Annotated in this window: 113 protein-coding genes, 3 tRNA genes and 1 pseudogene (2 of these 117 only partly in view); 56 read left to right on the top strand and 61 right to left on the bottom strand. The window is 33.0% G+C overall.

Going from position 1 to position 115,343, the window contains the following annotated elements:
- The 8 genes from PW52_RS08510 to ftsY form a co-directional block, all read left to right on the top strand.
- Positions 1–220, top strand: the 3' end of a protein-coding gene (locus PW52_RS08510; RefSeq protein ID WP_044632501.1) for a 3'-5' exonuclease. 554 nt of this gene lie to the left of the window's left edge; the window shows 220 of its 774 coding nt (coding positions 555–774); its start codon lies off the left edge, out of view; it ends in the stop codon at positions 218–220.
- Positions 221–485: 265 nt separating this feature from the next.
- A complete protein-coding gene (locus PW52_RS08505) occupies positions 486–1,097 on the top strand; it encodes a fumarylacetoacetate hydrolase family protein (RefSeq protein WP_044632500.1) in 612 nt (203 codons plus the stop codon).
- Positions 1,098–1,100: 3 nt separating this feature from the next.
- Entirely contained in the window at positions 1,101–1,442 is a 342-nt protein-coding gene (locus PW52_RS08500) for a hypothetical protein (protein WP_044632499.1), read from the top strand.
- Positions 1,443–2,693: a competence/damage-inducible protein A gene (locus tag PW52_RS08495; RefSeq protein ID WP_044632498.1), complete on the top strand. Its 1,251-nt coding sequence runs from the start codon at positions 1,443–1,445 to the stop codon at positions 2,691–2,693.
- Between the two features lie 81 nt (positions 2,694–2,774).
- Positions 2,775–3,011 (top strand): 50S ribosomal protein L28, encoded by a 237-nt coding sequence (rpmB, locus tag PW52_RS08490; RefSeq protein WP_044625958.1) that lies wholly within the window; start codon positions 2,775–2,777, stop codon positions 3,009–3,011.
- 23 nt (positions 3,012–3,034) lie between these two features.
- Positions 3,035–3,217, top strand: coding sequence for a 50S ribosomal protein L33 (rpmG, locus tag PW52_RS08485; RefSeq protein ID WP_044625959.1), 183 nt, complete (start codon positions 3,035–3,037; stop codon positions 3,215–3,217).
- A 6-nt stretch (positions 3,218–3,223) separates the two neighbouring features.
- The gene (locus tag PW52_RS17380; protein ID WP_082048539.1) at positions 3,224–3,376 is read left to right on the top strand and encodes a DUF4295 domain-containing protein; all 153 of its coding nucleotides are present in this window, start codon (positions 3,224–3,226) and stop codon (positions 3,374–3,376) included.
- Between the two features lie 158 nt (positions 3,377–3,534).
- Positions 3,535–4,488, top strand: a complete 954-nt coding sequence (gene ftsY / locus PW52_RS08480; protein WP_044632497.1) for a signal recognition particle-docking protein FtsY — start codon at positions 3,535–3,537, stop codon at positions 4,486–4,488.
- On the opposite strand, the gene PW52_RS08475 is transcribed toward ftsY, so the two are convergent.
- Positions 4,489–6,663: a T9SS type B sorting domain-containing protein gene (locus tag PW52_RS08475; protein WP_044632496.1), complete on the bottom strand. Its 2,175-nt coding sequence runs from the start codon at positions 6,661–6,663 to the stop codon at positions 4,489–4,491.
- Between the two features lie 129 nt (positions 6,664–6,792).
- On the opposite strand from PW52_RS08475, the gene PW52_RS08470 reads away from it, so the two are divergent.
- Both PW52_RS08470 and PW52_RS08465 read left to right on the top strand, forming a co-directional pair.
- Complete coding sequence (locus PW52_RS08470) at positions 6,793–7,248, top strand: DUF4442 domain-containing protein (RefSeq protein ID WP_044632495.1); 456 nt, start codon at positions 6,793–6,795, stop codon at positions 7,246–7,248.
- Positions 7,249–7,316: 68 nt separating this feature from the next.
- Positions 7,317–8,117, top strand: a complete 801-nt coding sequence (locus tag PW52_RS08465; protein ID WP_044632494.1) for a TIGR00266 family protein — start codon at positions 7,317–7,319, stop codon at positions 8,115–8,117.
- A 79-nt stretch (positions 8,118–8,196) separates the two neighbouring features.
- On the opposite strand, the gene PW52_RS08460 is transcribed toward PW52_RS08465, so the two are convergent.
- Positions 8,197–11,193 carry a T9SS type A sorting domain-containing protein gene (locus PW52_RS08460; RefSeq protein ID WP_044632493.1) on the bottom strand — a complete coding sequence of 999 codons (2,997 nt, stop codon included), beginning with the start codon at positions 11,191–11,193 and terminating at the stop codon, positions 8,197–8,199.
- 270 nt (positions 11,194–11,463) lie between these two features.
- On the opposite strand from PW52_RS08460, the gene PW52_RS08455 reads away from it, so the two are divergent.
- The 5 genes from PW52_RS08455 to PW52_RS08435 all read left to right on the top strand — a co-directional run bounded on the left by PW52_RS08455 (position 11,464) and on the right by PW52_RS08435 (position 15,138).
- The gene (locus PW52_RS08455; RefSeq protein ID WP_044632492.1) at positions 11,464–11,661 is read left to right on the top strand and encodes a hypothetical protein; all 198 of its coding nucleotides are present in this window, start codon (positions 11,464–11,466) and stop codon (positions 11,659–11,661) included.
- A 107-nt stretch (positions 11,662–11,768) separates the two neighbouring features.
- Positions 11,769–12,146, top strand: a complete 378-nt coding sequence (locus PW52_RS17120; RefSeq protein ID WP_052823434.1) for a hypothetical protein — start codon at positions 11,769–11,771, stop codon at positions 12,144–12,146.
- A 117-nt stretch (positions 12,147–12,263) separates the two neighbouring features.
- Positions 12,264–13,061: an MbnP family protein gene (locus PW52_RS08445; protein WP_044632710.1), complete on the top strand. Its 798-nt coding sequence runs from the start codon at positions 12,264–12,266 to the stop codon at positions 13,059–13,061.
- Positions 13,062–13,121: 60 nt separating this feature from the next.
- On the top strand, positions 13,122–14,168 hold the full coding sequence (locus PW52_RS08440; RefSeq protein WP_044632491.1) for a cytochrome-c peroxidase: 1,047 nt from the start codon (positions 13,122–13,124) through the stop codon (positions 14,166–14,168).
- Positions 14,146–15,138: a transporter family protein gene (locus tag PW52_RS08435; protein WP_044632490.1), complete on the top strand. Its 993-nt coding sequence runs from the start codon at positions 14,146–14,148 to the stop codon at positions 15,136–15,138. Before PW52_RS08440 ends, PW52_RS08435 begins: the two co-directional genes overlap by 23 nt.
- Before the next feature lie 78 nt (positions 15,139–15,216).
- Here PW52_RS08435 and PW52_RS08430 read toward each other — a convergent pair whose 3' ends face one another.
- On the bottom strand, positions 15,217–16,158 hold the full coding sequence (locus PW52_RS08430) for a hydrogen peroxide-inducible genes activator (RefSeq protein ID WP_044632489.1): 942 nt from the start codon (positions 16,156–16,158) through the stop codon (positions 15,217–15,219).
- A gap of 105 nt (positions 16,159–16,263) precedes the next feature.
- Between PW52_RS08430 and PW52_RS08425 the strand changes: the two genes are divergently transcribed.
- Entirely contained in the window at positions 16,264–16,734 is a 471-nt protein-coding gene (locus PW52_RS08425) for a Dps family protein (protein ID WP_044632488.1), read from the top strand.
- Positions 16,735–16,817: 83 nt separating this feature from the next.
- On the opposite strand, the gene PW52_RS08420 is transcribed toward PW52_RS08425, so the two are convergent.
- The 3 genes from PW52_RS08420 to PW52_RS08410 form a co-directional block, all read right to left on the bottom strand.
- Entirely contained in the window at positions 16,818–17,531 is a 714-nt protein-coding gene (locus PW52_RS08420; protein ID WP_316930135.1) for a LytR/AlgR family response regulator transcription factor, read from the bottom strand.
- Positions 17,528–18,583 (bottom strand): sensor histidine kinase, encoded by a 1,056-nt coding sequence (locus PW52_RS08415; RefSeq protein WP_052823433.1) that lies wholly within the window; start codon positions 18,581–18,583, stop codon positions 17,528–17,530. The genes PW52_RS08420 and PW52_RS08415 overlap by 4 nt, the downstream gene beginning before the upstream one ends.
- 148 nt (positions 18,584–18,731) lie before the next feature.
- Positions 18,732–19,715 (bottom strand): Kelch repeat-containing protein, encoded by a 984-nt coding sequence (locus PW52_RS08410; RefSeq protein ID WP_044632486.1) that lies wholly within the window; start codon positions 19,713–19,715, stop codon positions 18,732–18,734.
- Between the two features lie 264 nt (positions 19,716–19,979).
- Here PW52_RS08410 and PW52_RS08405 point away from each other — a divergent pair, with 264 nt between their 5' ends.
- Together PW52_RS08405 and PW52_RS08400 are read left to right on the top strand one after the other, a co-directional pair.
- On the top strand, positions 19,980–21,308 hold the full coding sequence (locus PW52_RS08405) for a DUF4270 family protein (protein ID WP_044632485.1): 1,329 nt from the start codon (positions 19,980–19,982) through the stop codon (positions 21,306–21,308).
- A 10-nt stretch (positions 21,309–21,318) separates the two neighbouring features.
- Positions 21,319–22,554 (top strand): OmpP1/FadL family transporter, encoded by a 1,236-nt coding sequence (locus PW52_RS08400; RefSeq protein ID WP_131453992.1) that lies wholly within the window; start codon positions 21,319–21,321, stop codon positions 22,552–22,554.
- On the opposite strand, the gene PW52_RS08395 is transcribed toward PW52_RS08400, so the two are convergent.
- The 8 genes from PW52_RS08395 to PW52_RS08360 form a co-directional block, all read right to left on the bottom strand.
- Positions 22,551–22,976, bottom strand: coding sequence for a DUF2141 domain-containing protein (locus PW52_RS08395; RefSeq protein WP_044632483.1), 426 nt, complete (start codon positions 22,974–22,976; stop codon positions 22,551–22,553). The two genes, PW52_RS08400 and PW52_RS08395, sit on opposite strands and share 4 nt — an antisense overlap.
- Positions 22,977–23,083: 107 nt before the next feature.
- Complete coding sequence (locus PW52_RS08390; protein WP_044632482.1) at positions 23,084–24,415, bottom strand: DUF58 domain-containing protein; 1,332 nt, start codon at positions 24,413–24,415, stop codon at positions 23,084–23,086.
- A 24-nt stretch (positions 24,416–24,439) separates the two neighbouring features.
- The gene (locus PW52_RS08385) at positions 24,440–24,802 is read right to left on the bottom strand and encodes a DUF805 domain-containing protein (RefSeq protein WP_044632481.1); all 363 of its coding nucleotides are present in this window, start codon (positions 24,800–24,802) and stop codon (positions 24,440–24,442) included.
- 98 nt (positions 24,803–24,900) lie between these two features.
- Positions 24,901–25,953 carry an AAA family ATPase gene (locus PW52_RS08380; protein ID WP_082050872.1) on the bottom strand — a complete coding sequence of 351 codons (1,053 nt, stop codon included), beginning with the start codon at positions 25,951–25,953 and terminating at the stop codon, positions 24,901–24,903.
- A 2-nt stretch (positions 25,954–25,955) separates the two neighbouring features.
- Positions 25,956–27,161 (bottom strand): DUF4350 domain-containing protein, encoded by a 1,206-nt coding sequence (locus PW52_RS08375; protein ID WP_044632480.1) that lies wholly within the window; start codon positions 27,159–27,161, stop codon positions 25,956–25,958.
- On the bottom strand, positions 27,158–27,886 hold the full coding sequence (locus PW52_RS17115) for a hypothetical protein (RefSeq protein WP_131453991.1): 729 nt from the start codon (positions 27,884–27,886) through the stop codon (positions 27,158–27,160). Before PW52_RS17115 ends, PW52_RS08375 begins: the two co-directional genes overlap by 4 nt.
- Positions 27,887–27,929: 43 nt before the next feature.
- Positions 27,930–28,898: a hypothetical protein gene (locus PW52_RS08365; protein ID WP_044632479.1), complete on the bottom strand. Its 969-nt coding sequence runs from the start codon at positions 28,896–28,898 to the stop codon at positions 27,930–27,932.
- A gap of 3 nt (positions 28,899–28,901) precedes the next feature.
- Complete coding sequence (locus PW52_RS08360; protein ID WP_044632478.1) at positions 28,902–29,891, bottom strand: stage II sporulation protein M; 990 nt, start codon at positions 29,889–29,891, stop codon at positions 28,902–28,904.
- A 24-nt stretch (positions 29,892–29,915) separates the two neighbouring features.
- Here PW52_RS08360 and PW52_RS08355 point away from each other — a divergent pair, with 24 nt between their 5' ends.
- From PW52_RS08355 to PW52_RS08345, 3 genes are all read left to right on the top strand, one after another.
- On the top strand, positions 29,916–30,635 hold the full coding sequence (locus PW52_RS08355) for an RDD family protein (RefSeq protein WP_044632706.1): 720 nt from the start codon (positions 29,916–29,918) through the stop codon (positions 30,633–30,635).
- Between the two features lie 305 nt (positions 30,636–30,940).
- Positions 30,941–31,546 (top strand): trimeric intracellular cation channel family protein, encoded by a 606-nt coding sequence (locus PW52_RS08350; protein WP_044632477.1) that lies wholly within the window; start codon positions 30,941–30,943, stop codon positions 31,544–31,546.
- Between the two features lie 120 nt (positions 31,547–31,666).
- Entirely contained in the window at positions 31,667–32,539 is an 873-nt protein-coding gene (locus tag PW52_RS08345) for an apurinic/apyrimidinic endonuclease family protein (RefSeq protein ID WP_044632476.1), read from the top strand.
- 4 nt (positions 32,540–32,543) lie between these two features.
- On the opposite strand, the gene PW52_RS08340 is transcribed toward PW52_RS08345, so the two are convergent.
- A complete protein-coding gene (locus PW52_RS08340) occupies positions 32,544–33,236 on the bottom strand; it encodes a peptidylprolyl isomerase (protein WP_044632475.1) in 693 nt (230 codons plus the stop codon).
- A gap of 2 nt (positions 33,237–33,238) precedes the next feature.
- Here PW52_RS08340 and PW52_RS08335 point away from each other — a divergent pair, with 2 nt between their 5' ends.
- The 5 genes from PW52_RS08335 (at position 33,239) to PW52_RS08315 (ending at position 38,850) form a co-directional block, all read left to right on the top strand.
- Complete coding sequence (locus PW52_RS08335) at positions 33,239–33,880, top strand: NUDIX hydrolase (RefSeq protein ID WP_044632474.1); 642 nt, start codon at positions 33,239–33,241, stop codon at positions 33,878–33,880.
- Positions 33,881–33,931: 51 nt separating this feature from the next.
- The gene (locus PW52_RS08330) at positions 33,932–34,729 is read left to right on the top strand and encodes a lysophospholipid acyltransferase family protein (RefSeq protein ID WP_044632473.1); all 798 of its coding nucleotides are present in this window, start codon (positions 33,932–33,934) and stop codon (positions 34,727–34,729) included.
- Positions 34,723–35,916: a DUF418 domain-containing protein gene (locus PW52_RS08325; protein ID WP_044632472.1), complete on the top strand. Its 1,194-nt coding sequence runs from the start codon at positions 34,723–34,725 to the stop codon at positions 35,914–35,916. Before PW52_RS08330 ends, PW52_RS08325 begins: the two co-directional genes overlap by 7 nt.
- A gap of 74 nt (positions 35,917–35,990) precedes the next feature.
- Entirely contained in the window at positions 35,991–38,279 is a 2,289-nt protein-coding gene (locus PW52_RS08320; protein WP_044632471.1) for a type IA DNA topoisomerase, read from the top strand.
- Entirely contained in the window at positions 38,272–38,850 is a 579-nt protein-coding gene (locus PW52_RS08315; RefSeq protein ID WP_044632470.1) for a pseudouridine synthase, read from the top strand. Before PW52_RS08320 ends, PW52_RS08315 begins: the two co-directional genes overlap by 8 nt.
- Positions 38,851–38,998: 148 nt before the next feature.
- On the opposite strand, the gene PW52_RS08310 is transcribed toward PW52_RS08315, so the two are convergent.
- The 11 genes from PW52_RS08310 to PW52_RS08260 all read right to left on the bottom strand — a co-directional run bounded on the left by PW52_RS08310 (position 38,999) and on the right by PW52_RS08260 (position 51,110).
- Entirely contained in the window at positions 38,999–39,634 is a 636-nt protein-coding gene (locus PW52_RS08310) for a hypothetical protein (RefSeq protein ID WP_044632469.1), read from the bottom strand.
- Positions 39,635–39,638: 4 nt separating this feature from the next.
- Complete coding sequence (locus PW52_RS08305) at positions 39,639–40,133, bottom strand: RNA polymerase sigma factor (protein WP_044632468.1); 495 nt, start codon at positions 40,131–40,133, stop codon at positions 39,639–39,641.
- A gap of 136 nt (positions 40,134–40,269) precedes the next feature.
- A complete protein-coding gene (gene crcB / locus PW52_RS08300) occupies positions 40,270–40,635 on the bottom strand; it encodes a fluoride efflux transporter CrcB (protein ID WP_044632467.1) in 366 nt (121 codons plus the stop codon).
- 23 nt (positions 40,636–40,658) lie between these two features.
- A complete protein-coding gene (locus PW52_RS08295; protein ID WP_044632466.1) occupies positions 40,659–41,681 on the bottom strand; it encodes an SRPBCC family protein in 1,023 nt (340 codons plus the stop codon).
- A 362-nt stretch (positions 41,682–42,043) separates the two neighbouring features.
- Positions 42,044–43,369, bottom strand: coding sequence for a DUF5723 family protein (locus PW52_RS08290; protein WP_044632465.1), 1,326 nt, complete (start codon positions 43,367–43,369; stop codon positions 42,044–42,046).
- 380 nt (positions 43,370–43,749) lie between these two features.
- Positions 43,750–46,719, bottom strand: coding sequence for a leucine-rich repeat domain-containing protein (locus PW52_RS17110; protein ID WP_052823431.1), 2,970 nt, complete (start codon positions 46,717–46,719; stop codon positions 43,750–43,752).
- Positions 46,720–46,820: 101 nt separating this feature from the next.
- Positions 46,821–47,444, bottom strand: a complete 624-nt coding sequence (locus tag PW52_RS08280) for a response regulator (protein ID WP_044632464.1) — start codon at positions 47,442–47,444, stop codon at positions 46,821–46,823.
- A complete protein-coding gene (locus tag PW52_RS17105) occupies positions 47,441–49,228 on the bottom strand; it encodes a tetratricopeptide repeat-containing sensor histidine kinase (protein WP_052823430.1) in 1,788 nt (595 codons plus the stop codon). The genes PW52_RS08280 and PW52_RS17105 overlap by 4 nt, the downstream gene beginning before the upstream one ends.
- Entirely contained in the window at positions 49,229–49,738 is a 510-nt protein-coding gene (locus PW52_RS08270) for a bromodomain-containing protein (protein ID WP_044632463.1), read from the bottom strand.
- Between the two features lie 15 nt (positions 49,739–49,753).
- Positions 49,754–50,767, bottom strand: a complete 1,014-nt coding sequence (locus tag PW52_RS08265; protein ID WP_044632462.1) for a serine protease family protein — start codon at positions 50,765–50,767, stop codon at positions 49,754–49,756.
- Position 50,768: 1 nt separating this feature from the next.
- On the bottom strand, positions 50,769–51,110 hold the full coding sequence (locus tag PW52_RS08260) for a hypothetical protein (protein ID WP_044632461.1): 342 nt from the start codon (positions 51,108–51,110) through the stop codon (positions 50,769–50,771).
- 460 nt (positions 51,111–51,570) lie between these two features.
- On the opposite strand from PW52_RS08260, the gene PW52_RS08250 reads away from it, so the two are divergent.
- Both PW52_RS08250 and PW52_RS08245 read left to right on the top strand, forming a co-directional pair.
- Positions 51,571–51,954 carry a pyrophosphohydrolase domain-containing protein gene (locus PW52_RS08250; protein ID WP_044632459.1) on the top strand — a complete coding sequence of 128 codons (384 nt, stop codon included), beginning with the start codon at positions 51,571–51,573 and terminating at the stop codon, positions 51,952–51,954.
- Between the two features lie 112 nt (positions 51,955–52,066).
- The gene (locus PW52_RS08245) at positions 52,067–52,735 is read left to right on the top strand and encodes a DUF5000 domain-containing lipoprotein (protein WP_044632458.1); all 669 of its coding nucleotides are present in this window, start codon (positions 52,067–52,069) and stop codon (positions 52,733–52,735) included.
- A gap of 43 nt (positions 52,736–52,778) precedes the next feature.
- Here PW52_RS08245 and PW52_RS08240 read toward each other — a convergent pair whose 3' ends face one another.
- Complete coding sequence (locus PW52_RS08240) at positions 52,779–53,834, bottom strand: branched-chain amino acid aminotransferase (RefSeq protein WP_044632457.1); 1,056 nt, start codon at positions 53,832–53,834, stop codon at positions 52,779–52,781.
- Positions 53,835–53,935: 101 nt separating this feature from the next.
- Here PW52_RS08240 and PW52_RS08235 point away from each other — a divergent pair, with 101 nt between their 5' ends.
- The 3 genes from PW52_RS08235 to PW52_RS08225 all read left to right on the top strand — a co-directional run bounded on the left by PW52_RS08235 (position 53,936) and on the right by PW52_RS08225 (position 56,311).
- Positions 53,936–54,439 (top strand): DUF4920 domain-containing protein, encoded by a 504-nt coding sequence (locus PW52_RS08235; protein ID WP_044632456.1) that lies wholly within the window; start codon positions 53,936–53,938, stop codon positions 54,437–54,439.
- Positions 54,440–54,442: 3 nt separating this feature from the next.
- Complete coding sequence (gene mnmD, locus PW52_RS08230) at positions 54,443–55,195, top strand: tRNA (5-methylaminomethyl-2-thiouridine)(34)-methyltransferase MnmD (protein ID WP_044632455.1); 753 nt, start codon at positions 54,443–54,445, stop codon at positions 55,193–55,195.
- Between the two features lie 210 nt (positions 55,196–55,405).
- A complete protein-coding gene (locus tag PW52_RS08225; RefSeq protein WP_044632454.1) occupies positions 55,406–56,311 on the top strand; it encodes a TIGR01777 family oxidoreductase in 906 nt (301 codons plus the stop codon).
- Positions 56,312–56,498: 187 nt separating this feature from the next.
- Here PW52_RS08225 and scpA read toward each other — a convergent pair whose 3' ends face one another.
- The 8 genes from scpA to PW52_RS08185 all read right to left on the bottom strand — a co-directional run bounded on the left by scpA (position 56,499) and on the right by PW52_RS08185 (position 65,462).
- On the bottom strand, positions 56,499–58,655 hold the full coding sequence (gene scpA / locus PW52_RS08220) for a methylmalonyl-CoA mutase (RefSeq protein WP_044632453.1): 2,157 nt from the start codon (positions 58,653–58,655) through the stop codon (positions 56,499–56,501).
- Between the two features lie 14 nt (positions 58,656–58,669).
- Positions 58,670–59,284: a hypothetical protein gene (locus tag PW52_RS08215; protein WP_044632452.1), complete on the bottom strand. Its 615-nt coding sequence runs from the start codon at positions 59,282–59,284 to the stop codon at positions 58,670–58,672.
- Entirely contained in the window at positions 59,274–60,641 is a 1,368-nt protein-coding gene (locus tag PW52_RS08210; RefSeq protein ID WP_044632451.1) for a methylmalonyl-CoA mutase subunit beta, read from the bottom strand. Before PW52_RS08210 ends, PW52_RS08215 begins: the two co-directional genes overlap by 11 nt.
- Before the next feature lie 2 nt (positions 60,642–60,643).
- Positions 60,644–60,958 (bottom strand): FtsB family cell division protein, encoded by a 315-nt coding sequence (locus tag PW52_RS08205; RefSeq protein ID WP_044632450.1) that lies wholly within the window; start codon positions 60,956–60,958, stop codon positions 60,644–60,646.
- Positions 60,959–60,965: 7 nt separating this feature from the next.
- Positions 60,966–61,571 (bottom strand): uridine kinase, encoded by a 606-nt coding sequence (gene udk, locus PW52_RS08200; protein ID WP_044632449.1) that lies wholly within the window; start codon positions 61,569–61,571, stop codon positions 60,966–60,968.
- A gap of 61 nt (positions 61,572–61,632) precedes the next feature.
- Positions 61,633–62,040 (bottom strand): c-type cytochrome, encoded by a 408-nt coding sequence (locus tag PW52_RS08195; protein ID WP_044632448.1) that lies wholly within the window; start codon positions 62,038–62,040, stop codon positions 61,633–61,635.
- 3 nt (positions 62,041–62,043) lie between these two features.
- A complete protein-coding gene (locus PW52_RS08190) occupies positions 62,044–63,165 on the bottom strand; it encodes a PQQ-dependent sugar dehydrogenase (RefSeq protein WP_044632447.1) in 1,122 nt (373 codons plus the stop codon).
- A 2-nt stretch (positions 63,166–63,167) separates the two neighbouring features.
- The gene (locus tag PW52_RS08185; protein ID WP_052823429.1) at positions 63,168–65,462 is read right to left on the bottom strand and encodes a TonB-dependent receptor domain-containing protein; all 2,295 of its coding nucleotides are present in this window, start codon (positions 65,460–65,462) and stop codon (positions 63,168–63,170) included.
- 235 nt (positions 65,463–65,697) lie between these two features.
- Here PW52_RS08185 and PW52_RS08180 point away from each other — a divergent pair.
- Both PW52_RS08180 and PW52_RS08175 read left to right on the top strand, forming a co-directional pair.
- A tRNA-Pro gene (locus PW52_RS08180) sits at positions 65,698–65,772 on the top strand.
- 287 nt (positions 65,773–66,059) lie between these two features.
- Entirely contained in the window at positions 66,060–66,542 is a 483-nt protein-coding gene (locus PW52_RS08175) for a DinB family protein (RefSeq protein WP_044632446.1), read from the top strand.
- Between the two features lie 22 nt (positions 66,543–66,564).
- Here PW52_RS08175 and PW52_RS08170 read toward each other — a convergent pair whose 3' ends face one another.
- The 6 genes from PW52_RS08170 to trmD form a co-directional block, all read right to left on the bottom strand.
- Positions 66,565–66,798 carry a DUF6095 family protein gene (locus PW52_RS08170; RefSeq protein ID WP_044632445.1) on the bottom strand — a complete coding sequence of 78 codons (234 nt, stop codon included), beginning with the start codon at positions 66,796–66,798 and terminating at the stop codon, positions 66,565–66,567.
- Positions 66,785–67,606: an N-acetylmuramic acid 6-phosphate etherase gene (murQ, locus tag PW52_RS08165; RefSeq protein WP_044632444.1), complete on the bottom strand. Its 822-nt coding sequence runs from the start codon at positions 67,604–67,606 to the stop codon at positions 66,785–66,787. Before murQ ends, PW52_RS08170 begins: the two co-directional genes overlap by 14 nt.
- A gap of 98 nt (positions 67,607–67,704) precedes the next feature.
- Positions 67,705–69,915, bottom strand: a complete 2,211-nt coding sequence (locus PW52_RS08160) for an NADP-dependent isocitrate dehydrogenase (RefSeq protein ID WP_044632443.1) — start codon at positions 69,913–69,915, stop codon at positions 67,705–67,707.
- Between the two features lie 834 nt (positions 69,916–70,749).
- Positions 70,750–71,100, bottom strand: a complete 351-nt coding sequence (rplS, locus tag PW52_RS08155) for a 50S ribosomal protein L19 (protein WP_044632442.1) — start codon at positions 71,098–71,100, stop codon at positions 70,750–70,752.
- Positions 71,101–71,328: 228 nt separating this feature from the next.
- Entirely contained in the window at positions 71,329–71,817 is a 489-nt protein-coding gene (locus PW52_RS08150) for a GyrI-like domain-containing protein (RefSeq protein ID WP_052823428.1), read from the bottom strand.
- A gap of 3 nt (positions 71,818–71,820) precedes the next feature.
- A complete protein-coding gene (gene trmD, locus PW52_RS08145; protein WP_044632441.1) occupies positions 71,821–72,498 on the bottom strand; it encodes a tRNA (guanosine(37)-N1)-methyltransferase TrmD in 678 nt (225 codons plus the stop codon).
- Positions 72,499–72,819: 321 nt separating this feature from the next.
- On the opposite strand from trmD, the gene PW52_RS08140 reads away from it, so the two are divergent.
- The 3 genes from PW52_RS08140 to PW52_RS08130 all read left to right on the top strand — a co-directional run bounded on the left by PW52_RS08140 (position 72,820) and on the right by PW52_RS08130 (position 77,271).
- Positions 72,820–74,460, top strand: coding sequence for a CTP synthase (locus PW52_RS08140; RefSeq protein ID WP_044632440.1), 1,641 nt, complete (start codon positions 72,820–72,822; stop codon positions 74,458–74,460).
- 79 nt (positions 74,461–74,539) lie between these two features.
- Complete coding sequence (gene yidC / locus PW52_RS08135) at positions 74,540–76,426, top strand: membrane protein insertase YidC (protein WP_044632439.1); 1,887 nt, start codon at positions 74,540–74,542, stop codon at positions 76,424–76,426.
- A 137-nt stretch (positions 76,427–76,563) separates the two neighbouring features.
- A complete protein-coding gene (locus tag PW52_RS08130; protein WP_044632438.1) occupies positions 76,564–77,271 on the top strand; it encodes a toxin-antitoxin system YwqK family antitoxin in 708 nt (235 codons plus the stop codon).
- A gap of 36 nt (positions 77,272–77,307) precedes the next feature.
- Here PW52_RS08130 and PW52_RS08125 read toward each other — a convergent pair whose 3' ends face one another.
- Positions 77,308–78,285 carry a fasciclin domain-containing protein gene (locus tag PW52_RS08125; protein WP_044632437.1) on the bottom strand — a complete coding sequence of 326 codons (978 nt, stop codon included), beginning with the start codon at positions 78,283–78,285 and terminating at the stop codon, positions 77,308–77,310.
- A 179-nt stretch (positions 78,286–78,464) separates the two neighbouring features.
- Between PW52_RS08125 and mnmA the strand changes: the two genes are divergently transcribed.
- The 6 genes from mnmA to PW52_RS08095 all read left to right on the top strand — a co-directional run bounded on the left by mnmA (position 78,465) and on the right by PW52_RS08095 (position 84,761).
- Positions 78,465–79,652: a tRNA 2-thiouridine(34) synthase MnmA gene (gene mnmA / locus PW52_RS08120; RefSeq protein WP_044632436.1), complete on the top strand. Its 1,188-nt coding sequence runs from the start codon at positions 78,465–78,467 to the stop codon at positions 79,650–79,652.
- A gap of 26 nt (positions 79,653–79,678) precedes the next feature.
- The gene (locus PW52_RS08115) at positions 79,679–81,274 is read left to right on the top strand and encodes a S8 family serine peptidase (RefSeq protein ID WP_044632435.1); all 1,596 of its coding nucleotides are present in this window, start codon (positions 79,679–79,681) and stop codon (positions 81,272–81,274) included.
- The gene (locus tag PW52_RS08110; protein WP_044632434.1) at positions 81,274–82,215 is read left to right on the top strand and encodes an NAD(P)H-dependent flavin oxidoreductase; all 942 of its coding nucleotides are present in this window, start codon (positions 81,274–81,276) and stop codon (positions 82,213–82,215) included. Before PW52_RS08115 ends, PW52_RS08110 begins: the two co-directional genes overlap by 1 nt.
- A 255-nt stretch (positions 82,216–82,470) precedes the next feature.
- Positions 82,471–83,853, top strand: coding sequence for an MATE family efflux transporter (locus PW52_RS08105; RefSeq protein ID WP_044632433.1), 1,383 nt, complete (start codon positions 82,471–82,473; stop codon positions 83,851–83,853).
- Between the two features lie 3 nt (positions 83,854–83,856).
- Complete coding sequence (locus tag PW52_RS08100) at positions 83,857–84,084, top strand: hypothetical protein (RefSeq protein ID WP_044632432.1); 228 nt, start codon at positions 83,857–83,859, stop codon at positions 84,082–84,084.
- A gap of 95 nt (positions 84,085–84,179) precedes the next feature.
- Complete coding sequence (locus PW52_RS08095) at positions 84,180–84,761, top strand: phosphatase PAP2 family protein (protein WP_044632431.1); 582 nt, start codon at positions 84,180–84,182, stop codon at positions 84,759–84,761.
- 312 nt (positions 84,762–85,073) lie between these two features.
- Here the strand turns inward: PW52_RS08095 and meaB are convergent, their stop codons facing one another.
- Positions 85,074–86,150: a methylmalonyl Co-A mutase-associated GTPase MeaB gene (gene meaB / locus PW52_RS08090; protein ID WP_240475166.1), complete on the bottom strand. Its 1,077-nt coding sequence runs from the start codon at positions 86,148–86,150 to the stop codon at positions 85,074–85,076.
- A gap of 96 nt (positions 86,151–86,246) precedes the next feature.
- Complete coding sequence (locus PW52_RS08085; protein WP_044632429.1) at positions 86,247–86,801, bottom strand: DUF2911 domain-containing protein; 555 nt, start codon at positions 86,799–86,801, stop codon at positions 86,247–86,249.
- A gap of 173 nt (positions 86,802–86,974) precedes the next feature.
- Here PW52_RS08085 and PW52_RS08080 point away from each other — a divergent pair, with 173 nt between their 5' ends.
- The 3 genes from PW52_RS08080 to PW52_RS08070 are packed head-to-tail and all read left to right on the top strand — an operon-like array spanning position 86,975 to position 89,621.
- Positions 86,975–87,526, top strand: a complete 552-nt coding sequence (locus tag PW52_RS08080) for an RNA polymerase sigma factor (RefSeq protein ID WP_044632428.1) — start codon at positions 86,975–86,977, stop codon at positions 87,524–87,526.
- Positions 87,510–88,088 (top strand): hypothetical protein, encoded by a 579-nt coding sequence (locus PW52_RS08075; protein ID WP_044632427.1) that lies wholly within the window; start codon positions 87,510–87,512, stop codon positions 88,086–88,088. Before PW52_RS08080 ends, PW52_RS08075 begins: the two co-directional genes overlap by 17 nt.
- A gap of 12 nt (positions 88,089–88,100) precedes the next feature.
- Positions 88,101–89,621 (top strand): hypothetical protein, encoded by a 1,521-nt coding sequence (locus tag PW52_RS08070; protein ID WP_131453990.1) that lies wholly within the window; start codon positions 88,101–88,103, stop codon positions 89,619–89,621.
- 11 nt (positions 89,622–89,632) lie between these two features.
- Here the strand turns inward: PW52_RS08070 and PW52_RS08065 are convergent, their stop codons facing one another.
- The 10 genes and pseudogenes from PW52_RS08065 to PW52_RS08025 form a co-directional block, all read right to left on the bottom strand.
- Complete coding sequence (locus PW52_RS08065) at positions 89,633–89,911, bottom strand: pyrimidine/purine nucleoside phosphorylase (protein WP_044632425.1); 279 nt, start codon at positions 89,909–89,911, stop codon at positions 89,633–89,635.
- Between the two features lie 2 nt (positions 89,912–89,913).
- Positions 89,914–90,828, bottom strand: coding sequence for a tRNA (adenosine(37)-N6)-dimethylallyltransferase MiaA (gene miaA / locus PW52_RS08060; protein ID WP_044632424.1), 915 nt, complete (start codon positions 90,826–90,828; stop codon positions 89,914–89,916).
- A 138-nt stretch (positions 90,829–90,966) separates the two neighbouring features.
- Positions 90,967–91,800: an ion transporter gene (locus tag PW52_RS08055; protein WP_044632423.1), complete on the bottom strand. Its 834-nt coding sequence runs from the start codon at positions 91,798–91,800 to the stop codon at positions 90,967–90,969.
- A 29-nt stretch (positions 91,801–91,829) separates the two neighbouring features.
- Positions 91,830–92,117: pseudogene (locus tag PW52_RS17840) on the bottom strand (DUF3858 domain-containing protein); the annotation flags it as partial.
- An 18-nt stretch (positions 92,118–92,135) separates the two neighbouring features.
- Positions 92,136–93,104 carry a hypothetical protein gene (locus PW52_RS08050; protein WP_044632422.1) on the bottom strand — a complete coding sequence of 323 codons (969 nt, stop codon included), beginning with the start codon at positions 93,102–93,104 and terminating at the stop codon, positions 92,136–92,138.
- A gap of 51 nt (positions 93,105–93,155) precedes the next feature.
- The gene (locus PW52_RS08045) at positions 93,156–93,794 is read right to left on the bottom strand and encodes a DUF3857 domain-containing protein (RefSeq protein WP_044632421.1); all 639 of its coding nucleotides are present in this window, start codon (positions 93,792–93,794) and stop codon (positions 93,156–93,158) included.
- A 16-nt stretch (positions 93,795–93,810) separates the two neighbouring features.
- Positions 93,811–95,172: an exonuclease domain-containing protein gene (locus PW52_RS08040; RefSeq protein ID WP_044632420.1), complete on the bottom strand. Its 1,362-nt coding sequence runs from the start codon at positions 95,170–95,172 to the stop codon at positions 93,811–93,813.
- Between the two features lie 64 nt (positions 95,173–95,236).
- Positions 95,237–95,905: a YggS family pyridoxal phosphate-dependent enzyme gene (locus PW52_RS08035; RefSeq protein WP_044632419.1), complete on the bottom strand. Its 669-nt coding sequence runs from the start codon at positions 95,903–95,905 to the stop codon at positions 95,237–95,239.
- On the bottom strand, positions 95,905–96,792 hold the full coding sequence (locus PW52_RS08030; protein ID WP_044632418.1) for a 3-hydroxyacyl-CoA dehydrogenase family protein: 888 nt from the start codon (positions 96,790–96,792) through the stop codon (positions 95,905–95,907). Before PW52_RS08030 ends, PW52_RS08035 begins: the two co-directional genes overlap by 1 nt.
- 3 nt (positions 96,793–96,795) lie before the next feature.
- Positions 96,796–97,755, bottom strand: a complete 960-nt coding sequence (locus tag PW52_RS08025; RefSeq protein ID WP_044632417.1) for a Gfo/Idh/MocA family protein — start codon at positions 97,753–97,755, stop codon at positions 96,796–96,798.
- 160 nt (positions 97,756–97,915) lie between these two features.
- Between PW52_RS08025 and PW52_RS08020 the strand changes: the two genes are divergently transcribed.
- Complete coding sequence (locus PW52_RS08020; RefSeq protein ID WP_044632416.1) at positions 97,916–98,557, top strand: protein-L-isoaspartate(D-aspartate) O-methyltransferase; 642 nt, start codon at positions 97,916–97,918, stop codon at positions 98,555–98,557.
- Positions 98,558–98,756: 199 nt separating this feature from the next.
- Here the strand turns inward: PW52_RS08020 and PW52_RS08015 are convergent, their stop codons facing one another.
- The 4 genes from PW52_RS08015 to smpB all read right to left on the bottom strand — a co-directional run bounded on the left by PW52_RS08015 (position 98,757) and on the right by smpB (position 102,237).
- Entirely contained in the window at positions 98,757–99,299 is a 543-nt protein-coding gene (locus PW52_RS08015) for a pyridoxamine 5'-phosphate oxidase family protein (RefSeq protein WP_044632415.1), read from the bottom strand.
- Positions 99,300–99,305: 6 nt separating this feature from the next.
- The gene (locus tag PW52_RS08010) at positions 99,306–101,138 is read right to left on the bottom strand and encodes a Xaa-Pro dipeptidyl-peptidase (RefSeq protein WP_044632414.1); all 1,833 of its coding nucleotides are present in this window, start codon (positions 101,136–101,138) and stop codon (positions 99,306–99,308) included.
- A gap of 13 nt (positions 101,139–101,151) precedes the next feature.
- Complete coding sequence (locus PW52_RS08005) at positions 101,152–101,703, bottom strand: hypothetical protein (RefSeq protein WP_044632413.1); 552 nt, start codon at positions 101,701–101,703, stop codon at positions 101,152–101,154.
- Positions 101,704–101,778: 75 nt separating this feature from the next.
- Entirely contained in the window at positions 101,779–102,237 is a 459-nt protein-coding gene (gene smpB / locus PW52_RS08000) for an SsrA-binding protein SmpB (RefSeq protein ID WP_044632412.1), read from the bottom strand.
- 85 nt (positions 102,238–102,322) lie between these two features.
- Between smpB and PW52_RS07995 the strand changes: the two genes are divergently transcribed.
- Positions 102,323–103,906: a S41 family peptidase gene (locus tag PW52_RS07995; protein WP_044632411.1), complete on the top strand. Its 1,584-nt coding sequence runs from the start codon at positions 102,323–102,325 to the stop codon at positions 103,904–103,906.
- Between the two features lie 126 nt (positions 103,907–104,032).
- Positions 104,033–105,433, top strand: coding sequence for a dihydrolipoyl dehydrogenase (lpdA, locus tag PW52_RS07990; RefSeq protein ID WP_044632410.1), 1,401 nt, complete (start codon positions 104,033–104,035; stop codon positions 105,431–105,433).
- Positions 105,434–105,580: 147 nt separating this feature from the next.
- Here the strand turns inward: lpdA and rho are convergent, their stop codons facing one another.
- Positions 105,581–107,233 carry a transcription termination factor Rho gene (rho, locus tag PW52_RS07985; protein WP_044632409.1) on the bottom strand — a complete coding sequence of 551 codons (1,653 nt, stop codon included), beginning with the start codon at positions 107,231–107,233 and terminating at the stop codon, positions 105,581–105,583.
- A 183-nt stretch (positions 107,234–107,416) separates the two neighbouring features.
- On the opposite strand from rho, the gene PW52_RS07980 reads away from it, so the two are divergent.
- The 4 genes from PW52_RS07980 to PW52_RS07965 all read left to right on the top strand — a co-directional run bounded on the left by PW52_RS07980 (position 107,417) and on the right by PW52_RS07965 (position 110,254).
- Positions 107,417–107,827, top strand: coding sequence for a DUF4293 domain-containing protein (locus tag PW52_RS07980; protein WP_044632408.1), 411 nt, complete (start codon positions 107,417–107,419; stop codon positions 107,825–107,827).
- A gap of 220 nt (positions 107,828–108,047) precedes the next feature.
- On the top strand, positions 108,048–108,998 hold the full coding sequence (locus PW52_RS07975) for a DUF2589 domain-containing protein (protein ID WP_044632407.1): 951 nt from the start codon (positions 108,048–108,050) through the stop codon (positions 108,996–108,998).
- A gap of 11 nt (positions 108,999–109,009) precedes the next feature.
- The gene (locus tag PW52_RS07970; protein ID WP_044632406.1) at positions 109,010–109,693 is read left to right on the top strand and encodes a hypothetical protein; all 684 of its coding nucleotides are present in this window, start codon (positions 109,010–109,012) and stop codon (positions 109,691–109,693) included.
- Positions 109,694–109,756: 63 nt separating this feature from the next.
- Positions 109,757–110,254, top strand: a complete 498-nt coding sequence (locus PW52_RS07965) for a hypothetical protein (RefSeq protein WP_044632405.1) — start codon at positions 109,757–109,759, stop codon at positions 110,252–110,254.
- A gap of 2 nt (positions 110,255–110,256) precedes the next feature.
- Here PW52_RS07965 and PW52_RS07960 read toward each other — a convergent pair whose 3' ends face one another.
- Together PW52_RS07960 and PW52_RS07955 are read right to left on the bottom strand one after the other, a co-directional pair.
- Complete coding sequence (locus PW52_RS07960) at positions 110,257–111,006, bottom strand: C40 family peptidase (RefSeq protein WP_044632404.1); 750 nt, start codon at positions 111,004–111,006, stop codon at positions 110,257–110,259.
- A gap of 5 nt (positions 111,007–111,011) precedes the next feature.
- The gene (locus PW52_RS07955) at positions 111,012–112,190 is read right to left on the bottom strand and encodes an acetyl-CoA C-acyltransferase (RefSeq protein ID WP_044632403.1); all 1,179 of its coding nucleotides are present in this window, start codon (positions 112,188–112,190) and stop codon (positions 111,012–111,014) included.
- 127 nt (positions 112,191–112,317) lie between these two features.
- On the opposite strand from PW52_RS07955, the gene PW52_RS07950 reads away from it, so the two are divergent.
- From PW52_RS07950 to PW52_RS17635, 4 genes are all read left to right on the top strand, one after another.
- On the top strand, positions 112,318–114,369 hold the full coding sequence (locus tag PW52_RS07950) for an HD family phosphohydrolase (protein ID WP_044632402.1): 2,052 nt from the start codon (positions 112,318–112,320) through the stop codon (positions 114,367–114,369).
- 93 nt (positions 114,370–114,462) lie between these two features.
- A tRNA-Ser gene (locus PW52_RS07945) sits at positions 114,463–114,546 on the top strand.
- Positions 114,547–114,566: 20 nt separating this feature from the next.
- Positions 114,567–114,641 (top strand) — tRNA-Pro (locus PW52_RS07940).
- 205 nt (positions 114,642–114,846) lie between these two features.
- Positions 114,847–115,343 carry the 5' portion of a phage integrase SAM-like domain and Arm DNA-binding domain-containing protein gene (locus tag PW52_RS17635; protein WP_205618128.1) on the top strand. It continues 124 nt past the right edge of the window, so only the first 497 of its 621 coding nucleotides appear in the window; the start codon lies at positions 114,847–114,849; its stop codon lies beyond the right edge, outside the window.

Raw genomic sequence — 115,343 nt, 5'->3', positions numbered from 1 at the left:
TAGCTCGCGTAAAAAGTTTGCCGATTTTGCTGGTTTTATTGTGTTTAATAAAGATAATAAGGAGTGTTTTTCGTTTGGAAAACATAAAGGTAAGTTGGTAACCGAAGTGTTAGAAAAAGAACCTGGATACTTTGGTTGGTTGCTTAATGCCGATTTTCCGTTGTACACAAAAAAGGTTTTAACAGCTATTAAATTACGCAGTTTTAATAATAAGCTTTAGTAGCCAGAAACTAGAAACTGGAAACAAGAAACTGGAAACAAGAGAAAACTCCAGAATTAAGTAATAAATTTGCAAATAGCCGTGTTAGGGATTGCAGTAGAAAGCCCACAGCCTGCACCATTTTTAAAGGTGTGAGCGCGGACTTGTAGTGTAAAGCCTGACCGCGAACTAAACACTTTTGGGGCGGGGTAACACCCTAAAAAGAGTAATTAAAAAAAATGAATTATTTTCGCGTTTCCATTTTAGAGATTTATAATAATTAAGCATGAAATTAATTTGTATTGGTAGAAATTATACCGAACATATTGAGGAACTAGAAAATGAAAGACCAACCGATCCTGTCATTTTTCAGAAGCCCGATACTGCCATTTTATTAAAAAAACAGCCGTTTTTTATTCCCGAGTTTTCTAACGACGTACATTATGAGGTTGAGGTTTTGGTTAAAATTAATCGAGTAGGGAAGTATATTGACAAAAAATTCGCCCATAAATATTATAATGAAATTGGTTTAGGTATCGATTTTACCGCGCGTGATTTGCAAACCAAATTAAAGGAAAAAGGATTGCCTTGGGAAAAAGCTAAGGCTTTTGATGGGTCGGCAGTGATTGGACAATGGATATCAAAAAGTGAATTAACAAATGTTGATGAGATTGCATTTTCTTTAAAAAAGAATGATATTTTTGTGCAAAATGGAAATACTAGCCATATGCTTTGGAAAATTGATGAAATAATAGAATATATCTCTAAATATTTTACTTTAAAGATTGGAGATATTATATTTACAGGTACACCAGCTGGAGTGGGCAAGGTATCTGCTAACGATAACTTAAAAGGATTTTTAGAAAACAGAGAAATGTTTTCTATTACAGTTAAATAAATTATGGAACAACATTACAAATTATATAGAGTACGTGAACTAGCCGATAATGATGAAGATTTTATTTTGGCCCTAGCTCAAACTTTTGTAGAAGAGGTTTCTGTAGATGCCGAACGCCTTAAAAATGCAGTTGCAGAAAAGAACTACCAAGAGGCTTACCAAGCCGCTCATAAAATGAAGCCTACAGTAGATTTATTTGAACTTGGTGTTCTAGATACCTTAATTGAAGTACAAGATTGGGGGAAATTTACTAAAACAGACCAAGATGTAACCGAGCAATTGGATATTGTTATTACAGCAGTTGATAATGCTTTGGCAGAATTGAAGTCGGATTTTAATCTATAAATGTTATCAGAAATAATTACTATTGGCGATGAATTATTAATTGGACAAGTTATTGATACCAATTCAGCTTTTATTGCTAAACAACTTAATAATATAGGCATATCGGTTTACCAAATTACTTCGGTACAAGACGATAAAAGTCATATTTTACAGGCGTTAAAAGATGCCGAAAATCGTGTAGACGTTATTATTTTAACAGGTGGTTTAGGACCAACCAAAGACGATATTACTAAAAAAACCATTGCCGAATATTTTAACGATTCACTGGTTCTTAATATTTCGGTGCTTGAAAATATTGAGTCTATTTGGAAAAAATATGCTCGACAAACCTTGCTTCAAGTAAATAAAGATCAAGCTTTGGTGCCATCACAATCTAAAGTGCTTATGAATACTTTAGGAACGGCTCCTGGTATGTGGATGGAGAAGGGGGATAAAACGTTTGTTTCACTTCCTGGCGTACCCTTTGAAATGAAATCTTTAATAACAAATTCTGTAATCCCTAATTTAAAAGAAAAGTATAAATGCCCATTTATTTTACACAAAACCTTACTAGTTTATGGTTTAGGTGAAAGTACATTGGCCGCACGAATTGAAGCTTGGGAAGATGCATTACCTCAACATATAAAGCTAGCCTATTTACCGAGTTTGGGTAAAATGCGATTGCGAATTTCGTCAAAAGGGTTTGATAAAATTAAAGTCGAGACAGAGGTGCAACAACAAATTGATCAAGTTATTCCTTTAATTAAAGATGAGTTTTTTGGTTATGAAGATGAAGATGGAAATGAAGAAGCCGTAATTGGTAATCGGTTGACTAAAATTAATAAAACACTTGCCATAGCAGAAAGTTGTACAGGAGGTAAATTGGCTGAATTATTTACAGCTAATGCAGGAGCATCAAAATATTTAAAGGGAGGTGTGGTTACCTACTCAACACAGTCAAAAATAGATGTTTTAGGTATAGATGAAGCTGTAATAATCAAACATTCGGTTGTAAGTGCCCAAGTAGCCGAAGCAATGGCTGTTAAGGTTAAAAAACTTTATAAAGCGGACTACGCATTAGCAACTACAGGAAATGCAGGCCCGAGTAAAGGCGATTCTACAGCCGAAATAGGTACAGTTTTTATTGCAATAGCGAACCAAAATGGTGTGTTTTCTCATGAATTTAATTTTGGAAGCCCACGTGCGCGAGTAATAAGTAAGGCTGTTAATAAGGCCTTAGAACTTCTTCAAAAAGAAATTTTTAAAAATTGATAAGTTTTTGGTTGTTAGCTATTAATTTATTTGTATATTTGCACCTCGATTTTAAGCAACAAGAATTTAAAGTTATAGATAATGTCAAGAGTTTGTGAACTTACAGGTAAGAAGGCAATGGTTGGGAATAACGTTTCTCACGCATTAAACAGAACTAAACGCAAATTTGGTGCGAATTTAGTTAAAAAACGTTTTTACATTCCAGAAGAAGATAAGTGGGTAACTTTAAAAGTATCAACTTCTGCTTTAAAAACCATTAATAAAATAGGTATATCTGCGGCAATTAAAGAAGCAAAATCTAAAGGATTTTTAAAATAATAGCTGCATAAAAAGTATATAAAATGGCAAAAAAAGGAAACAGAATACAGGTTATTTTAGAATGTACAGAGCACAAAGCAACTGGACAACCAGGAACGTCTCGTTACATTACTACTAAAAACAAAAAGAACACGCCAGATAGAATGGAGATTAAGAAATTTAATCCAATTCTTAAGCGTATGACTATTCATAAAGAGATAAAATAATTAGTTATGGCAAAGAAAGCAGTAGCATCATTACAAACAGGATCAAAAAGATTAACAAAAGCCATAAAAATGGTTAAATCTCCTAAAACTGGAGCTTATGTTTTTGTTGAATCAATTATGGCACCAGATTTAGTTAACGACTATTTCAAGAAAAATTAATAAACCTTTAAAAAGGTTTAGAAAAGCAGCTTTCTAGCTAAGAAAGCTGCTTTTTTTGTTTTATATTTATCTGACATTTTTGCATGCTATTAATTAAGGCAAGAATTTTGTTTGGTTTAGTCTGATATTAAATCAAATTTTATAAGAAATAATTACGAATGAGTTTTTTTAAAAAAATATTTTCATCAGAAAAAAAGGAAACTTTAGACAAAGGTTTAGAAAAAACTAAAAGCAGTTTTTTTGGTAAGCTTAGTAAAGCAGTAGCTGGAAAGTCTAAAGTAGATGATGAAGTTTTAGATAATTTAGAAGAGGTTTTGGTAACTAGTGATGTAGGCGTTGAAACCACATTAAAAGTTATAGACCGCATTGAGGCGCGCGTATCTAAAGATAAATATTTAGGAACTGCAGAACTCAACCAAATTCTTCGAGAAGAAATTGCTGGGTTGTTAAGCGAAACAAACATTGGTGAAGCCACAGAATTTACTATTCCACAAGATAAGAAACCTTATGTTATTATGGTTGTTGGTGTAAATGGTGTTGGTAAAACTACAACCATAGGTAAATTAGCTTATCAGTTTAAAAAACAAGGTTTAAAAGTTGTTTTAGGTGCAGCCGATACGTTTAGAGCTGCAGCTATCGATCAGTTACAAGTTTGGGCCGATCGAGTTGATGTGCCAATTGTAAAACAAAACATGGGAAGTGATCCGGCTTCTGTAGCTTTCGATACGTTACAAAGTGCCGTAAATCAAGATGCCGATGTGGTTATTGTTGATACAGCAGGACGTTTACACAATAAAGTAAACCTAATGAACGAGCTTACCAAAGTGAAGCGTGTAATGAAAAAAGTTGTAGACGATACTCCAAACGACGTGTTGTTAGTTTTAGATGGTTCTACAGGGCAAAATGCTTTCGAGCAAGCTAAACAATTTACAGCAGCGACCGAGGTTACAAGTTTGGCAGTTACAAAGCTTGACGGTACAGCAAAAGGAGGCGTTGTTATTGGTATTTCCGATCAGTTTAAAATTCCTGTAAAATACATTGGTGTAGGCGAAGGTATTGAAGATTTACAAGTGTTTAATAAGCACGAATTTGTCGATTCTTTTTTTAAATAACTAACGTTTTAAGGTAAAATGGCCTTTATATACAGTCTGATTATTTTTTGTAACAATAAACCAATAATCGCTTGTGGGTAATGGGTTTCCTTTAAAAAAGCCATCCCAAGAAGTTTCCGAATTTAAAACCGTTAGCAGTTTGCCATAGCGATTAAATATGGTGGTTGTAATCTCTGGGTAATTTTCTACGTGTTCTATATGCCAGGTGTCGTTAATTCCGTCGTTATTTGGTGTGAAAAATTTTGGTGGATTTAAAAGATAAACCGTTTCTTTAGTTATACCACAACCGTTTTTATCTCTTACTTGAACATTGTATTCTCCCGCAGGTAATCCGTGAAATGAATTTTCATCTTGGTAATTAATACCATCCAAAGAATATTCGTAATCTCCTAAACTAGTATTTTCAAGATAAATAGTTATACTATTATTAGTTTCTGTCCAATCTTCAATTTCTATTTCTGAAATTGTTGCTGCGTTGGAAAATAAAACTTCAAAATTTTTGGTCGATGTACAAGAAAAATTGTTGTGATTTTGAGTAACACTCACCCAGTTTGTGCCAATATGTTCTTCAGTAATATTTATGGTTTGTGTTGTTTCTCCGGTAGACCATAAATAACTGTCAAATCCTGAGCCAGCATCAATAGTAACATAATTGTCGCTTTCGCAAATACCAATACTGTTATTAATTGGAATTATAGGAGTGCTCTCTGGAATAAGATTTAATGTTGCTATTTGGTAGCAATTATCGGGAGAATCTATTCTTACATATAAGTTATTTGTTGTAGTTTCCCAAGAATAGTCTGTTGGTGTTAAAATAGAATTGCTGTCGTTTTCAGCATCAATAATTGTAGAGAAATAGCTAAAAACACAACTTGAACAACTAACAATTTCAGGCTCATAGAAGGTTAAATCTATTACTTCTGTGTCATCATTTAAATTGTCACATATGTAAGCATCAACATTATTTATGGCCAGGGTTGGATTATAAATTGTTACTTGGACAGCTAAAACTTCGTCGCTTTCGCATCCATTATTGAGTTGAGTGGCATAATAGGTGGTGTTGTTTGCTAGATTTGTGTTATCGTCAAGCACATTATCTTTTGAAATAGAATCGTACCAAACGGCATTTGCATTAACTTCAATATCACTTAAGGTCGCTTGTTCGGTAGAGCAGAAGCTTTGCTCTGTATCGCCAACTAACGGTTCTGGTTTTTCGGTTACTGTAATCTCAAATTCATCGGAGGTAATTCTGCAATTGCTAGAGTTAATATTGGTTCCATTGGCTATGGCAACACGAAATAAGTAAGTTCCAGGCGTACTGCTGTTGGTAAAGTTAAAGGTATTATTGTTTTCGGAATTTAAATCTACCCAAGAATTACCAATATCATTCGATGTTTGCCATTGAAATTGAGGATCATCATATCCTTGAGAAAGTTCGGTTTCTAAAGTTATATTTGTTGGTTCGTTTTCGCAAACAGCGGCATTTGTATTGCTATTTCCTTCAATATATGTCGTAATAGTTGGTCCGCAGGGTTTAAACGTAATATCATCTAAAGCAATATCGTTTCCTGGGTGTGCACTGGGTGCTGAGTTTAAAATGGTTATAATTACTTCCGATTGGTTTTCTAAGGTAAAAAAGAATCCGTATTGAACCCATTCTCCAGAAGTTGTTTGGTTGATATCGCCTGTATTGTAAAAACCTAAAATGTTTCCTGCGGTATCGCTTACGCGGAAGGTAACATCGGGATGGTATTCGTCGGTTCCAGCCGCTGGATTCATTACATTAATAAGCCAAGCGGAAAATTCGTAGGTAGTATTTGGGCATAATCCAGAAACACTTTTGGTATAGAAAACACCTTCGCTTGTAAGTACGGCACTGTTAATAACCATCATATAGCCGTTTTCATCGCCGGTATGGTCTGTAGTTGTATGCCAAGCGTTTCCTTTTAATCCAGTAGTAGAATTTACAATGGTATATTCCCCTTCATCAAGCTCGCCAGCGGCAACATAGGTAAATGCTGTTATGCCGTTGTCTAAAGCAGCACCTCGGTTTGAGCCGGCACCAAAGTTAATTTCTACAATAGGATCGCCTAAACTTCCTGTACAAAGTTGAGCAGAAAGTATTTTACAAAATAAAATTAAGATGATGGTTAGGTTTAAATTACGTTTCGTCAAAATATACAATGGCTTGTTATGTTATTTTATTTAGATGCAATGTGCGTTAAAAACTTGCTAGTATATTCTTGAAATGGTAATAAAAGAAAGTAAATAGTTATATTTAAGTCGACTTAATTATTTTATTGAATGACATTAACACCAAAAAAACTAAATACTTTTACCATGCTTAAACTGCCTTCGGCTTTTTTGTGTGGCGTTCGAACAAAATTTATTAATGCTGAAAAATGTGTTGTTACAGTAAAACATCGATGGATTAACCAAAATCCGTTTAAATCTATGTTTTGGGCTGTGCAAGGTATGGCGGCCGAATTTTCTACAGGAGCATTAATGATTTCAAAAATTAAAACTTCGGGTAAAAAAATATCTATGCTAGTTACAAGCAATAATGCTAGTTTTACTAAAAAAGCAACGGGTAGAATAACCTTTATTTGCAACGAAGGTAATTTAATTGATGATGCCATTACTAAAGCCATTGAAACAGGTGAAGGACAAACGCTATGGATGAAATCTGTTGGTATTAATGAAGAAGGCGCAGTGGTATCAACCTTTAATTTTGAGTGGAGCATAAAGGTTAAAGCTTAATTTTATTTAAAATTGTAACATTTTGTTGTAACGATCTACAAACAAGTGAATCAACAAAAAACAATAACATGACAGCACACGAAATTGATTATAGAATCTACGGCGAAGAAATGCAATACGTAGAAATAGAACTCGATCCGCAAGAAGGAGTAATTGCCGAAGCAGGTAGTTTTATGATGATGGACGACGGCATTAAAATGGAAACTATTTTTGGAGACGGTTCGCAAAAGGATACTGGGGTTTTAGGGAAAATTTTAGGCGCAGGAAAGCGCATATTAACAGGAGAAAGTTTGTTTATGACAGCTTTTTATAACACACTTATAGGAAAGCGAAACGTGTCGTTTGCATCGCCTTATCCTGGTAAAATTATACCTATTGATTTAACGCAGTTTGGTGGTAAGTTTATTTGTCAAAAAGACGCCTTTTTATGTGCCGCTAAAGGCGTAAGCGTTGGTATTGAGTTTTCAAAAAAACTAGGGCGCGGTTTATTTGGCGGCGAGGGTTTTATTATGCAAAAATTAGAAGGTGATGGAATGGCTTTTGTTCATGCAGGTGGTACTATGGCCAAAAAAGAATTGTTGGCAGGAGAAACATTACGAGTAGATACAGGTTGTATTGTTGGCTTCGACCAAACTGTAAATTACGATATAGAATTTGTTGGAGGTATAAAAAATACTGTTTTTGGTGGCGAAGGTTTATTTTTTGCAAAATTAGAAGGTCCTGGAACTGTTTTTATTCAATCTTTACCGTTTAGCCGTTTAGCCGGTAGAGTATTGGCTTCTGCACCCCGAACAGGAGGAAAAAGTAAAGGAGAAGGAAGTATATTGGGAGGATTAGGCGATTTACTTGATGGAGATAATAGGTTTTAGTTTAGCCTTGAATTAGCCTCCAGAACAATAAAAACCGCCTGTTTTAAGCCTTAGTTTTAAAACAGACGGTTTTGAGTTTTTATGGTTTTATAAATTTTATACTTTCCGTTTCAGGTTTGCTATTAAACCTAATTTTTAAAATATAGGCTCCGCTATAATATTTTGACAGATTAATCGATTTACTAACAGGGTTATTAATATGCATGATATTTTGCCCAATGGTATTAAAAATTTGTAAATCTTTTACGCTACTTATATCTTTATCCAAATGCAATTCCAAAGATTCGGTAAATTTGTTATAGCTTACAAATGCTTTTGGTGTATCAAGCTGGTTGTAGCTTAGCGTGTTTTCCTCTTTAAAAACAATAGCATATTGATTTTGATCGTTACCTGAGCTTAAATAGATTTCTGCAACAGCATCATTTATTTTTTGATAGGTATTGTTAAAGGTATCTACTAGGAAAACACTTAAATCTGCAGGCATGTTTTCAGAGTTACTAATTCGTACTTTATATAAACCAGAAGTTTCAATGTCGAGTCCTAAAGGCAATGTATCATCTCTATTAAGTTCTGGTAATGCCTGAATAATTAACTTTTCGTTGTCGTTAATCGACCAATACATAATATCATTAAAGTCGTCGTATACTTTTGTGTCGTAGCCATTATCGTAGTTGTACGAAGTGTTTTCATCGTAACCTAGACCAATTGTTTTTTCTATATTATTGGGTGTTTCTAGAGAAAACCATAGTTTAATTCGGCTATCGGTTTCAATTTTTTTATTTGCGGTTTTATAGAATACCGATTCACTTAACGATTCACGAGCAAATTGACGTTGTGCATTATTAAACGCAAAGGAGCCGCCGTATTCGCTTTTAATAAAAAAGCCTTGGCCTGGTGGAATATATTGAGTAGGAGCAGGTTTACTTGCTGTGCCAGAACCACTTGTTCGACCCGATACATCGGCTATTGCGGGTAATGATAAGGTTAAATTTAATGTAGCATAGCCACCTTGATAATTACTTAAGAAATGACTGCTATTTGTAGTGAACGATTCCCAGAAATACAACGTACCTTCAAGAGTAGATAAATTGTCTGTAATAAACGCATGCGCATCGATAGCCGAAGGGTATGGGTTTGATACTAAAATTTCTGTATTCGGGTTAATAGTAAAAGTGTAATCGCCACTATTTGGTGTTCCTTTAAAAATGTATTCTTGCTCTGGAGTAGCAGCACCCGAACCTTTCATGGAATATCCAATGCCTGGAAGTAAATTGGTATTTGTTGTTAATTTTTTCCAACCAAAATAATTATCTGAAATAAAATTAAAACTATACAGCCACCTACTACTTAAAGTTATTGGAGTTGTTGCAGGGTTTGGGTTATTAGCTGTTGTATAGTTGATAACACCGTTAGAATCCTCTAAATATCCAATTTGCCAAGTACCATTTCGATTTACTGGAGCGCCCCAATAATTATAGTTGTATTGGTTTGTAGCACCTTGTTGTCGAATTATTAAAGTCCCATCGCCCGAGTTACCACTTAATCCTGTATGGTTTTGAATCAGTTGTGCTTCGCCTAATAAATCTATAATACCATTAGTGTTAATTGCAACGTTGTTTTCTGTTTCCAGCAATAAGCCGTCGCTAACATTTAGTTGGGCATTATTTTCAACTTCAATTTCTCTAACATGGGCGTTTGCTGTTAAATTAGCAGTTGCACCCGCCATAATTGTAAGTTTTAAACAACTATCTGTTGAATCTGGAGCATTTAATGCACCGGAACCATTATAAAAAGTAGCGCCATCCCAAACAATTTGGTCGGTATATCGAATGGTAAAATAACGATTACCGCGAATTCTTACATTAGTTGCAGAAGCGATATTTCCAGTAATTGTTAGATCGTAAATATCGTCGGGTGAAGAGAAATCGCCATCGTTATCAATAACCAATTGCAGAGGAACACAGGTTTGTTTACCTGTTAAATCGAAGTTAGTTATATCGAAAGCAATGTCAACACGACCAGGAGCACTTCTTCTAGAAGTGTACCATCTAGAATTTAATTGTTCTGTGAAGTTAGCTGTATTTGTACTGAAATTGTAGGTTGGATTTGCCGATTCTTCTCCCCAAAATAAGAATTCATCATTATCTAAATTTGTTGGGTTATTTATTCTCACGATACCAGTACCTTGAGAATCGGTGTGATTACTTCCATCGGTTGCTTGCCCAATACCAGCAACATGATGGTCGAAATTTCCATTTCCGCCGTTATCTTTATTATAAATATCACTACTGGCTAAGTTTTTATTGAATTTTGCAGCTAGATAGTTGTTAATTATAATACGTTGCGCGGTATTCACTTTTTCTTTAAAAATAATGACTTCGGCGATGTCTCCAAGAAATCCATTCGATCCCGAGGTATAACCTCCAAGATTAAAACGTTGAGAACTATGGGATGTGTAATTTGAGGTATTGGGTCTGCTTTGTAATAAGTTTAAATCTTGATATAGTTGTTTTCCTGTTGTTGGGTTTGCATCATAAGACCAAATAGAATAGTCGGTGAAATTTAATCCATTTACATTTAATCGAGCGTTATTATTACAGCAAGTACCTATATCGAAATATACACTATTATTCCATGGAATATGAGTTGAAAATCGTGTGCTTCCTACCAAAGGGTCGGTTGTATAAACACAGGATTGTTGTGTTGTATTATCTGCTCTAGATACCACAAATGACGAAGCTTGGTTAGTTATAAAGTTTCCTGTAGTTAAGGTAAGTCCCGTGTACAGTTTATTTGTACCGCTAAAGCTAATTTCATTATAACCATTAACAACATTTGTTACTAATGTAGGACGTTCTGTTGTTGTACTTATTAGATTGAATGCTGCTAATCCAGCCGAGTTTTGCCAGCTATTTATACTAGTTCCAGAAACAGCTAATCCATTATCTGGCCTGTACCACATTATAAGACTAGAGCTGCCATCGTTCGAGCCAACACCACCGGGACCGGTTTGAGCGTAAGTAATAAATGATAGTAAAAGAAAAACACTTTTACCAAGGTATTTAACTATATTCATAATTCTTAAGGGCAATAAGTGGTAATTAATCTTAATTAATTTTTAGACACTTATTACTATTAAATTGTCACATTTTCCAATAAAATGTATTTATTTCTCAAATAAGTTGATAAAAATTACGAATATGATTTTATAATAGCTAAACAGTTATTAAAATGTTAATTGTGAACTTATTTAATTTAATTTACATAAAATTTCATAAATTAGAACATAATTTTAAATCAGATTAGTATAAAACAGATCTACTTATAAACCAAAACCATAAAGAAAATGCCGAGAGCAATGCTTGAGTACACAAAGGTTGTACTTAAAAAAGTTAGTTTTGATGCTACTTTATTTTGCAGGGAAGTACAAAAGGCGGCACAACGATTGTTGCCTTATGAATTAGAAGAACTAAAAGTTTATATAAATAAACTCGTTCAACAAAACCCTGAGCTAAATCAATGTCTAATTTATTTAAATCCATAGTAGAAGCGACCATTATTGGTCGCTTTTATTTTTAACATAATCTAATTTTCTTTTTACTTACTTATTTAAAATTACTTATGTAATTTTGCTGTTTTATTTTTATAAAATTGAAAAAACTTGTTTTAATAACACTTTTATTAGCTTTTATGGCTAAGCCATTATATAATTTAAGTTACTTGATGTATTATCAAGTAAACATTGATTATATAATCGAGAATTATTGTGTTAATAAAACTAAAGTTGAAATGGCTTGTAATGGTAAATGTCATTTAGCAAAACAATTACAACAGAATGACACTAAAGACGAACAAAATAATGGTGTAAAACTATTTTCAGAATTGTTTTCGGTGGTGTTTTATCAAAACAAAACATTATATAATTTTTCTAGCCTTATTTTTAATACAAAAGGCAAAATTAATTCTTTCTATAGCAAAAATTACAGTTACGCATATAGTGCTTCTTTTTTTAAACCTCCAATCGTTTAATTTTCATTTTAATAAATGAAAGCTAAATGTATTTAGCTTTCACAAATAATCTAATTTTTTTTGTAACCCTTTTAAACATTAAAGTGGGTTACAATGTATATATTCAAAAATTATAAAATGAAAATTTTAAAAATATCTTTTGCGCTTTTAATATGCGCTATTGTTTCTTCATGCTCAAACGACGACGATAATACGGAAGATTTATCTGGACAAACCGGAGAGTTAATCATAAAATTCGATAACGGTGTTGGTGATCAGGATTTTATATTCGACACCTCATATTCAAAATCGAATAATGAAACATATAAACTATCTACATTAAAATATTTAGTTAGTAACATTACTTTAACCGATACTGAAGGCAATGAATATATGTATCCTTCAGAAAAAAATGTTTTTATAATTAGCGAGGCTAATGCAAATAATGCTGGTGAAATTTACGTAACATTAGAAGATGTTGATGCCGCCGATTATACAAGTATTTCATTTGGCGTTGGTATAGATCAAGGACGTTATGCTTTAGGTGCCGACGGACAAGGTGATTTTTTAACTACAGCTGAAGCTGAAGGTATGATGTGGTCTTGGGCAACTGGTTACCGTTTTACTAGAATAGATGGAACGTATTCCTCTAGTACGGTTACCGATGAAGCTTTAAATATTCACATGGGAAGCGTTGGTACATCAATTGATAATTATCGCGAGGTAACTTTAAGTTTACCAAATACCGTTTTAATTCGTGAAGATAAATCTCCTCAAATTCATGTTGTTGCAGATATAGCCAAGTTGTTTGATGGTACAACGTCGGTTAGTTTCGACGATGGTTATGCGCAAGTGCATGTCGATGAAACCACTACTGGTGTCATTGCCAATAACGCAGCAGATATGTTTAGTGTACATCATGTACATAATGAGTAAAAATTTAAAACGTTGCCAGAATATGAACGTGTATTTTGGTAGCGTTTAAATTTCTTTTCAATGAAAATTAAATTCCTATTAGTTTTAGGAGGAATCTTATGTTTTAGTTGTACAAAAAATGATGCTGAAATAGCATACCAACCTGTATTTTTAACTGTAGAGCAACCTTCAAACTTTCCAGAAATAGTTTATAACCTCGAAAACAACCCGGTTACCGAAGCTGGTTTCCAGCTTGGTAAAAGTTTGTTTTACGAAGGTAAGCTTTCGGCAAACAATGCTATTCCTTGTGCCTTTTGCCACGAGCAAGCTTTTGCTTTTACACATCACGGACATACCGTAAGCCACGGTGTTAATGGTGGTATTGGCACTCGCAATGCGCAACCCATGCAAAATTTGGCATATCAAGGTGAGTTTATGTGGGATGGTGCTGCAACACACCTCGATTTTCAACCGGTAATTCCCATAACCAGCGAATTAGAAATGGGGGAAACGGTAAGCAATGTTGTTTCTAAATTACAAGCCGATAGCTATTATCAAAATCAGTTTAAAATGGCTTTTGAAGATGGCGAAATTAATAGCGAAAATCTGCTTAAAGCCTTGTCGCAATTTATGGTAATGATGGTGTCTTCAAATTCAACGTACGACAAATATGTAAGAGAAGAAGAGCAAGTTACTTTAACACAAGTTGAACTCGACGGATTGGCAACGTTTAATAATAAATGCGCTTCGTGCCATGCAACAGATTTGTTTACAGACCATAGTTTTCGAAATAATGGACTTTCAATAAATCCAAGATTAAACGATGTAGGACGCTTTGCAGTATTTGAGAACCCAGACGATATTTATAAGTTTAAAGTTCCAAGTTTGCGCAATATTGCTGTAACCGCACCATATATGCACGACGGCCGTTTTGCAACCCTTGAAGCTGTAATGGATTTTTACGATTCTGGGATGGTAGATAATGGTAATGTTGACGCTATTTTGCAGCGAGAAGATGGAACTCTAGGAATTACGCTTTCTAGCTACGAAAAAGAAAGCATCATTGCTTTTTTAAACACTTTAACCGATAACGAATTTTTAACCGATGAACGTTTTTCAGAATTTTAAACTTTTTGCCCCAATTTTACTTTTTATAAGTGTTTTTTGTAACGCTTCAACTATCGATCCACCAATTAAATCTGTTTCATTTTATGAGTATGATTACGACTACGATTGCGATTTGTGTGGTTGTACAACAGGAAGTGGAAGCTTTGGTTTTGGCACTTTAAACAATGCTAATTTTGTTGGTGTGCGTTATATAAATCAGCATTTCGAATCGAAAAATGGTATTTTTTCAAATTCTCCAGTTAGCGAAGAAACCTTTAATACTTATCAATTATGGGCTCAAATACCAATTAATAATTCGTTTTATTTTAGTGCTAATTTACCTTATCAAGATTTAAGTAGAAAAATTGATGGTACTAACGAAAACATTAATGGTATTGGTGATGCAAATATTATTGGGTGGTTTAAGTTACCATTTTATAAGAAACCTGCAAATGATGTTATGGAAAGTATGGAAAAGGAAAATTCTGGACATAGTTTACAATTTGGCTTGGGTATAAAATTGCCAACAGGTAAGTTTGAAGAAGCTTTGGTAGACCGAGTTAATCCTGGATTTCAAGTAGGAACAGGTAGTGTTGATGGTATTTTTTCGTTAGGCTATAGTTTTGCAGGTAATACATTTGGCGTTAATACACTATTATCGTATTACCTAAAAACTGAAAATAAAAATGAGTATAAGTTTGGAAATCAGTTTAGCTATTCAACTAAATTTTATACTGCGTTTCCTATTAAAAAAACAATGTTAATGCCATTTTTAGGTGTTTCGGGCGATGTTTTTAATAAAATTGAACAGTATGGAGAAACTATAAATGATACAGATGGATCCATATTAAATTCTAGTATAGGCACCGAACTTGTAGTAAACCGATGCATTTTTGGGGTAAATTATACTTTGCCAATTTCACAGAACTTATTTGGTGGCAATGTTACTTCAAAAAACCGACTGTCCCTTTACTTTAACTTTGCATTATAATAAGAATCAAATAAAAAAAAGCCACGAAAACAACTATAAAATACTGGTGTTTTCGCGGCTTTTTTTTTATCTCGTCCGTTACTTTTTATGAATAGGACTAATAATTTTTACATCTTGAAAAGCAATTGCTCCTCTTATAATACCAGCAATAACATCTTGTAGCGATTCAATTATTTGCATTTTAAGCTCGCTTTTGTGAAAAATAATACTCACTTCGCGTGCTGGCGATGGTTCTTTAAAATAATGCAGGTTTTTCTTTTCATTCTCACGCATATCTAAAGTGTGTAAATAGGGCAGAAGTGTCATGCCTAAGCCTTCGTTAGATAGCTTTATTAACGTTTCAATACTTCCGCTTTCTAACTGGAATTCATCATCTGTATGGTCTTTAAAAGCCTTACATAAATTTATAACACCTTCTCTAAAACAATGGCCGTCTTCAAGTAAAAGCATATCATCTATATCGAGGTGGGCAATATCAATATTATTTTTACCATGCAACCTGTGGCCTTGAGGAATGTAACATACAAATGGTTCGTAAAATAAGGCGCGTTCTTTTATAGTGTCTACTTCAAGTGGTGTTGCAGCAATGGCGGCATCTAAATGGCCATCGTTAATACGGGTAATTATTTCTTCGGTGGTAAGTTCTTCAATTTTAAGTTTTACTTTAGGATGTTTTTTTATAAAAGCTTTTAAAAACATGGGTAAAAGCGTGGGCATAACCGTTGGAATAATACCAAGTTTAAACTCGCCACCAATAAAACCTTTTTGTTGATCTACAATATCTTGAATTCTATACGATTCGTTTACTATATTTCTTGCCTGAATAACTATTTTTTTACCAACATCGGTAAGCTCAATAGGCTTTTTACTTCTATCAAATATTTGTACATCCAGCTCGTCTTCAAGTTTTTGTATTTGCATACTTAAAGTAGGTTGTGTTACAAAACATTTTTCAGCTGCTTTGGTGAAATTTTGGTTTTCGGCAACTGCTAAAACGTAATATAATTGTGTAATTGTCATGTTAATCAATTTAGGCTATAAAAATATAAAAACTATCAATAAAACTTATTGAATTCATAGTTTATTATAAGATAAATTTGTAATAAATTAAAACATAACATAAAGATGACACTAAATAGTATAGGATTAAATCCAGAAAAAGCAAAAGATTTAGCTAACGATTTAAATGATTTGTTAGCAAACTTTCAAATTTATTATCAAAATTTAAGAGGTATTCACTGGAACATAAAAGGAAAACGTTTTTTCGATTTACACGCAAAGTTTGAAGAGCTTTATACCGATGCAAACGTAAAAGTAGATGAAATTGCTGAGCGCATTTTAACCTTAGGAGAAACACCTTTACATACTTTTGAAGATTATACATCTCATGGAAAAGTACCTGTTGGAAAAAACATTTCACAAGATGAAAAGGCAGTGCAGTTAATTGTAGAATCATTAACCGAATTATTAAAAATTGAACGCGATATTTTAGATAAATCGGGTGATGCCAACGATGAAGGAACAAACTCTATGATGAGTGATTTTATTACCGAACAAGAAAAAACTGTTTGGATGATGAAAGCTTGGTTAAGCTAAAAAAAAAGAGCTAAGAAAAAGAGAACCTTGTTAATAGCAGAAAAACGCGGCCTTACTTACTTTAAGTTTGGCTGCGTTTTTATTTAAAAATCTATGCGTTTTAAAAATTCGGTTTTATAACTAACGCCAATAGGAATCCATTTTTCGTCTATTATAATACGATTTCGTTGTACAGAATGAATGTGATTTAACGACACGATATACGATTTGTGCACACGAATAAAATTATGGCTAAGTTTTTCTTCGAAGTTTTTAAGACTATTTAAGGTTAAAATGGGTTTATCTTTATTGGTATAAATCTTTATATAATCTTTTAAACCTTCAATATATTTAATATCGTTTATGTTTACTTTTAGGTTTTCGTATTCCGATTTTACAAAAATAAAATCTTGCTCTGTTGGTTGTTTTTCTATTTTTAAAACTGTTGGTTCTTGTTTCTCATTATCAATTATACTTTGAGCTCGTGTGGCCGATTTTAAAAATCTATGAAACGGTATAGGCTTAACTAAATAGTCTATGGCGTTTAAGTTAAAACCCTCAACAGCGTAATGAGAATATGCGGTTGTAAAAATAAAATGCGGATTATAATCGAGGGATTTTATAATATCGATTCCCGAAAAATTTGGCATTTCAATATCTGTAAAAATTAAATCTACTTTGTTGTTGCGTAAAATGTTGGTAGCTTCAAAACCGTTAGAGCAAGATGCAACTAAATCTAGAAATTCAATTTTAGATATAAAATCTTCTAAAAGTTCTAGAGCTAAAGGTTCATCATCTATTATTATACAAGAAATCATAGCGTTTTTAATTTTAAAGTGAGGTTTACTTCGTAACTATTTTTTTCGTTTTTTATATTTATGTTATGCTGATTTGGGTACAGTAATTTTAATCTGTTTTTTATGTTTTCTAAACCAACACCCGAATCTTTTGTTTTAGGTTGTTGATGGGTTACAGAATTAAACACGTTGAATGTTAACAATTCTTCGTCGATAGTAATTTTTATATTTACATTGGTTTTTCCCGTAAAATCTGTTCCGTATTTAAACGCATTTTCAATAAACGAAATAAGCAAAAGTGGCTCGATACTAAACTTTAAATTACCATGAATATTAAGTTTTACGTTGCTAGAATCCTTTAGACGTAGCAGTTGCAACGACACATAGTTTTTAATGTATTCTATCTCTTTTTCTAACGGAACAAGATCTTTATTGGTTTCATAAATCATGTATCGCATTAAATCGGATAAAATAACAATTGCATTGGTAGTGTCTTTTGATTGCTTATGAGCTAGCGAGTAAATACTATTTAACGAATTAAATAAGAAATGCGGGTTAAGTTGAGCCTTTAAGAATGATAATTCGGAGTTTACCTTTTCCGATTCTATGGCGACTCTTTTATTTTCAGATTTAAACCACTCCAAGCCTAGTTTTATACTTGTACTTAATGTGAAAATTAACAACAATAAACCTCCAGAAGGAAAAAATCCTCTAAAATTTAAAAATAAAGGCCCGTGATTTTCCGGTGGAGGTAGTTTTGGGAAATTACCGCCATTAAAGTTTGGTGGTGTATCGAATGGTCGTGGTAGAAATTCGTGTAATATAAAACTGAAAAAAAAACTGAATGCCAATAAAACCAAAAAGTATAGTGGTATTTTTTTGTTTAGTAACAAATAAGGCACGAGTAAATTAAAGTTAAGGTAAAAGGCCAGAATTAAAGTTAACGACCTAACAATAAAATCTTGAGGAATACTACCAATTCTGTAATATATTTGAGAAGCACTTATTATTAAAAAAAACGTCCATAATAAAACATGGATCACAATTGGCGGTATTTTTTTAAAATTATTCAAAATAAATTTAGTTAAAGCAAAAGTAAGAGTAACAATTTTAACTTGGACATAAAATAATGTTATTATGCATAAAAAATAAGGCCGAGTAAGGTAATTATTTAATAGTTACCAATACTCAGCCTCTTGCTAAAAAAACTCTATTAATCAATTAATCATCTTCGTTTTCTAATTCGTCTGGTCTAAATTCCCAAACATCGTCGAAGTAATAATTTCCACTTCGTCCCATTAAAACGTAAGCTTTACTATCGAACGAGAATGCCGAAGCATCTTGTCTCGAAGAACCTTCAAAGTTTGGCATTTCATCCCAACTATCTGTTGAAGGATCGTACTCCCAACATTCGTTAGAAACAGCTCCTTGTAATCCTGTAGCTAAATAACCTTTACCATTTAAGGCAAAACCAGCACTACTGTAAAAAACAATATCTTCATCTAAATCGTCGTCATCTAAATCGGTTAACTTTGTCCAAGTTGTACCATCAAAAGAATAAAAATCGTATTCTACAGCGCCATCATTGGTTCCTGTACCAATATAGGCCACATCGTTAATAACAAAAACAGCGGCATCTTTACGTTTTTCTCCACCAAAACCTACAAGTTGTTCCCAAGTATCTGTAGTAGCATCGTATTTGTAAAAATCTTTTTGCTCGCTACCGTCATCACCTGTACCAATATAACCGTAACCGTTTACCGAGAAACCTATGGCACCAAATCTTGGAGAACCAATAAAATCGGCCTTTTGTGCCCATTGGTTGGTATCAGGATCGTATTCCCAAAAATCGTTTAGCTCGTCAAAACCATCGTAACCAGTACCAATGTAACCTTTACCATTTAATGCAAAACCAACAGCACCACTTCGTGCGTTTCCAGGAAAATCGGCACGTTTTACCCAGTAATCGAACTCAGAATTATATTCCCATGTATCATTTAAATAATCATCACCGTCGTGTCCAGTTATTAAATAACCTTTATCGCCAATTGTAAAACTAACTGCATTTCCTCTAGAATCACCATCGAATGTAGAACTTTCTACCCAGTTTCCATATTCATCGGAGTCATCGTCATTATTACAACTAACAGTTAATAAAGCCATTACAAATAGGCATATTACATGGTATTTTTTTGTCAATTTCATACGTATTAATTTATGTTTATTTCTTTTTTTGAATGATTAATTTTTCACAAAACTAGATTCAAACAAATTTTAAAATCATACAAAATATACCAATTGCATGTTTTTGTCTATGACTGTGTTTAAATACACTACGAACAATGTAATTAACTCTATTTTAACATTTTAACATAAGTTTTACATACTCGTCTATAAAATACTATTATTAATCTATTACTACATATTGGAACTTACTTAGCATTTAGATTTGCCCAAAAAATGCGATATATGAGATTATTTTTAGTGAGCTGCTTTATTTTTTTATTAGCGCTTTCATGTTCTGAAGAAGTAAGTAACTACCCTGTTGGAACCAATTTTATTGACAGTGATATTAATATTAAAATAATAGATTCGTTTAGTATAAAAGCAGGAACTTTTAGGCTAGATTCACTTATTACTTCTAGTTCTAGTAGAATTTTAATAGGGAGTGAGTACGACGATAATTTTGGGCAAATTAAAGCACAATCGTATTTTCAGCTTAATAATTCTAGCTTTTCGATTAGCGACGATGCCGTTTACGATTCTATTGGGCTTGTTTTGCATTACGATAACTATTATCATGGCGATACCACCAAACTGCAAACTTATAGAGTACACCGAGTAACCGAATATTTTGAGCCAGACGATGATGCTTACGCGTTTTATAATCTCTCAAAACTTAGCTACGATGCCGAACCTTTAGGTGAAGTCTCGTTTATTCCAAGACCTAATACCACAACTGACTCTGTTTATATTCCTTTAGATTATAACTTGGGTTTAGAAATATTTGAACAAATTCGAGATGACGAAATTAATACATCCGATGAGTTTTTCCAGTATTTATATGGACTAACAGTAATTCCAGATACTACTGCAAACGCTCATGTTTTAGGGTTTAAGTTTACTTCGGATGTAACTATTGATGATAATTCTGGAATGCGAATTTTTTATACTGAAGATACCGATGATACAAGCTCCGATAACGATAAACAATTTAATTTTTATATAAGTAGTGCAGCCGATCAATTTAATGCCATTGATGCTGATTTAGAAAGTACTTTAATTAATTACTTTGAGGATTCTGAAACTATAATTTCTAGTGAAGATACCGACGATAAAATTTATACCCAAGCTGGTGCTGGTATTTGTGCTAGAATTGAAATACCTACACTTCGCGATTTAAATGCAATATCTGATAATAGTAATGTTTTAAAAGCCGAATTAACATTTTACCCCGAAATAATTGATAACGATACAAAAAGTGAGCTGCCTGATAGTTTTAATGTTTATGTTGTCGATCATAAAAACCGAATCGTTACTCAGCTTACGGATATTGATGGTAATACCGCGTATGCAGTGCTTTCTGGAAACGACGACGAGTTTAACCAAAACACCTATTATACAGTGGATATGAGCGGGTTTGTACAAACTGTTTTAGGTTCAGAAACCGATTTAAATTACGCCTTAATGATTCAGTTTGCCGACTATGATAAAATTGTAGATAATGTGGTTATAAAAACTGTGGATGATGATGGGCATCCCAACATAAACCTTGCGGTTACTTACTTAAATTATTAAAATTATTTAAATGAAAATATTAAAAATCATGTTGGTTATGGTACTAATAACCAACTTTTCTTTTGCACAAAACGATACGAGTACGCCTTATTCTATTTTTGGTTTAGGTGTTGAAAATAAAACCGCCACAGGAGGTTTAACCGGATTAGGAAATACAGGTATTGCGCAAAATAAATCGGCCGAAATTAATTTATTTAATCCAGCTAGTTTAAGTGGTATTGAGCCTAAAACGTTTTTGTATGAATTTGGTGTAAATGGCATGTATTCTACCATAGAAACCGATAATTTATCTGAAAACACCACAGATTTTAATATTTCTCATGTTGTAATGGCTTTTCCTATTAATAAAAATATAGGTTTAAGTTTTGGACTTTTGCCTTATACCAAAGTAGGATACGATATCGATATTGAAAGATATATTGAAGGTAGTAATCAAACCTACACTTCGAGAGTAACAGGCTCAGGAGGTTTAACTAAATTATATCTTGCCGGTGGTATCGATATTACTAAAAAACTATCTTTTGGAGCCGACTTTACTTATATTTTTGGTTCGATTAAACAAGAAAGCAGTTTATTTTACGAGTCGCTTGTAAACATTGTTGATGAAAACAGATATCAAGGATTTAAACTTAAAACGGGTTTACAATACAATATTATTAATCGCGAGAATTTAAATATTAACCTTGGCGGAATTGTTGAATTGCCAACAAATTTAAGCGGAGACCAAACCAGAAGCTCTAACACCACTTTAAGTAGCGGAACTTATATTGTTATAGATGATGAAGAATCTTATAGTTTGGACGATTTTGAGTTGCCTTTAACCTATGGTTTCGGTATAACTTCAACCTTAAATAAGAACCTGACTACTAGTTTCGATTTTACTAAACTTAAATGGAACGATACCGACCAATCGATAAACAAAGAAACTTATACCGACCAAAGTATTTATGCCTTTGGAGCCGAATATAACCCATCGCCTAGAAAAAGTTATTGGAGCAATGTAGATTATCGTTTTGGTTTTAATTACAATACCGGATTTTTAAATATTAGCGATAACACGATTGATAGTTATTTCGTATCGGCAGGTTTAGGTTTACCTTTATCAGATTTGTCTAAACTAAACATTGCTTACTCCTACGGAACCGAAGGTACAGTAAACAATGGTTTAGTTAAGGAAAATTACCATAAACTTACTTTAAATTTAAGTTTTATTGGTAGTTGGTTTAATAAAGCAAAATATAATTAAAACATAAGTTTCATTTCAATGTTTTCGCTAGTTACATTAAATTTAGCTTGAGCGAATTGTGGTGGCCCATAAAGCACCGGATTGTTTGATACAGCAAAAGATTCTTTTGGCATGCCGCTATCTGCAAAATCCATTCGGTTATTGTTATTTGCGTCGTGTAAGGCTATTATAGCGTAAGTTCCTGGTGTTATATTTTTAAATGTAATAGATACTTTTCCATCTTTAATTTCACTGTTTTCCGATTTTAAAGGAGCAGCTTTCATAAACGTAGCTTCATTGTGTAGCGTAAGTAAAACTTGACCGTTATTGTTCATTATATTTTCAATAGTAACGGTAATGGTTTGGCCTTTTTCTTCTGATTCTTGAGCGTTTCCAAAAAATACAGATAATGTTAATACGATGATAGATGTTAGTGTTTTCATGATTTAAAGTGATTTATGTTGTTTTACACTTCAAATATCTAATAGAAAACCAGTGTATAATAATTACAATGACTCAATTGTAGAAATTATATGCTGAATTGTGAATTTTATAGTAAACCACGTGCTTTAACTTCTAAATACTTGTTGATGGTATTAATGGTTAAGTGTTCAGGAGAAGTTAAAATGGAATGAATACCATATTTTTTTAGTTCGTTTACAATAAGACGTTTTTCGAAATCGAATTTTTCGGCAATAACTTTATCGTAAACTTGCTCAACAGTTTCGGCTTTGTTGTTAATAAGTTCATTTAACGCGGTATTTTTAAAGAAGATTACCACGAGTAAGTGACTTTTAGCAATGGCTTTTAAATAAGGTAATTGACGCTCTAAACCATCAAGTGTTTCAAAATTGGTATACATTAAAAGCAAACTACGTTGCTTAACATGTTTTTTTAGGTTGGTGTATAATCGGCTAAAATCGGTTTCAAAATAGTCGGTTTTCACGTTGTAAAGCGATTCTAAAATAAGTTGCATTTGCGAATTTCTGCGTTCTGCAACTACCACGTTTTCTGTTTTTTTAGAAAATGAAAACATACCCGCTTTGTCTTGCTTTTTTAAAACGACATTGCTAATAACTAAAGCGGCATTTATGGCATAATCTAAAAGGCTTAAACCGTTAAAAGGCATTTTCATAATACGTCCTTTATCGATAATGGAATAAACAGGTTGTGATTTTTCGTCTTGAAACTGGTTTACCATCAATTGGTTTTTTTTTGCCGTAGCTTTCCAGTTTATAGTGCGTAAATCGTCGCCTAAAACATATTCTTTTATTTGCTCGAATTCCATAGAATGACCCAAGCGACGTACTTTTTTTAGGCCATATTCAAAGGAGTTTTTATTAATATTTAAAAGCTCAAACTTTTTTAACTGTTTAAAACTAGGGTAGGTTGGCACCATAGCATCGGCATTAAATGTGTAGCGTTTGGCTACAATTTTTAATGCTGAAGACGCGTAAACATTTAAACTGCCAAATTTATATTCGCCACGTTCGGTTGGCTTTAATTGGTAGTTTATGGTTTTTGTTTTTCGCGAAGCAATGCTATCTTTTAATTTAAAGTCGCGTACTTGAAATTGCTCTGGTATTTCATCAATAATCTCTAAATTAATTGTAAAAGGGTAGTAGTTACTTATGTTTAAGATTACGGAATTATTGTCGCCATTCGAGAATTTATCGGGCAATTCTCGAGTGGCTTCAATTTTGTTTTTTCCTATAAAAACTATTAAAATATCTAAAGCAAACAATACAACTAAGGCTAAAATTAATAGTTGAGCAACATTAAATAGCGCCGGAATAAAATAGCTTGCAGTAAATAAAACTACAATTGCTATTCCGGCGTAAAAAAAGCGTGGTTGTATGTAAAAGGGTTTAAATAGTTTCAATTTTGAAGGGTTTAAAGAAAAAAATTAATCTTCAATTTCAAGAGGTTTTCCAATCTCATTTATTTCATCGGTGTTGCCTATACCTTTTGGATTAGGTCCGTATTCGTTTGGTCCATGTTCACTATCACCAAAAAGCATCCATAAACCATAAAATGGAATAAGTTGATACCAGCCGCTGTTACCACGATCGTGGCAGCGTTTAGCGCCTTGAGCAAAAAGGAACCAAAGAAGAGGTATAACTATTACTAGTAAAATAATACTTCCGGCATCTCCTAGTTGCGAAATAAGTAATCCTGAACTAAAATAGATAGCTAAGTAAATAAGGTAGCTAAGTCCGTATTCGGTACGTCTTATGCGCCCATCAAAAGAAAAAGAGGTTTTAAACATAATTATATTTGTTTTGGTTAATGTTAATATTTGATTTGGGATTAAAGTTGATTATATGTGTTTTTTTTCAGCATGTTTATTGTAATAGAAATAAGCCTTTATCTTGGTATTTCAACCGTTTCAATAATTTGTTTTATTACCTGTTTGCTAGTTACGCCTTCCATTTCGCGTTCTGGTGTAACAATAACACGGTGGTGTAATACAGGAATGGCAGCGCGTTTAATATCTTCTGGTGTTACAAAATCTCTACCACTCATAGCAGCAAAGGCTTTACTTGATTTTAAAATGGCAATAGATGCTCTAGGAGAAGCACCTAAGTATAAAAATGGATTGCTTCTTGTAGCAACAATTATTTGTGCTATGTATTTTAGTAAATGCGATTCAACTAAAACCTGAGTTACTAAATGTTGATATTTCGCAATTTGCTCTGCGGTTAAAAACGATGTAATTTGATTGGTTTTTGCTTTGTCTTGCAGTTGATGCTCGCGCGATAAAATTTCAATTTCATCTTCTAAATTGGGATAATCTACGTCTATTTTAAATAAAAAACGGTCTAATTGAGCTTCAGGTAACCGGTAAGTGCCTTCTTGTTCTACAGGGTTTTGGGTTGCTAAAACCATAAATGGTGCATCTAATAAAAATTTATTTCCATCAATGGTAATTTGTTGTTCTTCCATAACCTCAAAAAGGGCGGCTTGTGTTTTTGCTGGGGCACGGTTTATTTCATCAATTAAAATCATATTCGAAAAAATAGGCCCTTTTTTAAACTCAAACTCCGAATTTTTTAAGTTAAAAACCGATGTTCCTAAAATATCACTTGGCATTAAATCGGGTGTAAATTGTATGCGGCTAAACCCAACGCTTAACGATTTTGCTAGTAATTTAGCAGTAACCGTTTTAGCCACACCTGGAACACCTTCAATTAAACTATGACCTTTAGCTAAAAGCGACGCAATAAGCATATCTACCATGTCTTTTTGTCCAACAATTACTTTACCAACTTCTTGTTTTATTTGGGTTATACTTTGTTGTAGCTCGGTTAAATCTAAGCGGTTTTTAAACTCTAAGTCGTTAGTGCTGTTTAGAGCGCTATCGTCGATAGACGACACAACATCTTCTGTTTTTTTAGGTATATCTTGATTGTCTTCCATAATTATTTTGTGTAAAATGCTTCAATTTGGCGGTTTAACTTAATTAAGTTTTCTTCGAAAAACTCATTTTTACTTCGTAACCAATTTATATAATTTATAAGCGGTTTAATGTCTTCTTTTTTCTTGCCTGTTTTAGCGCTTAATTTTGTTAAAAAAGCATCATCTAAAACGGTCGTGTTTATATGATAATCGGTTCGAATGCGCTCTAAAAAATAGGTGATTTTTTTATCGACTATATTTTTATAATCTTGGGTTTCTAAATATAAATTAGATACTGTTTTTACAAAACCAACAGTTGTGTTTTGCAGCGGTTTTATAATTTTAATAATGCGTTGGCGACGTTTAGCATTAAAAATCATAAATAAAATACCAAAAATTATTGCGGTATACCAAGCCCATTTAAATGCGGGTTGTTGCAAAAACCAACTTAAATTCGATTCTTTTTCTACATTGGCAGTATAACGTGTTTGCATTTTTGTATACGAATCGAAATAAATATCGTCATCTGGTAAATACGATATTATGCCTTCAACATATTTGTAACGGTTGTTTTTTAAAACATTATAATTGGTGAATACTTTAGGTTCGGTATGCAAAAACACTTGGCCTTCACCAAACGGCACTTTTATAAAATTAGCGAAGCTTTCTATAGTTTTAGAATGTCCTAAAACGCTGTGATTAATACTATCGAAATACGAGAAATACTGCATAAAAGCACTTCTGTCTATTTTTATATTTTTAATATCCAAATACTTTAACGAGTGGTAGGTAATGCTATCTTTTTCGTTATTTAAATAATCAATGCTAACATCTAAAGTATCGTGAAACTTTTGTGGAAATACATAGTCTGATAAAAAAAGAGTATTGCCATTATCAACAAAATTTAAAAGTTCGTCAATAGATTCTTCGCTTAAATAATCGGTATTACCAATAATTATGTAGTTTCCTTTAGCGGTGTGGTCGCCATAACCATCCTCAGAATTTGCTTGTAAATAGCTATCGGGTTGATGGTAAATGGTTCTTATTTTACGGTTTTTAAATAAGTTATTTAATTCTTTGTAAAAAATACTTGTGCCATAAGGTTTGTTACTTTTTTCGTTAAAGGATTCTTCCCAATCTACGGTGCGCGTAACTTTTACGCCCATAAAAAATACGCCAACAATAATTATGGCCGTCAAAACAAGTATTATTGGTAAGGCCTTTTTCATTTATTAATGGTGTTTAAAAGGGTTTCAAAATTATCTTTGGCTTTGCCGTATTGTACAGTGTTTACAGGAAATTCGCCATACCAAATGTAGGTGTACAGATAAGATGTATATGAAAATTGTTTACTAAACGGTTTTTCTGAAATTTCGTTATAATACTCGCTATTGGTTTTGTCGTCTTCAAATTTTATGTAGTTTTTTAAACTGAGTTGTTTAAGCACTAACAAGTAATAATACCGAATAGCTAATCTGAAATTATTATCATTTTCAGCATTTTTGATAAGTGATTTTATATCGGCAGATTCAATATTTTCGGCAGTAATATCTTCAGAAAAATTTACTTTTTTATGTTTTCTGGCCGTAAATAGGTTAGAGCCACCCTCGTTAACTAAAATATAGGCTAAAAATATAACGGCAAATGCAATGGCTATATAAAATATTAAATTTAGAGGTTGTGTATTGATGGATACAGAACTTGAGTCTTCTTCTACCTTTGTTTTTACTTTTTCTTTATTATATGCTTCGTATTCGCCAGAACCAGATTCGGTATGACCAATAATTTCTTCGCCTTCATAATTAAATTTATCGCTGGAATAGCGCGATTTAAAATCCTCGTCAAATTCGCGTAATTGTTCTGGTTGCTGAATAATTTCAGAACAAAATAGCGGTTGAAAACTATGAAGCATCAACACACAAATAATTAAAGTATGTAATTTAAATGAATTCAAATGATGTGTTGGTTGTTTGGGGGCTTTGTAAAATAATTTTATTCTACAGTTTAATGATTTTTGTGATTAATTCATGTTCTCCTTTTTCGGTAAATGTGCTATAAGTTATTTTAACACTACCATTACCTAAATTTTCAAGCATATTTTCTTTTTGAATATTATCATAAATGTTACGATTTACTGAAATAGGATCGATAAGATTAGGTTGATAATAGTTTTTAACATTTAATATGTGAAGGGTTGAATAGGCATTAATATTGCTATAAACACTAATGTTTTCAGATCCATCGTTATTTAAGTCTCCAATATTTGTTAATTCACCGGAAGTTGTGTTTATAGTTATTGGCCAAATGGTCTTGTCTGAAAAATGAATAACACTGTTGTCACAACCGATATAATCATCATATAATATGCCGAATTCTCCTTCTTCTAGTTCGTCCTCTTTTATTATATATTCTGAATGAACTAGTCTTTTAGGAGTTTCAATCCAGGCAAATTCTTTTTTTCCATCTCCATTAAAATCACCAAGTATTTTTTTAGTATTACCAGTATTTTTGTTTTTCGAAATAATTTTATCCGTAATAAGGTCTCCTTCCGTTGTGATTTTCCAGTAGTTGTTTGTATGTTTTAAAATTAAGTAGGATGGATAATATTTTGTTTTGCCATTGACTATTACCTTTTTAGAAAAGGCGATTTTGATTTCATTTTCAAGTAGATTTTTTGTTAATTCTGAAATACCATTGTTTGTTTGAGTAAATTGTTTGAACTTTTCAAACAATTTTGATTTATCTTCAATAATATAATTATTAGATTTATTATGTCCATAATAATTAACATTTTTATCATACAAATCGGTAAGTTTTCCTATGTTTTTTTCGTTATGTAGGTTATTCCAAATTTTTAAAAAATTTATTATTTGAGACTTTTCATCACTTAACTCTGTCTGAGAATTAGAACAATTAGTTATTAATAAAGAAAGTGTTATAGTAATTAGGTACAGTTTGTTTTTCATTTTTTAATAAAAATTTATGATTGATTTTTTAGATTCCGTAATTTGTTTTTGAATTTTAAAAGGATAAATAAGATAGTAATATGAAATAAATCCTAAGGTTGATAAAATAATACCAACCGATAGCCAATGCGGCATAATGTTAGAATATCGGGAAATGAAACCTTCTAAAAATCCAGCACAAAAGGTAAACGGGAAGGTGCTAATTAAAATTTTTATTCCAGTTTTTGCTCCCAATTTAAACGATGTATACCGCGAATGTGTACCCGGAAATAAAATGCTAGCGCCTAAAATTAATCCAGCGGCGGCTTCAATAACTATGGCAAAAATTTCCATAGAACCATGAATCCAAATACCACGAACACTTTCCCAAAAAACACCTTTATCGTAAAAAAAGTATTGAAACGAACCTAACATTATACAGTTTTTAAACATAATATAAAGCGTGCCAATACCTAAAAACACACCTAACACAAAAGCAATAATACCAACTTTAAGGTTGTTAATGGTAATGCCAATAAAACTACCCCAATTGCTACCGCTTTTGTAAACGGCAACCGGGTCGCCGGCTTCAATATTTTCGAGCGACATGTTTACATAGTGGTCGCCTAAAATAGAGCGTACAAATTCACCATCGTTAGCTGCAGAAATAGCGCCAATAAATGTAAATGCAAAAAATATAATAAAGGCAACATAAATAAATTTGCGGTATTGGTAGCAAATAAGCGGCACTTCGGTTTTCCAGAATCGAATTATGCGATTAGTATCTTCGGCTTTGGTTTTATAAATTTTTTGGTAGGCTTTCGCAGCAAGCTGATTTAAATAGGCAATAACCTTACTTTTAGGGTAATAGGTTTGTGCGTAAGCCAAATCGTTTATAACGTGAATGTATTGAGAGGCAAGTTCATCGGCATCTTTAAAATCATTATTAAAGATAGCTTTTTCAAAACTTAACCATTTTTCCTTATTTTGCTTAATAAATGCAACTTCCCTCATATAGATTATAAATTAAATTATAAAATGTCAGAGTTACAAATTAACACTACTCAAAATGTCAAAATTTCATTCAATGCTGCAGGTGGTGGAGAACGTTTGTTGGCTTTTGTAATAGATAATGCCATAAAAATAGGGTATATGCTGCTTTTAAGTTACACTGTTGGCGCGTATCAAAACATGGATCAATGGTCGCAAATTGCTATAAATACCGTATTAAGTTTTCCGGTAATGTTTTATACGCTGGCATTAGAGTCATTTTTACAAGGCCAAACAATAGGCAAACGATTGCTAAAAATAAAAGTGGTAAAAATTGATGGTTATCAAGCCACGTTTTCCGATTATGCGGTGCGTTGGTTTTTTAGGGTAGTCGATGTTTATATTTTTGGTTTAGGCTTTTTTGTTATGCTATTTAATAAAAAAACACAACGTTTGGGAGACATGGCTGCAGGAACAGCAGTTATAGCATTAAAAGATAAAGTTACCATAAAACACACCATTTTAGAAAATTTATCAGAAGGTTATAAACCAACATACCCAACGGTTATAAAACTGTCAGATAACGATGCTCGAATTATAAAAGAAACCTTTATTAATGCCAAAGCATCAAACGATTACCTAACATTAATAAAATTACGTTCTAAAATTATGAGTGTAATGGAGTTAAAATCTATGAAACATAAATCAGATATCGAATTTATAGATGCCATTTTAAAAGATTATAATTTTTATACTCAAAATATGTGAGCAGAGAACCACATTTTTCAAGAGTAACGCAGAAAAATGTGTGTGAATCGCTCATCCCGAAGGCGATTCGGGATCCTAAGATTAAAGTTACAAGGCAAAAAAATATAATTAGTTTTAATTTATTCTGAAGATTTTCAAGAGTAACGCAGAAAAATGTGTGTGAATCGCTCATCCCGAACACGTTACGGGATCAATTTAATTTAAACACTCAGAATAACTTAAATTTTAGGTTATTCTCTTTTCAAAATACAACAACCAAAAAACATTTTTATTAGTTTCGCAACCTAAACCAACAACTAAACGGAATGTTTTTTACCATCGATATTTTAGGAACCATAGCATTTGCCATTTCTGGAGTTTTGGTAGCTATCGATAAAAAAATGGATTTATTCGGAATCCTAATCATTGCATTTGTAACGGCAGTTGGCGGTGGTACATTGCGCGATTTACTAATTGGCGACACACCAGTAAGTTGGATGAAAAACATTGCCTACACCTACGTCATCATAGCATCAGCCATTTTTGCTATCATTTTTCGAAGCAAAATCAATTATTTACGCACCTCATTATTGTTATTCGACACCATTGGCATTGGCTTGTATACTTTAATTGGCATAGAAAAAGGCATAAGCGCCAACCTTCACCCAATCATTTGTATCGCTTTAGGCACTATAACCGCAAGTTTTGGCGGTGTAATTCGCGACATTTTATGCAACGAAATCCCCGTTATTTTTAGGCGCGAAACCATTTATGCAACCACATGTATTTTAGGCGGTGTCGTTTATTTTACATTAGGCCAATTACCAATAAATAACAATATTGTGTATATTGTTTCAGGAATTGTAATAATTGTAACGCGCTTATTATCAGTAAAATTTAAAATTGCATTACCAAATATTTATAAAAACTAAATGGGCGTTACCACGCTTTAGGGCGCGGTCGGGCTTTCCGTTACAATCTTTTGCTTAGGCAAAAGGATTTCCACTGCAATCCCTAACGCAGTTCGCAACATCTTTTAAAATTTGTAGATAATGATTAAGCTTAAAACACTAAAAATAATACTATTAATTGTTTTAATTAGTTCGTGTGCTAAAAAACAAGAAGCTATTATAAAAATAAAAGAAGTAACGCCTTGGTGCATTATTGGTTTCGATACTAAAAACCGAACTCCAACACAGCGTATAAACATGCTAAAAGAATTTGGCTTAAAAAAATACGGATACAATCGCGGGACAGCCGATTTTACTTCAATGACCGAAGAATTTAAATTGGCTAAACAAAATAATATAGAAATAACATCTGTGTTTTTATGGTTAAATGCAAAACGAGATACCATTGGTAAATTAAGCGAAGCTAATACAATGTTGTTAAACGGCTTAAATAATGCGCCCTTTAAACCAGCAATTTGGGTAAGTTTTAGCGATAATTTTTTTAAAGATTTAAACCAACAACAATCGGTTGAGCGCGCTGTGAATATGATAAGGTACATTAAACAAAAAGCAGATGCTTTGGGCTGTAAATTAGCTTTATACAATCACGATGGTTGGTTTGGTAACCCGCTAAATCAACTCGAAATTTTAGATGTTTTAAATGGCGATTCTATTTCAATAGTTTATAATTTTCATCATGCTTTGGAGCATTTACAGCAATTCCCAAGCATTGCCAAGAAAATAGCGCCGCATTTATCGTACGTTAACTTAAATGGCGTTAAAAAAGAAGGACCGCAAATTTTGCCAATTGGAGCAGGCGATTACGAACTAAATATGATTAAAGTCCTATTAAACGAAGGTTACAAAGGGCCTTGGGGCATTTTAGGACATATAAAAACAGAAGATGTTCAACAAGTTCTTAATAATAATTTGAATGGTTTAAAACTAATAAACCAACAATTGCGTGAACAATAATAAGTTATTCAATAATTTCAACCTTTCTAATATAAACGTTTTTATTAGGCCAATCGGCTTCATCTGTTTCTACTCTCGAAATTTTATCAGCAACCTCCATGCCGCTAGTAACGTGACCAAAAACGGTATAATCGCCGTCTAAAAAGTGCGCACCACCTTTTTGAGTAACTATAAAAAACTCGTAAGGCGAAGCCAATTTATAAGGATCTTCAATTTCGCTACTTGGCATTGATATAGCACCGCGGTTGTGTTTAAAACCACGCTTTGTATCTGGTGGTAATAAATAAACGCCAATTTTATTACGTTTATCACGTGTTTTGGTATCGTCGCTGTTTCCACCTTGAATTACAAAATTGTCGATTACCCTATAAAACTGCGTATCGTTAAAGTAGTTTTGTTTAGTTAAAAAAATAAAATTCGAGCGGTGGTATTTGGTTTCATCATAAAGTAAAATGTCAATATTGCCAAAATCGGTGTAAATACGCACTTTGTTCTCTTTGTGTTTTTTGTCGTAATCCTGAAAAAAGTACATGGCGTTTTTGGTGGTGAGTTTTTTGTAACCCGTTTTAGCTGATTTGCTAGAGTCTTTTTTAGTGGTTTCCGATGTATCACTTTCAGAAGTTATTTTCTTCTTAGTTTTTTTATCTTCACAATTCAAAAAAATAAAACAGGCAAACAACAAATAGATAAAACGCATAAATGAATTTTGATGATTTTTTAATATTGCTTTCAAAAATAAAAAATAAAGACTTACCAGCCGAAACATCGCATTTTAAAATGGTGCCTCCTTTTCGGCAGGAATTGCTTAAAAAACAACAAAAAGCTATTAAAACTGCCAAAAAAGCTGGTGTTTTAGCCTTGTTTTATCCAGATTTAAAACATGAAACTAAATTTGTTTTAACATTACGTAAATCGTACAAAGGAGTTCATTCGGCACAAGTTTCATTTCCTGGAGGTAAGTTGGAACCTCAAGATAAAACTCTTGAAGAAACCGCTTTACGAGAAACCTGTGAAGAAGTAGGTATACCAAAAAAAAACATTACCGTTGTAAAAAAATTATCGCAAGTTTATATACCACCAAGCAATTTTTATGTTTATCCTTATTTAGGTTTTGTAAAAAAAATGCCTAAATTTATAAAAGAAGAAGCCGAGGTAGAAACCATATTAGAAATTAACTTAGAAGATTTGTTAAACGATAAACTATTGATAAGTAAATCTTTAAAAACATCATATAGTAAATTGGTTGAGGTTCCGGCTTTTTATTTAAACCAGCACATCGTTTGGGGAGCAACCGCAATGATGCTTAGCGAAATTAAAGACTTAATTAAAGGCTGCCTGTAATAGGTTTGTTTTATTACATTTGTACTGCTAAATTAATTGAAGGGAGATTGTATGGGATTGTTTAAAAAAAATCCATTTGGGCATATATTATTTTTAAAAAAGTGGCTTATTCGTATTTTGGGAGCAATTTCCCATAGACGTTTTCGAGGCTTTAACGAATTACAAATAGAAGGCTCTGAAATAATTAAGGACTTACCCGATAAAAATGTTCTTTTTATATCGAATCACCAAACTTATTTTGCCGATGTTGTTGCCATGTTTCATGTTTTTAATGCAAGTTTAAGCGGTCGCGATGACTCAATAAAAAATGTGGGCTATTTATGGAATCCTAAATTAAATATTTATTACATAGCTGCAAAAGAAACCATGAGAGCTGGTTTATTACCAAAGGTTTTGGCCTATGCCGGAGCAGTTCCAATTGAGCGTACTTGGCGAGCTGCTGGACAAGAAGTGAAGCGTCAAGTAAAAATGAGCGATATTTCTAATATTGGTAAAGCCCTCGACGATGGTTGGGTAATTACATTTCCTCAAGGTACAACCACTCCGTTTAAACCTATTCGAAAAGGAACTGCGCATATTATAAAAAAGTACAAACCTGTTGTAGTGCCTATTGTTATTGATGGATTTCGTCGTTCTTTCGATAAAAAAGGACTTAGAATAAAAAAGAAAAATATTCTTCAAACTATGGAAATTAAAGCTCCCTTGGATATTGATTACGACAACGAAAGCAATGAAGAAATTGTGAAAAAAATTGAATTTGCTATAGAACAACATTCATCCTTTTTGAAAGTTATTCCCCAAAAGGAACTTGAAGAGCAAGAAAGATTAAACAAACTGCGTGAATGGTAAATAACTTAAGGCATGATAACACTAGGTTGCAAGTTGTCGATGCGTTAAGAGGTTTTGCCCTATTTTTAATTTTTTTAATTCATAATATACAATATTTTGGAATTCAATTTAATTACCAAAGTAGTTGTGCATGGTTAAATGATTTAAATAATTTTCTGTTTCGATCCATTTTTGTTCTCTTTGGTAGTAAGGCATTTCAGATTTTTTCTTTGTTATTCGGACTAACGTTTTTTATTCAAAAAAGAAATCTAGAACAAAAAGGGATTAATGCTACCAAATTTTTCTTGTGGCGTTTTTTTTTATTATTCTGTTTTGGACTTTTTAATTCCATGTTTTATTATGGAGACATTTTAACCATATTTTCTTTTGTTGGAATATTTTTAATCCCTTTAAGTCAATTAAAAAATAAATGGATTTTATGTATTGCTGTGGTTTTAATTTTTCATCCTATTGAAATTCTTAAATTAATAAAATCCATGGTCATTCCTATGGATTATGTTAAAGATGTCTTTGTATTTACAAATAACGGAAATGGAGTAAATAATATACTAAAAGATGGTTCGGTACTGGATGTTATAAATAATAATTTGTTTTACGGGAAACTATCTAACTTTAAATTAAACTTTAATGTAGGTCGGTTATCTGCCATACTCGCTATGTTTTTAATGGGACTATATGCAGGTAGAAAATGGTTATTTGCTTTAAATAATGCAAAAACTATTCTGTTTTGGAAAAGATTATTAAAAACTTCAATTATTTTGTCTGTTATTTTATTTGTTTTATATAAATATGATTTTGCATCTTTTGGTAGTGATAATATTCAAAAGTTTATAAAGTTTATTTTATTAACTGTAATCAATACATCAATAGCTTTTGTAATTGTTTCAGCTTTTGTTTTATTGTTTAAAATTCGGTTGGGATTTAAGCTTTTTAACCAGTTTTCATTTTTAGGAAGAATGAGCTTAACAAATTATATTTTGCAATCTGTAATTGGATCATTTATTTATTATGGTTACGGTTTAGGGTTGTATAAATTTGTTGGGGCAGTAGAAGCTATTATAATAAGTGTTTTATTAACGGTGCTGTTGTCAATTTTTTCAAAGTATTGGTTAACAAAACATTTGAGAGGGCCTTTTGAAGCATTGTGGCATAAATCGAGTTGGTGTTTTTTTAGAAAATTTGGTTAATAACTACTAATAATTCTGTTTTTTAAAACTTAGAAAAATTTCTATTTTGCAACGCTAATTTAATATTGTTTTAAGTGAAAGTTTGCATAGCAGAAAAGCCAAGTGTAGCGCGCGAAATAGCATCGGTTTTGGGAGCAAATACCAAACGCGATGGGTATTTCGAGGGTAATGGTTATGCGGTTACTTATACTTTTGGACACTTATGCACACTTAAAGAGCCAAATGATTATAAACCTTACTGGAAAAGTTGGGATTTAAATAACTTACCCATGTTGCCCGAAAAGTTCGAAACCAAAGTGGTTTCAAATTCAGGGATACAAAAACAATTTAAAATAGTAAAATCCTTATTTGATAAAGCCGACGTGGTTATAAATTGCGGTGATGCGGGTCAAGAAGGAGAACTTATACAACGTTGGGTTTTAAATGAAGCAAATTATAAAGGGGAAGTACAACGTTTATGGATTTCTTCATTAACCACTGAAGCCATAAAAGAAGGCTTTAATAAATTAAAACCCGCAGCCTATTACGATAACTTGTACTATGCAGGCTTTTCTAGAGCCATTGGCGATTGGTTATTAGGCATGAATGCGACTAGATTGTACACGGTAAAGCATGGAGGGTATAAACAGGTACTATCGGTTGGCCGAGTACAAACACCAACCCTGGCTATGGTTGTAAACAGGTTTAAAGAAATTGAAAATTTTAAACCACAACCCTATTGGGAATTACAAACCACTTATCGTGAAACGCTGTTTAGCTACGAAGAGGGACGCTTTACAAAAAAGGAAGAAGGTGAAGCACTTGCTGCTAAAGTTAAAGAAAGCGATTTTACAATAGAATCCATCACTAAGAAAAAAGGAAAGGAATACGCGCCTAAACTTTTCGATTTAACAGGTTTACAAGTGTATTGTAATACAAAGTTTGGGCTTTCGGCCGATGAGACCTTAAAAATTGTACAGTTATTATACGAGCGTAAAGTGGTAACCTACCCAAGAGTAGATACAACGTTTTTACCTAACGATATTTACCCAAAAGTACCTGCAATACTTAAAAATTTAACTAATTATGCGAGTTTAACGGAACCGCTTTTAGGTAAAAAAATAAAAAAATCGAGTAAGGTTTTTAACGATAAAAAAGTAACCGATCATCACGCTATTATTCCAACAGGAGTACAAACACAGTTAAACCCTGCTCAGCAGCAAGTATACGATATTATTGTAAAACGTTTTATAGCCGTTTTTTACGATGATTGTACCGTGGCAAATACAACCGTTATTGGTAATGCGGCACAGGTGTTGTTTAAAACTACAGGAAAAGTAATTTTAGACAAAGGTTGGCGTTTAGTTTTCGACACTTCGTCTGCGCTCAGTGTGGCAAATGATAAAACCTTGCCATCATTTTCTAAAGGCGAAAAAGGCCCACACGAACCTTCGTTTTTAGAGAAAGAAACCAAACCACCAAACCAGTTTACAGAAGCTACGCTTTTAAGAGCTATGGAAACAGCAGGTAAACAGGTTGATGATGATGAACTGCGTGATTTAATGAAGGAAAACGGTATTGGTCGTCCGTCAACACGGGCAAATATTATTGAAACTTTGTTTAAGCGCCAGTACATTAAACGTAATAAAAAGCAAGTTTTGCCAACTGTAACTGGTATTGCTTTAATAAATACTATTCAAAATGAATTGTTGAAATCGGCCGAACTTACGGGACAATGGGAAAAGCAATTAAAAGATATTGAAAAAGGTGAATATAGCGCTGCTGCTTTTATTAAAAATATGAAGCGCATGGTTGATGCTTTGGTTTACGAAGTACGAACCGAAACTAAGCGCGCCAATATATCGCAAGCGAATGTAATTAAAAACTGCAAGGCAAAAGAAGCCAAAGTTAAAAAGGCAGGAATTACATCTGAAACTTGCCCGAAATGTAAAAAAGGAACGCTGCTAAAAGGGAATTCGGCTTACGGGTGCACGCAGTACAAATCGGGTTGTAATTTTAAAATGCCTTTTAAGATTTACGATAAAAAAATATCGGAAAAGCAATTTATTAGATTGTTACAAAAAGGAAGCACGGTAAATTTAAAAGGGTTTAAAACAGAAACCGGAACCGTTGAAGGCTTATTGCGTTTTGATGATAATTTTAACTTAAAATTAGAACCCAAACAAACTGAAGCTACGAATACTAATATATGTCCAAAGTGTAAAACGGGAAGTATAATAAAGGGAAAAACGGCTTATGGCTGTTCGGCTTACAAATCGGGTTGCGATTTTAAAGTAACTTTCGATGTGGTTAAAGCTAAAATTAGTGGCCAAAAACCAACCAAGGAGTTGGTTTATAAAATTTTGGGTGAAGCTTATGTGTAAGCATAGGCATTTTATTATTTATAAACCGTACCGTTTTTTAAGTCAGTTTAAAAGCAACGACTCCAAGCAACAAAAAAAGCATTTTTTAGGTGAATTACATGATTTTCCTGAAGGGACAATGGCTATTGGGCGTTTAGATGAAAAATCGGAAGGTTTATTGTTTTTAACTACAAACGGACAAACAAGCGATTTTATAAACAGCCAAAAAGTAGAAAAGGAATATTACGCTCAAGTAAATGGCGATATAACTCCTGAAGCCATAGAACAATTAAAGCAAGGCGTTGAAATTGGTTTTAACGGTAAAAAGTATAAAACCAAACCTTGTAAAGTATTTAAGTTAGGTGCTTTACCAGAACTTCCTGAAACTACGCAAAAAATACGTGATGATAGGCATGGGCCAACAAGTTGGATTTCGGTAACGTTAAACGAAGGCAAGTTTAGGCAGGTTCGTAAAATGACCTCGGCTGTGGGGTTTCCTACGCTGCGTTTAGCTCGTGTGCGTATTGGTGATGTTTTAATTGATAGTATGCAACCTGGTGATGTTATTGAGGTTAGCAAACTATTGCGTTAGGGATTGCAGTGAAAATCCTTTTTGCCAAGGTTTGAAACGTAATTGTGAAAACAAAATATTAGTGTTTTTAAATTGAAAACATTTTGAAAACACAGAATAGCTTCGCAAAAAGATTGCAACGTAAAGCCCGCCCGAACGCCCAAAATAATTAATTGTCTAACTGCTTTAATTCATTGTAATTTTGGTTTAAACGTTTTAGTAGCAAGCCGTAAATAAGTCTATAAAACAGCCAAATTACACCTACAAATAAAATTATTACAATCCCAATGCCGGCATATAAAGCAATCAGTTGCCAATTGTTTATGTGGGCCATTTTGTCGGTTAAATTTACGTCGTTATGAAGCACATAGTAAAACCCAATAGCTAGCGAAACGGCTGCCATAATTAGGTTATAAAGCACGTAATACTTTATGATTTTACGTGTTTTTAAAATGTTTTCCATAAGTTTTTTTGCCGAATCGGTAACCGAAATAGATTGGTAGGATTTGTATAGCAAATAAATGAAAACCAATATGATAGCATAGGTTAAAAAGGTTATTGCGGTAAGCAAAGTATCGTTTTGGTACAGTGCTTCTAGTTTTTGTTTATGCTCATCATTATAAAAAATAGGTATGGCATTAATTAATAGCCAAAAAACGAATTCGGCAATGCTTATGTAAAACAAGGTCTTAACAATAGAAGACGATTTTTTATGCAGCATGGGGTAAATATCGTTTACCGATAGCTTTTTATGGTCTTGTTGTGGTTTATTCCAACTTTTCTTTAATAGATCTAATTCATCCATAGTTTTACGGATTTAAAATAGCTTTTAGCTTGGTTTTTATTCGGTTCATTTTCACTCTGGCATTCACTTCGCTAATTCCTAAAGTTTGGCTTATTTCTTTGTAATCTTTGTCCTCTAAATACAAGAATACGAGCGCTTTTTCAATGTCGTTTAGTTTGTGTACGGCTTTGTATAGCGTTTTCAATTGTTGTTCTTCGGTATCATCATAATCTTCTGCTTTTATTTTAAATTCTACGCCTTCGTATGCTTGGGTAGAAATTTGTCTTTTCGATTTTCTATAAAGTGTAATTGCGGTATTTAACCCAACACGGTACATCCAGGTACTAAATTTTGCGTCGCCACGAAATTTAGGATAGGCCTTCCAGAGTTGTATGGTGATTTCTTGAAACAAATCATTATGTGCGTCGTAATTATTAGTATAAAGTCTGCAAACTTTATGCACTATATTTTGATGTTTTTCAAGTAATTCTACAAAACTATGTTCGAGTTCGGTTTTCAAATTGATGGTTTAGTTACTTATATGTAGTAGAAATTACAAATGTGTTACATTTTTTTTGAAAGATAATTTTTTAATTTGATTAGTTTAGTTTGTAAATATTATGTTTTTAGTTGTTTATGTGTTATTTAAGAAAGCCTTATTTTGCTAAGAACATGCCTAAAAATACTGCTAAAAAGCCAAGAGCAAAACTTGTAATGGTATAAATGGCAAAACTTGTGAAGTCGCCCGATTTTAAAAATACATGGTTTTCGTAAGCAAATGTTGAAAAGGTTGTAAAACCGCCGCAAAAACCTGTTGCTAAAAGTAGGGTTTGGTTTTGCGATAGGGAGTTGTTTTTTAATGCCAAACCTAAAATTAAACCTATTAATAAACTACCTATAATGTTGGCAACAAAAGTGCCATAAGGAATGCCGGTATTGGCATTGTTTAAATACTTGCCAATTAGGTAGCGTAATACACTACCAAAACCACCGCCAATAAAAACAAGTAAAAGTTGTTTCATTTTTTATTTACTTGTTAACTGTGTTATTTTATTGGAATATAAATTTCGGTAATCCAGTTAGCTGGATTAGGAAAATTTCCAGGATCGTTTGTGTAAATTTCGAAAGGAGGAATATTGGCTTGTTCTATGTTGTTTTTAGCTAAATATTGCATGGTTTGTTCCCAAGCTTTAGGTAAATTAGTATAGTTGCCTTTTAAAGTGGTTTTAACAACTTTTGTTTTAGGAATATAACCACACAGTATTTGTCCGTCGCCTGTTGGGGTAACTTTATTTAAAACAGGAATGGCGTTACTCATAATAATTGCGCCGTTATCTGGGTTCATGTCATTATAAATAGTAAAAGGCATACCAGAAGCTACTATACTGTTTTGAGCCATGTAACTCATTATCTCACCAAATTGTTTTCCTATTATTTTACTAATGTTTTCTTTTGTAGCCGAAGTGGTTTTATACATGTAAAATCCGCCACCGTATTCTGAAACACCATCAATTTTTACAGAGAATTGTTTCATTTCGGCAGTAACAATACTATCTAATTTAAATAAACCACGATCGAAATCTGGACTTGTGTTTTCTTCAATAGTTCCTGCAAATGTAACGTACATTTTGGTCATAAAATCTTGCTTTCCACTCATGGCCCAGGTTACTTTTGTGCCTTCGTTTGTGGTATCGAAGGTCCAATTAATATCAGATTCTGACTCGAATGGTTTAATAAAAAATATTTTTTGAGTGATAGATTTGTTTTGTTCTACGTTTACGGTTTTCATACCACCTTCGCCTAAAATTTTGCCATTCCAAGAATAACTAGCGTTAACCCCAACGGTTGTGTCGCCATAGGTTAAGTTGGCTTCAGGTTCGTGTTCAATCCAAGGCGAAAAACTAGGCCAACTTTTATAATCGTTTATTTTATTAAAAACTAGGGAGGTAGGTGCATTAATAACGCGGCTTCTAGAGAAGCTAAAGCTGTTGGGTTGTACAGCAATATAAATGGCAAAACCAATTATTACTATTAAAAGTAAGAATAATACGTATTTTAATGCTTTCATTAATATAGGATTGAGAATTAAACATATCAAATATAATCAAATAATAAATATTTAATTAATTAACCTATGTTATTCAAAAATGTAAGCAGAAATAAAGAATAAAATTAAGGTTCGGTGCGTTTGTTAACGCTAAAAAATAAGAGTAATAAATTTACTACAATGAGTGCGCTAATGAGTAATAAAATTTTCATAATTTTTGGATTGGTTATTACTTAGATACAGAAATATTAAAATGGTTGCGTGTAAAATTTCATTTTCTTTTTAGCTTCAATGTTATTTTTCAAATTTTAAAAGAAAACCCTCGGTTTTTGGAGGGTTTTCGTCTTCAATAAAATAAAAAATGTGACTAACTTCTTTTAAAATTATTGATATAAAGGAATTTTTAATCCTAAATAGATATCGGTTGTTTTTGTAGATTCTGAAATTAAATTAGAAATAATGGATCCAGAACCAACCATTAGAGGGCCTAAACGCAAGCCTGCACCCCATGCATATTCACCGTGTTGTCTCATACTAATTGGCGAGGATACACTAAACCATTTAGTTTCTAATCTAGGAGATATAGTTGCTGAGTTAATAATTGAGTTGGCGTACATACTATTTTCTTTTACCAACGACATATTTCCTTGTAAACTAACAAATAGCTTTCCTGTTAAATGATAATCGATTAAAAGGTGAAAGGCGGTTGGTAATTTTACTTTTTGATTTACTATAGATTCTGTTCCTGTATAATTTTCTTCAAGAAACTCTTCGATATCTTCTTCTTCATCTAACGACGAAGCATCAACTGTAGCGTTCATGTTGTAAGTTGTTAGCGTAGCGTCTTTATAATTTACAGAACCAATATCGGTTATTGAAGCTCCAATTTTGAACTTGTATTTGTTGTGTTTTCTTGTAAGCGAATCGGTTGTGGTTGGTCTAAATTCGTAAGTAAAACCAATATCGGCACCAAAGCCTTGCGTTAGGTTTTCGAAGTTAATATCGTCGTTATCAAAATCTTCCGAAGCTCCATAAATTAATTGCCCCGAAGTAGTTAATATTTGGTTCGTAGCATCGTAATCTCCAGTTAAATTCGGACTGTTAATAAACATACTTCCAGCACCTTGAAGATATTTTAAAGTAGCACCTGCTTTTAAAAAGTGTTTTTCGGTACTAACAATTTGGCGTCCATAAACTAAGCCAACCTCGGCCCAAGCATGAATTGTTCCTGTTAAATTATCTTGGTTGAAATTGAAGTCTTCATCTGAATCGAAGTCTTCAGAAAAACTCTCAAAAAGTTCACCGTTTATTTTATTAATATTCATTAAAGTTCGCACTCTTGTAATAAATCCAACGCTGCTTTTAGGTGATAAATTAAACATAAACGAAGGGCCTAAAATATCGGCATTAACAAAGAAATGGTTGGCATCGGTAGGGAATTTTTCGGCATCGCTTTCAAAATCAAATCCTTCATCGGAATTTATAATATCGGTAACGCTAATTCCAAAATAATCACTACCACCAAAGGCACTAACCGAAACTAAATTTATATCGGCTTTAAAACGAGAGTCGAATACATTGGAAGGGTTATAGATTAGTGAATGTACGCCAGCATAATTATCAACGGTATTGCCAACATAACTTTGTGCGTTAAGTTTTAGGCAGTAAACCGTAATTATTAGGCATAGTAATTTACATGAATGTTTCATTTGTTAAAATTGATTATGGTTAAAATAGTTTGATTTTTAATTGATTAATTCTGACAGTATATTGCAGTCTTGCGAAAAATAACTAGAATGCCAAGTAACTGTGGTTATGTTTTTAGAATTAACTTTTGAAATCCGTTTACCTATGAAGGTAGATTGGAGATTGACTTTTTTTAATGCGGAATTTTGACTGTAACTGCTTAGCGTCACTGGTGCGCATAGCAAAATTGCCTGAAAAAGTATTGTGAAATTTTTCATGGTTTAAGAATGATTGATTAATAGCTATTCAAATTTAACAGTTTAAGTCCAAAAAAAAATACTCAAGAATGCGTATTTTTGATACGTTTATCGAAAAAATCATCGATAAACAGTATTGTAATATTCTATTGCTTAATTATACGAGTAGTAGTATTTTTATTTCCAGATAAAACGTTTAGCATATACATACCTGCGCTAAAGTTGCTAATATCTATTAGGTTTATAGTACTGTTTAGTTTTAAACGTAATAGTTCTTTTCCCGAAATATCTGTTAATCGTGCTTCTCCAGATTGCGAGTTATTTAGTTTTATGTGTAACCAGTTTGCAGTTGGGTTAGGGTAAATACTAAACGGGTTTTCTGTGTTTTCTTCAACAGATAATGTGCCAACATTTAGTGTAATGGTTTGGCGTTCTATAACCATATTAGGTAAGTCGGTATTTGTTATTTCGCAATGGTAAATGCCACTATCGCTAGTTTGGGCGTTATTTATGGTGTATGAGCTTGCATTTGCTCCAGAAATGGCAACCCCATCCTGAAACCATTGGTAGTTATTATCGGCCAGTTGGTTTTTAGTCTGCATAGATTTTGATGTGGTACCTACATCGGTAAGTGTTAAAGTAATATCGTCGCCAATACTAGCTTCGGTTTCTAGTGGTATATCAACAGTAAACTGCGGATTAAAATTAAAATCTGGAATATTAGCTTGATAGGTTGCTATTTCATCGGCAACATCGGTAAACTCAAAATAATTATTGTTAATCCATAAGGTTTCTAACGGTAGTGCTGTTAAATCTGGAAAATCGCCGGAATATGCAGCAGTTTCGTTTGGCCACAAAGGACCAATGGAACTTTGCAAATACAAATGTTTTAACTTGCTTAAGTTTGCTAATGAAGCTGGTATGCTTCCCGATAATCCCGATTGGTCAAGTGATAGTATCTCTAAGTTATTTAAGTTTCCTATTTCGTTAGGAATACTTCCAGAAAAATTATTTGGCGCTAAAACTAAATAGTTGAGGTTAGATAGATTACCAATTTCTGGAGGTATTTGGCCGCCAATTTCGTTGTTATAGATATATAATCCTTTTAATTGGGATAAATTTTCAATTTCAGGAGGTACGCTACCAGTTAAATTATTATTGCTTAAAATTAAGTATGTTACTCTGTTAATTTCACTAGAAACACCGTGCCAACTATTTAAGGGTTTGGTGTTATCTAGCCAATTGGTGTTGTTGGTCCAATTATCGCCATTTGTGCTATTGTAAAATGCTACAAGAGCATTATAATCTGGACTACTAGTGGGTGCTTCAGAGAATTTAAAATAATTACTTCTAATCTCTAAACCGGGAACTAAACTACTTGTTGCTGTGTAATAGTAATACCATTTATAATCGTCTTGCGTATTAATAGTTACAGTTATATCTTGTGTAGATGATATAAAGCCACCTTCGCTACCATCGGCATTTATTCTATACCAATTGTATGTGTTTTGGTTACCGCTTACATTTGTAGTTAATTGTGCAGAATTACCAATATCTAATACAGATTCTTCATATTCTCCAACATTATTTTGAGGTGCGTATTCAAATACCTCTAAACTATTTTGATACGTATTAAATTCGTTTTCAAAATCCCCAAACTGAAAGTTGTTATAACTAATAGACAAGTTAGTTAATTCGGTTAAACCAGATAAATCTGGAATACTACCTTCTAAGTTGTTATAGGTTAAATATAACCACTCTAGATTAGTGCAATTTTGAATAGAGACAGGCACATTTCCTGTTAACCCTGTTGTGTTGAATAAAACTAAATATTTCAACTTGTTTAAGTTGCCTATATTCGTTGGGATTTCTCCAGATAAGTTTGCAGTTTGTATCCAAAATGTTTCTAATTCGGTTAATGCGGTTATTTCTTCCGGAAGACTACCCTGTACGTTGTTGCTTGTTAAATTAATACTTGTAACCCTTCCGTTAGTTTCTGTTATACCAAACCAAGTAGAAATAGGTTTGCTTGTATCTAACCAGTTGGTGTTATCAACCCAATAGTCTCCGTAAAGACTGTTGTATACTGCTACAAGTGCATTATAGTCTGGATGATTAGAGTAATCAGGAGTTTGATAATATATGTTGGTGTTACTTCCAATTAAAATTTTTCCGTTTGGAGATTGCTCAACATCTCCTAAAAGCGAATTATTTAATTGAGTATCAATTATCCAAGTTAGTCCATTATCTTCCGAGTAAGAATTAGAATAATAATTAGGGTTTCTTCCTAGACTATAATAACGGTTTAGTGCTGGAATATACCTTATTACATTATTCAAATTAGCTATATTTGCTGCAACGAAATTCCAATTTTCACCTCCATCAGCTGTTGTGTATAGATAGTTTTCAGTATTATCATTAAACACAAGTATGCCATTGAGGTCATCTTTGAAATCAAAATTTAAATTACTTTGTGAGGAAAACGGAGTTGTAATTTCAGTCCAACTAACGCCTTGATTAGCGGATTTCATTATTGTTCCTGCCCCTGTTAAAAAGTATACCGAATTACCTACAATTCTTAAATAATTACTTGAGTTTAACGACCAGGTACCTGTTGTTGTAATGTTAGATGATTGGTTGTACCACGTATCAATATAATAAACGTATAATTCTAATCCGTCGCCCATTGCAAATCCATGTGTTTCATCCCAAAAGTGAACTTGATTAGGGAAAGCATAAGCGCCGTTAAATATATTAGGTTCTCGAACCCAAGTATCTCCCGCATCTGTAGTTTTGTATAAACCTTTTAGGTTGGAGTCGTCAGAATAAGATACAATTACAAATGCAGTTGTAGCGTTCACAGCACTTAAAACACCTAAACTAAAGTTATTCGTTGTGAACAAAGACGGAAAATTTTTATGAACCCATGTTGTGCCCCCGTTGGTGGTAATAGAAAACCCTCCTGATAAGAATTGGTCTTTTATCCAAATTACATCATTGTTAACAGCTGATATTTCGTCAATTAAATTGGGTTGAGGGGTAGGGGAAGTTGTCCAATTTTGGGCATTTGATAAACTAAGTGTACATAAAAAAAGTAAGAGTAAAAAACGTTTCATAATGAGAGTTATTTGTAATGGTTAATTGATAGCTTCTCAAATTTATAAAACGAAGTAATGCAGGTAAATACCCAATTGTGGGTATTTTTATAATATCTTCTTCAAAACCTATATTTCTTATCTAAAGCATAGCGCAACAGTTCACCTTTACCATGCAACCCTAAAATGCGCGCCATGTTTTTTCGGTGGGTATCTACGGTATGAATACCAATAAAAAGAATATCGGCAATTTCGCGAGAGGTTTTACCTTGGGCAATAAGTTGTAATATTTCAATTTGTCGTTTGGTAAGTATACCTTTCTTTTTATTGATTGCTTCGGTGTTTAAAATGTTGGTGTTTATGTTGGCGTCGAAATAGTTTTCGCCTTTGTAAACCGTTAATATGGCTTTGTGGACTTCTTCTAAAGTAGAATTTTTTAAAATATAGCCATTGGCCCCAGCTTTAAGCATTTGTTGTACGGCATCGGTTTGGTCGAACATGGTAAAAGCCAAAACCTTAATTTTATTATCTATGTTTTTTATAAGTTTAGTGGCCGAAATTCCATCGAGTTTTGGCATGCGAATATCGGTAAGTACTACGTTTGGTTGTTTTAGTTTAACAATGTCAAGCAAAGCTTCGCCATCGTTGGCAGTTCCAACTATGCTAATATTGTCTTCGTACTCTAATAGTAACTTGATACCATCAATTAGCGACTGATGGTCTTCTGCAATTGCTAATCGTATCATACTGGAATATCAATTATTATGGTTGTGCCTTGATTTCGGTCGCTTTCTATGGTCATTTTACCATTAAGATGCTCTATGCGTTTATCTATGCTGCTTATTCCCATGCCGCTATTTGTTTTAGTAATTTGTTTGGGGTTAAAACCTTTACCATTATCTTCAACCATAATGTTAAGCATGTCGTCATGATTGGTTAAATGTATAGTGGCTTCTGTGGCTTGAGCATGCTTAATAATGTTGGTTACCAATTCTTGAATTATCCTAAAAATAGTGAGCTCCAAACTGTTTTCTAGTCGGTTTTCGAGACCGTGATCTACCACATCAATGGTAATTTTATTGGAAACCGAAACAGTACTTGCCATGTTTTGTACGGCTTTTAGCAAGCCTTGTTTAGCAATAACACCAGAGTTTTTAGCATGGGCAATACTGCGAATTTTTTGGTAAGCTTCATCTAAAAGTGTTGTGGTTTTATCGAACAGTTCTGGGGTTTGTTTGTTTTTTAATACATTAAAATGAAGCTTAACGGTGGCCATGAGCCCGCCTAAATCATCATGCAAATCGTTAGCAATGCGTTGGCGTTCTTTTTCTTGGCCTTCAATCATGGCATCAATACTTATAAGCTCTTGTTCTTTTAACACGGTGGCGAGTTTTTGGCTTTCAAGCGCTTTTTCTTTTTCTGCTAAGCGTTGTTTTTTTCTGGTGTTTTTTTGTACTAAAAGGGCCGTGGTGCCTCCAAAAAGTATAATGGCAAGTGCTGCGATTGCTAGGTTTCGATTGCGTTTTCGTTTGCTTTCAATTTCTAAGTTATCGGCGCGAAGTTTTTCGTTGTCGTATTGTTCTTTAATTCTTGATATTTCAATGTTTTGTTTGGTGTCGTTAATGCTATCTTTTAAAGTATTTAATTTTTCCAGGTAAATAAATGCATTTTCAAAATCTTTATTTTTAGCATAGGCATCGGCGAGATTGTTGTAAAAAATAACTTTAGTTTTGGCTTTATAGTCTTTTATAGGTATCGAATCGGCTTTTAAATATAAATTTATGGCTTCATTTAAATTTCCTATTTTTTTTTGTTGTTGTCCACGGTTGTTATAATTATATGCGAGCGATTTATAATCTTTATATTTTAGGTAATAGGGTGTTGCTTTTTGAGAATAATAAACGGCAGAATCAACATTGTTTAAATTGGTGTTTTGAAAAGCCGTACCAATGTTATCGTATGCGTAAGCAATCTGTAAGGTGTCTTTGTTTTTTTTTGCAATATTAATAATGTTTTTAAAGTATTTAATTGCTTCAGTACCGTTATTGTTGTGAATAAATCTGGCACCAAGATTTCGGTATATTTTTATTAAACCTAAAGAATCTTTTTGTTGTTTAACTTTTTTGAATTCTTCATTAATTAATTCTTTTATTTTAAAATCTTTATCGTTTAAATTGTTTTGGTGACTTAAAATTGAAATGGCTTGATAATTACAGTCCGACACATCTTTATCTTTTCCAAGCGATAAAAATAGTTCTTTAGCTTTTAAGGAATAAGAATATGCTAAATGATGGTTATCTAACTTAAAATTATAGTCGGCAAAATAGAATAACCAAATCGCCTTGTCGTATGTTGTAATAGCTGCCGTATCGATTTGTTTAAGCTCTAGATATGCCTGATTATAACTTTTTTGGTTAAAAGCATTTAAAAACTGACTAAAATTTCGGTTTTGCCCAGAACAAATACCAGCAATAAGTAGGGTAATTGCTGGTAGGAATAAAGTTAGGTATTTTAAACGTTTTTTTAACATTTACGGATTTCCTAGAATTATATTACCTTTATTGGAATCTGGCTGAAATTCTACAAAATTAAGAGCATTTATCTTTGGTTGATATTTTAAAAGTTTTTTGCTTTTTTTGTTACAAATAAAGTACGTTTTCTCAGGTTTACTAGGATCGCTGTTGTAAACAAGGATATTTACTTGATAGATATGTTTGATATCTAAAGGAATGAGATTGAATCCTTCTTTTTTTGCATCTAAATATTTATAACTTAAATCACCATGTTTTTTAATTATTTCTGTTGTGTTTTCGACATGGATTTCAAAAATATTTTCCCTTTTACAAAATTTGCATTTGGATAAATGAAAAAAAACACTTTTGTTTATGTTTTTTAATTCAATTAAAATTTCATTTGGAATTTTTTGATTATCACATTTTTTTATTGTAGCGAATACATCAAAAAAAGCTGTACCTGATTTTGAAAATAATTCTATATTATTTTCTTGCGTAGTGTTTATTTCTACTATTTTTCGTCCCATAATTATAATTTTTAGTTAAACAAATTTTACAAATTCAATTGGAGGTAGGTTTTCATATCGCGATTCATTATTGAAAATAAATTTCATTTGATTTGCAATTGAATAATAGCCAACAGCGCCTCCCATCAATAACCCAATTGCCTTTCTATTGGAACACTTAACAACTAGACTTCCTGAGTCCCCTGGTGCGCTGATGTTTTCTAGTAAAAGCTGGTTTTTTAAAACTTTTACCTCATTTGAAGTATCACTAATTCTACTTTGGAAATAGGCGTTCAATGATCTTAGAATACCTGTTTTTTTTCCAGAAGTTGCACCAACTATATACACCTTTTCACCTTCTTTAATCATTTCATGAGTTTCTATATCAATTGGAACTCCTTCATTATCTATATAAGTCGTTGAAATATGATCATCGGTAGTTAGTTCAGCAAAGCAAACGTCAAGATCATCATCAAAATGCCCAAATTTCACAAGCGCTATTTGATCCTTTTCACATATACCATTTTCAGCATAGTTTTGATGTGGTTGATATATTTTTCTATCTAGAATAAAATTGTGACCAGATAAAACGTGATGATTTGAAATTATATATTTTTTGATTTCGTTATAAATCTTTGCTTGTACAATAGCGCCTAAAGTACCAGGAGCTAAATATTTGTTCCCAATATTGATTCCATGTTTTAATGGTCTTTCTTTTTTTTTATGTGATTGAAGCACTAGCTCAGGCACAAATTTAAATTTGGAGTATTTCGGTAATTTAGTTTTATAATTTAATTCGGTGTAGTTTAATTTTGTTTTGGAATATAATTGCATTGAATTACATTTCAAGTCTTTGCAAATTATGGGTATGTCGTTAGAACCTGGCTTTATTCCGATTTCAATATAGTAGAGGTTATTATCTAATTTTTTTGTGTCCTTTGGAATTGATGCAATATAAACGGAATTTGGATAATCATGAAGAATAGATTTATGTAATTTTTCTATTTCTTTATCTATAAATTCTTTTGATTCGTAATTTAAATTTTCCATTTTAAACCAAAGGATTAAACAAATAAACCAATACAAAAACCGCAATGGCTCCAGAAGCACTAATTCTTGGTTCTTTTTCTAGAAGAGACATAGAACTTGCAACTTTATTTCCATCGGAGTTTGTTGTTGTTAGTTCATTGCCTTGCGGGTCGTGATTTAACGAAATCATTCCTGGTATAGAGATACTAATAGAAGCAGCAGCTAAGGCCGTTAATACGCGGTAAAACCAGAAGTTTGGATCTTTAAAGTTGTTAAATTCTAGCTGTTTATTAATTATCATAATGACTATAAAAGTAACAACCCCAAAAATGAACATGGTTGCGGGTGAAACTAGGTTTTTCATCTCAATTAAAATTTTCGGTTAGTTAACATTTCAAATATCTTCAAAAGAAGCATGTAAAAACATACCCATTACAAGGTATATTCATACTATTAAGTTAGAAACCAAATCTTTGAAATGCGTAAAAAATAGATGAAATACAGAAAAAACCGAAGTAAGGTGTTTTTTGTAAATTAGATTGTAAAATAAAGGTTATAAGGAAGTTACAGTAAAAATTTAATCGCAGAGATTAAACCTATAAATGCAATAAAAGCCAAAAGCACCCAAAAGCTGCCTTTATAAAAACGTTTATGGATATTTATGTCCTTTCTGTATTGGTAGGCAACTATAACCGCAAAAACAACAAAAAATAAAACCCCAAAAACTATTTGACCTTTACTAAACATATAAGTATTTTTATGCAAATTTAAATAAAACAAGATGAGATTTCCGCTTTTGCGGAAATGAAAAATTAAAATTATTTATGAAAGATAAAATAGAAGCTGTAAAAGCATTTCATACCGCATTTAAAATAGGACATAGAGAAACGCCAAAAGCCAATTTAGGCGAAGCCAAAAACACGCTGCGTTTTAATTTAATGAAAGAGGAAAACGAAGAGTATCTTGAAGCGGCACAAAATAACGATTTAGTTGAGGTTGCCGATGCCTTGGGCGATATGTTGTACATTTTATGCGGTACTATAATTGAGCACGGTATGCAACACAAAATAGAAGAGGTGTTTGCCGAAATTCAAAATAGTAATATGAGTAAATTAGGCGAAAATGGCGAACCTATTTATCGCGAAGATGGTAAAGTACTTAAAGGTCCAAATTATTTTAAACCAGATATTGCTAAAATTTTAAAATAGCAAAGACTTACAAACGGCTGTTAAAATGCGTTTTTTTAGTTTTATATTTTTTGGTTAACTTAGATCGTTGAAAATTAAATGTTTGAAATAAACCAGCTAAACCAATTTATATATGAAATTTTTAAAATTAATTTTGGTGTTTTTTTATATTTCTGTACAATTTGGTTGTATAGATAATGATATAGAACCTTCTTTAGAGGAGGAATTGATTGATAGAGTTAATTATAAAGCTATTTATCAAGCTTATGATACGCCATCAATAGAAGATGATTGGTCTTTAGATTATGTTTTTGATGGAATAATAGGCAATCAAGGTTATTATTCTATCGTTGATATTTCTGAATATACTCCCATTCCCGAGTATAAAGATTGGGCTTATAATGGAGTAGATGTTGCCGTTACTATGTTTACTTTAGATTTAGGTAAAATATCGCAGCTCACAAGATTTAAATTTTGGCAAAGAGATCATTTTTTTTACCGCCACGGTAACACTAAAATGTTTGATTTATGGGGAGCAACAGAATTAAATGAAGATAGTAGTCTAACTTGGTGGACCTTATTACTAGAGAATGAGGAAGTGATTAAACCATCTGGAACTTTATTTTATAATGAAAATACAGCGGCAGATATTGAAGCAGCCGAGGCTGGACATGAGTTTTTAATATCTCAAAATATGCCAAAGGTTCGCTACATTAAATTTGTACAAAAATTAGCTTGGAATAATTCTACAGCACTTTTACATATGTCTGAAATAGAATTTTATAGATATAAAGAAGAGTAAAAAAAACCTTCTAAAAAAGTTTAGAAGGTTTTAAAATATTTATTTAAATTTTATAACGCCAACCAAAAGGATCTTCACTTTTATTGGTTTGTATATCGGTAATACGCTTCTTTAAAAAGCTAGCATAAGTATTGTCTAATTTTGGTAGCTCAAAATCTTCACCTTTATATCCAAATCCAGAAATAGGCGAAATTACAGCAGCTGTTCCAGCACCAAACATTTCTTTTAAATTTCCATTTTTAGCAGCTTCAACAACTTCGGCTACTTTAAGCGGTCTTACTTCAACGTTTATGTTTTCAGCTTTAGCTAATTCAATAATACTTTTACGCGTAATACCATCTAAAATACGGTCGCTTGTTGGTCCGGTTATTAAAGTATCGTTAATGCGTACAAAAATATTCATAGCACCAGCTTCTTCAATATATTCGTGGGTATTATCGTCGGTCCAAATAACTTGTTGGTATCCTTTTTCTACAGCTAGTTGGGTTGGATAAAATTGTCCAGCATAATTACCACCGGCTTTAGCATAACCAACACCGCCATTAGCAGAACGCGAATACTTTTCTTCAATTAATACACGAACTTCACCAGAGAAATAAGAACCCGATGGTGCTGTTGCAATTATAAATTTGTATTCATTGGCAGGAGAGGCATGAAAACCTACGCCCGATGCAAAAACAAACGGCCTAATGTAAAGCGAGCTACCATCTTGTGTTGGTATCCAAGCTTCATCCACCTCTAAAAGCGTTTTTAAACCATCCATAAAATAATTTTCAGGAATTTCTGGAATAGCTAAACGTTTCGACGAGATATTTAATCGTTTTACATTATCTAAAGGACGAAATAATAAAACATTACCATCGGCATCTTTATAGGCTTTCATGCCTTCAAAAACCGATTGCCCATAATGGAAAATTTTAGAAGCTGGATCTAAACTAATTGGAGCATATGGCACGACCTTAGGTGCTTGCCATTCCCCATCTTTAAAATTGCATTCCAGCATATGATCTGAAAAAACACTTCCAAATTTTAAATTACTAAAATCTACCTCGTTAATTTTAGAGTTTTTCGTTTTTATAACCTCTATTACGTTAGTCATAGCGCTCATAGCTTAATAGTTTAAGACACAAATTTAGTTAAAAACGTTTTTAAAAAAGCCCTATCTTTACATAAATCGTATAAAATTGAAATATTTGTTGTATGAAATACTTTAGACTATTAATTATCTGCATTTTACTGTTAAATTCTTGCAAAAAGAAAAGTGAGGAACAAAAGCAAGCTGCTGAGGAAATTGAAATTATTAATTATGAGTCGTTTGGAAAGGAAATTATTGCAGATGATGCTGTAGCTGCTAAATCGATGGCGCAACATTATAAAAGTATGCCCGTTGGCGATAGTATTAATAGTAAAATGATAGCTAAAGTTACCGATGTTTGTCAGGCAAAAGGGTGTTGGATGACCTTAGATTTGGAAGACGGTAGCGAAGTTATGGTGAAATTTAAAGATTACGGTTTTTTTGTACCTAAAGATATAAAAGGGCAGGATGTTATAATTAACGGAAAAGCTTTTGTTAGCGAAATTTCTGTTGATGAACAGCAACATTACGCTAAAGACGCTGGAAAAAGCGAAGCCGAAATAGCTTTAATTAAAGAGCCTAAAAAAACATTTTCTTTTGAGGCCGATGGTGTTTTAGTTGTACAATAGGTTTTGAAACGCGAAATTATAATAACCGCCGATGGTTCAACCACCATTCATATCCCAGAATGGAACGAGCAATACCACTCCAAACACGGGGCCATACAAGAAGCTTATCATGTATTTATAAAACATGGCTTAAATTTTTTTTATGATGAATATTGTCATTCTGAACTCGTTTCAGAATCTCATCCTGAAGATGTCACTCCCGTTATCGAGGCGTCAAAAAATGAAAACAACTCACTTTCTATCCTAGAAATAGGCTTTGGTACAGGCTTAAATGCATTTATTACCCTTTTTGAAGCCGAAAAACTAAACTTAAAAATTGATTATTGCGGAGTTGAAGGCTATCCGATAGCTTTAAATGAAGCAGAAAAACTAAATTATGCTGCAGAAATTAACGAGTCCGATAAAATTTTTAAAGAGATACATAATGTGTCTTGGGAAGTCGCGCATGATATAACACCACAGTTTTCATTAACGAAACAAGAAAAATTCTTTGATACCATAGAAGATGAAAACGTTTTTAATATCATTTATTTTGATGCCTTTGGTGCTCGTGTTCAACCTGAATTATGGACCGAAGCTATATTCCAAAAAATGTATAAAGCTTTAAAAGAAAACGGTGTTTTAGTAACCTATGCAGCCAAAGGAAGTGTGCGTCGAGCAATGCAAGCGGTAGGCTTTTTAGTAGAAAAACTTCCCGGTCCACCCGGAAAACGTGAAATGCTGAGGGCAACGAAGCATTCACGCCGAATATTGTGAAAGCGCTAAATGCTGAGGGCGACGAAGTATTCACGCTAAATCCTAATATTTAAAAATGGAAAAAGGAAACTAGTTCCATTACAATTGTGTAGATGGTTTTATTAAATCTTGATATAATTTATTAAAATTCAATATAAATTAAACTGTTAAACCTTCATTAAAACAGCAGGAAAGGCCTTTACTTTTTTGTAATTTTAATAAAAAAAGAACATGCGAGTTTTAATAACAGGAGCAACGGGTTTGGTAGGAAGCGAAATTGTAAAACTTTGTAAAGAAAAAGAAATTGCAGTCAATTATTTAACTACAAATAAATCTAAACTAGAGCAAAACAACAATTATCAAGGATTTTATTGGAATCCTTCAAAAGGTGAAATAGACGTTAACTGCTTAAATAAAGTAGACGCTATAATTCATTTGGCTGGGGCAAATATTGCTAAACGATGGACCAAAGCAAACAAAAAAATAATTCTAAATAGTAGAACGCAATCTGCTAAATTATTATTTGAAACTTTAAAAACAGAAAACCATCAAGTAAAACAGCTCATTTCTGCTAGTGCCATTGGTATTTACCCAGATTCTTTAACAAATTATTACAGCGAAGATGTAACAAATGCTAACAATACTTTTTTAGCAAATGTGGTAACAGCTTGGGAAGCCTCGGCAAACGCATTTAAAACCTTAAATATTGCCGTAGCAAAAATTCGAATTGGTTTAGTTTTAGCTAAAAATGGAGGTGCTTTATCACAAATGATTAAACCAGCAAAATTAGGATTATCGGCTCCATTCGGATCTGGTAAACAATGGCAATCCTGGATTCATATTACAGATTTAGCACGATGTTTTATGTATGTATTAAAATATAAATTAAACGGCGTTTATAATGCAGTGGCGCCAAACCCTATAACCAATAAAGAACTAATTAAAACAATTGCTAAAACTCTCGAAATGCCTTGTTTTTTACCAGGAATTCCTAAGATAATTATGAAATTGGTTTTAGGCGAAATGCATATTTTATTATTTGAAAGCCAGCGTGTAAGCTCAAAAAAACTGGAAAATAAGGGATTTAACTTTAAATACAATTATTTACAACCGGCATTAAGTAATATCTTAAATTAAGATACTTTTTCTTTTTATTATGGAAAGAGAATCATTAAAAAATAATTTTAAACGATTATACAAACTTATTTAATTCCTAAAATGCCAGAAAAGGGTATAAAGGTTTAATAAAATATTTGATGTACTTGTAATTTCTTTTTATTGCCCATTAAAAAACCACATAAAATATACAAAGGACTTATTTAAATCAATCCATTAAAATCTCAAGAAGTTGAATAGCAGCATCACTAATTTTAGTACCTGGACCAAAAACAGCAACAACGCCAGCATCAAATAAAAATTGATAATCTTGTTTCGGAATTACACCGCCAACAATAACCATAATATCGTCACGTCCGTTATTTTTAAGCGCTTCAATAACTTGCGGAAGTAAGGTTTTATGCGCTCCTGCTAAACTAGAAATTCCTAAAATATGAACATCGTTTTCTACAGCTTGTTTAGCAACTTCATTTGGTGTTTGAAACAACGGGCTAATATCAACATCAAAACCCATATCGGCATAACTTGTTGCTACTACCTTGGCGCCCCTGTCGTGACCATCTTGTCCCATTTTCGAAATCATAATACGTGGTCGTCTGCCTTCTTGTTCGGTAAAGCTATCTGCTAAAGCTTGTGCTTTTTTAAAACTACTATCATCTTTAATTTCTTTACTGTACACGCCCGAAAATGATTTTATATCGGCTTTGTAACGTCCAAAGGCAACTTCAAGAGCATCACTAATTTCGCCTAATGTAGCACGTGCTCTTGCCGCAATAACGGCTAAAGCTAGTAAATTAGAATCTGGATTATAACCAGCCGATTTTGTGGTTGAATTTACAAAATTATTTGCTGCTGTGGTTAAATTGTTTAAGGCTTCCTGTACCATTTTTTCATGTCTTGAGCCCTTAATGTTTTGTAAACGTTCTATTTGTTGTTGTCTTACTTTTTGGTTGTCAACCTCTAAAATATCTAAAGGCGATTCCTTTTGAGTTTGATATTTATTTACACCAACAATAATGTCTTTACCAGAATCTATTCGTGTTTGTTTTTTTGTTGCAGCTTCTTCAATACGCTGTTTTGGAATACCCGTTTCAAGCGCTTTTGTCATGCCGCCTAAGCTTTCAATTTCTTCAATATGCTCCCAGGCTTTTTCGGCAATGTCGTTTGTGAGTTTTTCAACAAAATAACTACCTGCCCAAGGGTCTACGGTTTTAGTAATTCCGGTTTCTTCTTGTAAATATATTTGCGTGTTACGAGCTATTCTTGCTGTAAAATCGGTTGGGAGTGCAATAGCTTCGTCTAAAGCATTTGTATGTAAACTTTGCGTGCCACCAAATACAGCAGCCGTAGCTTCAATAGTTGTTCGGGCTATGTTGTTGTAAGGATCTTGTTCTGTTAAACTCCAGCCGCTAGTTTGGCAATGAGCTCGTAAAGTCGAAGATTTGGGATGTTTTGGATTAAATTGTTTTACAATTTTTGCCCACAAAATTCTGGCAGCTCTCATTTTAGCAATTTCCATAAAATGATTCATTCCAATTCCCCAAAAAAAGGAAAGTCTAGGAGCAAATTCATCAATATTTAAGCCCACTTCAAGTCCATTTCTAATATACTCCAATCCATCGGCTAGGGTATAAGCTAATTCAATATCGCAGGTTGCTCCAGCTTCTTGAATGTGATATCCAGAAATACTGATGCTATTAAATTTAGGCATGTATTTACTGGTGTATAATAAGATATCTGAAATAATTTTCATAGAAGGCTTTGGTGGATAAATGTAAGTGTTACGCACCATAAACTCTTTTAAAATATCGTTTTGGATGGTTCCAGCTAATTTTTCAGGCTTAACTCCTTGTTCTCCGGCAGCCACAATATAAAAAGCTAAAATGGGTAAAACGGCACCATTCATAGTCATAGAAACCGATATTTTATCGAGCGGAATTTGGTTGAATAATAACTTCATATCCTCAACCGTATCAATAGCAACACCAGCTTTACCAACATCGCCAATAACCCGTTCGTGATCGGAATCGTAACCGCGATGTGTTGCCAAATCGAATGCAATAGAAAGCCCTTTTTGTCCAGATTTTAAATTGCGTTTATAAAATGCATTGCTTTCTTCGGCTGTACTAAAACCTGCATATTGCCTAATGGTCCACGGTTTTTTTATATACATTGTGCTGTAAGGCCCGCGCAGAAAAGGAGGGATACCGGCAGCGAAATTTATATGATTTAAATCCTCAATATCCTTATGTGTATAATTCGATTTTATGCTAATACCTTCGGCTGTTTCCAATATGGTATTTTCCTGTGCCTGTTGAGTATCATCGAAATTTAAGGTGATATGTTGAAGATTTTTTCTTGGCATTTGTTTTAAACTAATTATTTTGCTTTTTCCGTTGAGTTTGTGTTAGTTTCAAAATTAATCTTTGTGAAATCTAGTTGAAACATTTTGGCATAAAAGTAATCGAGCGCAATATAAGTTAGTAAATAAGGATCGTTTACATAACGTGAATTGGCGCGTATTGCTGGGGTAAAAACTTTGGTACTCATGCTGTTTGTGCTAACCAATGCATTAAAAGTTGTTTTTAAATTGTTATCTGCAATTTTACTTGCCAAACAACTTACCAATTCGCTGTTATAATTTAAATGATTATCAACCCATAAATTGGGATAGGTTTTAAGCGCATCGAAAACTTCTTTTGTATGTTTCGATAATATTTTATCGAATTGTACGCGGTTTCCTATTGAGAAGTTTATAAAAGTTCGATATGCTTTTATTTTATTTTTTCCTGTTTTATCGTAGGCTTTGATAATATCGTTTTCAAAGCTATAAAATGCTTCTTTTAACAAAGCATCTGTATCTGGATTACAAGTTATAGTTGCTTTTTGTTCGGTGTATTTATATTCCGACAATTTTGCTGTAACCTGTTGTTTACAGTTAAAATTAAAGGCTAATAGTATAAAAAAAAGAAAGTGTAAATTTTTAGTTTTCATTTTTAAATTTTTTATATAATCGTTTGCGTTCTAAATTTTCTGATACTCGTTTTTCTATTATAGATTCTATTTTTGTTAATCTTGGCTTTAAACTTATAAAAGGATATTTTTGTATGTTTTTACCAATATCCTTTACAGGGTATTTATGAGCGTTTACGCCTACTAAAATAGTTTCGTTATTTTCTAATTGTTGTTCGGTTTTATTTGAGCTCGCTTTTATTTTACGTTGAATAGTGCCCAACTTTAACTGCTTTAGGAAACCGCCACTTTTTTCAATATCCTTAAATAGGTTAAGGGCTTTTTCAGCTAATTGATTTGTTATAGTTTCAATATAGTACGAGCCGTCTACCGGATTATTAACGGTATTAAAATGGCTTTCGTGTTTTAAAATTAATAGTTGGTTTCTGGCAATGCGCTCGTTAAAAGCATTGTTATTTTTAGTAACCGTGTTATACGGAATGTTAAAAACTGTGTTTGCACCTCCTAAAATACCACTCATACACTCGGTAGTAGTTCGGAGTAAATTATTATAGTTTTCGTAAATGGTTTTATTACGTAAGGTTGGTAATACTATAATTTCACAATTAGTACTTAAATTATACGTTGGGGCTAAAGATTTCCAAAGTAAACGTATGGCTCTTAATTTTGCAATTTCGAAAAAGTAATTAGAATCGATTGCAAATTGAAATACGACTTCTGTTTTTGTTGTTAGCAGACCATCTTCATTCAAAATATTTAAATACTCGTTAGCATGTGCTAAAGAATAAGCCAACTGTTGAACTATATTGGCTCCTGCATTTTGGTATAAAGCTGCATCGACAGATAACGTATTGGTTACGCTGTAAATTTTTTTAAAGGTATTAATGTCGTGTTTTGAGTTTTGAAACCAGTTTCCGGATTTACCTAAGTTTCCAATAATATCGTTATGAATGAATATATTTTTTTTTTGTGGATATTTTTCTAAGAACGTATGCGAAAGAAAAAGCGGTTTAAAATGAATTTCGATAGTTTCAAGGTTAATACCTTTTAGTAAATTTTCTATTGAAACAGTTTCCGAAGGGATTATAAAAGCGAGACTTTCTACACCATTTTTTATAGCAAAAAGCGCGTTTTTATTAGATATTTTTGTGTCCGCCACATAAATAGTTTGACCTATTTTCCATTTGGTGGCTTTTGTATTTTGTGGTTGGGGTAGATTTTTTAAATCTTCTGCATGATAAAAAGGCTTAACTAAAATAGATTCGTTAGTTTGCCATAAAAGCGCATTATAATCTTCGCCTTGAAGCTCATATTGTATTTTTTGTTTCCACTGTTTTGCCGAAACCTCATTAAAATCATCAAACAAGTTATTGCTCATAATTAATTGGTTTTTAGGCTGTCTTCATATTCTATAATGTAAATTTCTTCGTTTTCGCGTTTCATGTAATATTCTTCGCGAGCAAATTTTTCTAGGCCTTCGTCTGTACTTAATTCTTTTAAGGCTTTTTTATCTTTTTCAATTTCTTTTCTGTAATACTCTTTTTCTTTTTCTAAATTTTCAATATCTGTATTTAATTCATGATGAATAAGCCACGAGTTGGCATCGAAAAAAAACATCCAAACCGCAAAAATAACCAGTATAAGTATAAACCAATTTTTAAATGGTTTTAGATATTTATTTTTGAAGCTTTTCATTGTGCTATTACAGTTTGTCGTTAATTATAGTTTTTACAATATCTATAGCAACAGTATTGTAGTGGTTGTTAGGTATTATGATATCTGCATACTCTTTCATGGGCTCAATAAATTGCGAGTGCATTGGTTTTAATGTGGTTTTATATCGGTTTAAAACCTCGTCTAAATCACGTCCGCGCTCTGTAATATCTCTTCTTAAACGTCTAATTAAGCGTTCGTCACTATCGGCATGTACAAATATTTTAATATCAAACATTTTACGCAACTCGGGGTTGCTTAATACCAAAATACCTTCAACAATCATTACTTTTCTTGGTAATGTATGAATAGTATCGCCGGTTCTATTATGTTTAACGAACGAATACACAGGTTGGTCTATGGCATTACCTTTTTTTAATTCGGTTAGGTGTTCTTCAATTAAATCAAAATCTATAGATCTTGGGTGATCGAAGTTTATTTTAACACGCTCGTCGAACGATAGGTGAGACGTATCTTTATAATAAGAATCTTGTGATAATATACCAACTTCGCCTTCTGGAAGTTCTTTTAAAATTTGATTTACAACCGTTGTTTTACCACAACCTGTACCGCCTGCAATACCAATAACTAACATAAAAAGTAATTTTTTTAGGTTACAAAGTTAACTATTTGCTAAGCTAAAGCTAAAAAGAATTTTACTTTTTAATATTAGAAACTTCTGTTTCTGTAATTATTTTTTTATTCTCATTACCCCAACTATTGGTAATATAGTTCATAACATCGGCTACTTCTTTATCGCTTAAGCCCATAGGAGCCATCATGCCTTTGTACGTGTTTCCGTTTACTTCAATGGTGCCTCTAAGTCCATATTTAATAGCTTTAATGCTGGCTTCTCTGTTTTGCATTAAATAATCAGATTTTGCTAAAGGCGGAAATGCACGTTTTACACCTTCGCCGTTAGCCATGTGGCAAGTCATGCAGAAATCTTGATAAACAGATTCACCACGTTTTAAACTTTCTTCTAGGTTTTTATCTTGCGCTTGTAAATTGTTAATAGACAAAACTGAAATTAGAATTACTATTAAAATTGAAGTTGATTTCATATTTTATTTTTTAGGAACTATTTTAACAATACCATAATTTTCGATGCCTACGTAAATGTATCCATCAGGAGCTTGAACTACATTTCTAACTCTGCCTAAACCTTCAAATAGTTTTTCACGCTTAACAACTTTATCATTTTTCAATATTAAGCGCTCTAAATACATAAACTTTAAAGAGCCAACCAAAATGTTGTCTTTCCAGTCTGGATATTTTTTTGAGGTTACAAAAGCCATTCCGCTTGGTGCTATAGAAGGTGCCCAGTAAAAGAGTGGTTGTTCCATGCCTTTTTTTGCTGTAATATCTGTAAAAGATGTGCCACTATAATTAACACCATACGAAATTACAGGCCAACCAAAGTTAGCTCCTTTTTTTATAATATTAATCTCATCGCCACCTTTTGGACCGTGTTCATGTACCCAAATTGCTCCGGTATAAGGATGTTTTATCATGCCTTGCGGATTACGATGCCCGTAGCTATAAATAGCTGTTTTTGCATTTTCTGTTTTTACAAACGGATTATCTTTAGGGATAGAACCATCATCATTTAATCTGTAAATTTTGCCACCATCTCTTGTTATATCTTGCGGATTTACATCACGCTGTCCGCGTTCGCCCACAGAAAAATATAAATAGCCGTCATTATCAAAAGTTATACGTGACCCAAAGTGTTGGCCACGAGTTGTGTTTGGTGTGGCTTTGTATAAAAGTTCTTTTTCTACTAATGTGTTATTTTTAATTTTTGCACGCATAAGAGCTGTGTTACCGCCGCTGTCTTCACCTTCGGATGATGCATAAGTAAAATAAATCCAGCCATTATTTTTATAATTTGGGTGAGCTTCTATATCTAAAAATCCGCCTTGACCACGAACATATATTTCGGGTAAACCAGAAATTGAAGTTGTTTTGCCATTTTTGTAATGTACTAACTCGCCAGATTTTTCGGTTATTAAAATACTTCCGTCTGGTAAAAACGCCATGCCCCACGGGTTAAATAAATCTGGAACAATTAATTCTGTTGTGTAATTAATATGGGTAGGTATTTCGGCTATAATTTCGGTTTCATTTTGTTGTGCGCAAGCCAAACAAGTAATGAATGTAATGAGTGTTAAGCTAAGTTTTTTCATAATTAAAATTGATATTTTAAGTTGGCGCCGCAAAAATAATTTAAAGGATTTCCCGGATAATAATATCTTGGTGCGCTTGTGCCAAAACCTGTGGCATTTATTAAAATTTGTGATGCATATTTTGTGTTAAAAACATTATTTATACCAACAAAAATATTGGTTTTAAGTTTTTTGCTTAATGCTTTTTTAAAACCAATTTTACTATGTGTTAGGTTGTAATTTTTGGAATAAAGCGTGTTTGCATCGGTTATTGGTATTTTTCCAACATGTTGAAAATTAATGTTTCCGTAAATTCCAAGCATACTATTAATATCTAGAATAAAGTTAAACATATTCTTTGGAACACCGGTTACATCGTTTCCAGAATAATCGTTTTCATTATCTATAAAATCTTTAAACTTATAGTGGTTTAAAGTAAAATTTGAGGTTGTTGCAATTTGAATTTGAGAATTTGAAATAAGTTGAAAATTTAAATTAAGTTCTAAGCCATTATGTTGCGTTTTTCCGGCGTTTATATCAATGTATTCATCTTGGGCGATGCGGCGTGCAACCAGCAAATTTTTTACTTGTAAACTGTAAATCGAAGTATTTAATTGAAGCTTATTATTAAAAAAAGCATGTCGAGTTCCAATTTCGTAGTTCCAAGCGGTTTCGGGTTTTAGGTCGTTATTTATTTGTCCGTTTGGTAATAAGGTTTCCGATAGAGTTATAGGTGAAAACCCATGGCTAACACTTGCATAAACAGATGTGTTTTTATGAAATTGATGCGTAATACCCAATTTAGGAGAAAAAATGGTTTTATAATTATATGAGCCCGATTGGTCTGGGTTTTCGTTTGAAGCTGGAAAATTATCCTCTAAATTATACCAAGTCTGATTCCAATTAATGCCAAAGTTTAACACTGTATTATCGTTTATATTTTGGTTGGTTTCAAAAAAAAGATTGAAATAGCTACGATTTTCTTTAAAATTTGAAAGTTCTTCGCCTTTTACACTGCCTGTGTTAGGCGGAAAATCTTCATATAAATTTTCAAAAGTTTTGTAAGCGTAATTATCTGTAAATAACTCGATTCCAGTGGTCCATTTTAAGGTGTTTTTAAACAATTTTGTGTTACCAATGGTTCGTGTTCTTATACCAAAAGCTAAATTATCATCGGTTAAAATATTAAAAGGTCTGGGTTCGTAATTGTTTTTAAATGAAGTAAATACACTTGTGATTTGTTTTGTGTTTTTTGAAAATAGATGCTCCCAAGATAACCCGAAGACACCTCGGTTAAAATCTTCATGACCTTGTGAAGCTTCCCATGTAAATGCAGCACTCGTTGGGGTGTTTAAATAGCTATCTTCATCAATCGAGCTTGGTATAAAGGCTTTTAAATCAACATAACTCATTAAAAAATGTAATTCGTTATTTGGGTTTATGTAGTGGTTTGCATTTAAGGTAAGTGTTTGTCTGTTATAGTTATTATTATCGCGGTAGCCATCATGTTCTGTGTAGCTGTAAATAGCATTTATACCGGTTTTAGTGGTGTTGGTGTTTAATTGAACTAAGTTTTTAAACAAGCCAAAAGAACCGAAAGTAAATGTGTTTGAAAGCGTACTAGACTTAAAATTTGATGATTTTGGGTTTAATTGAATTAATCCTCCCAGACCAGCACCATAAATACTAGAAACGGCACCTTTGGTAATTTGTAAACTACTAATGCTGCCAAGTTCAAAATCTTCAATATTAGTTTCGCCGCTACCGTTAGTTAGTGGTATATCTTTAAAATAGGCTCTAATTTTTGATGTGCCATATTGATTTCTAGCACCTATACCTCGAATAGATATTTTGTTTGTATTTAACGAGCCGGTTTGCATAAAAACACCTGGCGTTCTGTTTAAAACTGAAACAAAATTAATGTTGTTTGAGCGTTCAATATCTTGAGGTGTAATAATGCTGATTGCCGCCGAGGTTAGCTTTAAACTTTGCGGAATTAAATTACTGTTTACAATAATTTCGTTTAATTCTGAAGGATTTATATTGAGTTTTACAACCTTTTTTTTAAATGTAGAAATCTTTATAGTTACAGGTAAATACCCCGACTTTTTAAAAGTATATAAACCTAAAGAGGTTAATTGAAAGTTTCCATTTAAATCTGAAGTTATTGAGCTTCCTTCTTGAGCATTAATTATTTTAGCGAAAGCTATAGGCGCGCTTGTTTCGGCATCAATAATTTTTCCATTTATAGTGTTTTGAGCGTAACCAAATAAACCTGAAAGCAGTAATAAGTAGAGTAGTGGTTTTTTTAATTTCAATGCCAATTTTATTTATTAGCATAAAGGTAGTAATTATAATAGGGATTAGTAAATACGAAATAATACAGAATAAGTCTTTAATGTTATAATTGAAATTATAACTTGGTTTTATAACCTCTGAATTTATTTTTACCAAAGAAAAAGCAAACTAAATTTTGTAATTATAATAAATAACTTATATTTGCAGCCCGTAATAATAAAGGGGGTGTTTTTTTAACATTCGTTTTTTATTTTTCGGGGTGTAGCGTAGCCCGGTTATCGCGCCGCGTTTGGGACGCGGAGGTCGCAGGTTCGAATCCTGCCACCCCGACAAAAAAGAGCCAGAAACACATGTTTCTGGCTTTTTTATTTTAAAGCACATGTTACGCTATTTAAGTTTATTTTCGAATTGTTCATTAATTTGTACACAGTCAGTTATTACAAAAGAGTAAACAAAATATTGTTAAACAATTCTTTCTAGTAGTGTTCCGTGAGGTTAAGATTCGTTTTGTTAAAACCTAAAATTAGTTTAGAAATAAGTATTAAAAACTGTAAGGAGTTTTAAATATCAAGACTAACTATGGAATATTTTTATTATTTTAAACGAAAATTCTTTGCATGCAAGTTATTATAAACGCTTCGATAAATACTTTAAAGAAATCTGAAACCTTATTATCGCAGCTATCTAACGAAGAATTAACTAATATTTCGATTGGGCCATATTATTCTAGTATTGGGTCTCATTTAAGACATATTTTCGATTTTTATAATTGTATTTTTTGTGAAGAAAAAGGAGTGATTGATCTAACTTCGAGGGAACGAAATACAAAGGTGGAATCCTGCTGTTTAACAGCTTCAGAACATTTAACCCATATTATAAATAAGTTGAATGATTTTAATACCGAAAATAAAAATATTGTTGTAATTGATGATTTAGGTACCGGTAAAACAAAAATAAATTATACTATTGAAGCTTTGTTTGCCCAAGCCAACAGCCACGCCATTCATCATTATGCCATAATTAACTATATTATTGATCAACTAGGAATTAAGGTGGCGGATTGCGAGTTTGGTTACAACCCGTCTACTCCAAAACGTTAAATTATATAAATACGGAAGATGACTATTTCTTCTTAAAAATACTGCTCATTATAGTGTTTATTCCGCGAAAAGCTAGAATAACAGCCATTGCACAAATTAGGCAACCAACTATAAGCATAGGCATATAAAGTGGTTTTTCCTTATTATTTAATGCCATGTGCATAAAGGTTGGACCAATAAAGAAACTAAATAAGGAAAAAACCATTATTTTAATACCTTTAAATAACGTTTTTTTGTCTGTTTTATTGCTTTCCATTATTGTAGTTTTGAATTGCTAACCTAACGTTTTTATACTTCTGAAGTAGTTGTTTTGCTTCAGTTTCTGGTAAATTAAGTTCGCTCATTATCATTTTTGTACCTCTGTTAACCAATTTATTATTACTAAGTTGCATATCGACCATTTTATTGCCTTTTATACGTCCTAGTTTAATCATAGATGAGGTGGTAATCATGTTTAACACCAACTTTTGAGCAGTTCCAGCTTTCATTCTTGAACTTCCAGTAACAAATTCAGGACCAACAATAGCTTCAATAGGAAATTGAGCAGCCTGAGATAACGGGCTGTTAAGGTTACATGAAATACTGCCTGTTACAATATTATTGGAATTACAATTTTCTAAAGCAGAAATGACGTAAGGTGTTGTTCCTGATGCCGCAATACCTATAACGATGTCTTTAGACGAAATTTCAAACGTTTTTAAGTCTTCCCAACCTTGGTTTGTAGAATCCTCGGCATTTTCAACAGCATTTCTAATGGCATTGTCGCCTCCTGCAATAATCCCTATTACTAGTTCGGGAGAAACACCAAAAGTTGGAGGGCATTCCGAAGCATCTAAAATCCCTAAACGGCCACTCGTGCCTGCACCAATGTAAAATAAACGACCGCCATTACTTAATTTAGAAACAACTTGGTCTACAAGCATTTCAATTTGGGGTAAGGCTTTTTCAACAGCTAAAGGCACTGTTTTATCTTCGTTATTAATATTTTCGAGCAATTCTCTGGTGTTCATCTTTTCAAGATGATTGTATTTAGAATCTTGCTCGGTAGTTTTAATAAAACTCATATGCTTAAAAATAACAAATTTTAATAAGTACAAAACATTATTAAAATTTGTTATCTGAAATAAGTAAAAAAAGCTCCTCATAAATAGGAGCTTAATTTTTAATTAATAATATTGTTAAATGTTGCGCTTGGTCGCATTACTTCTTGAATTAAATCTGCGTTTGGTTCGTAATAGCCACCAATAGTAGCTGGTTTTCCTTGGATGTCATTAAGTTCGTTAACAATGTTTTGCTCGTTCGCTGCTAATTTTTCAGCTATTGGCGTAAATTCTTCTTTTAAGGCAGAATCTTCTGTTTGATTTGCTAATTCCTGTGCCCAATATAACGCTAAGTAAAAATGGCTTCCTCTATTGTCTAATTCTCCAGCTTTTCTTGATGGTCCTTTTTTGTTTTCTAATAACTTTTCTGTGGCGTCATCTAAAGTTTTTCCTAAAACTTTAGCTTTAGCATTGTTGTTAACTTCACTAAAATGTTCTAGAGAAACTGCTAAGGCTAAAAATTCGCCTAAAGAATCCCAACGTAAATGGTTTTCTTCTAATAATTGTTGTACGTGCTTTGGAGCAGAACCACCAGCGCCAGTTTCAAATAAACCTCCACCATTCATTAGTGGTACAATAGATAACATTTTTGCACTAGTTCCAACTTCTAAAATTGGGAATAAATCGGTTAAATAATCACGTAAAACATTTCCAGATACAGAAATAGTATCTTCACCTGCTTTTAACCTTTTGCATGTAAATAATGTTGCTTCGATAGGAGATAATATTCTTAAATCTAATCCATCAGTATTATGATCTTTTAAATAAAGATTAACTTTTTTAATTAATTCGGCATCATGAGCTCTGTTCTCATCTAACCAAAAAACAGCAGGTGTTTCTGAAGCACGAGCTCTAGTAACTGCTAATTTTACCCAGTCTTGAACAGGAGCGTCTTTTGTTTGACACATTCTCCAGATATCACCAGCATTAACATCATGTTGCATTAACACATTACCGTTGGCATCAATAACTTTAACGACACCATTTGAAGCAATTTCGAAAGTTTTATCATGAGATCCATATTCTTCGGCTTTTTGAGCCATTAATCCAACATTTGGTACAGTTCCCATAGTTGTCGGGTCGAAAGCTCCATTCTTTTTACAAAAATCAATGGTTGCAGCGTAAACACCAGCGTAACTACTATCTGGAATTACAGCTTTAGTATCTTGTAATTTACCTTCGGCATTCCACATTTGTCCCGAAGTACGAATCATTGCAGGCATAGAAGCATCAATAATAACATCACTTGGCACGTGTAAGTTTGTGATACCTTTATCTGAATTTACCATAGCTAAAGCAGGACCATTTTTGTAAACGGCATCAATATCAGCTTCAATTTCGGCTTTTTTAGCTTCAGGTAAATCGTTTATACGTTCTAATAAATTACCAAAACCAGATTTAACATCAACACCAACACTTTCTAAAGCTTCACCATGTTTTTCAAAAATATCTTTAAAGAATATTTTAACAGCATGACCAAATATAATTGGGTCACTTACTTTCATCATGGTAGCTTTCATGTGTAATGAAAACAATACGCCTTGTTCTTTTGCGTCTGCTACTTGTTCTTCAAAAAAGCTAATTAAGGCCTTTTTACGCATAACGGTAGAATCTATAATTTCACCTTTTAATAATGCCAAGCTATCTTTTAAAACTGTAGTGTTACCTTTTTCATCAGTATGTTCTATAGTTATGCTTGTCGCTTCAGGAATAGTAACTGAGACTTCATTATGAGCAAAGTCATTATCGCTCATGGTCGCCACATGTGTTTTAGAATCGCTCTTCCATTCACCCATAGAGTGCGGGTTCTTTTTAGCAAAGTTTTTAACAGCTTTTGGCGCACGTCTGTCACTGTTACCCTCACGTAATACTGGGTTTACAGCACTACCTTTAATTTTATCATAGCGAGACTTTACTTCTTTTTCCGTGTCATTAGCTGGTTCATCCGGATAGCTAGGAACCGCAAATCCTTTAGATTGTAATTCTGAAATAGCACTTTTAAGCTGTGGTATAGAGGCACTAATGTTAGGTAATTTTATAATATTAGCTTCAGGTTTTTTTGCTAATTCACCTAAAATTGCTAAATCATCTGAAACTTTTTGATCTTCATTTAAATAATCGGGAAAAACAGCTAAAATTCTTGCGGCTAAAGAAATATCTTTTGTTTCAATTTCAATACCAGAAGATTTTACAAAGGCTTGCACTATAGGTAAAAAAGATTGTGTTGCTAAAGCTGGTGCTTCGTCTGTTTTTGTGTAAATTATTTTTGACATCAATTTATAGTTTTTGTAAAGTTTATTTTGTTTGACAAAACAATATTTAAGTGATTAGTTTAAAGCGATGCGAATATACAAAAATTGATAGCTAATTTATGTGCGAAATGACATGAAAAAGTAAATAAAGCCTTTATTTTAAACAAATTTCTAGCAAATGTTAAAAAAATTTTAAAAAAAATGCCTTATCCACTAAAAAACAAAAGCCATATCACAGAGGAATTTAATCTTCTTTGACATGGCTTTCTTGAAATAACACATTACTTTTTTAGCATTTTGCTAATTTTAATTTAAAATTTTCATTTAAACTATTCCAGTATGAAGTTATTTCAAACGAAATAAGCTTGTAATTTTCAAAATGTATTGACCTATTACTTTACTTACTTCAGATAATTGTTTTTTTATGCTTTTAACTCGAATGTTCGCTTTCGCGTTAACTTGGTTTAAGCATCGCTTAAATTGCTAACTTTACTTTAGTAAATTTAACTTTAAGCTTTAGTCTTAACTTTAAATTAAATGAATATCACCAATTTAGTAAGACATCTAGTTTTTATTTTCTATGCCTAAACATATAAAAAGAACTAGCAAAAACAATTAATTTGTATAAGAACGTTACCTTATTTAGAGTGTAATATAAATTCATCGTCGGTAATGAAACCCAAACGTATTTGGTTATTATCTCTGTTCTAAATTACGAAAAATCTTCCAAAGCACCAATTGTTTTACTAGTTTAAATATCAACCGGTTATAAACCGTATTTATTAACAATTGTTAATAACGAAAAAAACCTTGGCTATTAACCAAGGCTTTTAAATCTGCAAAAGCAGTATAATATTAACGTCTTACTTCTTTAATTCTAGCTTTCTTACCAGTTAAGCCTCTAAAGTAGTAAATTCTAGCTCTACGAACTTTACCACGCTTGTTTACTTCAATTTTTTGTAATGCTGGTAAATTTACTGGGAAAATACGTTCTACACCAATAGTTCCAGACATTTTTCTAATTGTAAAAGTTTCAGAAGTTCCTGAACCTCTGCGTTGTATTACTACACCTCTAAAGAACTGAGTACGTACTTTTTCTCCTTCTCTAATTTCGTAGTAAACTGTTATTGTGTCTCCAGCGCTAAACTCTGGAAATTCTTTTCTTGTTACAAATTCGTCTTGTACAAATTTTACTAAAGATTCCATATCTTTAAAATATTAATTATGAGTTAATTCGAAACAACATTCACGATTTTCGCCAGAGGTTAACCCGAAATTGGCTGCAAAGATAATTAAAAAGTTATAACTAAAAAGTAAAAGTTTTAAAATTTTAATGCTTTTGGTGTTACCCCGTTTTTGCGGGGTCAGGCTATTCACTATATCTTTTTTTCATACTTCAAAAAAGGATGCCGTTACTATCCTTAACACAGCTTTTTAAGGTATTTTTGGCTTTATTGGAATAAAAATGACTTCTTCCGATTCTGGGTGATTAGGTTTATAAGAATCTCCAAGAACATTAAAATGTGGACGATCGTCTAGAATATACTCAGAATGCGGCAACCAATTTTCAAAAATAAGCCCCATAAAATTGCCAATATCTTGTGGTAAACCTTTATAAATAAATTTGGCGTAATTACCAGTTTTAAGTTTTAAAGTGTCCATGTTTTTGGGGGTGTTTTCCAAATTTTCAACCGCTACACTTGCCCATTTTGTAAAAGTAGTGTTAGGGTTAAAGTTTTGAAAATACTCTTCACCATAAATAATAACCTCATAAACATCCGGAGAAATTATATTATTTATGCGCGATAGCTGTGGCATAAAAGCAGAAAATAAATTAAAGGTTTTATTTTCTGTAAGCGACATATTAGTATGCATACCCACAAGTAACGTTTCTGGAATGGTTACAATTTCAGGATTTATCATGTATTAATCTTCTAATAAATCTGGACGACGTTCTTTGGTACGCTGGTAGGCTTGTTCTTCTCGCCATTTTTCAATCTCCGGTAAGTTTCCGCTAAATAAAAGTTCAGGAACTTTCATGCCTTTATATTCGCGAGGTTTGGTATAAATTGGTGGTGCCAATAAATTATCTTGAAACGAATCGGTTAGGGCAGAGGTTTCGTTTCCTAAAACGCCTGGTATTAACCGTATAACAGCGTCGCAAAGTACGGCTGCGCCTAATTCGCCACCGGAAAGCACATAATCTCCAATTGATATTTCTTTTGTTATAAAATGATCGCGCACACGTTGATCTACACCTTTATAATGTCCGCATAAAATAATTATGTTTTCTTTTAACGATAATTGATTGGCAATACCTTGGTTTAGGGTTTCTCCATCGGGAGTCATATAAATAATTTCGTCGTAATGGCGTTCTTCCTTTAGTTTACTTATACATTTATCAATAGGTTCAATCATCATAACCATGCCAGCGCCACCACCAAATTGGTAGTCGTCTACGCTTTTGTAGTTGTTATTACTATAATCACGTAGGTTATGAAAATGAACTTCAACTAAATTAGCCTCAATAGCTCGTTTTAAAATAGAAGCTTCAAAAGGACTTTTAAGTAGTTCCGGTAAAACCGTTATAATATCAATGCGCATGTTAAATTGTTATTGGCTGCAAAGATAATTTAATTGTTTGGGATATTTTAGATGTGGTTTTTTCAAAATTTGCAGGTATTATGGTGTTGTCAATATTATTTTTCATATTACTAGTCAATTTAAAATAATTAAATTACTATAAAGAGTTTGTTTTGAGTAGAATAGGATTTGTTTGGTTAAAGATTTGTTGTTTTTAATTAAATCTAAAGTTATTAAAATCAAACAGTAAGCCTTGTTAACAACTCCTTATAAAATTACTAAAAAGTAATTCGGCAATAACTATTTTAATTTTGTAAATTTGCCTGCGTTTAAAAGCGCAACATGACAACTACAACAAAATACATTTTCGTAACTGGCGGGGTTACATCATCTTTAGGTAAAGGTATAATTGCGGCATCATTAGCCAAACTTTTACAATCTCAAGGCTACCGCGTAACCATTCAAAAGCTAGATCCTTATATAAACGTAGATCCAGGAACATTAAATCCTTACGAACATGGCGAATGTTATGTTACCGACGATGGTGCAGAAACCGATTTAGATTTAGGTCACTACGAGCGATTTTTAAACGTGCCAACTAGTCAGGCAAATAATGTTACAACAGGTCGTATTTACCAAAGCGTAATTGAAAAAGAACGTCGTGGTGAGTTTTTAGGTAAAACAGTGCAAGTTATTCCGCATATTACCGATGAAATTAAAGCACGCATACAAAGCCTTGGTAATTCTGGCGATTACGATATTATTATTACCGAAATAGGTGGAACCGTTGGAGATATTGAGTCTTTACCATACATAGAAGCAGTTAGGCAATTACGTTGGGATTTAGGAGAAAACAACGGTATTGTTATTCATTTAACATTAGTACCATTTTTATCGGCAGCTGGCGAGTTAAAAACCAAGCCAACTCAGCATAGTGTAAAAACATTGATGGAAAGTGGTGTACAAGCCGATATTTTAGTTTGTAGAACCGAGCACCATTTACCAAACGATTTACGACGTAAACTAGCTCTTTTCTGTAACGTAAAGGAAGAAGCTGTAATACAATCTATCGATGCTTCAACCATATACGATGTACCTAATTTAATGTTAGAGCAAGGCTTAGATAAGGTAGTGCTTAAAAAACTTAATTTAAAAAGCATAAAACCAGATATTTCGCGTTGGAATGAATTTTTAAAACGTCATAAAAATCCAGCTTCCGAGGTAACTATTGGTTTGGTTGGGAAATATGTTGAGTTGCAAGATTCATATAAATCTATTTTAGAAGCTTTTATTCATGCTGGGGCAGAAAACGAGGTTAAAGTAAATATCGAATCTATTCATAGCGAATATTTAAGTAGTGATAATATTAAACTAAAACTATCGCATTTAGATGGTGTTTTAGTTGCTCCAGGTTTTGGAGAACGTGGTATTGAAGGTAAAATTGATGCTGTCAAATTTGTGCGTGAAAATAACATTCCGTTTTTAGGAATTTGTTTAGGTATGCAAATGGCAGTTATCGAGTTTTGCAGAAACAAGCTTAATATTAGAGACGCAAATTCTACCGAAATGGCTCCAGATTGCGACAATCCGGTAATCAATTTAATGGAAGACCAAAAGAATATTACTGAAATGGGAGGCACTATGCGTTTAGGTGCTTGGGATTGCGACCTTAAAATGGGAAGCATGGCAAGAGATATTTACAAAGCGGAAAGCATAAAAGAACGTCACCGTCACCGTTACGAATTTAATAGCGCGTATCGTACTCAAATGGAAGAAGCTGGCCTAGTAGCATCTGGTTTAAATCCAGATACAGGATTGGTAGAAATTGTAGAATTACCAGAACACCCATGGTTTATAGGTGTGCAATATCACCCAGAATATAAGAGTACTGTGGCAAATCCACACCCTTTATTTGTGGCATTTGTAAAGGCTGCTTGTAATTATAAAAAGAAACACAAAAATGCCACTTTGGCACAAAAATAAAACTGGTTAGTTTTTTGATAAGCTAAGTATATTCCTGTGTAATGGCAGGAATTTTTTAATATTTACGAATATAATTTAGATGGAAGAAAAGAAGTTAGACATTAATTCGATAATTGGTTTCGTACTAATTTTTGGTATTTTAATGTACATGTTGTGGCAAAACCAGCCTACACAAGAAGAACTTGAAGCTGAAGAAAAAGCTAAACAAGAACAAGTTGAAGCCGAAAAGAAAGCCAATGACACTAAAGTTGTCGATGCTGAAATTTATAATGTTGGCAACGGAATAGACTCTCTTCAATTAGTGCAACTAAAAAATAAATTAGGTGCTTTTGCATATTCTGCAACCCAATCTTCCAACAACGAAACTACTGTTGAAAGTGATTTATTAGCTTTAAAATTTAGTAATAAAGGCGGTTATTTAAGTGAAGTACGATTAAAAAAGTTTGTAGATTTCGACTCGGTTCCTATCTATTTAATAAAAGATAACAACTCTGGTTTCAATATTAATTTTGGGACTACAGATAGCCGTGTTTTAAATACCAAAGATTTACCATTTGTACCAACAGTTACCAAAAATGGTGATATTACTGTAGTTTCAATGAAACTAAAAGTGTCTGAAAGTAAGTTTTTAGAATACCGTTACGAAATTAAAGATAACGATTACATGATGGATTTTACCATCCGTTCTCAAGGGTTAAGCGACGTAATAAATGGTTCGCAAGCCGTTAATTTAGATTGGGATTTAAAAGGATATCGTCATGCAAAAAGTATCTCTTACGAAAATCGTTATACCGATATTCATTACGAGTACGAAGATGGAAAAGCCGATTATACTGGAGCTCGTGATGCCGACGACGAATTAGAAGATGTTACTTGGATTGGCTATAAACAACATTTCTTTACATCGGTTTTACTTACCGATAGGGCCTTTAAAATAGCAAATATTAAAGCTGAAAATTTAGTAGAAGATGAAGAAATAGATACGATTTATACTAAATATTTCGCCACAAAAATACCTTTAGAGCTACAAGGAGGAGAAATTAACCAACCTATGGATTTCTATTTTGGGCCGAGTGAGTTTAAAACCTTAAACGCTTACGACCGTAATTTGGATGAAATTGTGCCATTTGGTTGGGGTATTTTTGGTTGGATAAACCGTTATATATTTATGCCTTTGTTTAGCTTGCTAGGAGGATGGATGCCTTATGGAATAGCCATTGTTGTTATGACTATTTTAGTTAAAATATGTTTATCGTTTGTACAGTACAAGCAATTCTTATCACAGGCAAAAATGAAGATTTTAAAGCCAGAATTAGATGCTATCCGTGAAAAGTACAAGAACAACAAAATGAAGGCGCAGCAAGAAACTATGGCGTTACAAACTAAAGCAGGTGCAAGTCCAATGGCAGGTTGTTTACCAGCCTTAATACAACTGCCAGTATTTTATGCTTTATTCCAATTTTTCCCTTCGGCGTTCGATTTAAGACAAAAAAGTTTTCTTTGGGCAGACGATTTATCATCCTACGATGTTATTGCCGATTTGCCATTTCACATTCCGTTTTATGGTAACCACGTAAGTTTGTTTCCAATATTAGCATCGGTAGCTATTTTCTTCTATATGCGATTAACTACAGGACAAAATGTACAAACCGCACCACAACAAGAAGGTATGCCAGACATGGCTAAAATGATGAAATATATGATGTATTTCTCGCCAATAATGATGCTTTTCTTCTTTAATAATTACGCTTCTGGTTTAAGTTTATATTATTTTATATCGAATTTAATTAGTATCGGAATTATTTTAGTAATTAAAAACTTTATTCTGGACGAAGATAAAATACATGCTCAAATTCAAGAGAAAAAGAAAAAGCCTCGTAAGCAAAATCGTTTTCAACGAAAAATGGCAGAAATGATGGAACAAGCAGAACAACAACAAAAAACGCAACAAAATAAACGTAAGTAAATTTGTTGATACCTATTTAAAAAGCTGCTTTAAAAATTTTTATGGCAGCTTTTTTATTTATACAATTTGGTATTAAATTTGTTGTTAAAATTTTGATTATTAAAAGTAGATCATAATTTATTTTAAAAATAACGGGCATGAACGTTTTTAAGTTAGCTTCAATTATAGTTTTATTTGTTAGTTTTTCCGGTTTTTCTCAAACTGTAAATCAACTAGATGAAAATGGAAAGCGTCATGGTATCTATAAAAAGTATTTCGATAATACAAAAGTTTTACGGTATGAAGGCGAATTTTTTCATGGTAAAGAAATTGGGCTTTTTAAGTTTTACAAAAAACTAAATGGTAAACCTGTTTTATCTGCCACTAAAGAATTTAATAAAGATAATAATATTGCCGAAGTAAAATTTTTAACATCCACGGGAAAAGTTATTAGCGAAGGCCTAATGGATGGTAAAAATTATATCGGGACATGGAAATATTATCAAAAGAATAGTGATGCCATTTTAACTTTAGAGCATTATAACGAAAATGGAGAGTTAAATGGAGAGCGATTGGTGTATTTTCCAAATGGAACAATAGCCGAGAAAAAACAATATGTAAATGGCAAGTTGCAAGGGGTAGCAAGTTGGTTTACCGAAACGAATGTGTTATTGAAAACGGTGAATTACGAAAATGATTTATTTAATGGTCAGGCTAAATATTATAGTAACTCAGGAGAGTTAATATCTGAAGGTTATTATGAAAAAGATAAAAAAATTGGGATTTGGAAGTTTTATGAAAATGGTAAACTTATAGAAGAAAAAGACTTTACAAAGAAAACTAAGATTATAAAAAAAACTCCTTAATTATTAAGGAGTTTTTTATTTTATTATATAATATTTTTATTCAGAAGCAGGTAAAATAACCTTATCGATAACATGAACTACACCATTAGTACCTTGAATATCTACTAAAGTTGTTATAATGCTGCTCATTCTTCCATTAGCATCTGTAAGAGTAAAGGTGCTAGTATCAGCAGTAATGTCACCACCTAGTGTAGAAACCGTACCAGAAGTCAACATGTTCGATTGTACATTTGCATTAACAATATGATTAAGTAAAACAGCATCTACTGTAGCTGTTGATAAATCTGTTAATGCATTAACTTCTAATTCAGTTAATAAATTTGCAAAAGCATCATTTGATGGTGCGAAAACAGTGTACGGTCCAGCTTCAGCATCAGAAACAGTTGTAATATAAGGAACGGTAGGCATACCTGTATCTGCATAAACTAAAGCATCAACCAAAATAGACAATGCGTCATTGCTAGTGGCAAATGTAGCGATTGTAGGTAAATCTATAACTTTGTCTATAATATGAACTACACCGTTGGAAGTGTTTACATCTGGAGTTGTTACTTTAGCATAACCGTTAAACATTACCCCAGAATTACCATTATAATATAGGCTTAACTTTGTGTCATTAGGGCCATCGGCCATTGTATTGGTGTATCCTATGGTTCCCAATAAATCTGAAGACATAATGTCGGTATCAGGAATTACATGGTTAAGTAATATTTGTGTTAATATATCGTTTGGTACTTCAGAAAGAGAGCTAAACCCGTTTTCGTTAAGAAAAGCATTAAACGCTGTATTAGATGGGGCTAATACAGTTTTGTTGCCATCTGCGGTAAGGGCTGCTACTAAATTGGTTTGTACAACTGCTTCAACCAAAATACTTAAATCTGGAACGCTTTGAGCTGTTTCAACAATGTTAAAGGGGCCATCTACTGTCATCGTTTCGTTATCATCTTCGCTACAAGAAATAAAAACCACAGTAGCAATTAAAAAAAATGCGCGTAATAAAATTGACTTTTTCATATCTTAATGTTTTTTTGTTTGTTTAACAAATTTAGTTAATTAATAAACAAAATTAATTTTTTGTTTATTAAATTTTGTTAAAATTTAAACAAAATTATTTTTCTGATAATCATACACTAAATAAAACAAGCAGTTAAAAACTATAATTATGTTTATATTTGCACATTAATTTTTTTAAGATGAAACGTGTAATTATTGGACTTTCTGGAGGAGTAGATTCTAGCGTTGCTGCGTATTTGTTACAACAACAAGGCTATGAAGTTATTGGGTTGTTTATGAAAAACTGGCACGACGATTCGGTTACAATTTCTAACGAATGTCCTTGGCTGGATGATAGTAATGATGCCATGTTGGTTGCAGATAAATTGGGTATTCCATTTCAAACCGTCGATTTAAGTGAGCAGTATAAAGAGCGTATTGTTGATTACATGTTCAATGAATATGAAAACGGACGTACACCAAACCCTGATGTACTTTGTAATAGAGAAATAAAGTTTGATGTATTTATGAAAATCGCTCTCGATTTAGGAGCCGATTATGTAGCCACTGGACATTATTGTAGAAAAGGAACTATCGAGAAAGACGGAGAAAATGTTTATCAATTACTTACTGGTGTCGATGGTAATAAAGATCAATCGTATTTTTTATGCCAATTATCGCAAGATCAATTGGCAAAATCGCTTTTTCCAATTGGGGAATTAACAAAACCTGAAGTGCGTAAAATTGCATCGGAATTAGATTTAATTACGGCAGATAAAAAAGATTCTCAAGGCTTGTGTTTTATTGGTAAAGTAAAGTTACCCGAGTTTCTTCAGCAACAACTAAAACCTAAAGAAGGCGAAATTGTAGAAATTCCAAACGATTTAGAGGTTTATAATCAGACTGAACCGAGTTTTAACTCAGAAGAAGAAAAATTAAAATATCTATCTCGCAAGATAAAATATTCAAAAACTCAAGGTAAAGTGGTTGGTAAGCATCAAGGTGCACACTATTTTACTAAAGGTCAAAGAAAAGGTTTAGGTGTTGGCGGTACCGTAGAACCACTTTTTGTAATTGATACAGATGTTGAAAAAAACATTATTTATACAGGTCAAGGTAAAGCACATCCTGGTTTACTTAAAAAAACACTTTTTGTTACGAATGCCGAATTACATTGGGTGCGCCAAGATTTAGCTTTAAATACCAACGAAACTTTAAAAGTAAAAGCACGTATTCGATACAGGCAACAACTTGAAAATGCAACTTTACTTAAGGTTGAAGATGGCATTTATGTGAACTTCGAAAATTATCAATCGGCAATAACAGAAGGGCAGTTTGTAGCTTGGTACTTAAACGATGAGTTAGTTGGTTCGGGCGTAATTTATTAAATTGCAATAGCCAAAACTACTATAAAATGATTCGGGTATTATTTTTTCTTGTTGCTTTTACAATTTTTCAAACCGGTGTTGCACAAGAAGACGCATGGGTATTTTTAACCGATAAAGAAAATGTTGCTACTGCTATAGAAAACCCGATTTCAATTTTAACCCAGAAAGCAATCGATAGAAAACAAAATTTTAATATCCCTATCGATGCACGTGATGTTCCTGTAAATGAGTCTTATATAACTCAAATTAAATCACAATCAGGCATTTCGGTTTTAGCCAAATCTAAATGGTTTAATACTGTTTATGTTAGAGGTAGCGAAGAAAATATTAATGCTTTATCTGCTTTAAGTTTCGTGGAAAGTATTGATTTTGCTAACAATAACTTAAATACTTCAAAAGCAAAACAAGACAAGTTTACCAATAAATTTCAAGAGGAATTAGTTACGTTTAATTATGGTAATGCATCTAATCAAACAGAAATGATTAGTGTCGATAATCTGCATTTAAACAATTATACAGGAACGGGCATTACTATTGCCGTGCTCGATGCTGGATTTCCAAACGCGAATACACTTGGTGGCTTCGAGCGTTTGCGAAATGCTGGTAATATTAAAGGGGTTTACGATTTTGTAAATCGAGATTTAGATGTGTATAACACTTCACAACATAATCATGGCACTCTGGTTTTAAGTACAATGGCTGGTTATATTGAAAATGAATTTGTTGGCACAGCACCAGACGCTTCTTATTATTTGTTTATTACAGAAGATGTAAGTAGCGAAACACCCGCAGAAGAGAGTTATTGGGTTGAAGCTGCCGAACGTGCCGATAGTTTAGGAGTAGATATTATAAACACATCTTTAGGATACAAAACGTTTGATAATGCGAACTACACCTACACAGATGCAGAAATGAATGGAACCACCGCATTTATTTCGCGTGGTGCAAACATTGCATTCGAAAAAGGACTTTTATTGGTTACTTCGGCAGGTAACGAAGGAGAAGATGGTATAACAGCACCAGGCGATTCATCAAATACCTTAACTATTGGAGCAGTCGATGCCAGTGGTAATTCTGCTTGGTTTAGTTCGGTTGGTAGTAATTTTCAACCTACACAAAAACCAGATGTTGTAGCCCAAGGGCAATCCAGTGCTTTAATAAACGAAAATAACGTAGTTGTAGCAGCCAACGGAACGTCCTTTAGTTCTCCAATTTTGGCTGGAGGAATAGCTTGTTTATGGCAGGCTTTACCTAATTTTTCCAACGCAGAAATTATGCAATTGGTGCGTGAATCGGCGTCTCAATATTCGGCTCCAGACAATTATTTAGGTTATGGCATTCCTAATTTGTTCGCAGCTTTTAATGCGGGGTTATTAGTTGCTTCTCATAATAATTTACAAATAGAATTGTATCCAAACCCGTCAAGCGGAAAGGTTTTCTTTAAAGTACAAAATGGCGATTTACAAGTATCGGTTTTTAGTGTTTTAGGAAAATTTGTTGGAGAATATGCCGTGTCTTCTGAAGCTCCAGAAATTGATTTATCGACCTTGCAAGCAGGATTATATCTTGTAAAAGTAATTCAAAATGAAACTGTTAAAACCTTCAAAGTCTTAAAACAATAATGGAAAATAGAGTTACAGAGCTATTCAATATTAAATATCCCATTGTTCAAGCAGGCATGGTTTGGAATAGCGGATGGCGCTTAGCCTCTGCAGCTAGTAATGCTGGGATTTTAGGTGTTTTAGGCGCAGGTAGTATGTATCCAGAAGTGTTGCGAGAGCACATTATTAAATGTAAAAAAGCGACACAAAATCCATTTGCGGTAAATGTGCCAATGCTTTATCCAGATATTGATAAACTCATGGCTATTATTGTTGAAGAAGGTGTGAAAATTGTATTTACTTCGGCTGGAAATCCTAAAACATGGACAAAATGGTTACAAGATAAAGGCATAAAAGTGGTTCATGTAGTTAGTAGTGTAAAGTTTGCATTAAAAGCGCAAGAAGCTGGTGTTGATGCTATTGTTGCCGAAGGTTTTGAGGCAGGCGGCCATAATGGTAGAGATGAAACTACAACACTTACTCTTATTCCAATGGTTAAGGAAAAAGTAGAAATTCCAATAATTGCGGCTGGTGGTATTGCAACAGGAAATGCGATGTTAGCTACTATGATCTTAGGAGCAGATGGGGTTCAAATTGGCAGCCGTTTTGTGGCAAGTGTTGAAAGTTCTGCACATCAAAAATTTAAACAAGCGGTAGTTGATGTTAAAGAAGGTGATACACAATTAACTTTAAAGGAATTAGGTCCAGTACGTTTAATTAAAAACGATTTTTATACACAAGTTCAAGAATTATATAAAATGTCACCTACAATTAACGATTTAAAAGTTTTATTAGGCAAAGGTAGAGCGAAAAAAGGCATGTTTGAAGGCGACTTAGATGGAGGTGAGCTTGAAATCGGACAAATCGCGGGTTTAATTCATGATATAAAACCAGTTGAGGAAATAGTAGCAGAAATTATTTCAGACTTTCAAAAGGCTAAACAGTTAGCAGTTAGTTTGTAAAAAAAAAAGGAGAAATCAATTTTTTCTCCTTTTTTGATGAAAAACTTTACAGCTTAATTTTTAATCCCTTTAAAATACGTGCTTTTGGTTTTTCGAAATATTGTGTTGGTAAATTTGTTGATTTTCAATGTGTTATTATAAAATTAGTAAAAAAAATCTGTAAAAAATAATTTTTTCTAAAAAAAATTAACAAATGTTAAGAATATAATACTTTAAGCAATTGGTTTTATATGGGCTTAAGCTTATTTTTGCTGAATGAATTTTAGGGATTATACCAAAGAATTTAAGTATAACTGGAAACTTGCATTACCGGTAATGTTAGGTATGTTAGGGCATACATTTGTGGGTTTTATCGATAATATTATGGTAGGCCAACTTGGTACTGCAGAACTAGCAGCAGTATCTTTAGGCAACAGTTTTATGTTTATTGCGATGTCATTAGGTATAGGTTTTTCTACTGCAATTACACCTTTAATAGCCGAAGCTGATGCCGCAAAGAATTTTATAAATGGTAAAGCATCATTTAAAAATGGCTTGTTTTTATGCACCGTTTTAGGCGTCATTTTATTTCTTTTAGTCTTTTTTACCAAACCACTTATGTATTTAATGAAACAACCAATTGAGGTTGTCGAACTAGCTATTCCATATTTAGACTTAGTTGCTTTTTCACTTATTCCTTTAATCGTTTTTCAAGCTTTTAAACAATTTAGCGATGGTTTATCTTTAACACGATACCCAATGTATGCTACTTTAGTCGCTAATGTGGTTAATGTTGTTTTAAACTATTTATTAATATTTGGAAGCTTTGGTTTTCCAGAAATGGGCATTGTTGGTGCAGCTTATGGTACTTTAGCATCTCGTTTTATCATGGTGTTTTATCTATGGTTCTTCTTATTTAAAAAAGAAAAATCGAAGCCTTTCGTTACAAAAATCAAATTTTTTACATTAGATAAATTAATGATTAAAAAGATATTAAGTCTTGGTGCGCCGAGTGCGATGCAAATGTTTTTTGAAGTGGCCATTTTTACGGCGGCTATTTGGTTAAGCGGTTTATTAGGTAAAAACCCGCAAGCAGCAAATCAAATAGCGTTGAATTTAGCATCAATGACGTTTATGGTTGCTATGGGACTTAGCGTAGCATCTATGATTCGTGTTGGTAATCAAAAGGGGTTGAAAAATTATGAAGATTTAAGGCGTATTGCGTTTTCTATATTTATATTAGGAGCACTGTTTGCCTTTTGTTTTGCAATTCTGTTTTTTGCATTTCATGAACACTTACCCAAATTATATGTAGATTTTGATGATGCTAAAAATCTTGCTGATAATACTGAAGTTGTTGGCATAGCATCAAAATTATTAATTGCGGCTGCTATTTTTCAGTTAAGCGATAGTTTACAAATACTTGTTTTAGGTGCTTTACGTGGTATGCAAGATGTTAAAATACCAACAATCATTACGTTTATATCATATTGGGTTGTAGGGTTTCCAATTAGTTGGTATTTTGGAAAAGCCGATGCTTATGGAAGCTTTGGTATTTGGTTAGGATTATTAGCGGGTTTAAGCACAGCCGCAATTTTATTATTTATAAGGTTTAATTATTTAACTAAACGTTTAATTTTGTTTTACAATAAAAAATAAAGTATGACACTTCCAAAATTTATATTAGGTGATAATAGTGAATTTCCAAACGCTATTTACATTATCCATACAGAGTTTCCTCGATTTATTATTAATTTAGAAGACGATGAGGTTGAATGGTTTGAAGATTTTGATGTCGAAGATCAGAAGGAATTGGAAGCAGAAACTCAAAATGCAATTAACGAGGCAACAGCTTTTTATGATGCGGAAATTGCTAAATACGAAGCCTAATAACTAGGCTAGGGGTTTACAACAGAAATTGTCGTTTTTATTTTGAGGTTTAATAGAAAACCATATAGTTCACGTTACACTAAAAATTATATAACATGATTGAACAACTTATTGAGCAAGATGAAACATTATTTTTGTTTTTAAATAACTTAGGTTCACCTTCTTGGGATATGTTTTGGCTTATAATTACTAATAAACTTACTTTTATTCCGCTTTATGGTGTTTTAATGTTCTTGTTTTATAAAAAATTTGGACTCAAAGCACTGCTACTGTTTGTGGTTGTAACGGCCTTAATGGTTGCATTTACCGACCAAATTACTAATGTTTTTAAACGTGGTTACGCACGTTCTAGGCCATGTAGAACTGAAGGTGTTATGGAGTATATGCGTTTAGTAGCATCTTATTGTGGTAAATATGGGTTTTTTTCAGGCCACTCTTCTAACACCATGGCCGGAGCCGTTTTTATAGGCTTAATTTTAAGACCACATTACAAAAAGTTAATTTTTATTATGTTGTTTTGGAGTTTTACAGTAGCGTATAGCCGTATATACGTAGGAGTCCATTACCCACTAGATATAATATGTGGAATGATTTTTGGAGCTATTTCGGGCTTTTTGTTTTATAAAATAATGTTGTTTCTATTGAACAAATATTTCACTAAAAATGCTGTGCTCTAAATTACTTCTGTTATTAGCTGGTTAATTATAAATTCTGGATTATAGCTAATATTTCAACATCTATAATGCGAAAATATAGTATTAATATTTGTTGAAATAACATTTGCTCTATATAGGCAACTTATATAATAATTATTAAAATATACATGACGTTAAAACAACATTTTATAAATATTATAGATTGTTACTCATTTTATTTACAAAACACGGCTAATTCACAAGTTTCTTTAAATACTATGTTTTAATTAGATATAGCAATTATTTTTATAGTGCAATTACGAAGTAGTTATTTCTATAAAATTCTGTGCCATTTTAACCATGATTATTTGCCGTTTTTTCGTCTAGGTTTAAAATATAATTTGCTGCGGCAAATGGTGTTGTACGTTGTTGCTTAATTAAAGAGAGTTGCTCTTGTAAAGCATGTTTAATTTTTGGACTGTTAAAAAAAGTGGTTTTTAGCTGATTTTCGATGGTTTGAATAAGCCAGTATTTGTCTTGCTCGTTACGTTTTTCTTGAAAAAAGTGGTTTGCTTTTGTAGTTTTTACATAACTTAAAATGGCTTCCCATACATCGGTTATTCCTGTGTTATTTAATGCGCTACATGTAAAAATTTGAGGTTCTATATTCGAGGCTCTTTTAGGATAGTAATGTAGGGCTCTGCTAAACTCTACTTTCGCTAAATTTGCTGTTTTTAGGTTATCTCCATCGGCTTTATTTATAACAATGGCATCGGCCATTTCAATAATACCACGTTTTATACCTTGAAGTTCGTCGCCCGCACCAGCTAATTTTAAAAGTAAAAAGAAATCGACCATACTGGCAACGGTAGTTTCGTTTTGGCCAACGCCTACGGTTTCAATAATTATTACATCAAAACCTGCGGCTTCGCATAAAATAATAGTTTCGCGTGTTTTTTTTGCAACACCACCAAGAGTATTTCCAGAAGCTGAAGGCCGAATAAATGCTTTCGGGTTTTTTGCTAAATTTTCCATTCGGGTTTTATCACCCAAAATACTGCCTTTGCTTACCGTGCTACTTGGGTCTACGGCCAAAACTGCGACTTTTTTGCCTTGTAATATTAGGTGATTTCCTAAGGTTTCTATAAATGTGCTTTTGCCAACTCCAGGAACACCGGTAATACCAATTCTAATCGATTTATTAGCAAACGGTAAGCAGCCATTTATAATGTAATTGGCTTTTTCTTGATGCGTTGGATTGTTACTTTCAATAAGTGTTATGGCTCTGCTTAGGGCCGAAATGCTTTTATTTAATACCGATTTTACTAAGTCGGCAGCATCAATTGTTGCCTTTCTTTTTTGTTGAAAAGACTTAATTGAAACGGGGTTGGTAAATTTTGAAATACCTTCTTTATTTTCTTTTGAAGCCAAAATAAATGAATGTTTGTAGAAAGTTACAAATTTTTATAGAGCCAAAAAACTAGAAAATAAGTTATATATTTAAAAATGCAGCTTTGCTAAAACTACTTACTTAAGCGGTACAGAAATTTTAACGTCATCCCAAGCCATGGTTAAAAACAGGTTGTCTGTAGAGTTATCGAAAGCAATAGTAAATTGTTCAACAGCATTATTTAATTTTTGAACAGGCACATCAATATTTAATACGTCGTAATTAGGATCCCACATAGGTTGCATTTGTTCGTTTACACCCCATTTGTATTGTTTTGAGTTAAAAATTACTGTCCAAACAGAATCACGGGGTACGGTCCAGAGCGTATATTTTCCTTCAGCTAATGGCATGCCATTTATCTCAAGGTTTTTATTAGTTTCAAAAGTAGTGGCCTCATTAGCTCCTGTACGCCAAACTTGATCGAAAGGAACTAAAGCACCAAAAATCTCTCTATTTTTCTTATACGGACGGTTGTAAAACACTTTTAATTTTAAATCGTTTAACTCGAATTTTACCGTGTCTTTCGGACTTAATCTTGGCGCAAAAATATTTTCAACAAATACAGAATACAATAATAAACCTAAGGCAACAATAGATAAAAAAACTAAAATTCGTTTTAAGGCAGTGTTCATGCAGAGCAATTTTTAAGCTGTAAATATACTTTAAAAACTAATAATTATTGAAATACAAACGTCTATTTATCTAGCTTTGTTATAAATTTTAAAAAAATATTTAAATTTTTTGCAACACTTCGTTTTTTAATTCGTCTTTAAGATGAACTAAAACCAACCAAAAGAAAAAAAGCATGTTTCAAGTTGACATTATAGAACAATGTAAACAAAACAATCGCAAAGCACAAATGCAGTTATACAACCAGTACTGCGATGGTATGTATATTGTTGCAAAACGATTTTTAAAAGATGCTGCCGATGCCGAAGATGTGGTACAAGAAGCTTTTATTAAAGCCTTTACAAAACTGCATCAATATAAAGCAGAGGTTACTTTTGGGGCTTGGTTAAAACGTATTGTTGTAAATAAAAGTATCGACTTTTTAAAATCTAAAAAACAACAACTTGTTGAGTTAGATGAGGTGCACCTAAAAGTTATCGATACGCCAAAAGACGACAAATGGTTGGTAGATGATGCTATTACGTTAAACGATGTAAAAGATGCCATAAATATGTTGCCAAATAAATATCAATATGTTGTGATGTTGTATTTAATTGAAGGATACGATCATCAAGAAATATCTGAAATATTAAGCATTAGCGAAGTGGCATCACGTACCCAATTATCGAGAGGAAAAGCCAAATTACAAGAACTTTTAATACTGAAAAACAATGGCACAAGATATTAGAGAGCTATTTAAAAACGATAAAAAAAGCATTGAAAAAATGCCTAACAATCATGAAAAACGTTTTCTTGAAAAGTTAGATGATGCTTTACCGCAACAAAAGCAACGTCGTTTTGGTTGGATGCGCATTGCGGCAAGTATTGTGGTGCTTTTAGGGTTTAGTTTTATGGCTTATAAGTTTTTACAACCCAATAATGCAGGTGATACTCCAGCAATTAAAGTGGCCGAGACCAAAGCACAACCAATAAAAACTTTAGGCGATTTTTCTCCTGGTTTAAAAAAGGTTGAAGATTACTATTTAGCAAGTATAAATTTAGAGTTAAGTAAAATTAAATATACGCCAGAAACCAAAGAAATATTCGACGATTATTTAACCCAACTCGAAACGCTTGATAAAGAGTACAAAAGGCTTTCTGGAGATTTATCGGAAGCTGGATTAAACGAACTTACTGTTAATGCTTTAATCGATAATTTAAAACTGCGTTTAAACTTATTGTATCGTTTAAGAACACAATTACAAGAATTAAATCCGTCTGAATCAACAGACGTAAAACAATCTATTTAAATCAATCAAAAAATGAACAAATCAATAATAAATATGTTACTTTTTGCGCTTTGTATTACCTTTTCTGGAGGTGTCTTGTCACAGCAAAAATTAACTAAAGTTTCTCAATCAATCAAAGTCGATAACGGTGTTGTGGTAGACTTAAATACAAGTAATACCAATATTGTTATTGACACTTGGAACAAACGAACAGTAGATATAGATGCCTTTGTTGAAGGCGAAAAAGTTAGTGAAAACGAACTTGAAGCCATTTTAGATGCTTGGGGTGTAAATGTTGATGCTTCAAATAAAAAAGTGTCTATTAACGCTCGTGGTGGACAATCTGGGAATTATTCATCCTTTCTTAAAAACAACGATGAAGGCGATATGGTAAATGCCTTATTACACGAATTACAATTTGAATTGGCTGATTTACCAGGAATGCTTTTGGAGATGCCAGTTGTTCCAGAAATTCCTCCGATGCCTCCAATGCCCATGATGCCAGAATTACCAGAATTGCCAGAGAATAGTGATGCTTTTGTGTTCGATTATGATACTTATAAAAAAGAAGGTGATAAGTACTTAGAAGAGTATAACAAACGCTTCGAAAAGGTGTATGGTGACGATTATGCTAAGAAAATGGAAGCTTGGGGCGAAAAGTTTGGTAAAGAATGGGGCGAGACCTATGGAAAAGAAATGGAAGCCTGGGGAAAAGCCCTTGAAGAAAAATTTGAAAGCTCAGATTTTGAAGAAAAAATGGAAGCTTGGGGTGAGCGATTTGGCGAACAATTTGGTAAACAAATGGAGGCTTGGGGCGAACGTTTTGCTGCAAGCATGGAAGCAAATAGCGCTAGAGCAGAAGCGAGTAGAGCTAGAGCAGAGGCTCAAAAAATAAGAGCTAAAGAACGTGCTAAATTAGCGGAGAAAAGACGTTTGTTAATTGAGGAAACTGTTGAAAACACGACAAACTCCAAGGTTAAAAAAACAATAATTATTAAAATGCCTAAAGATGCCAAACTAAAAATAAATGTAAAACATGGCGAAATAGAATTCGCTTCAAACATTGATAATTTAAAGGCGAATTTAGCATACACAAAATTTACAGCAAATAGCATAAGTGGAGGTGATACTTCCATTAATGCTTCTTATTCGCCTGTTTTTGTAAATAACTGGAATTTTGGCGAACTTAACTTAAATTATGTAGAAGATGCGCATTTAAATAATGTAAACCAATTGGTTTTAAATGCGGTTTCTTCGGGCGTAAATATTGACAATTTAAATGGTTCGGCTATGGTTGATGGCAATATTGGAAATTTAAATATTTTAAATATTGCCGATACATTTACTAACTTAAATATTATTATTCAAAATACCGATGCCATAATATCTCTGCCCAAAACGGATTGTAATTTACAGTATAAAGGCACGCGAACTACATTTACACATCCTGAAAAAGTAACCAATGAAAACACATCTAGTTTTTCTAAAGGTAGTTTAGCGAGCGGAAAAAATATAATGATAAACGCTAAATATTGTAACGTTATTATGGAGTAAAATTACGTTTACTACTCGTATTTACACAAGTACGCCGAATCTTCTAGAGCGTAAACTGTAAATGTTATTCCCGACGGAATGTCGCAAGTTTCGTTAATACCAAATGCTTTTCTCGAACTATTTGGTAATTCTATTTCCCATTTTCCAGCTGTTAAAGTCATCCATTCTTTGGTTGTGGTACTAAACTCGTAAGTCCCTTTTGTTAAAACGCCAATTGTAAAATTGCCTTGTGTGTTTTTTAAGCTTAAAGACTTTACTTTTCCATCAAAATATTCGTTTACCTGTATCATTATTAATTCAGATTTGTATTTATAGTTTTTATTATATGTTCTAATTCGGTTTTATAATCGAACCATAGTGTGTTTTCGTTACGTTTAAACCATGTAAGTTGGCGTTTGGCAAAGCGTCTGGAGTTTTTTTTAATTTCCGAAATTGCAAAATCGAGCTCCCAAGTGCCATCGAAATAATTAAACAGTTCTTTATAACCAACTGTATTTAGTGCGTTTAGGTGTTTAAACGGGATGAGATTTTTAACTTCATCGAGTAAGCCTTCGTTAACCATAATATCGACACGTTGATTTATGCGATCGTAAATAATTTCGCGATCGGTAGTTAAGCCAACAGTTATAGTTTTAAAATCTCGACGGTTTTTTTCTTTATTTAAAAATGAAGAATAAGGTTTGCCTGTGCCAATTGATACTTCTAAAGCACGAATTACACGATGCGGATTTTCGATAGCGATGGTGTTATACGACACTTCATCAAGTTGTTTTAATTGATTTTGTAGGTGTTCGAGTCCGTTAGTTTCTAATGTTGTGTTTAATTTTTCTCGGATACTTTGGTCTACATCTGGGAAATAATCTAAGCCTTTTGTTACGGCATCGACATACAAACCAGAGCCACCAACCATAACTGCAACTTGGTGTTTTGTAAATAAGTTATTTAAACATTGTATGGCGTCTTTTTCGAAACTGCCAACACTGTAATTATCGGTTATAGATTTATGATGAATAAAATGGTGAGGAGCCGAAGCTAATTCGGTTGCTGTTGGGGCTGCGGTGCCAATTTGCATTTCTTTAAAAAACTGTCGCGAATCGGCCGAAAGTATTTGGGTTTTAAAATGATTGGCTAACTTTATACTTAATGCCGTTTTACCAATGGCAGTTGGCCCAACTACTGCAATTAAATATTTTTGGTTTGAGTTAATAGTTTTTAGTTTTTAGCAAAGTTAGTTTGAAAATATGATTTATCAAATTCGCATTAGGGATAGCAGTGGAAAGCCCACAGCGACGTAGGAGCGAGGACTTGCAACGAATAGCCCGACCCTTGTGGTAATGCCCAAATATTAATGCAATGGATGCCCGCATTTATGGCAAAACTTAGCATCGTCTTGATGTTTACTTGCCAAACAATTTGCGCAGGATTGCGAGTTTAAATGTGGTGTTTGTGGTTTGTTGCTATTGGTTTGACTGGTGTACTCGGAGGAAACTATGCCGGTTGGTACGGCTATGATACCGTAACCTAAAATCATGACTAACGAGGCTAAAAATTGTCCTAAAGGTGTTTGTGGAGCAATATCGCCAAAACCAACGGTTGTTAAGGTTACAATGCACCAATATACGCTTCGCGGGATGTTGGTAAAGCCGTTTTCTTCGCCTTCAACCAGATACATTATGGTGCCTAAAATAATGGCTACAATTAACACTGCAAATAAAAATACAGCGATTTTGGCTCTACTGGCTTTTATGGCGTTTGTTAGGTTTTTTGATGCGCCTAAGTAACGGGCTAGTTTTAATATACGAAATACACGGAGCAACCTTAAAGCGCGTAGTGCTGCTAGTGCATGTATGCCACCAAAAAACAGTGAAATATATTTTGGAATGGTTGAAAGTAAATCGATTACACCGTAAAAACTGGTAACGTATTTTATTGGTTTATTAACGGTTATTATGCGGGCCATATATTCGATGGTAAATAAAATGGTAATTACCCATTCTGAAATGTTTAAAAAGTCGTGATATTTATTATCTATACTTTTTACACTTTCGAGCATAACCAAAAGGATACTTGCTAGAATAGCTATTAATAGCACAACATCGAATAGTTTTCCGGCAGGTGTATCGGCTTCATAAATAATTTCATGAAGTTTTTTCTTCCATGGTTTTTGCGTTTCACTCATAAAATCAAAAGTACTTAAAAAAAAGAAGTTTAATTTTTACTAAGCACAATAATGGATTTTTTTTGAATATCGACAACTTTACTCATAAATTCTTTTAAGTACGGGTAATATTCGGTTGGGTAAATAACTGATTTTAAACTGAGTTTAAAATTTATGATAACTTTTGTGCCTAATTGCTGTGTTGAAAATGAAAAGTTACCGGCATTGTTTGGTAAAACAAGGCCTGTAGATTTTGGTAATTCTTGGACCTTATATTTATTGTTTAAATCGATAATATAACCGTATAAATAGTTTCGTTTATACCCAAGTTCTACAGGGTAGGTACGTTCTTGAAGTTAAAAAGGGTTTTCTTTAAAAAACTTAACAATAAAAGGGTTTAAGTAAATTAAATTAGTGTTATCGTCTATGGTATATTCGAAATTATAAGTTTCAGAAAATGAGTTTTCTGTTTTTTTAGTTGTGCTAGATTCGTGGTTATAAATATCTAAAAACGGGGTGTCGTTTATGAGTTCGTCTACGTATTCTTCTGGATTTTCAAAATATGATTTTCTTGTAAAATAGGCATCGTAGCCGGTAAGTTTGTCTTTTACTGTACCTGTAATTTCATCGTCTTCGTTTATAGTTGCGCTAACATTGTACATTATTCTAGATAGCGATTGCGGTTCAATATCTATCCATTGGCTGCCTTCTTTAAAGTCTAATTGTCTACCGAAATAGTTTAAGCATTTATATGGTAATTCGCCGAATGCTAAAAACTTATTTGTGGCATCTAATAAATAATCTTTACCATTAATTGTTGCTTTTACAATGAGGTAGTTAAAATCGTCTATTACAGGAAAAATTTTAGTTGGGTAACCATTTGGTCTTGTAGAAAGTAAAACGGGTTTTACATTAACACCGGTTTGATTTAATAAATTATGAAGCAAAATATTTATTGCAGAAACATTACCCGTTTTTGTTTTGGTAAGTTCTTTAACTGTAAAGTCTGAAAAAAGTTTGTAGTCGCCATTCCAGGTGTAATTAGTTTGTACATAATTATAAATGGCTTGGGTTTTTTCTAAGGTATTTGGGTTGTTTAGAATCTCTGGACTTAAAAGTGTTTCGAAATCTATTTTTTTTCGAAGTTGACGGCCAATGCCGTTTTCGGTTCTAAATTCTTTATCTACATCTTTCCACGTTTTGGTATAGTTTTTTACTATGCCATCCATGGATTTAAAGGTTTTTAAGGTATAATCTATTCGGGCTAAGTAATTGCGCTCCGAGGTCATGTAGTCTTCTTCAATAAAAGCGGGTATATCTTTCATGGCATAGGTGCTTTCCTCGCAATCTGCTTTTCCACCATTATAACTCGATAATCAGTTTTTTTTAATTTCGGAATTATTGATTATAAATTTTTCTGTACCAATAAGCTTTTTATGATATAACCAATTACCAGGAATGCTGGCTCTGTATTCGCTGTAAAGTTTTGGTATATCGCTTTGAAACTCCCAATCTTTATAATTCCACATAAATGGAGACATTAAAGTATAACTATAGGTTATTACCGAACCTGGTTTTACATTGGGTAAAGTAAATTTTATAATGCTGTAATTGTCGTTATACTTTTCGGTAAAAATGTTGTCTTTGTTTAATTTAGAGGTGATTAATTCGTTGTTTTCTAAATTGTAAGTTGTGGCAACAATATCTTTAATTTCTTCTTTTGATGTGCCGGAATTATTTTTGTATAAATAAATTTCGATGATTGCTTTTTCGAATCCTTCGTTTTTTAAAATTTTAACTTTATGTTTTTCTTCTGTAATTAAAACATGATCATGTTTATGAAAATAGCTATTCCCTTGCTCATAAAGGACTAAGGCATTGGCAGTAGAGTCTTTTTCGTAAGTATTAAGGGTTAAATCGCTTTTTGTTACACGTAAGTCTGTAGAGTTGAATGAATTTTGACCATGTAAAGCAAAATAACTTAAAAAGGCAATTAATAAAAACTTCGTATTCATTTTAAAATAGGAAATATTATAAGGTAATAATTTTTAAACGTTTATTTTTTCGAAGATAATTTTGAATAATATGTTGGGTGTCTCTGTTGTTTTGCATGGGCGTAATAATAGATTCTAATACCTCAATGGTATTAATTTGATAATTTAAATTGAAGAATCCTAAGCCTTTAAAAACACCATTTTCTATTAAAATAGCACTCCGTTCATCAACATCACGCCCTTTATCGATAATTACCATGTTTTTGTTAGCATAACTGTTTTTATCGATTAAGGCAGACACCCTTTTGTTGTATTCTTCAGCCGATTCTTTTTCAATACAAGCGCCGTTGCATGTTTTTATTTCGTAATTAAAACAGCTGGTTTTAGTATCGTATATTCCTGTAAGTTTTTGGCAAAGAGTATAATCTTCAACCGCTTTTGTAATAAAACTTTTTCCGCTTTGGCGATTGCTAAATGTGGTTATTGGTTTTTTTCTACCATCGGCAGCATCAATTTTCAAGTTGATATAACCATTTTTATCTTTAAAACTATATAAGGCATGAGTAAAAATGTTACGTCTTAAAGCCCGATTATAAATTGGTTTAACGCGTTTAATTTCTTCGCTTTCTTTTAAAAGCGCCACTAATTCGCTACCAGTTGCTTCGTAGGTTACTGTATAAACTTTGGCTTGAATTTTTTTTGACTTTGGAGTAGTTCCGGTAAAATGCTGATTGATTCGCTTTTTTATATTATTACTTTTTCCAATATAAATAATATCGCCATCACTGTTATGAATATAGTATACACCTGTAATTGAAGGTAGTGCACTAATAATATCTAAATGTCGAGGTTCTAATTGATGCTTTGGGTTTTGCCTAATAGATTCTTGAATTATTTTCTTCTCAGAATCTTTGCTCAATAATAATTTAAACAATTTTACTGTGGCTAAAGCGTCACCAGAAGCACGATGCCTATCGGTTACAGGAATTCCAAGCGAGCGCACTAACTTTCCTAAGCTGTACGAGGCCTGATTAGGAATTAAATATTTCGATAATTCTACCGTACACAGCGATCTACGCTCGTATTCGAAACCTAATCGACGGAATTCTGTTTGCAAAATTCTATAATCGAATTTCGCGTTATGTGCAACAATAATACAGTCTTCTGTAATTTCAACAATACGTTTTGCTACCTCGTAAAATTTAGGCGCATTGCGTAACATATTGCTGTTTATTCCGGTTAAATTAACCACAAAAGGCTGAATTTCGCGCTCGGGGTTTATTAAACTTATAAATTGATCGACCACTTCATGTCCATCGTATTTGTAAATGGCTATTTCTGTAATGCCTTCTTCGTTGTACTTACCGCCAGTGGTTTCTATGTCGAGAATTGCGTAGATTTTTTTTGTTTTTAGTTGATGGTTATTTATTGGCTGTTAGGTTTCTTAACAGTTGTTCGTTGACTTAAATATAATTTCTACTACCAAATATACTACTTCCAACTCGAACCATATTACTGCCGCATTTTATAGCTAATTCGTAGTCGCCACTCATGCCCATGGATATTGTATTTAGTTTGCAGTTTTCAGTATTTAGTTTTTTTAACTCGTTAAAAGTTGTTTTAAGATATTTAAATTCGTTTTCAATTTGTTGTTCATTATCGGTAAATGTTGCCATTCCCATAAGGCCAACAATATTAATGTTTTTTAATTCTGAAAACGTTTCCGATTGTAGTATGTTTGATGCTTCGGCGGCCGTCATTCCAAATTTGCTGTCTTCTTCAGCAATTTTTATTTGAAGCAAACAGTTAATAATACGATCGTGTTTAAGTGCTTGCTTGTTAATTTCGTTAAGTAATTTAAAATTATCTACACCGTGTATTAAACTTACAAAACTGGCCATGTATTTCACTTTATTTCGTTGTACATGCCCAATCATGTGCCACTCGATATCTTTTGGCATTTGCTCATACTTTTCTGCCATTTCTTGAATTTTATTTTCACCAAATATGCGTTGTCCGGCATTGTAGGCTTCCATAATATCGCTTACAGGTTTTGTTTTAGATACAGCAACTAAAGTTACATGTTCGGGTAAAGTGTTTTTAATGATATTTAAATTCTGTGTAATAGACATTAACTAAATTGTTTTGAGATTTTTTCGGCTTTTTTTCCTTCGGAATAATCATAAAAACCTTCGCCAGATTTTACACCCAGTTTTCCTGCGTTAACCATATTAACTAATAAAGGGCAGGGTGCACATTTTGGGTTTTTAAAGCCAGAGTACATAACGTTTAAAATAGATAAACAAACGTCTAAACCAATAAAATCGGCTAACTGCAATGGTCCCATTGGGTGCGCCATTCCTAGTTTCATAACAGTATCTATTTCTGTAACGCCAGCAACACCGTTATAAAGTGTTTCAATGGCTTCATTAAGCATGGGCATTAAAATACGATTGGCAACAAAACCCGGGTAATCGTTAACTTCAACAGGTGTTTTACCTAAAGTTTTCGATAAATGCATTATGGTTTGGCAAACAGAATTGCTGGTATTGTAACCGCGAATTACTTCAACCAAGGGCATTATGGGCACTGGATTCATAAAATGCATTCCAATAACCTGATGAGCTCTGTTGGTTACAGCTGCGATTTGGGTTATAGATATTGATGAGGTATTTGTAGCTAAAATAGTTTCAGATGAACAAAAAGTATCAAGTTGTTTAAAAATTTCAAGTTTTAAATCGAGATTTTCGGTGGCCGCTTCTATAACCAAATCGGTTTGTTTTACACCTTCTTCAATATTTGTAAAACTTGAAATATTAGATAAAGTTTTAGTTTTATCGGCTTCAGATATTTTATCCTTGGCTAATTGCCTATCTAGGTTTTTTGAAATTGTGTTTAATCCCGATTTTAAAGCAGCATCATTAATATCAATTAAATGTACTTTAAAATCGCATTGCGCAAAAGTATGCGCAATACCATTTCCCATGGTGCCCGCTCCAATTACAGCAATGTTTTTCATGTTTTAAAAACAGTTTATAATTTGGTTAGCAACACGTAACGCTTCTGTGCCATCGTGAAGTGTAACTACAGGTGTTGTGTTGTTGTTTATAGCATCGGCAAAGGTTTCAAGCTCATCTAAAATGGCATTGTTATCGGCTATTTCTGGATTATCGAAATATATTTGTTTTTTAACGCCTTCTGCATTTTGTAAAATCATATCGAAATCACCAGGGTTTTCTGGAGCGTCTTTCATTTTAACCACTTCACATTTTTTGGTTAAAAAATCGACCGAGATGTAGGCGTCTTTTTGAAAAAATCGTGCTTTACGCATTTTTTTAAGCGAAATTCTACTAGCAGTTAAATTTGCAACACAGCCATTTTCGAATTCTAAACGAGCATTTGCAATATCTGGTGTGTCGCTAATAACAGAAACACCACTAGCCGAAACATGTTTAACTTTAGATTTTACAATGCTTAAAACAATATCTATATCATGAATCATTAAATCTAAAACCACAGGAACGTCTGTACCTCTTGGGTTAAACTCTGCAAGTCTGTGCGTTTCAATAAACATTGGCGAGTTTATATCGTCTTTTACAGCTAAAAATGCAGGGTTAAATCGCTCAACGTGGCCTACTTGTCCTCGTAACTTGTTTTCGGCAAGTAACTCACGAATATGTTCGGCTTCTTCAACAGTGTTAGTAATTGGTTTTTCAATAAAAATGTGTTTGCCTTTAGCAATAGCTTGTTTTGCACAGTCGTAATGCGATAGTGTTGGTGTAACAATATCAACCATATCAACAGCATCAATTAAGGCATCGATAGTTGGGAAGAATTTATAACCAAATTCTGCCTCTACTTTTTTTCCGTTTTCTTCGTCGGCATCGTAAAAACCAACGAGATTATATTTATTAGATTGATTTAATAGTCTTAAATGAATTTTTCCAAGGTGACCAGCACCAAGTACTCCGGCGTTTAGCATAATTTTTTACGTTTTAAACAAAAATAACATAATTAAAGGTTGAATTTATGGATTTAAATTGATTTTTTATGGATTATAAATGCTAAAAATAAAATCTTTGTAAATAGTTTTTAGCTTTAAAATGTTTAATTAATTTTAGCAAACTAAACCCACCCAAAAATTGAAAGATACTTTTAAACACCAAGGCTTACGCCAACAACTTGTTAATGTGTTAAAAAACAAAGGCATTACTAACGAAAAAGTTTTGCAGGCTATTGGTAAAATACCACGCCACTTGTTTATTGACTCTAGTTTTTTAGACCATGCATACCAAGATAAAGCGTTTCCTATTGCTGCAGACCAAACTATTTCGCAACCTTATACCGTAGCTTTTCAAAGTGAATTGTTGCAAATTGAACCAGGACATAAAGTTTTAGAAATTGGTACAGGTAGTGGTTATCAAACTGCGGTATTATGTTTACTTGGTGCTCGTGTTTTTAGTATTGAGCGCCAGCAAGAGTTGTTTAAAAAAACCAGTAGATTTTTACCTAAACTAGGATATCGTGCTAAAAAGTTAATTTTTGGCGATGGTTACAAAGGTTTGCCCGAAGAAGCCCCTTTTGATAGTATAATTGTAACTGCCGGAGCACCTTTTGTGCCTAAACCGCTTTTAGGACAACTAAAGATAGGAGGTAGGTTAGTAATTCCTGTGGGAGATGATGTGCAAATTATGACAATGTTTATTAGAAAAGGACCCAAAGAATTTGAGCAACATGAGTTTGGCGAATTTCGTTTTGTGCCTTTATTGGAGGATAAAAATTAAATTTGTTAGTTGTTAGTTGTTAGTTGTTAGTTGTTAGTTGTTAGTTACGTCAGGCTGAACTAGTTTCAGCATCTCTTTTTATGTCAGAGATGTTTTCACAAAGGACGGAACCACAAAAAAATATGCGATTAAACTTAGGGGCTATAGGCCTTTTTGAGAAACTTTTTGTAATGCATACCACAGTTTCAGCATCTTGAAATTACTCTAAAATCCCTGTTTCAAATCCATCAATACTTTTTGAGTTTTTTTCTTCCCAGTATGCTTCAATGCGTTCTTTTCCTTGTTTTTCAGACCACGAGTTTAGTTGCCCACGTTCTTCTTTAAAATCCATAAAAGGAATAGAAAAACCACATGAGGTTTGAACCATTTCTATATCTAACTCTATAATTTGCCTAGAGCCTACATTTTTATCAAATAAATCAATATGTTTTTGAAATGTTTCATCACGCTCATGATATATTTTTGCATGCCCGTAAAGTCTTAAAATAAGGGGTTTACCTTCAAAAGCACAAAACATAATAGTCATGCGATCGTTTTTTAAAAGATGTGCTGCGGTTTCATTACCACTTCCTGTAAGGTTTAACCAAATAACCTTGTTTGGAGATATAACACGAAGTGTGTCGTGTCCTTTTGGTGAAACATTTACACGGCCTTCGGTAGCTGCTGTACCTACAAAAAATATTTTTTGGGCTTCAATAAATTTTTGAAGTTTTGGAGTAATTTCTGGTAGTTGCTTTCCCATGATATTTTAAAATTTACTTAGTCCGTTAACTATAGGTAAAGTTATTGAAGTTTTATTTAAATCTACAGTTAATTCTGTGCCTGGTTTTGGGTGTAATGTAAAATCTTTATCACTTGAAAATATCATTAAACCAATTTGTTGTCCGGCTTTTATAACTTGATCGTCTGGTTGAAGATTAAAAGTAACTTTATAAAATTTACCTGGTTTTAAAGGTTCACTTTCTGTAATAGATTTGTAGTTTTGGGGATCTGCCCAACCGCGTGTTATGATATTATCTGTTATAATAGTTCCTTCGTTATTATTCCACGGAAGTGAAACTAACCATACTGATAAATTTGCCGCAGGTTTACTGCTTGCTAAGGTTACCGTTACTTGCGCAAGTCCAGAAATATGTACATCTTTAGTTAAGGTTGGTGTAACATATAATAAACGATTGTTTGATGTTGTAGCTTGAGCTAAAGTTTCCCCATTAATGGTGTAATTGTCGGTTAAGGTTTCTTTGCCTTGTTTTTTTTGAGGCTCAAGTGTTAGTCCGCCAAATTCAGGCGCTCCTTTTGTTAAGTACAATGTAACAGGTTTGGCTTCTTGGTTTGGATAATCTTTGTACGCTGTAGGGTTACTTCGTGATTCACCTTCGCGAACTATATAGGCTTTATTAGAATCTTTTTCTATGTCGTTATCTATACCATGTAAATAATGTGTAAACCATTTATTCATCATAGCAACAGGTGGAGGACCACCATGACCAAATTGGTGATAATAAATAGCAGTTTCTAAGCCCATATCTTTGGCTTTTTTATATATTCTATAGCTGTGTTCTGGCATAACATTCCAATCGTTAAAACCATGAGACATGAGTAAAGCGGCTTTCATATTATCCATTTGGTTTAAATAATCTCTACCAGCCCAAAAAACGTTATAATCGCCAGTAACTCTATCCATTCCGTTTTTCATTTCAATATCTCGAACTCTGGCATTGTTGCTAGCTCGTTTACTTTCGTCTCCACTATGAATGTAATCGTATAATACATCTATGTCTTCACCTAAATAACCACCTGGAGATCGAACTAATCCGTTAGATCTGTAATAATGATAATATGATGTGTTAGGCGCTACAGGAATAATAACTTTTAAACCATCAACACCAGTGGATGCAGCGGCCAAGGGAATAGTACCGTTGTATGATGTACCCGTCATGCCAACTTTTCCGGTACTCCAAAAAGCTTTAACTTCTTCACCGCCTTCGGGTTCTGTAAAACCTTTAGCTCTTCCATTTAACCAATCTATTACTGCTTTTGGCGCTAAAGATTCGTTTTTACCGCCAACGGTTGGAGAACCTTGCGAGAAACCAGTTCCTGGAGAAGAAGAATGCACTACAATGTAACCTCGAGGTACCCAAGTTTTAACTTGAGAATTAGAGATAATTGGACGCTTACCACGGCGAGTTACAGGTGGATGAACACGCTCTTCGGCCATTTCACCTAATTCGTGGTTTACATTCCAAAAAACACCATCGACATCAGGCGCAACACCAGCATAATAAGGGCTTGATTCGTAAATTACAGGAAGTTTTAAATTTTGGGTTTCTGTTTGGTAAGGTCTTGTAACATCTACATGTACGCGGTCTAGCTTTCCATCTTTATCAGAATCAAAGGTAGTTTCGACAAATAAATCATGTCTAATCCATTTTTCAGGATGGTTAAAAGCTTCAATAATTTGTGCTTCACCATCAATAAAAATAGGTTTTGCTGTTTTTGTTTCTTGTGCGTTTATTGTTGTTGTAAAACTAAAAGCAATAATAAATAAGGTTTTGCAAAAACTATTTTTATTAATTTTCATGATGCTATGTTTTTTATCTTAAGTATTTTCTTGGTATTTGATACTTGGCGTTTTCTTGAGTCCATTGTAAATTAACTATATACCAGCGTTCTTCGTTATTAAATAATTGAATGCTGTTTATGCCTCGCATAAAAGGTTTCTCATCATTAATACTTTCATAACATTCGTAGGTACTAAAAACTTGTGCCATATTACCAAAAATATGTACTTCACGATGTATTTCACGTTCTATAAATCCGTTTTTTACAATCCAATCTCCAGAAGATTTAATATAATCAGACGGAGACATGTATTTTGGGTAAAGTTTTCCGTCTTTATCTTTTAGAGTAAGTATTAGTTTAGCATCGCTAGTAAATAGGTACTTAAATAATTTCCAGTCGCGTTCTTCTCCCTTTTCTCCAGAAATAACTCTGTATAAACTTTTTACTGTAGTATCTAGAGTTCTAACTTTTTCAGGATAATTTAAAGACTTGTCGTCTTTTTTTTCTGATTGTTCTTTTTTCTCTTGGCAAATTGCAGAATGAAATGATAACCCGATAAAAAGGATGAAAATAATTTTTTTCATAAAAATATTAATGTATTATGTGCTACAAATTAATAGTTTAAAAGAGCCTAACATGTTAAGGATATCTTAAAAATATTATTTGTATGTTTTTTTAATACGATCTAAGTTTCTTTTGTTATCTCGGTCTTTCATTGTTTCACGTTTATCGTATAGTTTTTTACCCTTAGCAAGAGCTATTTCTAGTTTAGCTAAGCCTTTATCGTTAATAAACAAGCGTAATGGAATAATGGTTAATCCGGTGTTTTGTACTTCTTTTAAAAGCTTTTTTAGCTCGTGTTTATTTAAAAGAAGCTTGCGCTGTGCTTTAGGTTTATGGTTATAATAGGTGCCGTATAAATATTCTTCAATAGTCATATTTATTACAAAAAGTTCGCTTTGCTCATTAAATTCACAAAAACTTTCGGCAATAGATGCTTTACCGCTGCGAATCGACTTTATTTCGGTTCCCGAAAGAACAATTCCTGCAGTATATTTATCTAAAATCTCGTAATTAAAACGAGCTTTTCGGTTTAGTATGTTAATTTTCTTTTGCATAAACCACAAAACTACATAAATTTAACTTGGTGTAAAACGTTGTATCTTTCAAATTAAACGCATATTCCGGTTATTTTAATACTATATGAAGCATTTTTTTATTTTAATTCTGATATCATTCTGTTTTTCCTCGTGTAACAGCGTAAAAAAATATAACGAACAAGTTAGCAAATTACACAGTGTAGAACATTTAAAGGAAGATGTAGATAAGCTTTATAATCAGTTAAAAAAACATCATCCAAAATTATATCAATATACAACAGAAAACGATTTAAATAATAAGTTCGATAGTTTAAAACAAACAATAAATAAGCCTTTAAGTACAAGAGCATTCTATAAAAAAATAGCTCCAGTGGTTAGCTATGTAAAACAAGGGCATGTTTCTACTGGTTATACGGTAAAACGTTTCACTAAAAAAGAGATGAAAAAATTGAAAAAGCAAAAACTAGACTTTTACAATTTAGACTTTGAATTTTTAGATGATAAACTTTGGGTTAAAAATAATTATGGAAATGATTCAACAATTATAGGAAGCGAAATAATTAAAATTGAAGACGATTCGGTTTCTAACCTAATTGAAACTTATAAAACTCGATTTGCGTCCGATGGTTTCAACACCACACTACATAATCGATATGTTGCCAAAGGCTTTTCGGTATTTTACACCAGAGATAAAGGTTTTTTAGATAGTTTAAGCGTGACTTTAAAGCAAAATGATTCGCTCTTAGTAAAGAAATTTAAACGCATAAAAAAAGAAGAAAATAAAGAATTGAACGATAGCATTTCAACTAAAAAAGAAAAACCATTAAAATTAACCAAGACTGAGAAACAGACCAAACGAATTGCTAAAAGAAAAAGAAAAAAGTACAATAAAAAACATGGGTTTATAACCAAAAGTAAAACTTATACCAGAAATTTTGAATTTAAAGGAGTTGATAGCACGGTGGCTTATGTTAAAATAAGAAGCTTTACAAACGGTAATTATAAAAAGTTTTACAAAGAAGTTTTTAAAACCTTAGATTCTTTAAAAACACAAAATTTGGTGATAGATCTTCGCGACAACGGTGGTGGTCGAATTTCAGAAATAGATTATTTATACAGTTACTTAACATTAACCGATTATCAATTTTTAAACCCTAGCGAAGTCAATAGCCGTGTACCTTTTTTTAAAGTTTTAATGAGTAACACTATGCCAAACACGGCCAAAGTAGTGTCTGGTATTTTGTCTCCATTTATAGTCACCCATAATTTTTTAAACACATATAAAAACGACGGAAAAATATACTACAAGTTTAAAAAATATACCAAAACCAAATCACCTAAAGCATTGCATTTTACAGGTAATATTTATGTTTTAATAAACGGAAACTCGTTTTCGGCGTCTTCATTAATTTCTACACATTTAAAAGCTAATAATCGAGCCATATTTGTAGGCGAAGAAACAGGAGGAGCTTATAACGGCTGTGTTGCTGGTATTTATAAAGTGTATCAATTACCAACTAGCAAACTAAAAATAAGAATTGGTATGATGCAAATTGAAGCACCACAAAAACAGCAACCGGATGGCTTTGGAATTAAACCCGATGTACAAATTATTCCTACTAAAAACGATAGAAAATTAGATAAAGACCCAGAGTTAGAATGGGTGTTAAATAAAATAGCATCCTAGAAATCAATTATTTTAAATACTTCACAAAAAATATAAATCTGTTTTAAAAGCAATTTTCCCATTGTGCTACCACAAAACATTTGTATTTTTGGTTAACCAATTTTATTTTAATACAAACATTAGTTTATGAATTCATACGATGTAGCCGTAATAGGCTCTGGACCTGGAGGATATGTGGCAGCTATTCGTTGCGCACAATTAGGCATGAAAACAGCCATTATAGAAAAATACGCAACACTTGGCGGAACTTGTTTAAATGTAGGATGTATACCAAGTAAAGCACTTTTAGATTCGTCGCACCATTACGAAGATGCTATTAAGCATTTTGAAGAACATGGTATTGACATTCCAGGAGAGATAAAGGTAAATCTTGAAAAAATGATTGCTCGTAAACAATCTGTTGTCGATCAAACTACAGGAGGAATCGATTATTTAATGAAGAAGAATAATATTGATGTTTATCAAGGTTTAGGAAGCTTTAAAGATGCGACACATATAACTATTTCTGGAGAAGACACTACCGAAATTGAAGCAAAAAATACCATTATTGCAACAGGTAGTAAACCTGCTAACTTACCGTTTATTGAGTTAGATAAAGAACGCGTTATTACTTCAACTGAAGCTTTAAAACTAAAAGAAATACCTAAACACTTAATAGTTATAGGTGGTGGTGTTATTGGTTTAGAGCTAGGTCAAGTGTACAAACGTTTAGGTGCAGAAGTTTCGGTTATTGAATATGCTGACAGAATTGTTCCAACTATGGATGCTGGTGTTTCTAAAGAATTAAATAAAGTTTTAAAGAAACAGAAATTTAAAATAAATGCTTCACACAAAGTAAAATCTGTAGAGCGTGTAGGCGATGAGGTTATTGTAAAAGCAGATAATAAAAAAGGTGAAGAGGTAGAGTTTAAAGGAGACTATTGTTTAGTGTCTGTTGGGCGTCGTCCTTATACCGATGGTTTAAATGCTGAAGCTGCTGGAGTTAAAATAGACGAAAGAGGCCGTGTTGAAGTTAACGACCATTTACAAACTAGTGCTTCTAATATTTATGCTATTGGCGATGTGGTAAAAGGCGCCATGTTAGCTCACAAAGCCGAAGAAGAAGGTGTTTTTGTTGCTGAAACTTTAGCAGGACAAAAGCCGCATATCGATTACAATTTAATTCCAGGTGTGGTTTACACATGGCCAGAAGTTGCAGCTGTTGGTAAAACAGAAGAGCAACTTAAAGAAGCTGGTATTGAATACAAAATAGGACAGTTCCCAATGCGTGCTTTAGGAAGGAGTAGAGCAAGTATGGATATTGACGGATTTGTAAAAGTTTTAGCAGATAAAACTACTGATGAAATTTTAGGTGTGCACATGGTTGGAGCTCGCGCTGCAGATATGATTGCCGAAGCCGTTGTAGCTATGGAATATCGTGCAAGTGCAGAAGATGTATCGCGTATGTCGCATGCACACCCAACATTTACTGAAGCTATAAAAGAAGCAGCTCTTGCTGCAACAGATGACAGAGCATTACACGTTTAAACAACGGTAAATTATATAAATTTAAAAAGCGAACCATTTTAGGTTCGCTTTTTTTATGCTTTAAAACTATAATAAAGTGTATTTCGTGAATAAAAAAAGCAAACTCCAAGAGTTTGCTTTTTTTTATTTTAAAGAAAAGAATTTAAATTATCCGTTCATAGATATTAAAAATTCTTCGTTGTTTTTTGTTTGTTTAAAACGGTCGTTAATAAATTCCATAGCTTCAACAGGATTCATATCTGCTAGGTATTTACGCATTACCCACATACGTTGTACGGTAACATCATCTAATAAAATATCATCTCTACGTGTACTTGAAGAAGTAAGGTCGATAGCAGGGAAAATTCTACGGTTAGATATTTTTCTATCTAATTGTAGTTCCATGTTACCTGTTCCTTTAAATTCTTCAAAAATAACTTCATCCATTTTAGAACCAGTTTCGGTTAAAGCAGTAGCAATTATAGTTAAAGAACCACCATTTTCAATATTTCTGGCTGCTCCAAAAAAGCGTTTTGGTCTGTGTAATGCGTTAGCATCAACACCACCACTTAAAATTTTACCAGATGCAGGTTGTACAGTGTTATAAGCTCTTGCTAAACGCGTAATAGAATCTAGAAGTATCACAACATCATGTCCACATTCTACTAAACGTTTTGCTTTTTCTAAAACAATATCGGCTATTTTTACGTGTTCATGAGCTTCTTTATCAAAGGTTGAAGCAATTACTTCACCACGAACATTTCGTTGCATATCAGTAACTTCTTCTGGACGTTCATCAATAAGTAAAATCATTTGATAAACTTCAGGATGATTGGCAGCAATGGCATTCGCAACATCCTTTAGTAGCATTGTTTTTCCCGTTTTAGGCTGTGATACAATCATACCACGTTGGCCTTTACCTATTGGCGAAAACAAATCCATAATTCGTGTAGAAATGGTACTTTGTCTTTCGGCAATATTAAATTTTTCTTTTGGAAAAAGTGGTGTTAAATGTTCGAACGATACACGATCACGAACTACTTCTGGTTTTTGTCCGTTTATAAGATTCACCTTAATTAGCGGAAAGTATTTTTCGCCTTCTTTTGGTGGGCGTACATTTCCTAAAACAGTATCACCTTTCTTAAGTCCAAATAATCTAATTTGAGATTGAGACACATAAATATCATCAGGTGATGACAGATAATTATAATCCGATGATCGTAAAAACCCGTAACCATCTTGCATAATATCTAAAACACCTTCGCTCTCAATAATAGCGTCAAACTCAAAATCAGGTTCGCGATAACGGTTTCGGTTATCTTTATTCCCTTTATCAACATGGTTACCATTGTTTTTATGGTTTTTATGTTGATTTTTATTTTGTTGATGGTTGTTATTGTTGTTGTTTCTTTGATTTGATTTTTGCTGATTTTGGTTATTGTCGTTCTGATTGTTTTGTTTTTTATCAGCAGGAGCAGGCTTGTCAGCATTATTTTTTTGTGGCGCATGGCTTTTATCCTCAGTTTTCTTTTGAGGCGTACTTTTTGCCGGTTTTTGTATGCGCTGTCTTGTTTTTTTTGTTTCTGGGGTAGGTTTTTCCTTTGTTACCGGAGTTTCAGTTACCGTAGTTTCGGTTGCCGTTGTTTCTGTTGGTGTAATTACGGCTTCTTTAACAGCTTTAGGATCGGCTGCTTGTTGGTCTAGAATTTGATATACTAAATCTAATTTTTTTAAAGCACGATACTTTGGGATACTTAGTTTTTTTGCTATTTCTTGTAACTCAGTAAGTTTTTTTTCTTTTAATTGTGAAATTTCAAACATTGATATATAAGTGAATATGTATTTTATAAGAATTTGTTATTCTGTAGAATGAATTATTATTTCTTCTGAAGAATTAACCGTTTGTTTTTACGGTTGTTGTGAATTATTACTGCAATTATACAACATTATTTTAATTTTTAATATTATTTCTGCTATTTTTGCGGTCAAGATTAAAAAAAATACATGTTACAACGCATTCAAACAATTTATCTATTATGTGCCGCATTGGTTTCGGCAGGCTTAATATTTGTTTTTAATTTGTGGGTTACACAAAATGATATTGTTATATTTGCCAAAGATGAAGTATTGTATTTAGGCTTGTTTTTAGGCTCTGCCTTATTATCAATTATTTCAATATTTATGTATAAAAATAGGAAGTCTCAATTTATGTTGGGACGACTTAACATCATATTAAACTTTATTTTACTAGGATTTTTCGTGTATCAATCACTAAACTTATCTGGAGAGACGGCGGTTTCTGAGAAAGGTATTGGGATGCTTCTTCCTGTTATTTCTATCGTGTTTTTAGCCTTAGCCAATAAGGCCATTAAAAAGGATGAAGATCTTGTAAAATCTGTAGATCGATTACGATAAACCTAACATCTTAGTAGTATTAGTGCGAAAAAAGCCCGAAGTTTTTACTTCGGGCTTTTTATTTTTAGGTATTTTCTTTTAAAAAAATGGGTGTTTTCCCTCTTGAAATGAAATTGTTTTTATATGATTTTTGTATTCACTTCTTCCTAAGATTTTTTCATAATAAGGCGATAACCGAAAAGCCTGTATTTAAACGAGTAGGTATTAAACTAAATTTATTATGGCAGTTTCAAACTATAATCCAGGACAAGAATTATCTTCAATCGATTTCCGATCTATGATTGGTGGTCCGTTAACAGCAGTTGTCGAAGCGCAAGCTCAAGCGGCACTTTCAACCGTAGGTTTTATTAAAAGTATCGGTTTCGAACAAGATTCAGAAGACCCAACAACAGGGGAAATTACTCCTGGTGGGCCGGTTTATGTTCAATTTAAATATCCAAAACAGGTAGCCCCGTACATACCTGCAAAAAATGGTATTATTGATACAGTTACCTTAGGAGGAAATGTAAATGATGCCGATTCAATAGTTAGTGTAGTAATTACTACATCGTCTGGCACCGGAGGTAATGTTGTAGCCTCTGTAAATGGAGATAATGGAATAGATTTATCGTTACAAAGTGGAGGTGAAGGCTATTCAGATGATGATACAATTTCAATAACTTATAATAGTAATGCAGACCCATCGGCGGTCGAAACGGTAGAGGGTACATTAAGCACTAGAGACGAAGATGCTGTGCCAGCCGTATATGAAGAAATGAAACTTGAAGTGCCTTTATTAACTATGGTTCCCATTCCATTTATTCGTATTGACGAGGCTACTATCGATTTTAATGCAAAAATTAACTCGATGGAGTATCGGAATGTTGCTTCAGAATTTAATGCTTCCAGTAGCTTTGCAATGAAAAATACCGTAAAAGGTAGTGTTTCTGCTGGTACAAGTGGTTTAACCTCCTTATTTGCTAAAGGTAGTGCATCAACTAGTTTTACTAACTCAGTTAGTTTTAAAGTAAATGCTTCTTATAAAAGAACATCGCGTGCTGGTAGTAAAGTAGAAAAAACCTATCAGTTAGGTGTGAATGTAAAAGCAAGTCAAGATGAAATGCCAGGAGGTATGGAAAAGATTTTAAATATTCTTGAAGAATCTATTGTTGGCTTACCAGCAAATCAATAATTCTATAAATTATGCCACTATTAAAAGATTATTTAGGGTCTTTAGTGTCTGGAGTAAATCAAGCCCGTGCTATGGCCGATATAGAATCGGCCAAAATAGCCGAGGCTTATGCTGCTAATTCTATATTGAAAAATTTTTCGGTACCTCGATTTAAGGCTTCTAATATAGAATTGGATATTCCTATTGCTATTGATGAATTGAATGAAGTTGAAGAAAAAAATTATCAGCCTATTGATAATAAAAGTTTTAACTCTTACGCGTACAATGTTTTTAAAGATGTTTTAAAGGTTGATAGTTTTGATAGAAAACAGTCGGATTTACTTCGTAAACGAATAGCAGCCGATACTGATACTTTAGAAAAAGACTTGAAAGCTAAAGAAGGTATTCAAAAATCGTTAAATAAGTTTGCTACTGGTGTCACACGGTTTTTTATAACGGCAACTAAAAATGATGATAAAGAGATTCAACGCAAGTTAACGACTCAATTACAAGAATCGTTAATTTCTAAAATTCAAGAGCCTAAAAAAACAATAGACATGGATAACACTAAGGTTTTAGTGCAATCACATCAGTTAAAGGAAATTCCGCCAGAAAATATTTTACGTATTAAAATGACATTAGTTGAAGAAGGTATGGAATGGCATACAATAGAACGTGATAATGGAGAAGTGGAAACTAAATTATTGCCAGAATAGAAGCGAGTTAAAATTGTGAAAAAGTCGTCATTATATATTATCAATGAGTTAAAACCAAAGTTAATGGAGCTTCCTTCGTTGGTATCCTCAATTCAGGAAAAAAAATTCAGCTCTGTTGATACGTTGTTTAAATGGCTTGAAAGAATTGAAGAAACATTAAAAACTTTAAATTATACACAATGTGCTGAAGTTTCTGGTTTGCGAGCGCAATTGGCACAGCAAAAATTTGTAATAAATAGTAAGCCAAACGAACGAAAAAAAAGACAAATAAGCAAGGCTTTAGAGATTATACATCCTGCTCAAGCAGTGGTTTCCCAGATTGTTTTGCCACTAGAAGAAAAAATTGAACAGGCTAGAGGTTTGCTTAAACAGATATTAAATGTAGCCAGTAGTTTAGGTATTTTGCCCGACGCCACACCACAAGATTTTAATAGTTATGTATATAATATTTGGGGTATTTTATTAGCACACGACCAGTTAAAAAATGGTATGAACAATGTAAAAGCTTTAATCGGAATGGCTGATGGTATTCAAATTCTGGCTGAAGAAATTGATATGTAAATTTATATCACTTTTTTAATAACCCTCAATTTATGCGAATGTGTTTTAGTATCCACATTGTATATTCCAGAATGGTCAATTCTATCAATTCGTACTTTACCATGTGCATGAATAATGTAATTATTAGGCATTATAATACCAACATGAGTTATTATACCTTCATCATTATCGAAAAAAGCTAAATCTCCAGGTTCGCTTTCTTCAATAAAACTTAAAGCTTCACCTTGAGTAGCTTGTTGCGATGCGTCGCGCAGTAATTTGTAACCGTTTAATTTATAAACCATTTGGGTAAAACCAGAACAATCAATGCCAAATGTTGTTTTTCCTCCCCAAAGATATGGTGCATTTAAATATAAAAATGCTGTATTTAAAAGGTTTGCTTTAGGTGATTTCTTGTTGGTGCTATTGCCTTCGTAACTATGGTTTAAAATAGCAAGTCCGTTAAGTGAAGATCCCATAACAATTGGGTGTAGTTGATTGTTTTTGTCTTCTATAAATTCAACTAAGTCTGAAGTTAATATAGGATTTTCGGTTTTAATTGACTTATATTGGTCTTCGTTTAATAAGAAGTATTGTTTATTATCAATCCAACCTTCATATTTATCGAAAGCTAAACGGATTTTACTCCACTTTTTTCTAGGTTCAATAATTTTAAAAATATCACCGTACAACACTTGGGAGATAAGTTCACTTTTATCTGAAGCTTCGCTTCTAAGCGGTACAATGCTTAAATTACAAATTCCGTACTGCATTTAAATTAATTTCGTTCTATAATAACTGCCGAAGCGCCACCACCACCATTACAAATAGCTGCGGCACCAATTTTGGCATTATTTTGATTTAATACGTTAAGTAAAGTTATTAAAATTCTAACACCCGAACAGCCTAATGGATGCCCAAGTGAAACTGCGCCACCATTTACGTTTACGTTGGCATTAGCTAATTCTAAAATTTTCATATTAGCCAAACCAACTACAGAAAATGCTTCGTTAAATTCAAAGTAATCAACATCTTCAATATTTAAATTCGCTTTTTCTAAGGCCTTTGGTAATGCTTTGGCGGGCGCTGTAGTAAACCATTGAGGTTCGTGCGCTGCATCGGCATAACTTTTTATGGTGGCTAAAGGTTTTAGTCCTAATTCGTTTGCTTTTTGTTTACTCATTAGCACAACAGCTCCAGCACCGTCGTTTATGGTTGAAGCGTTTGCTGCCGTTACAGTTCCGTCTTTTGAAAATGCCGGACGTAACGTTGGTATTTTATCGAGTTTTACGTTGGTAAATTCTTCGTCTTGACTTACTACAATAGGTTCACCTCGACGTTGTGGTACTTCAACAGGAACAACTTCGTTGTTAAATTTTCCATCAGCCCAAGCTTCGGCCGAACGTTTATAAGATTGTATGGCGTAAGCATCTTGATCTTCTCGAGTAAAATTATATTCTTTGGCACAAGCATCGGCACAAACACCCATGGCATTTTGGTTGTACACATCAACTAAACCATCTTTTTGCATGCCATCTTCAAGGGTTGCAGAGCCAAACTTTTTTCCTGTTCGCGCATTAAAATAATGCGGTATTAAACTCATGTTCTCCATGCCGCCGGCTACAATAATTTCGGCATCGCCTAAAGCAATACTTTGTGCCGCTTGTATAACCGCTTTCATTCCCGAAGCGCAAACTTTGTTTAGGGTTGTACAAGGCACGGTATCTGGTATTCCAGCAAAAATAGCGGCTTGTCGAGCAGGCGCTTGTCCTGATCCGGCTTGAACCACATGTCCCATTAAAACCTCGTTTACCAAATTGGGATTTAAATTAATTTTATCGAGCGCTCCTTTTATCGCAATGGCACCTAATTTTGGCGCCGGTATTGTAGATAGTGCTCCCAAAAAACTACCAATTGGTGTTCTTGCTGCAGATACTATTACGACTTCGTTATTCATGAGCTAAATGTATAGTTTAGTACTCGCGAAAATAAGGTTTTTTTAAGAGATAAATAAGCTATAAGTTGAATATAAAACGCGGTATAAGGTTATAATTTTATTACATTTGATTTACACTTAATACTAAATGAAAGATTTTATAAACAAACTTTACAGAAACCATGCCTTAATTTATAAAGCGCTATTGTTTGTTGCAACTACATTTTTTATTGTTTATTTATTTCCGAAGACTGGAAAGTTTAAATACGATTTCGAGAAAGGAAAACCTTGGCAATCTGAAAACTTACAAGCACCATTTGATTTTGCAATAAAGAAAACCGATGCAGAAATTGTAGCAGAAAAGGAGCAGGTTGAAGCTCAAATTCCGTTGTATGTTGATGTAGATTATACCGTTAAAATCAAAGTTGAAAGCGCCTTTGAAAAACAATTTAAGGAAGTTTTTAGCGATTCGATTTCTGCTTCAGATTTAATGAAATTAAAAAAAGTTGGGAACGAAATAATTAATCATTTATACGATTACGGTATTTTAAAGGGAAATCATGATTTTTCCGCCGAAAGGCAAATTGTTTTACTGAATAATCGTGAGCAAGTAAAGGATGGTTTTATTCCCAATTTAATTCGTCAAGACGATGTATCGACCATTATTAATAAGATTTTAAAAGGTTATAGTTTATCAAATTATAAAACCCAGTTTACAGCTTTATTTTTTGATTTAGTTGAGCCTAATTTAGTTTTCGATAGCTCTTTTACAAATAAAGTGAAGGCCGATGAGCTTAATAAAATTTCGTTTACGCGTGGCAGTATAGCCAAAGAAACGCTTATCGTTTCGAAAGGAGAAGTTGTTGATGAAGATACCTACCAAATCTTAAAATCCTTGCAGCAGGAGTACGAGTCGCAGGTTTGGAATAAATCTAATTACATATGGGTTTTAATTGCATACACTGTTTTAGTGGCGTTGGCCCTATTAATGCTGCTGCTTTTTTTACAAAAATACCGTATGGCTGTTTTTGATGATAACACGAAAGTGACTTTTATATTTTTTAATATAGCTTTGATTATTTCAATATCGACTATGGTTGTTAATTACAATTCAAAATACATTTATGTTGTTCCTATTTGTGTTTTACCTTTGGTTTTTAAAGCCTTTTTCGATGCACGCTTAGGTTTGTTTGCGCATGTACTAACCGTTTTGTTACTTGGGTTTATTGTGCCAAACAGCTACGAGTACATGTTTTTACAAATTATAGCCGGTATTGTAACCATATTAACAGTTTCCGAGCTTTATAAGCGAGCTAATTTATTTATTTCTGTTGGGCAAATAACCTTCATTTACATTATTGCATATTTTGCTTTTTTTGTAATTCATGAAGGCAGTATTACCGAGTTAAAATGGGAAACTTTTATTTGGTTTATTTTATGCGGATTAGCAACGTTGTTTGTACAGCCCTTAATTTATGCTTACGAAAAATTGTTTGGTTTGGTATCGGATGTATCCTTGTTAGAATTGTCTGATACAAATTCGAAGTTACTTAAAGAACTATCGAACAAAGCACCAGGAACATTTCATCACTCTTTAAATGTTGCTAATTTAGCTGAAGCCAGTGCGAACGAAATAGGAGCAAATGCGATGTTGGCACGTGTTGGTGCCTTGTATCACGACATAGGTAAAATGAAAAACCCGACGTATTTTACCGAAAATCAATCTACAGGAATCAATCCGCATCAAGAATTATCGAATAAAGAAAGCGCAGAGATAATAGTAAATCACGTTATAAATGGCATTGAAATTGCTCGAAAATACAATCTACCAGATCGTGTCATAGATTTTATTCGTACCCATCATGGTACGAGCTTAGTATATTATTTTTATGCTCAAGAAAAAAAGGCTTTACCAGAAGATACTAATAAATTAGATTTTAGTTATCCAGGACCAAAACCCTTTACTAAAGAAACTGCTATTTTAATGATGTGCGATAGTGTTGAGGCAGCCTCCAAAAGTATAAAGGAACCTACAACTACAAAAATAGAAGCTTTTGTTGAGAATATTATTAATAAACAAATAGAAGCGGAACAATTTTTAAATGCTAATATTACTTTTAAAGAAATTCAATCAATTAAAAAAGTACTAAAACACAAGCTAGCAAACATTTACCATTTAAGAATTGAATATCCAGAATAATTTTTAAAAAAATAAATAAAAATAGTTGCGCAACTGTTAAGTAAAAGTTACATTTGCAACCGCAAATTTATTGCGAAGTTCTTAAAAAGAATAGGAGAGGTGCCAGAGTGGTAATGGAGCAGATTGCTAATCTGTCAACGCGTAAGTGTTGCCCGGGTTCGAGTCCCGGTCTCTCCGCAAAATTGATAACCATTAATCGGGGTGTAGCGTAGCCCGGTTATCGCGCCGCGTTTGGGACGCGGAGGTCGCAGGTTCGAATCCTGCCACCCCGACTTTTTAACAAATCAATGAGCATCAAAAACTTGGTAATCGAATGATTATCAAGTTTTTGTGTTTTTGGACCTATCATTTAATTTGAATTGATTTGGTTAAAAAAGTGACCTATTCGGTTACCGCTTTCAAAAACGCATAAAAAAGGTAACCGAACCATTTGATTTGACTTTTGTTTTCAATGTCCAACTTTAAAAACAAAAGCGTATGAAAACCCAAAGCACATTCGCCGTACTGTACTGGCTTAAACAGGCCAGTGCAAAAAACGGAAAAGCACCACTTTATGCCCGGATCACCGTAAACGGAAAACGGGCCGAACTCTCCCTAAAACGGAAAGTGTCTATTTCGGACTGGGATTCCGGAAGGAGCAGGCTCAAAGGCCTCGGTAGCGGGGCCAAGGCCATGAACAATTACATTGAACAGGTCAATGCCCGTCTTTTCGAGATCTACCAAAAGCTCCAGAACGAGAACAGACTGGTCACGGCCAGTATCGTTAAGTCCCACTTCATGGGAAACGGCGAAAGCCGTCACTCCCTTTCCGATATTTTCGAGCACCACAATACCCACATGAAAGAAACCTTAAGGTGGGGCACCCAAAAGAACTATTTTACCACCCACAAGTACATATTCGCCTTTTTGAAACAAAAGCACGGGACGACCGATATATTCTTGTCCGAACTGGGGTACAGATTCATCATCGATTT

Origin of the sequence: Neotamlana sedimentorum (assembly GCF_000943565.1) — a bacterium.
Taxonomy (GTDB): Bacteria; Bacteroidota; Bacteroidia; order Flavobacteriales; family Flavobacteriaceae; genus Neotamlana; species Neotamlana sedimentorum.
The sequence above is the reverse complement of the archived record's forward strand: the minus strand, read 5'-3'. Positions and strand labels throughout refer to the sequence as shown.

Coding starts and splice junctions, on each gene's coding strand:
- PW52_RS08505 (WP_044632500.1), top strand. CDS start 486: ATGAAATTAATTTGTATTGGTAGAAATTATACCGAACATATTGAGGAA.
- PW52_RS08500 (WP_044632499.1), top strand. CDS start 1,101: ATGGAACAACATTACAAATTATATAGAGTACGTGAACTAGCCGATAAT.
- PW52_RS08495 (WP_044632498.1), top strand. CDS start 1,443: ATGTTATCAGAAATAATTACTATTGGCGATGAATTATTAATTGGACAA.
- rpmB (WP_044625958.1), top strand. CDS start 2,775: ATGTCAAGAGTTTGTGAACTTACAGGTAAGAAGGCAATGGTTGGGAAT.
- rpmG (WP_044625959.1), top strand. CDS start 3,035: ATGGCAAAAAAAGGAAACAGAATACAGGTTATTTTAGAATGTACAGAG.
- PW52_RS17380 (WP_082048539.1), top strand. CDS start 3,224: ATGGCAAAGAAAGCAGTAGCATCATTACAAACAGGATCAAAAAGATTA.
- ftsY (WP_044632497.1), top strand. CDS start 3,535: ATGAGTTTTTTTAAAAAAATATTTTCATCAGAAAAAAAGGAAACTTTA.
- PW52_RS08470 (WP_044632495.1), top strand. CDS start 6,793: ATGACATTAACACCAAAAAAACTAAATACTTTTACCATGCTTAAACTG.
- PW52_RS08465 (WP_044632494.1), top strand. CDS start 7,317: ATGACAGCACACGAAATTGATTATAGAATCTACGGCGAAGAAATGCAA.
- PW52_RS08460 (WP_044632493.1), bottom strand. CDS start 11,193: ATGAATATAGTTAAATACCTTGGTAAAAGTGTTTTTCTTTTACTATCA.
- PW52_RS08455 (WP_044632492.1), top strand. CDS start 11,464: ATGCCGAGAGCAATGCTTGAGTACACAAAGGTTGTACTTAAAAAAGTT.
- PW52_RS08445 (WP_044632710.1), top strand. CDS start 12,264: ATGAAAATTTTAAAAATATCTTTTGCGCTTTTAATATGCGCTATTGTT.
- PW52_RS08440 (WP_044632491.1), top strand. CDS start 13,122: ATGAAAATTAAATTCCTATTAGTTTTAGGAGGAATCTTATGTTTTAGT.
- PW52_RS08435 (WP_044632490.1), top strand. CDS start 14,146: ATGAACGTTTTTCAGAATTTTAAACTTTTTGCCCCAATTTTACTTTTT.
- PW52_RS08430 (WP_044632489.1), bottom strand. CDS start 16,158: ATGACAATTACACAATTATATTACGTTTTAGCAGTTGCCGAAAACCAA.
- PW52_RS08425 (WP_044632488.1), top strand. CDS start 16,264: ATGACACTAAATAGTATAGGATTAAATCCAGAAAAAGCAAAAGATTTA.
- PW52_RS08420 (WP_316930135.1), bottom strand. CDS start 17,531: ATGATTTCTTGTATAATAATAGATGATGAACCTTTAGCTCTAGAACTT.
- PW52_RS08410 (WP_044632486.1), bottom strand. CDS start 19,715: ATGAAATTGACAAAAAAATACCATGTAATATGCCTATTTGTAATGGCT.
- PW52_RS08405 (WP_044632485.1), top strand. CDS start 19,980: ATGAGATTATTTTTAGTGAGCTGCTTTATTTTTTTATTAGCGCTTTCA.
- PW52_RS08400 (WP_131453992.1), top strand. CDS start 21,319: ATGAAAATATTAAAAATCATGTTGGTTATGGTACTAATAACCAACTTT.
- PW52_RS08395 (WP_044632483.1), bottom strand. CDS start 22,976: ATGAAAACACTAACATCTATCATCGTATTAACATTATCTGTATTTTTT.
- PW52_RS08385 (WP_044632481.1), bottom strand. CDS start 24,802: ATGTTTAAAACCTCTTTTTCTTTTGATGGGCGCATAAGACGTACCGAA.
- PW52_RS08380 (WP_082050872.1), bottom strand. CDS start 25,953: ATGGAAGACAATCAAGATATACCTAAAAAAACAGAAGATGTTGTGTCG.
- PW52_RS08375 (WP_044632480.1), bottom strand. CDS start 27,161: ATGAAAAAGGCCTTACCAATAATACTTGTTTTGACGGCCATAATTATT.
- PW52_RS08365 (WP_044632479.1), bottom strand. CDS start 28,898: ATGAAAAACAAACTGTACCTAATTACTATAACACTTTCTTTATTAATA.
- PW52_RS08360 (WP_044632478.1), bottom strand. CDS start 29,891: ATGAGGGAAGTTGCATTTATTAAGCAAAATAAGGAAAAATGGTTAAGT.
- PW52_RS08355 (WP_044632706.1), top strand. CDS start 29,916: ATGTCAGAGTTACAAATTAACACTACTCAAAATGTCAAAATTTCATTC.
- PW52_RS08350 (WP_044632477.1), top strand. CDS start 30,941: ATGTTTTTTACCATCGATATTTTAGGAACCATAGCATTTGCCATTTCT.
- PW52_RS08345 (WP_044632476.1), top strand. CDS start 31,667: ATGATTAAGCTTAAAACACTAAAAATAATACTATTAATTGTTTTAATT.
- PW52_RS08340 (WP_044632475.1), bottom strand. CDS start 33,236: ATGCGTTTTATCTATTTGTTGTTTGCCTGTTTTATTTTTTTGAATTGT.
- PW52_RS08335 (WP_044632474.1), top strand. CDS start 33,239: ATGAATTTTGATGATTTTTTAATATTGCTTTCAAAAATAAAAAATAAA.
- PW52_RS08330 (WP_044632473.1), top strand. CDS start 33,932: ATGGGATTGTTTAAAAAAAATCCATTTGGGCATATATTATTTTTAAAA.
- PW52_RS08325 (WP_044632472.1), top strand. CDS start 34,723: ATGGTAAATAACTTAAGGCATGATAACACTAGGTTGCAAGTTGTCGAT.
- PW52_RS08315 (WP_044632470.1), top strand. CDS start 38,272: ATGTGTAAGCATAGGCATTTTATTATTTATAAACCGTACCGTTTTTTA.
- PW52_RS08310 (WP_044632469.1), bottom strand. CDS start 39,634: ATGGATGAATTAGATCTATTAAAGAAAAGTTGGAATAAACCACAACAA.
- crcB (WP_044632467.1), bottom strand. CDS start 40,635: ATGAAACAACTTTTACTTGTTTTTATTGGCGGTGGTTTTGGTAGTGTA.
- PW52_RS08295 (WP_044632466.1), bottom strand. CDS start 41,681: ATGAAAGCATTAAAATACGTATTATTCTTACTTTTAATAGTAATAATT.
- PW52_RS08290 (WP_044632465.1), bottom strand. CDS start 43,369: ATGAAACATTCATGTAAATTACTATGCCTAATAATTACGGTTTACTGC.
- PW52_RS17110 (WP_052823431.1), bottom strand. CDS start 46,719: ATGAAACGTTTTTTACTCTTACTTTTTTTATGTACACTTAGTTTATCA.
- PW52_RS08280 (WP_044632464.1), bottom strand. CDS start 47,444: ATGATACGATTAGCAATTGCAGAAGACCATCAGTCGCTAATTGATGGT.
- PW52_RS17105 (WP_052823430.1), bottom strand. CDS start 49,228: ATGTTAAAAAAACGTTTAAAATACCTAACTTTATTCCTACCAGCAATT.
- PW52_RS08270 (WP_044632463.1), bottom strand. CDS start 49,738: ATGGGACGAAAAATAGTAGAAATAAACACTACGCAAGAAAATAATATA.
- PW52_RS08265 (WP_044632462.1), bottom strand. CDS start 50,767: ATGGAAAATTTAAATTACGAATCAAAAGAATTTATAGATAAAGAAATA.
- PW52_RS08260 (WP_044632461.1), bottom strand. CDS start 51,110: ATGAAAAACCTAGTTTCACCCGCAACCATGTTCATTTTTGGGGTTGTT.
- PW52_RS08250 (WP_044632459.1), top strand. CDS start 51,571: ATGAAAGATAAAATAGAAGCTGTAAAAGCATTTCATACCGCATTTAAA.
- PW52_RS08245 (WP_044632458.1), top strand. CDS start 52,067: ATGAAATTTTTAAAATTAATTTTGGTGTTTTTTTATATTTCTGTACAA.
- PW52_RS08240 (WP_044632457.1), bottom strand. CDS start 53,834: ATGACTAACGTAATAGAGGTTATAAAAACGAAAAACTCTAAAATTAAC.
- PW52_RS08235 (WP_044632456.1), top strand. CDS start 53,936: ATGAAATACTTTAGACTATTAATTATCTGCATTTTACTGTTAAATTCT.
- PW52_RS08225 (WP_044632454.1), top strand. CDS start 55,406: ATGCGAGTTTTAATAACAGGAGCAACGGGTTTGGTAGGAAGCGAAATT.
- scpA (WP_044632453.1), bottom strand. CDS start 58,655: ATGCCAAGAAAAAATCTTCAACATATCACCTTAAATTTCGATGATACT.
- PW52_RS08215 (WP_044632452.1), bottom strand. CDS start 59,284: ATGAAAACTAAAAATTTACACTTTCTTTTTTTTATACTATTAGCCTTT.
- PW52_RS08210 (WP_044632451.1), bottom strand. CDS start 60,641: ATGAGCAATAACTTGTTTGATGATTTTAATGAGGTTTCGGCAAAACAG.
- PW52_RS08205 (WP_044632450.1), bottom strand. CDS start 60,958: ATGAAAAGCTTCAAAAATAAATATCTAAAACCATTTAAAAATTGGTTT.
- udk (WP_044632449.1), bottom strand. CDS start 61,571: ATGTTAGTTATTGGTATTGCAGGCGGTACAGGTTGTGGTAAAACAACG.
- PW52_RS08195 (WP_044632448.1), bottom strand. CDS start 62,040: ATGAAATCAACTTCAATTTTAATAGTAATTCTAATTTCAGTTTTGTCT.
- PW52_RS08190 (WP_044632447.1), bottom strand. CDS start 63,165: ATGAAAAAACTTAGCTTAACACTCATTACATTCATTACTTGTTTGGCT.
- PW52_RS08175 (WP_044632446.1), top strand. CDS start 66,060: ATGCAAGTTATTATAAACGCTTCGATAAATACTTTAAAGAAATCTGAA.
- PW52_RS08170 (WP_044632445.1), bottom strand. CDS start 66,798: ATGGAAAGCAATAAAACAGACAAAAAAACGTTATTTAAAGGTATTAAA.
- murQ (WP_044632444.1), bottom strand. CDS start 67,606: ATGAGTTTTATTAAAACTACCGAGCAAGATTCTAAATACAATCATCTT.
- PW52_RS08160 (WP_044632443.1), bottom strand. CDS start 69,915: ATGTCAAAAATAATTTACACAAAAACAGACGAAGCACCAGCTTTAGCA.
- rplS (WP_044632442.1), bottom strand. CDS start 71,100: ATGGAATCTTTAGTAAAATTTGTACAAGACGAATTTGTAACAAGAAAA.
- PW52_RS08150 (WP_052823428.1), bottom strand. CDS start 71,817: ATGATAAATCCTGAAATTGTAACCATTCCAGAAACGTTACTTGTGGGT.
- trmD (WP_044632441.1), bottom strand. CDS start 72,498: ATGCGCATTGATATTATAACGGTTTTACCGGAACTACTTAAAAGTCCT.
- PW52_RS08140 (WP_044632440.1), top strand. CDS start 72,820: ATGACAACTACAACAAAATACATTTTCGTAACTGGCGGGGTTACATCA.
- yidC (WP_044632439.1), top strand. CDS start 74,540: ATGGAAGAAAAGAAGTTAGACATTAATTCGATAATTGGTTTCGTACTA.
- PW52_RS08130 (WP_044632438.1), top strand. CDS start 76,564: ATGAACGTTTTTAAGTTAGCTTCAATTATAGTTTTATTTGTTAGTTTT.
- PW52_RS08125 (WP_044632437.1), bottom strand. CDS start 78,285: ATGAAAAAGTCAATTTTATTACGCGCATTTTTTTTAATTGCTACTGTG.
- mnmA (WP_044632436.1), top strand. CDS start 78,465: ATGAAACGTGTAATTATTGGACTTTCTGGAGGAGTAGATTCTAGCGTT.
- PW52_RS08115 (WP_044632435.1), top strand. CDS start 79,679: ATGATTCGGGTATTATTTTTTCTTGTTGCTTTTACAATTTTTCAAACC.
- PW52_RS08110 (WP_044632434.1), top strand. CDS start 81,274: ATGGAAAATAGAGTTACAGAGCTATTCAATATTAAATATCCCATTGTT.
- PW52_RS08105 (WP_044632433.1), top strand. CDS start 82,471: ATGAATTTTAGGGATTATACCAAAGAATTTAAGTATAACTGGAAACTT.
- PW52_RS08100 (WP_044632432.1), top strand. CDS start 83,857: ATGACACTTCCAAAATTTATATTAGGTGATAATAGTGAATTTCCAAAC.
- PW52_RS08095 (WP_044632431.1), top strand. CDS start 84,180: ATGATTGAACAACTTATTGAGCAAGATGAAACATTATTTTTGTTTTTA.
- PW52_RS08085 (WP_044632429.1), bottom strand. CDS start 86,801: ATGAACACTGCCTTAAAACGAATTTTAGTTTTTTTATCTATTGTTGCC.
- PW52_RS08080 (WP_044632428.1), top strand. CDS start 86,975: ATGTTTCAAGTTGACATTATAGAACAATGTAAACAAAACAATCGCAAA.
- PW52_RS08075 (WP_044632427.1), top strand. CDS start 87,510: ATGGCACAAGATATTAGAGAGCTATTTAAAAACGATAAAAAAAGCATT.
- PW52_RS08070 (WP_131453990.1), top strand. CDS start 88,101: ATGAACAAATCAATAATAAATATGTTACTTTTTGCGCTTTGTATTACC.
- PW52_RS08065 (WP_044632425.1), bottom strand. CDS start 89,911: ATGATACAGGTAAACGAATATTTTGATGGAAAAGTAAAGTCTTTAAGC.
- PW52_RS08055 (WP_044632423.1), bottom strand. CDS start 91,800: ATGAGTGAAACGCAAAAACCATGGAAGAAAAAACTTCATGAAATTATT.
- PW52_RS08050 (WP_044632422.1), bottom strand. CDS start 93,104: ATGAAAGATATACCCGCTTTTATTGAAGAAGACTACATGACCTCGGAG.
- PW52_RS08045 (WP_044632421.1), bottom strand. CDS start 93,794: ATGAATACGAAGTTTTTATTAATTGCCTTTTTAAGTTATTTTGCTTTA.
- PW52_RS08035 (WP_044632419.1), bottom strand. CDS start 95,905: ATGTCTATTACACAGAATTTAAATATCATTAAAAACACTTTACCCGAA.
- PW52_RS08030 (WP_044632418.1), bottom strand. CDS start 96,792: ATGAAAAACATTGCTGTAATTGGAGCGGGCACCATGGGAAATGGTATT.
- PW52_RS08025 (WP_044632417.1), bottom strand. CDS start 97,755: ATGCTAAACGCCGGAGTACTTGGTGCTGGTCACCTTGGAAAAATTCAT.
- PW52_RS08015 (WP_044632415.1), bottom strand. CDS start 99,299: ATGGGAAAGCAACTACCAGAAATTACTCCAAAACTTCAAAAATTTATT.
- PW52_RS08010 (WP_044632414.1), bottom strand. CDS start 101,138: ATGAAAATTAATAAAAATAGTTTTTGCAAAACCTTATTTATTATTGCT.
- PW52_RS08005 (WP_044632413.1), bottom strand. CDS start 101,703: ATGAAAAAAATTATTTTCATCCTTTTTATCGGGTTATCATTTCATTCT.
- smpB (WP_044632412.1), bottom strand. CDS start 102,237: ATGCAAAAGAAAATTAACATACTAAACCGAAAAGCTCGTTTTAATTAC.
- PW52_RS07995 (WP_044632411.1), top strand. CDS start 102,323: ATGAAGCATTTTTTTATTTTAATTCTGATATCATTCTGTTTTTCCTCG.
- lpdA (WP_044632410.1), top strand. CDS start 104,033: ATGAATTCATACGATGTAGCCGTAATAGGCTCTGGACCTGGAGGATAT.
- rho (WP_044632409.1), bottom strand. CDS start 107,233: ATGTTTGAAATTTCACAATTAAAAGAAAAAAAACTTACTGAGTTACAA.
- PW52_RS07980 (WP_044632408.1), top strand. CDS start 107,417: ATGTTACAACGCATTCAAACAATTTATCTATTATGTGCCGCATTGGTT.
- PW52_RS07975 (WP_044632407.1), top strand. CDS start 108,048: ATGGCAGTTTCAAACTATAATCCAGGACAAGAATTATCTTCAATCGAT.
- PW52_RS07970 (WP_044632406.1), top strand. CDS start 109,010: ATGCCACTATTAAAAGATTATTTAGGGTCTTTAGTGTCTGGAGTAAAT.
- PW52_RS07965 (WP_044632405.1), top strand. CDS start 109,757: ATGGAGCTTCCTTCGTTGGTATCCTCAATTCAGGAAAAAAAATTCAGC.
- PW52_RS07960 (WP_044632404.1), bottom strand. CDS start 111,006: ATGCAGTACGGAATTTGTAATTTAAGCATTGTACCGCTTAGAAGCGAA.
- PW52_RS07955 (WP_044632403.1), bottom strand. CDS start 112,190: ATGAATAACGAAGTCGTAATAGTATCTGCAGCAAGAACACCAATTGGT.
- PW52_RS07950 (WP_044632402.1), top strand. CDS start 112,318: ATGAAAGATTTTATAAACAAACTTTACAGAAACCATGCCTTAATTTAT.